Raw genomic sequence first — 111,273 nt, 5'->3', positions numbered from 1 at the left:
CATCGAGGCGTTCCACCCGAGCGGCCTCCCCTCCCCCGGCGCGGCCATGCTGGTCGGTCAGACCGTCGGGCTCACCGCCCTCGACGCCGCCGAGGCGATCACCGCGATCTGTCGTACGCACGGCGCCGTCGAGACCGAGGTCTCGGACTCCGACAGCCTGCTCGAGGCCCGGCGCCTCGCCAACCCGGCGCTCACCGCGCAGGGGCTGCGGGTGTCGTGCGACGTCGGCGTGCCGGTCTCGCAGCTGGCGACGGTGTTCCGCGGCATCGGCGAGCTGGCGCAGCGCCACGGCCGGCGCATCGCGATCGTCGCGCACGCGGGCGACGGCAACCTGCACCCGACCGTCGAGGCGGGCGACAGCCCCGCCGAGTACGCCGCCGCGGAGCTGGTGATCGACGACATCACGCACCTGGCGCTCTCGCTCGGCGGCACCATCTCGGGCGAGCACGGCATCGGCTCGGTCAAGCGTCACGAGCTCCCCTGGCAGCAGGATGCCGTGGCCCTCGACGTGCAGCGCGCGATCAAGGCCGCGCTGGATCCCCGCGGCATCCTGACACCGGAGCGGGCGATCTAGGGACCGGACGCCGCAAGGAGCCGACCGCCCGTGGCGGACCGGCCCGCCGGCGTCGCGGGCCGCCGGTACGGTGGTGACGCATGGGGACCAGAACGCGCCTGATCGCCTCGGGTACCGCAATCGCGATGATCAGCGGCGCCGTGGTGGTGCTGTACTTCTTCCAGCCGTGGCGGAGCTGCGAGTACGAAGACACCTCCGCGGGCTGCTCGATGCTCCCGAACGACGCCGCCGCGATGGGTGTGGCAGCGTTGATCTTCGTCGTGGGGGTCGTCGTTCTCGCGGCGGGCCTGCTGATGCGCCGGGTACCCACGTGATCGAACCGCGCACCCTCGCGACGAGGGGAAAGTTGCCTCGCGTCTGGTGGATCACGGTGGTGTGCGGTGTCCTGATCATGGGCCCCGTCGTCTTGGCCGGCTCATACCTCTGGGCTCGGCACCAGTACGAGAACGGCCCCGACGTGGACGGCGTCCTCTGGCGCCAGGTGGCATCGGTCGAGGACCCCTTCGACAGGGCGCTGTACTCACCGACGGCCGGCTCAGTCACGGCCCTTCTCGACGCGCTCGACGGCGACCGATGGGATGGCAGCCCGGAGGGGGCGGACGCCCTGGACTTCTCCCGACCCACTCTGGTCATCCACGACATCGAGGAGCACACGAACGCGGTCGCCTTCCGGGTCTTCCTCTCGTCGGGAGAGCGCCCCGGTCCCCCCGGCCAGCGAGCCCGGCTGCCGTGGGAGTCCTCGGCGTACTTCACCTGTTACGGAGTGACCGTGACGTTCACGGGTTCCTCCCCACCCTCCGTCGCCGGAGCCGACGAGCGCGCGTGTCCGAGCCTCCTGGTCTCACGGATGCCATCCGACTCGGTGTACATGGTTCCCTCGACCTTTTCCGGGTGAGGCAGATGTCCTCTCGACGCGTCGGCGGTCGCTGACGTCACGGTCCCCGGCCAGAAGCAGAGCTATTCCGCAGGAGCCGTGCCGCCGCGCACGGACGTCGCGACCCCTCGCCCACCCGTGCACGCGAATGTGCTGTGCGCGCACGATCGATCCTCATCCCTGTCGCCGGGGCGCCCCTCTTCCTACGCTCGCGTCATGCGCAGAATCCGACGACATGGGACCCCGGTTCTGCCGTCGGGCGCGCGGGTCGAGGGCGCGCGGGTCGAGGGCGCGCGATGACGATGGAGGTCCTGACGCACGGCGCCGCCCTCTTCTGCTCGGGGATCGCTGCGTGCTGCGCGAGATCGGGTCCCCCGGCGGAGCGTCGAGAGCGGGTCGCCACGTCGGCGCTCATGACCGCCGCGATGATCGATTCCGCCGTCCTGCACGCGGCCCCTCCCATCGTCTGGGCGGCCGTCCTCCTCGGGGTCGCGCTCGTCGTGAGCGCGGGGCGCCGGCTGCGCTCGGGGCGCGGCGGTCACGGCATCCACACCCCTGTAGGGCTCGTCGTCATGGCCGCCCTGATCGCGTCGACCACGCACGGCGACCCGGGCGCCGCCCCCGCCGCCGCCCACGCCCACGGCGGGATGACTGTCGGCTCCGCGACCCTGGTGTGGCTCTGCGTGGCCCTCGCCGTCGCGCACGTCGTCGCTTCAGCGCACCGGGCGCTGAGCGGATCACGCGCGGATCGCGCGCACCATGCCGCGATGGGTGGATCGACCGCGCTGATGGCCCTGGCGGCGCTGCTGTGAGCCGCACCCTGCGCGATCCGGCGACCGCTCCCTCGCACCCGCACGACGAACGGCCCCGCCGCGGCTGTGCGCGACGAGGCCGTTCTCTCACCGGGTCAGACGCGCGAGAGCCCGCGGATCGGGCTGACCTCCTGCTCGGCCTCGTGGTCGGGGCCGAGGGGGATGCCGCTGCGGTCGCGCAGCAGCAGCGTCGCGACGAGGCCCAGCACCGCCATGATCGCCAGGTACACCGTCACCGACACGGTCGTTCCGGTCTGCTCCACGAGTGCCGTCGCGATGGTCGGGGCGAACGCTCCGCCGAGGATGGCGCCGAGAGCGTAGGCGATCGAGACGCCCGAGAAGCGGATGGATGCCGGGAACAGCTCGGCGTACAGCGCGGCCTGGGGGCCGTAGGTCAGGCCGAGGCCGACCGTGAGCAGCATGAGGCCGACCGTCAGCAGCACGATGCTGCCGGAGTTGACGAGCGGGAACAGCGCCACGATCGCCACGAGCATCGAGATCCATCCGATGATGTACGTCTTGCGGCGGCCGATCTTGTCGCCCAGCCACCCGCCGAGCCACGTGAAGATGAGCCAGGTCACCGCCGACAGGGTCACGGCGCCGAGCACGTCGGCGGTCGCGAGACCGAGGGGACCGTCGGGGTTGGTCGCGTAGCGCTGGATGTACCCACCGGTGGTCATGTAGCCCACGGCGTTGTTGCCGGCGAAGACGAACGCGGCGATGAGCACGAGCAGCGAGTGCTTGCGGAACAGCTGCACGATCGGCATGCGGGTCTGCTCCTTGCGCTCGGCGAGTTCGACGAACACCGGGCTCTCCTCGACCTTCCGGCGCACGTAGTAGCCGACGAGGATCAGCACGAACGACAGCAGGAACGGCACGCGCCATCCCCACGCGAAGAACGCGTCGCCGGGGGCGATCAGGGCCATCAGCCCGAGCATGCCGCTCGCGAGCAGCAGGCCGAGGGGCACGCCGAGCTGCGGCGAGGCGCCGAACAGGCTGCGCTTGGTCTTGGGGGCGTGCTCGACGGCCATGAGCACCGCGCCACCCCACTCGCCACCGGCCGAGATGCCCTGCAGTACGCGCAGCAGGATCAGCAGCACGGGGGCGGCGACGCCGATCACCTCGTAGGTGGGCAGCACGCCGATGAGCGTGGTCGAGGCGCCCATCATGATCAGGGTCAGCATGAGCACGACGCGGCGACCGTACTTGTCGCCGAGGTGGCCGGCGAGGAAGGCGCCGAGGGGCCGGAACAGGAAGCTCAGACCCACGGTGAGGAACGCCAGGATCTGCGCGATGCCGGGGCCGGCGGGCGCGAAGAACAGCTGGCCGAAGACCAGGCCCGCGGCCGAGGCGTAGAGGAAGAAGTCGTACCACTCGACGGTGGTGCCGACAACGGTGGCGAAGACCACGCGGCGGCGGTCATTCGTGGTGGAGATCGTGCCGGTGGGCGTGAAGCCCGGCGGCTGAGAGCGGGACATGGGGACTCCTTCGAGACGTCATCGTCGGGCCCCGGGACGTCGTCGTCGGTGACGAGGCGTGGTGTTGCTGGGGCGTTCGTCATCGTATACGATTTCGGATACGACGCAAGGGAGCTCCATGAACGACACCGCTGACCCCCGGTTCACCGCCCTCGGCGGCCGCCCGGGAAAGATCGTGGCCGTCCACCTCTCTTACACGTCCCGCGCTGACCAGCGCGGCCGCCGCCCGGCCGCCCCGTCGTACTTCTTCAAGCCGTCGAGCTCGCTCGCCGCCTCCGGATCCGAGATCGTGCGCCCCGCCGGCACCGAACTCCTCGCCTTCGAGGGCGAGATCGCGCTCGTGATCGGCAAGCCCGCCCGATGGGTGACTCCGGATGCCGCCTGGGCGCACGTGGCATCCGTCACCGCCGCGAACGACTTCGGTCTGTACGACCTGCGCGCGAACGACAAGGGGTCGAACGTCCGCTCCAAGGGCGGCGACGGCTACACCCCCCTCGGTCCCGCGCTGATCGACGCCCGCGACGTCGATCCCGCCGCCCTGCGCCTGCGCACCTGGGTCGACGGCGAGCTCGTGCAAGACGACTCGACCGCGGGGGTGCTCTTCCCCCTCACCCAGATCGTCGCCGACCTGTCTCAGCACTTCACCCTCGAAACGGGCGACGTCATCCTCACCGGCACCCCCGCGGGCTCGTCGGTGGTCACGCCGGGCCAGGTCGTCGAGGTGCAGGTGGATGCCGGCCCCCTCTCGACCGGCCGGCTCCGCACCGCGGTGGTCCAGGGCGACCGCGCCTTCGACGCCGCCCTCGGCTCCCTGCCCGCGGTGGACGACACCCAGCGCACCGAGGCGTGGGGGTCGGCCGAGGCCGCCGGGCTCGTCCCCGCCGCCCCCGTCCTCACCGCCGCCCTCCGCGACAAGCTCTCGCGCGTTCCCGTCGCGGCCCTCAGTGGACAGCTGCGCAAGCGCGGCCTCAACGACGTCACGATCGACGGCGTCCACGCGCTGACCCCGGGCAGCCGGTTCGTGGGCACGGCCCGCACCCTGCGCTTCGTCCCCCACCGCGAAGACCTCTTCGCCTCGCACGGCGGCGGCCAGAACGCCCAGAAGCGCGCGTTCGACGCGGTGGAAGAGGGCGAGGTCATCGTCATCGAGGCGCGCGGAGAGACCGGATCCGGCACCCTCGGCGACATCCTCGCGATCCGCGCGCACGCCCGCAAGGCCGCCGCGATCGTCACCGACGGCGGCGTCCGCGATGCCGAGGCCGTGGCCGCGGTCGGCATCCCCGTGTTCACCGCCGGCCCCCACCCCGCGGTCCTCGGCCGCCGGCACGTGCCGTGGGAGACCGACGTGGCCGTCGGCTGCGGCGGCACCACCGTCGAGCCCGGCGACATCCTCGTCGGCGACGGCGACGGCGTCATCGTCGTTCCTCCCGCCCTCGCCGAAGAGGTGGTCGACGCCGCCCTCGCGCAAGAGGCCGAAGACGCGTGGGTCGCCCAGCAGGTGGCATCCGGTCACCCCGTGAACGGGCTCTTCCCGATGAACGCCGAATGGCGCGCGCGCTACGAGAGCGAGGGGCGCTCATGAGAGACGTCACGACCCCGGCGACGAAGAGCAAGTCGCAGCAGGCCTACCAGTGGATCAAGCAGCGCATCGCGTCGCAGGAGTTCACCCCCGGCTACCGCCTGGTCCTCGGCTCGATCGCCGGCGAGCTCGACATGAGCGTCGTGCCGGTGCGCGAGGCGATCCGTCAGCTCGAGGCCGAGGGACTCGTGATGTTCGAGCGCAACGTCGGCGCCCGCGTCTCGATGGTCGACGACACCGCGTACCGCTTCAGCATGCAGGCGCTGAGCCTGCTCGAGGGGGCGGCGACCGCCCTGTCGGCCCGGGCGCTCGCCACCGACGACGTGCGTCGCGCGCGGCAGGTGAACGAGCTCATGGTCGAGACGCTCGAGCACTTCGATCCCCGCGCCTTCACCGCGTTGAACCAGGAGTTCCACGCCATCCTGTTCGAGAAGTGCGCCAACCCGCGCATGCTCGAGCTGGTGCAGGCCGAGTGGGCACGGCTCGGGCACCTGCGCGACTCGACGTTCAGCTTCGTGCCCGGACGCGCCGCCGAATCGGTGCGCGAGCACGAGAACATCCTCGTTCTCATCGAGACCGGCGCCCCGCTCGCCGAGATCGAGAAGGCGTCGCGGCGCCATCGCTCGGCCACCCTCGACGCGTACATGATCCACGAGCACCCCGACCAGGTGCTCGGCCTTCCCGCTTTCTGATTCCGGATGCCACCGGCATCCGCCCCTCCAACGAAGGAGCATCCATGACCCGCCGCATCCCGGCCGACCTGCCCGAGCGCATCCAGCACTACATCGGGGGCGCCTTCGTCGACTCGGTCGACGGCGACACCTTCGACGTGCTCGACCCGGTGACGAACCAGACCTACGTCTCGGCCGCCGCCGGCAAGAAGGCCGACATCGACCTCGCCGTCGCCGCCGCGCGCACGGCCTTCACCGAGGGCCCGTGGCCGCGCATGCTGCCGCGCGAACGTTCGCGCGTGCTGCACCGCATCGCCGACCTCGTCGAGTCGCGCGACGAGCGCCTCGCCGAACTCGAGAGCTTCGACTCTGGCCTGCCCATCACCCAGGCCCTCGGCCAGGCGCGGCGGGCGGCCGAGAACTTCCGCTTCTTCGCCGACCTGATCGTGGCGCAGACCGACGACGCGTTCAAGGTCCCCGGTCGCCAGCTCAACTACGTCAACCGCAAGCCGATCGGCGTCGCGGGGCTCATCACCCCATGGAACACCCCGTTCATGCTCGAGTCGTGGAAGCTGGGCCCCGCTCTTGCGACCGGCAACACCGTGGTGCTCAAGCCCGCGGAGTTCACGCCCCTGTCGGCGTCGCTGTGGGCCGGGATCTTCGAGGAGGCCGGCCTTCCCGAGGGCGTGTTCAACCTCGTCAACGGGCTCGGCGAAGACGCCGGCGACGCGCTCGTGAAGCACCCCGACGTGCCGCTCATCTCGTTCACCGGCGAGAGCAGCACCGGGCAGCTGATCTTCGCCAACGCCGCCCCCTTCCTCAAGGGCCTGTCGATGGAGCTCGGCGGCAAGAGCCCCGCGATCGTGTTCGCCGACGCCGACCTCGACGCCGCGATCGACGCCACGATCTTCGGCGTCTTCTCGCTCAACGGCGAGCGCTGCACCGCGGGCAGCCGCATCCTCGTCGAGCGCTCCGTGTACGACGAGTTCGTCGAGCGCTACGCCGCGCAGGCCGACCGGGTGAGCGTCGGCTACCCCGACGATCCCGCGACCGAGGTCGGGGCGCTGGTGCACCCCGAGCACTACGCCAAGGTCATGTCGTACGTCGAGCTCGGCAAGACCGAGGGGCGCCTGGTCGCCGGCGGCGGCCGCCCCGAGGGGTTCGACGAGGGAAACTTCGTGCGACCCACGGTGTTCGCCGACGTCGCCCCCGATGCGCGGATCTTCCAGGAGGAGATCTTCGGCCCGGTCGTGGCGATCACGCCCTTCGACACCGATGCCGAGGCTCTCGCGCTCGCGAACGACACCCGCTACGGGCTGGCCGCCTACGTGTGGACGAACGACCTGAAGCGCGCGCACCTGTTCGCGCAGAACGTCGAGGCGGGCATGGTGTGGCTCAACAGCAACAACGTGCGCGACCTCCGCACCCCCTTCGGCGGGGTGAAGGCCTCGGGCCTCGGACACGAGGGCGGCTACCGCTCGATCGACTTCTACACCGACCAGCAGGCCGTGCACATCACGCTCGGCGGTGCCCACAACCCCACCTTCGGCAAGGCGCACTGACCCCGCCCCCGCCCCATCCCCCACTCGTCATACGCAAGGACGCGCACCATGGCAAAGCACACCGAAGAACAGAAGACCTCCTCGGGGTTCTGGGTGACCCAGGAAGCCCCCATCGTCTCCGAGAACCCCATCCCCACGCCCTCCTCCCCCGCGCCCGACATCCTGCGCTGCGCCTACATGGAACTCGTGGTGACCGACCTCGCGGCATCCCGGGTCTTCTACGTCGACGTGCTGGGCCTGCACGTCACCGAAGAAGACGACGAGGCGATCTACCTGCGCTCGACCGAGGAGTTCATCCACCACAACCTGGTGCTGCGTCGGGGCGAGGTCGCCGCGGTCGCCGCGTTCTCGTACCGCGTGCGCTCGGCCGACGACCTCGACGCGGCGGTCGCCTTCTACGAGGAGCTCGGCTGCGACGTACGCCGGGAGCCCGGCGGCTTCACGAAGGGCATCGGCGACTCGGTGCGGGTCGTCGACCCGCTCGGCTTCCCCTACGAGTTCTTCTTCGACACCGAGCACCAGGAACGCCTCTCGTGGCGCTACGACCTGCACTCCCCCGGCGAGCTCGTGCGCCTCGACCACTTCAACCAGATCACCCCCGACGTGCCCCGCGCGGTGAACTTCATGCAGTCGCTCGGCTTCCGCGTGACAGAGGACATCCAAGACGAAGAGGGTGTCGTCTACGCCGCCTGGATGCGCCGCAAGCCCACCGTGCACGACACCGCCCTGACCGGCGGCGACGGCCCTCGTATGCACCACGTGTGCTTCGCGACCCACGAGAAGCACAACATCCTCGCCATCTGCGACAAGCTCGGGGCCCTCCGCCGATCGGATGCCATCGAGCGCGGCCCCGGCCGCCACGGCGTCTCGAACGCGTTCTACCTGTACCTGCGCGACCCCGACGGCCACCGCGTCGAGATCTACACGCAGGACTACTACACCGGCGACCCCGACAACCCCGTCATCACGTGGGACGTGCACGACAACCAGCGCCGCGACTGGTGGGGGAACCCCGTCGTGCCGTCGTGGTACACCGAGGGCTCGCTCGTGCTCGACCTCGACGGCCGCCCGCAGCCGGTCCGCGCCCGCGAGGACTCGTCCGAGATGGCCGTGACGATCGGCGCCGACGGCTTCAGCTACACCCGCGCGCCCGAGGACACGGCATCCGCCACTCCCTCCGCCGAGTTCAAGCTCGGCAACCAGCTTTAGCAGGCGCCCCGCGAACCGCGTCCCACTTATGGCTGGCTGAGGCCTCTCCAAGCAACCAAAAGTGGGACACGCCCCGCACAAAGTGGGACACGACCCGCCCCACCGAACCTCGTCCCACTTATGGCTGGCTGAGGCCTCTCCAAGCAACCAAAAGTGGGACCCACGCCGCAAAAACAGGGACGCGCTCTGACCACAATCGGGACGACGTCCGCACGACGCAAGAAGGACAGCATGCTCACCGACGCACAGATCGACGCCATCGCGGCCGAGCTCGCCGAGGCCGACCGCGCCCACGCGGTCATCCCGCGCATCACGGCGAGGTACCCGGATGCCACGGTCGACGACTCGTATCGGATCCAGGGCCGCTGGCGCGATACGCAGATCGCCGCGGGTCGCACGCTCGTGGGGCGCAAGATCGGCCTGACGTCCAAAGCGATGCAGCAGGCGACGGGCATCACCGAGCCCGACTACGGCGTGATGTTCGACGACACCGTCCACCACTCCGGGGCGGCGATCCCCGTCGACCACTTCTCGAACGTGCGCATCGAGGTCGAGCTCGCCTTCGTGCTGAAGGCGCCGCTCGAAGGCCCCGACTGCACGCTCGACGACGCCCTCGCCGCGATCGACTACGCCGTGCCCGCGCTCGAGGTGCTGAACTCGCACATCGAGCTTGAGGGCCGCACGATCGTCGACACGATCAGCGACAACGCCGCGTACGGCGCGATGGTGCTCGGCGACGTGCACAGACGCCCCGACGAGATCGACCTGCGCTGGGTCCCCGGCGTGCTGAGCCGCAACGGCGAGATCGAGGAGACGGGGGTCGCCGCCGGCGTCCTCGGTCACCCGGCGACCGGCGTCGCGTGGCTCGCCAACAAGTTCCACCAGCACGGCGCGCGCCTGGAGGCGGGCGAGATCATCCTGGCAGGATCGTTCACACGCCCGATGTGGGTGTCGCGCGGCGACGACGTGCTGTGCGATTACGGACCGATGGGAACGATCTCGTGCCGCTTCGTCTGACCCCCACCTTCCGGGCCGCGTTGGCGGCATCCGATCGTCCGCTCGCCGGCATGTGGCTCTGCACGGGCAATCCCGTCGTCGCCGAGGTGGCCGCCGGTTCCGGCCTCGACTGGCTGCTCATCGACATGGAGCACTCGGCGACCTCGATCGAGCAGGTGCTCGTGCAGCTGCAGGTCGTCGCGGCCTACCCGATCACCCCCGTGGTGCGCGTGCCCGCGAACGACGTCGTCACCATCAAACGCGTCCTCGACGTGGGCGCGCAGAGCCTCATCGTGCCCATGGTCTCGTCCGCCGACGAGGCCCGGGCCGCCGTCGCGGCGACCCGGTATCCGCCGCAGGGCGTGCGCGGCGTGGGCAGTGCCCTGGCCCGCAGCGCCCGCTGGAACCGCATCGACGGCTACCTCGCCGAGGCCGCCGAGCACGTGTCGCTGACGGTGCAGATCGAGACCACCGCGGGTGTCGCCGCCGCGGCCGAGATCGCCGCCGTCGAGGGGGTGGATGCCGTCTTCGTCGGCCCCTCCGACCTGTCGGCGTCCATGGGGCTCCTGGGGCAGCAGTCGCACCCCGAGGTCGTGGCGGCGGTGCACGCGGTGTTCGCCGCGGCGCGGGATGCCGGTACCCCGGTCGGCGTGAACGCCTTCGACCCGGCGGTGGCCGAGGCCTATCTCGACGCGGGCGCCGACTTCGTCGCGGTGGGGGCCGACGTGGCGCTGCTGGCGCGGGCGTCGGAAGCCCTGGCCGCGCGCTTCATCAGCCCGCGCGGGGGTCTGCGCGAGAGCTACTGAGCGCGCGCCGTCCCCAGCGCCGCCAGCTCCGCACGCGTGGAGACGCCGGCCTTCCGCAGCAGGTTCGACACGTGGAACTTCGCCGTGTTCTCGCTGATCCCCAGACGTTCGGCGATCGCGCGGTTGCGCGAACCCGCGACGACCAGGCTGAGCACCTCGCTCTCGCGGGGGCTGAGGTCGACCGCCTCGTCGAGGAAGTCGGGCCGCGGCGGCGGATCGAGCGGCAGAACGACCGACAGCTCGGAGCCCCACCCGGGCGTCGACGCGACGTCGAACGCCCCGTTGAGGGCGCTCACCCGCTCGACGATCGGTCCGAGCGAATCGTCGTGGGCGGTGAGCGTGCCCGCCCCGTCGTCACGGATGCCGATCAGCAGGTTGAGTCCGTCGCAATCCCACTGGATGCGCACGCGGTGGGGCGTCCCCCGGTCGAGCAGGGCCAGCACGGCGCTGCGCACGATGGCCCGCGCCTCGTGGGCGACCTCGCCGGGCAGGGCGCGTCCGGTCGCGGGCGGCTCGACGAACTGCACGTCGAGGTCGCCGTGTCGCACGAGCGGGCGCAGGTCGGTGCGCAGCCGCGCGAACGCGCCGGTCACGGGTTCGAGCAGGGCGCTGCGCTGCTGGTCGGTCGAGGTGCGCAGAACGACGAGGGCGGCGGCCGCGGTCTCGACGGCCAGGGCACGGGCGGCGCGATCGTCGAGTCGCGCCGACCGCAGGATCGCCAGGATCGACTCGAGGGTCACCGCGTGACGGTCGGCCTGTTCGGCGACGATGCGTTCGTGTTCGATGACGAGCGCGCGCGACGCGGTCGACGACAGTTCGGGTGACTCACTCACGCGCCTAACCTAGCCCACCGGCAGGCACCTACCCGTTCGGGTAGGTAGACCCGTGCCATCGACCGGCGACGGTCACGCCCGGCGAGGCGGAGCATGGAGGCATGACCTCATCCGACGCCCGCATCGCGGACTCCCTCGCCCGGATCTCCGGCGAGCTGACCGCGGTCGTCGACCGTCTCGTCACTGAGCCCGCCGGTCTCGACGGCGTCCTCGACGTGCTGACCGACGCCGACCGCGTCTTCGTCTTCGGCGCCGGTCGCTCGGGCCTGGCGCTGCGCATGACCGCGATGCGCCTCATGCACCTCGGCCTCGACGTGCACGTCGTCGGCGAGACCACCACCCCGGCCATCGGCCCCGGCGACGCGCTCCTGACCGCGAGCGGCTCGGGCACGACGGCGGGGATCGTCCGCGCGGCCGACACCGCGACCGAGGTCGGCGCGCGCATCGTCGCGATCACCACGGCCGCCGATTCGCCGCTCGGCCGCGCCGCCGACGCGCTCGTCGTGGTTCCCGCCGCGGACAAGCTCGACCGCTCGGGAGCCGCCTCGACGCAGTACGCGGGCGGTCTCTTCGAGCAGGCCGTCGTGCTCGTCGGCGATGCGATCTTCGACGCGCTGTGGCAGCGCTCGGGACTCTCGGCCGACGACCTCTGGCCGCGCCACGCGAACCTCGAATGATTCCTCCCTCCCCACCGCAGAAAGTAAGGACACCCGCATGAAGCTGCAGTTCGCCATGGACACCCTCACGACCGAGGCCGCCCTCGACCTCGCCGCCGCCGCGGCGCCCCACGTCGACATCCTCGAGCTGGGCACGCCGCTCATCAAGAGCGAAGGCCTGTCGGCCATCACCGCGATCAAGAAGGCGCACCCCGACAAGATCGTCTTCGCCGACCTGAAGACGATGGATGCCGGTGAGCTCGAAGCCGACATCGCCTTCGGCGCCGGTGCCGACCTCGTCACCGTGCTCGGCTCGGCCGGCGACAGCACGATCGTCGGCGCGGTCACCGCGGCCAAGAAGCACGGCAAGGGCGTCGTCGTCGACCTGATCGGGGTGGCCGACAAGCCCGCCCGCGCGCGGGAGGTCATCGCCCTCGGCGCCGAGTTCGTCGAGATGCACGCCGGCCTCGACGAGCAGGCCGAAGAGGGCTTCACCTTCGGCACGCTGCTGCGCGACGGCGAAGCGGCCGGGGTGCCGTTCTCGGTCGCGGGCGGCGTCACCGTCGCGAGCATCGCCGACGTGCAGAAGTCGGGCGCGCAGGTCGCCGTCGCCGGCAGCGCGATCTACAGCGCTCCCGACGTGGGCGCCGCCGCGGCCGCGCTCCGCGCCGCGATCGTCTGACCGCAGCCCGAGCAGAACGACAAGAGGGACCGAGCCGCGCGGCTCGGTCCCTCTTGTCGTCTCGAGGATCAGCCCTCGGTGGTCTCTTCGTCGTCTTCTTCGTCGTCGCCGATGATCTCGATGTCTTCGACCTCGAGCTCGGGGGTCAGCTGCACGTGCACGAGCGCGTCGGGGAACGACGTCTGGCCGGCGAACACGACGATGATGGCGTCGGCGAACACGCCCACCCCGATCGCTTCGAGGTCGGTGCGCAGGTCGATGTCGGCGCTGAGCTCGTCATCGTCGAGGGCGTCCTCGATGTCGCTCGCGACCTCTTCGACGATCGCGCGCCAGCGGTCCTCGCTCACCGACAACACGTCCTTGAGCGCGACCATGATCGCGTCGAGGTCGGAGTCGCTCTCGTCGTCGAGCTCGGGGTCGAGGTCGACCTCCACCTCGACGCCGGCGGCATCCAGGTGCCCCACGCCGATGACGCTGTCTTCGTCGATCTGGGCGTCGTCGAGCAGACCGCTCTCGGTGACGCGGCGGAGGAGGTCGTTCAGCACTGACTCAGTCATGTCTCTACGATCCCACGTCGCCGGGCTTCGCGCCCGCCTCTTGCGTACGCCGCGCCGTGTGTTCAACCGGCGGCACCGAGCGGTTCACCGTCAGAGGGCGGTGGCACGCTCCGCGGCCTCGACGACGTTCGTCATGAGCAGCGCCACGGTCATCGGACCGACGCCTCCGGGGTTCGGCGAGACGAACCCGGCGACCTCGGCCACGTCGGGGTGCACGTCACCGAAGACGCGCGACTTGCCCGTCTCGGGGTCGGTCTCGCGGGTGACGCCCACGTCGAGCACCGCGGCGCCCGGCTTGACGTCTTCGGCGCGCACGATGTGCTTCACGCCGGCGGCGGCGACGATCACGTCGGCCTGACGCAGGTGCTTCGCCAGGTCGACTGTTCCCGTGTGGGTGAGGGTGACGGTCGCGTTGATCTCGCGGCGGGTCAGCAGCAGCCCGATCGAGCGGCCGATGGTGACGCCGCGGCCGACGACGACGACCTCTTTGCCCTTCAGGTCGTAGCCGCCTCGCAGCAGCAGCTCGATGACCCCGCGCGGCGTGCACGGCAGCGGAGTGGTGATCGGCGCGTTGACGTTCAGCACCAGGCGACCGAGGTTGGTGGGGTGCAGGCCGTCGGCATCCTTGGCCGGGTCGATGCGCTCGAGGATCGCGTCGGTGTCGATGTGCTTCGGCAGGGGCAGCTGCACGATGTACCCGTGGCAGGCGGGGTCGGCGTTGAGCTGGTCGATGACGGCCTCGACCTCGGCCTGCGTGGCCTCGGCGGGCAGCTCCACCTGGATCGAGTTCATGCCGATCGCCTCGGACTGCCGGTGCTTCATCCCCACGTACAGCTGCGAGGCCGGGTCGGCGCCGACGAGCACCGTCGCGATGCCCGGCACGACCCCGCGCTCACGCAGGGCCGCCACCCGCTCGGCGAGCTCGTCCTTGATCGCCGCCGAAGCGGCCTTGCCGTCGAGAATCGTCGCCGTCATGGCATCCCTCTTCCTGGTGTCGGTCATCGTCGTGCGGGGGTGTTCGAGGACGCATAAACGCTCTTGCTGCGCAGAAACACTCTCTCTGCGCGTTTATGCGCATGGACGGCGTTTATGCGTGGGGGTCGGTGGTCGAGGCATCGGGATGCCGGACCCGCGACGTCGCGACACACCCGGCGCAGGAACGCGGCAGCGGATGCCGCGACCCCGCCGCCGTGCGTCGCGGGGCGGGTGCCGGGACGAACCGCCGCGCGACGCGGCGGCCGTCCCGGCCGCGGCTCACTGCTTCAGGTCGGGGTACAGCGGGAAGGCGTCGGCCAGCACGGCCACACGCGCGCGCAGGGCCTCGAGCTCGGCGCCGGGCTGCAGGGCCAGGGCGATGATGTCGGCCACCTCGGTGAACTCGGCGTCGCCGAAGCCGCGGGTCGCGAGCGCGGGGGTGCCGATGCGCAGGCCCGAGGTCACCATCGGCGGACGCGGGTCGTTCGGAACCGCGTTGCGGTTGACAGTGATGTGGATCTCGTGCAGCAGGTCTTCGGCCTGCTTGCCGTCGATCTCGGCGTCGCGCAGGTCGACGAGCACGAGGTGCACGTCGGTGCCGCCCGAGCGCACGGCGATGCCGGCATTCATGACGTCGTCTTGCGTGAGGCGGTCGGCGATGATCGACGCGCCGCGCAGGGTGCGCTCTTGGCGCTCCTTGAACTCGGGCGTCATGGCGAGCTTGAACGCGGTCGCCTTGGCGGCGATCACGTGCATGAGCGGACCACCCTGCTGGCCGGGGAAGACCGCGGTGTTGATCTTCTTGGCGAGATCGGCGTCGTTGGTGAGGATGAGGCCCGAGCGGGGGCCGCCGATCGTCTTGTGCACCGTGGTCGACACGACGTGCGCGTGCGGCACGGGGTTCGGGTGCACGCCCGCGGCGACGAGACCGGCGAAGTGCGCCATGTCGACCCACAGGTACGCGCCCACCTCGTCGGCGATCGCGCGGAACGCCTCGAAGTCGAGCTGACGGGGGTAGGCCGACCAGCCGGCGATGATGACCTTGGGCTTGTGCTCGACGGCGAGGCGGCGTACCTCGTCCATGTCGATGAGCGAGGTCTCGGGGTCGACGCCGTAGGCGACGATGTCGTACAGACGGCCCGAGAAGTTGATCTTCATGCCGTGGGTCAGGTGGCCGCCCTGGTCGAGCGAGAGGCCGAGCAGCGTGTCGCCGGGGCGGGCGATCGCGTGCAGCACGGCGGCGTTCGCGGTGGCGCCGGAGTGGGGCTGCACGTTGGCGAACTCGGAGCCGAAGAGGGCCTTGGCGCGCTCGATGGCGAGCGACTCGGCGACGTCGACCTCTTCGCAGCCGCCGTAGTACCGGCGACCCGGGTAGCCCTCGGCGTACTTGTTCGTGAGCACCGAGCCCTGCGACTGCAGCACCGACACGGGCACGAAGTTCTCGGAGGCGATCATCTCGAGGAAGCTGCGCTGGCGGTCGAGCTCGCGCTCGAGCACCTGGGCGATCTCGGGGTCGACCTCGGAGAGAGGGGCGTTGAAGTACTGATCGGTCATGCGATCTCCTTGACGATGGCTTCCGGATGCCGCGGGCTCGGTCGAGTCCGCGTGAATACCGCATCGACCCAGGCGTACGGTCGAATACCGCCAAGCGGTCGCTCCCCGGTGGTGGCCCACCTCAACGCCAGTCGCGACGGTGCCACTTTAGCGGGTAAAGCGTCCCCTCCCCCGCGTGTCCCGGCATCCACCGGTCCTCCACAGGGTCGTTCTCCGCTCGATGCCGAGAGACCCCGGATGCCGCGTCCCGGCGCCCACGTAAAATGAGGGGGTGACCGACTCATCGAACGTCCGCGCCCAGGCGCCTCTCGCTCCCGGCATGCGTCCGCGGCCGTCGGCGCTCGAGATCGTCGGAGTGCTGTGCGGGCTGTTCGCCTTCGTGACCTTGGCCGTCTGGGGTTTCCTCGCGTGGCCGTTCCCGTGGAACATCGTCGTCGGCATCGGCGCACCCGCCCTCGCCGTGCTCGTGTGGGCCCTCTTCGTCTCGCCGCGCGCCGTGCTCGCCGTGCACCCGTTCATCCGCGCGCTGGTCGAGCTGTTCGTCTACGCCGCGGCGACCGTGGCGTGGTGGAGCATGGGCCAGGCCGCGATCGGCCTCGTCTTCGCCATCGTCGCCGTCGTGGTGGGCGCGCTGAACGGTCGCCGGCGCCTGGCATGACCGCCGACGTCGTCGCGCAGCTCCGTGCCGAGCTCGGCGCGCGCGTCGACACCTCGCCCGCCGCCCTCGAGGCCGCCCGGGCCGACAAGTCCGGCCACGCGGCCGAGGGCGTCCCCCTCGCCGTCGTGCGGGCGACCTCCGTCGCCGACGTGCAAGCCGTGCTGCGCATCGCCTCGGCCACCGGCACCCCGGTCGTCCCGCGGGGCGCCGGCACGGGTCTCGCCGGCGGCGCCAACACCGGGGGCGGCGAGATCTCGCTGTCGCTGCGCGCCATGGACCGACTGGTCGAGGTGCGCCCCGACGACCTTCTCGCCGTCGTCGAACCCGGCATCCTCAACGCCGAGCTCAACGCGCTGCTCGAACCGCACGGCGTGTGGTGGGCGCCCGACCCGGCCAGCCGGGCCATCTCGACCGTCGGGGGCAACATCGCCACGGGCGCGGGCGGTCTGCTGTGCGCCAAGTACGGCGTCGTGCGCGACGCCGTCTTGGGGGTCGACCTCGTGCTCGCCGACGGCCGTCTGCTGCACCTGGGGCACCGCAGCGTGAAGGGCGTCACCGGGCTCGACCTCACCTCGCTCGTGATCGGGTCCGAGGGCACCCTCGGCGTCGTGGTGGGCGCCACGCTCAAGCTCCGCCGCCTCATCGCGGGCGAGCGCGTCACCCTCACCGCCCTCTTCGACGGCGTGCGCGCCGCCGCCGTCGCCTCGGCCGCGGTCACGGCATCCGCGCTCCAGCCCGCGATCATGGAGCTGATGGATGCCACGAGCCTCACCGCCGTGCACCGCCTGCTGTCGCTGCCGGCCCCGCCGGCGGGCGCGGCACAGCTGACGATCCAGACCGACGGACCGGTCGCGGCCGACGAGGCCCGCGCGATCGCCGACGTGCTGACGGCCGCGGGTGGGCGCGTGTCCGTCGCCGCCGACGACGCGGAGGGCGAGGAGCTGCTGGCCGTCCGGCGCGCGATGCACCCCGCGATGGAGACCCTCGGCACCGCCCTCATCGAAGACGTCTCGGTGCCGCGCAGCGCCCTGCCCGACATGTTCGACGAGATCGCCCGGATCGAGCGCCGGTTCGACCTGGTCATCCCGACCGTCGCGCACGCGGGCGACGGCAACCTGCACCCCAACTTCGTCTTCGAGGGGCCCGAGGTGCCGCCCGTGGTGTGGCAGGCCGCCGAAGAGCTGTTCCACGCGGCCCTGCGCCTGGGCGGAACGCTCACCGGCGAGCACGGCATCGGCGTACTCAAGCGCCGCTGGCTGGCCGACGAGCTCGGCGACGACCAGTGGCGGCTGCAGCGCGACATCGCCCGGGTGTTCGACCCGCTCGGCATCCTGAACCCGGGCAAGGTCTTCGCGCCGTGATCGCCCCCTGCATTTCTGCGGCGTGACCAGACCGTGATAATGCTCCCGGCGATTGCGCAGCAGACCCACTTACCATGGGAAGACTGACTACTGGGGGGTTTGACACATGACCGACGGCGCAAACGGCACCGACGGCGCGACCTACGCCTGGGCTCCGCCCGAGCCCACGAAGCGCAAGAACCGCTCCGGCCTGTGGATCGGCATTCCCGCCGGCGCGACGGCCGTGGCCCTCATCGCGGCCTCGCTCGTGCTCATCGCTCCCGGGGCCTCGGTCGCCGGCGTGCAGATCGGCGGTCTGACCGCCGGCGCCGCCGCGCAGGCCATCTCGACGCGACTGGCGCAGACGGCCATCACGGTCGAGAGCCCCGCCGGAGAAGTCACCGTCACCGGCGCCGATCTGGGTGCCTCGGTCGACGCGGCCGCCCTGGCCGACAAGGCGTTCTCCGAGAACCCGATGTGGAAGCCCTCGTCGTGGTTCCCGCAGGGCACCGGAGTCACCGTCGCCGTCGACCCGTCGGCCGCCGCCGTGGCCCTGCGCGACCGTGCCCCCGGCACCTACCGCGCGCCCGTCGACGCCACCGTCGCCTATGACGCCGGCTCGCAGACGTACGTCACCTCCCCCGCCGAGGCGGGCGAGGGCATCGACGTCGCCGCCGTCACCGCCGCCCTGCAGTCGGCCTTCGACTCCGGCACCCCCGCGACCACGGTCGACGCGGCGCTCGTGCCGGTCGAAGCCCCCGTCAGCACCGAAGAGGCCGACGCGGCCGTCGCCACGCTCAACGGCGTGCTCGACACCGCCGGCTTCTACGTCGGCGACGAGCGCACCGTCACCGTCGATCGCGCCACCGCCGCCTCGTGGCTCACCGTCACCCCCGACGGCAAGGGCGACTTCGCCATCTCGGCCGACACCTCCGCCATCGAGCAGGCCGTCGCCGGTCTTCCCGGCGCCGTCGACCGCGGAGCCGTGAACGCCGACGTGATCGTCGACAGCGGTGGAGAGGTCATCAAGACGCTCACCGAGGGTCAGACCGGTCGTGCCCTGGGCGACACCGCCGGCGTGGCCGCCGCTTTCGCCGCTCAGCTCGCCGACGGCAACGCCAAGTACTCCCTCGCCGTCTCCGAGACGCCGTTCGAGACCGCGAAGACCGAGCGTCGCATCGACGTGAACCTCAGCGCGCAGACGGTCACCCTGTACGAGAACGGTCAGGTCTACCGCAACTGGTCGATGTCGTCGGGCAAGAGCGGGTGGGAGACCCACACGGGCACCTACCGCATCGGCTGGAAGACCTCCATGCAGGACATGGGCTGCGCTCCCGGCTACGACTGGTGCACGAAGGACGTCCCCTGGGTCGCGTACTTCAACGGCGACGAGGCCTTCCACGGCACGTACTGGCACAACAACTTCGGCACCCCCATGAGCCACGGCTGCGTCAACCTCACGGTGAACAACGCCAAGGAGCTCTACGACTGGGCGTACAAGGGCACCGAGGTCTCGGTCCACTACTGAGCCCGCAACGACGAAGGGGCGGATGCCGATGGCATCCGCCCCTTCGTCGTTCCCAGGCCCGCGTCACCGCCGCGGCGCGAGTGCACGTGTCCGCGCACGACTCCTGCAGAACAGCGCCGAACCGCGACACAGCCCGCGGGTTACACCGGTGTGTCGGGGTCGTGCACGAGGCACACGCGACGCAGCCGGTCAGACCTCGGCCCCGCGCCGGGAAACGGAAGAGGGGCGGATGCCCGCGGCATCCACCCCTCTCGCTTCAGCGTGTCAGCGAAGACCGTCGACCACCGCGTTCAGCGTGGCCGATGGACGCATGATCTTCTCGACGAGGGCGGTGTCGGGGCGGTAGTAGCCGCCGATCTCGGCCGTGTGGCCCTGCACCGCGTTGAGCTCCGCGACGATGGTCTCTTCCTCGGCGGCCAGCTTCTCGGCCACCGGGGCGAAGACCCCGGCCAGTTCGGCGTCGGTCGACTGCTGGGCCAGCTCCTGCGCCCAGTACAGGGCGAGGTAGAAGTGGCTGCCGCGGTTGTCGATGGTGCCGAGCGCGCGGCCGGGCGACTTGTCGTTCTCGAGGAACGTGCCGGTCGCGGCGTCGAGCGTCTGCGCGAGCACGCGGGCCTTCTCGTTGCCCGTCGTGTCGGCGAGGTGCTCCAGCGAGGCGGCCAGCGCGAAGAACTCGCCCAGCGAGTCCCAGCGCAGGTAGTCCTCTTCGAGCAGCTGCTGCACGTGCTTCGGGGCCGAACCGCCGGCGCCCGTCTCGAACAGTTCGCCGCCGGCGAGCAGCGGCACGATCGAGAGCATCTTGGCGCTGGTTCCGACCTCGAGGATCGGGAACAGGTCGGTGAGGTAGTCGCGCAGCACGTTGCCGGTCACCGAGATGGTGTCCTCGCCGCGGCGGATGCGCTCGAGCGAGTAGCGCGTGGCCTCGGCCGGCTCGAGGATCTCGATGGTGAGGCCCTCGGTGTCGTGGTCGGCGAGATACTCGTGCACCTTGGCGATGAGGTTCTTGTCGTGCGCGCGGCTCTCGTCGAGCCAGAACACGGCCGGAACACCCGCGGCGCGGGCACGGGTGACGGCGAGCTTCACCCAGTCGCGCACGGCGACGTCTTTGGTCTGGGTAGCGCGCCAGATGTCGCCCGTCTCGACCTCGTGCTCGAGCAGCACGTCGCCGTTCGAGGCGACGACCTGCACGCGGCCGGGGGCCGCGATCTCGAACGTCTTGTCGTGGCTGCCGTATTCTTCGGCGGCCTGGGCCATGAGACCCACGTTGGGCACCGAGCCGATGGTGGCGGGATCCAGCGGGCCGTTCGCGATGACGTCCTCGATGGTCGCCTGGTACACACCGGCGTAGGACGAGTCGGGGATGACGGCGAGGGTGTCGTCTTCTCCCCCGTCGACGCCCCACAGCTTGCCGCCGTTGCGCACGAGCGCCGGCATCGAGGCATCCACGATGACGTCGGAGGGCACGTGCAGGTTGGTGGTGCCCTTGTCGCTGTTGACGTACGACAGCCGCGGGCCGTTCGCGAGCGCGTCGCGGATCTCGGCCGCGATCGCGTCGCCGCCGTCGACGTTCGACAGACCGGCGAGGATCGAGCCCAGGCCGTCGTTCGGCGTGAGACCGGCGGCCGCGAGGGCGTCGCCGTGGCGGTCGAACACGTCGGCGAAGAAGGCTTTCACGACGTGACCGAAGATGATCGGGTCGCTGACCTTCATCATCGTGGCCTTGAGGTGCACCGAGTAGAGCACGTCGTCGGCCTTCGCCTCGGCCAACGTGTCGGCGAGGAACGCGTCGAGCGCCGCGGCCGAGAGGAACGTGGAATCCACGATCTCGCCCTGGAGGACCTTGAGGCCCTCCTTGAGCGTCGTGGTGGTGCCGTCGGCCGCCACGTGCTGGATCGTCAGCACGTCGTCGTCGGCCAGCACGACCGACTTCTCGTTCGAGCGGAAGTCGTCGTGCCCGAGGGTGGCGACGCGCGTCTTCGAGCCCGCGCTGAACGCCTTGTTGCGGTGCGGGTGCTTCTTGGCGTAGTTCTTCACGGCGAGCGGGGCACGGCGGTCGCTGTTGCCTTCGCGCAGCACGGGGTTCACGGCGGAACCCTTGATGCGGTCGTAGCGGGCGCGCACGTCTTTGTCTTCGACGCTCGACGCCTCGTCGGGGTAGTCGGGGATGTCGTATCCCTGCGCCTGCAGCTCGGCGATGGCCGCCTTCAACTGCGGGATGGATGCCGAGATGTTCGGCAGCTTGATGATGTTCGCCTCGGGCAGCGTGGCGAGTCCGCCGAGCTCGGCGAGGGCGTCGCCCACCTGCTGCTCGGGGGTCAGGCGCTGCGGGAAGGCGGCGAGGATGCGGCCGGCGAGCGAGATGTCGCGGGTCTCGACGTCGACGCCCGCCTGCTTCGTGACGGCCTGCACGATGGGCAGGAACGACGCCGTGGCAAGAGCCGGCGCCTCGTCGGTGTACGTGTAAATGATGGTGGAATCGGGCACGTCAGATCTCTCCGTAGAGGCGGCCAGGGTTGTGTTTCAGCCTATCGCACCGCGGCAAAGTCTCTTGATGTCGAGATAGTTCCCGGCATCCGCGCCCTGCCCCGACCCGCGCTGCGCCGGTCAGCGGCGCAGGCCGTGCTCGCGAGCGGTCTTGGGATTGCCCAGGCTCTCGGCGGGCAGATCCACCGCCCTGCCCCAGCCGGCGCCGCCGACGGCGACGCCGCGGGCGACCAGGCCGTCGATGACCGCGTCGACGGCCACGGCCACGGTCGGAGCCAACTCGTCGCCGAGGACCATCGACACCACGATCTCGGTGAGATCGTCGCGCGGCGTCGCCTCGACGACGACCACGGCTTCCAGCGACAGCGGGCCCAGACGGGAGGTGAGGAGCGACAGTCCCGTGCCGTTGAGGATCGTGTCGCCCACGGCGCTCCCGCGGCGGAGGACGATGACGCCGTCGGGCGCGTCGGCGCGGGTGAAACCCGCCCGGCCGAGAAGCTCGCCCACCGCGACGATGCCGGCCGTCGCCTCGGAGGGCGGGACCGTGAAACGGCACGCGGCGCGGATCTTGTGGCCCCCGACGAGCGACTCGCGCCAGAGCGGGACCGCGCGCGCGGCGGCGCTCATCCGGGCCACCCGGTGGCCAGGTCGGCCTCGAGCTGCTCCACCTCGCCCACCCGGGGCGCCCGTCGCACCCCGAGGCGCAGGGCATTCCTCCGCGCCGTTCCGGCGGCGCGAGACGCCTCGCCCGGGTTGATACTTCCCCGCACTATGCCGTCGTCCCATGCATCCGATAAGGCTATTCCCGGGGGTACCCGCAACCCCTCTGTTTCGTCGCAGGTTCCCATGCGGCGGCATGCGATCTTGGGACTGGGGCGCGGTGCCGCTAGCCTGGGCGCATGGCTGACCTGCGTCTCGTCGAACTGTCCGCCGCCACGATCGTGGCCGTGAACACCCTGTCGCTCAAGCCCGGGCAGGAGCAGTTCCTCGCTCCCGTCAGCTACGGCATCGCCGCGACGGTGAGCGATCCCCAGACGTCGTGGCAGCGCGTGGTGCTCGACGGCGACGAGGTCGTCGGCTTCGTCAGCGCCAACTTCGACCCCGAGGCCCACGAGGAGCACTTCCGCTCCGTGCTGTGGCGCATCAACGTCGACGCCGACGAGCAGGGCCGCGGCGTCGGCAGCTACGCCATCTCGGCCGTCCTCGAAGAGGCGCGCGGGCGTGGGATGGATCACGTCGACGTCATCTACGAACCCGGCGTCGGCGGCCCCGAGGCCTTCTTCCAGCGCGTGGGATTCGAGCCCGTCGGCGAGACCGAGTACGGCGAGGTCATCGCGCGCGCCAGCGTCTGAACGGACAGGCGAAGCGATCAGGCCAGATCGCGGCGCAAGAACGACACGATCCCGGCCCCCAGCGTAGCGCTCGTCCACGTCGCCGTAATCGCAGTGGAGACCGCTGGTTCTAATATGTGACCGGATGCCGCGGGAACGATCCCGAGCGAGGCGAGGTCGAAACCGACAGCGCGGAGCATAGCCGGCAGCGGCATCCATCCCGCTGGCTCCGGCCACATGGCGCCGACGAAGAGGGCCACGCTGAGACTAAGCGGAGCGACGAACAGGGCGAAAAGGTGAGCCCTCACCAGCAGCCCCACGCCGAGTCCCCACAGCGCCGCGACGGCGCCGACGACAAGCGTCCCCGCCACAACGCCCGGTCCGAGGCCCGTCGTGCCGAGGACAGGCGCCAGAGCGACACGACCGCCGGCTAGGGCGAGTCCAGCGACGACCGCGCCCCCGAGCGCAGTGAACGGCACTCGCGCGGCGATGGCGGCCCCGCGCGGCTGAAGCGTGGCGCGCTGGGCGACGACGCCCACACGCAGGTCGATTGTGTAGCGGAACGACCCGTAGATCGTGGCCATCACGGCCGCGTACACAGCCACGACAGCCGACAGGGGAACGACGGCAAGCTCTTTCTCGGCCGCCGAAGCGGTACCGAGGTCGGACGGAACCCCGGCCGCGAGCGACAGCGACAGCAGCAGGGCCGAGACGGTGACACCGAGCAACGTCATGTCGGCGACCGCGCCGCGAGCCTGGGCAGCGATCGCTTGAGCGAACACCGGCACCGATGATCGACGGGCTGCGGCCGCCCTCGCCCACTGACTCGTCCCGCCGCCGCGTCCGTCCCCCGCCGGCACCCCGTGCTCGACGCTCTTGCCCTGACGGTTGATTCCCTTCGCGCGTGGGTCGCGCGAGCGATCGTCGGTCACGTCAGCCTCCGTCGTCCGACAATCCAGGCCAGCGCCGAGAGAAGTACCGTCCAGGCCGTGGCCACGAGAACGGCCGCCACAGCCGGCAAAAGATTGAGATGGTTCTGCGGGTCGGCGAGCGCGGCTAGCGACAGCCCGGGAAGAAAGCGCGCCATATCGGGCGCCGTGCCCAACAACGCCAGCTCGAGGGCCGTTGGACCGGCCAGCACAACGGCGGCCGCTGCATAGTAATTGCCCGCGATCCACCCCACCGCGGTGCCGAGAAGGGCGCGGGCCACGGCGCCTAGCAGCGCCCCGACGAGCGTACGGATGACCCCGCTCGAGAAGACGGGAGTCAGGCCGTTCACCCCGAGCACGGCGACGACGACACCGGCCCAGACCATAGCGAGACCCGCCGTGAGCACGAGCCCGGTCACCATGGCGGCGAGGGCTTTGCCCGCGAACAAGCGGGCGAACCCGACCTGCGTCGCCGATCGACTCATCGAGCCGTAGTAGTACTCGCGGGTGACCGAGAACGACCCGGCGAATGCGGCGGCGACGAACGACCACGCGAGCGGAGCGACCACGAGCAGCGTCGCACGGCGCGCATCGAGGACGTTCATCTTGCCGAGCGTGTCGTCGCTCGTGAGCACGATCACCGGGATGAATAGGGCCAACACGACCACCGCCATCGTGCTGAACCCGCTATGCGCCCGGAGCATCTCGGCGCGAACCGCGGCCCTCATGCCCGTTCTCCTTCGACGAGGTCGAAGTAGCGGTCTTCGAGGGAATCGCCGTCGCCGCGCACGAGCTCGCCCAGCGGCCCGTCGTACAGGACGGTGCGCTTGAGCACAACGACCTCGTCGGCGATGTGTTCGAGCTCGGCGAGTTGATGACTCGAGATCAATACGCTGCCTCCGGCATCGGCGAAGCCGCGCAGGAAACGCCGCAGCCACCGGATACCGTCGGGGTCGAGGCCGTTCGCGGGCTCGTCAAGCACCAGGGTGCGGGGGTCTCCGATCAGCGCGGCCGCGAGCCCGAGGCGCTGGACCATGCCGGTCGAAAAGGTCTTGACGCGGCGCCGCGCATCGGCGGCGAGCCCGACCTCGTCCAGGACCTCTTCGACGCGACCGCGGGGAGCGCCCACCGTGATCCGAGCGATGTCGAGGTGCCGGTACGCCGTGATCCCCGCTTCGAAGCCGAAGCCGTCCATGTGCACGCCGAGGTGCGCGGACGGCCGCGCGAGACGGGAGAACGGCACCCCGTCGACGAGCGCCTCGCCGCTGGTCGGCGAAAGTAGCCCGACGAGCGTTTTCAAAATCGTCGACTTGCCCGCCCCGTTCGGACCGAGCAGCCCGACGATTGCCCCGCGTCGCACCGAGAAGGACACATCCTCCACCGCGATGCGGGACCCGTACTTCTTCGTGAGGCGGTGTACCTCGACGGCGTGATCGGTCATCGTCATCCCTCTTTCGGATCGGAGTGGGGCAGGGGGCCGTCCGGGGACGGGAAGAGCGCGGATGCCGGTGCCCACACGTTCGTGAACCACATGGCCTCCCAGATGCTTCGGGAGCCGAGGTCGATGCGTGCAATGCCCGCGTCGGGCAACGATGCCCCGGGATCGACGCGCACAGTGCCAAGGACGAAGACCGGGATTCTGGCACCCGGAACCACGATCGGGGCGACAGCGTCCGTGGGTGCGTCGATCACGCGCGGAATTACGGGCTGCGCCACACCCGCGCCGAGAGCGGCGTCTGCCACGATGCCCCGGGTTCGGAACGACACGGCGGCGTGGTCGGGCAGAGCGGGTGCCGAGCCGTTCGACACGGGCTCAACCAGCAGCACCTCGCCATCTACGCGGACGAACCCGACTGCGCGTGTCACCGGGACCGAGACCACCGCGCCGAGCACCGTCGTCGCGGTGATCGCTGCGACGACTACCGCGACAAGGCGCAGGCGCGTGACCCCGGAGCGCAGAGCCGAGCCGAGCCACGAGAGCACCACTGCGCCGAGGGCCGCGACGACCAGAAGTTGCACGCTGAGCACGGCGAGTGCGCCGATGACTCCGCCTCCGGACAGGGCGGCGGCGAGTCGAGCGACGGCGTACAGCACAAGCCCGGCGGGAACGACGATGCTCGCCAGACCGAAGGGGACGGTCCACCGCCTCGCAAGCAGCCGCGGCTCGGCTGGCCCGCCGAACAGACCGAGACGCAAGGCGGCGGTGGCGTCGCGGATCGCGCGCGAGCGGAGGTCGGGTTCGTCGAGCGCGCTCATGAGCGCGATGTACCCGTCGAAACGTACGAAGGGGATCAGGTTCACCGCGACCACCCCGGCACAGGCGCAGGCCAGCACGAGCATCGTCTGGCGCGTTGCGGGGTCGCTCACGACAGCTGCGATCAGCGCGCACACCGCGGCGACGACGACATGCACCGCGGGCCCGGCGAGGGCCACGGCGACGCGGCCCCGCCGGTGCGGCAGCCGCCACGCGTCGGTCACATCCACGAAGAAAGCGGGGGTGAGGTAGAGCAACATGACGCCCGCTCGACGCGGGCGCGCACCCAGCCGCGTCAGTGCCAGCCCATGCGCGAGCTCATGCACGAGCGTCGAGGAGACCAGAACGACCGCCACGACCAGCACGTCGGCCAGCGGCAGCGGCGACGTCAGCGCCCTCGCTGCGACGTCGGCCTGCAGCGCGAGCGCGATCAGCCCCGACAGCGCCAGCACCCCGACCGGCCACAGCAGTCCCCGTCGCAACAGAGGTCGCAGCAGCACCTCGAGACGCGCGAACGCCCCAGGTGCGCGAAGGGTCGCGAGCTGCACGGTGAGCGGCGGGCGATAGGTGAGGCGCCCCGCCGGTCGCCGCTCCGCCCCGCGGAGGAGTCCGGCCGCGCGGAACCGGCGCACGAGCAGGGCGAAAGCTTCGGACGAGTGCCCCGGCGCGAACCGAACGCGGAGCTCGGCTTCGCTCACGCGGCCGTCCATCGAGCGCAGAAGGTCGACCGTCGACGACGACGCGCGCGACACCGGCACGCCGTCAACGCTGATGACGATCGCCCCGTCGACGCCCGTCGGCTCGAACCGCACGGATGCCGCGAGCTCCGGCGGTTCGCCGGGGCTCGTCGCGACCACCGATCGCCGCCGTTCACCCTGCACGGCCGGCCCACCCCGGATCGCACGTCTCGAGAAGCACCATGCCTTCTCCGGGAGCAAGTCCCCCGCCGCGTACGGGAAGGACCGTCGGTGCCGAGAAGCCGGCCTCGACGAGCTCAGCCGACACCGTCGCGACATCGAGCAGGTGCAGCCGTGTCGTCAACACGGGCACCTCCTCGTCGGGGGCGACCTCGGCGAGCGGAACCCAGTTGACCAGGCGCGCACGGCCCCCGGCGTCCACCTCCTGCGACTGGAGGAATACCTCGATCACTCCCTCTCGGTCGATGTCGATCACACGGTCAACCGTCACATCGAGAGCCTCCACCGTGACGGAGCCGGCGACCGAGAGCAGAAACGACCCCCGTTCACCCAGATGGCGTCGAACGGCCGCGAACAGGCGTGCGCGTCCCGGCGCGTCGAGAAGAGTGATCGACGTCGCTGCGAGCACCACCAGGTCGAAACGGCGGTCGAGATCGAAATCGCGCATGTCGGCGGCGACGAGGTCGCACCGCGCACCGTAGGGCAGGGCCACCCGAAGGCGGTCAAGCATGTCGGTCGAAAGATCGAGCGCCGTGACGTGCTTGCCCGCGCGTAGCAGAGGAAGCGTCACACGTCCCGTGCCGGCCGCGAGATCGAGCACCGCGGGACCGCCGCGGCGCGCCACGGTCAGCACCTCGTGGATCTCGGAGCGATCCGGTCCGACCAGGTCGTCGTAGAAGCGCGCGCCGACGCCCGCGTACACGTCATGGGGTGCCGCGCGGCGACCCGCGTCGGCGAGCCGCTGACGAACGGAGGCAGTGAGCAAATCTGTCATGGAGTCCTCTCTGGGCAGCTAGAAAGAGAGAGTGGGAGGAATGCCGTGGGGGCGACTTCCTCCCACCCGCTCAGGTGGCGATGCCGACAACGCCCGCGGCGATCGCAATGATGTAGCCCGCGTGCTCCCACCACGCCAACGGCGTGTCGAGGTCATCGAGCTCTTCGAATTGGAGAGCAAGGTCTTTCTGCATGTGTCACCTCCTTCCGCAAGGACGAACCGGGACACCGCCGGAGCGCACGGTATCCGCACGAGGTTCAGGTGGCCGAGAGGGCGATGAGTCCGAGAGCTACGCCATAGCTGAAGCCGCGGAACCAGTCGAATCCGTCGCCGGGGGCGTCCATCGAGTCGAGCTCGACGAAATCGAGCGTCGATGTCATGTGCAAGTCACCTCCTTCCCAGGGCTTGTGATGTCGCCGTCGAGGAACAGGCGGCGTGGCTCAGGTCGCGATGGCGACTCCGATGCCGACCACGGTCAGTCCGGCCAGGACTCCCTGGTAGAAGCTCTCCCAGCTCGGGGCCTCCAGAGCGTCGAGCTCCTCGAACTGCAGCTGTGGTGTGATCGTGAGCGATGTCATTCCTCTTCACCTCCTCTCGTCCGTGCGAAGCGGACAGCGACTCGACCCGGCCACCGATGGCGGGCTTCGCCCACCGGCCGTTGTCGAGCACGCGTCGGTGATCGCCGGAGCCCAGCTCTCCCAGCGCAGGCACGGGAGCGCCCCATGTGCGCCGGGTAGCCTCGGCCGCCGCCGCGAGCACCTCGTCGGTCGGGCGCTCGGCACGAGGAACGCGCCACCGATCGAGGAGTTCGTCGATCCCCCGCGCCGGCTCGGTCGGAAGCCCGGCGTCACACGCCGCGTCGGCCCAGAACGTTTGCAGCGCGCCGGCATCGCCCCAGCGGGAGTCCCCCGCATCGATGCGACGCCAGACGCTCCCGATCACCGCGGCGGTGGCCTGCATCTTCGATAGCCCGGAAACGAAGGCGGTCTCGTTCGCCAGGTACCAATGCCGCGAGGCGAAGGGATCTCGGCCGCAGAGCACGCCCGCGCGTTGCGTCGCCGCACTCAACCGCGCGATGCGCAGGGCATCCGGCTCGGTCGCCGAACCGGCGGCGAGAAGAGCGCGCACCACGCCGACGGCGCGAGAGGACGCCCGGCCGTCGGCCCGCGCGGAGGTGCGAGCGCCGGTGACGCGCAGCAACGCTTCGAGCGCCCCCTCTCGGACGGTGTCGCTGGGCAGAGAGGCATAGTTCGCGGCATCCAGAACCGCGTGGTCCGGCCGCAAACGGTCGCCGAGGAGCAACCGGAAGCCCCGCTCGGTCCGCAGCACCGCGACGGCGTTGGACTCGGCCGAGGTCCCTACCGTGGTCGGCACGGCGATGAAAGCGATGCCGGAGGGCTCGCGCGGCGGCAGCTCGACGACCGGTCCCCGCCCCGCACGGGCGAGCGCGTACGCGAAGACGCTCGGGGAGGAGACGGCGAGGGCTGCGACCGCGGCCGCGTCGATGACGGTGCCGCCGCCAACGGCGACGACCACCTCGGCACGACCGTCGATGAGATCGCCAGCGAGGCGCTCGACGACCCCGTCATCGACAGAGCGCGCATCGATCAGCATGACCCGCACGACCGCTGCCCGCATGCCGACCTCGTCTGCGAGCGGTCGCGCGATCCGTCCGAGAGACGCATCGGCGACGATGGCGACCCGTCGCGAGCCGCAGAGTGACGCGCACGTCGCGTCGGTGATGCCCGTACCCGTGTGAAGCCTCGGACGCAGACGGTCCCGGCGCGTCACGACTCGCCCTCGCGCCACCGCGTAAGACCCGTCCGGATCGCGACACCCAGTTCGGACAGTTCCGACCCGGCATAGTCGTAGGCGGGGACGAGCTGGATGCCGTCCGTGCCCGGGTGCACGATTGCACCGGCCTCGGCGATGGCCGCGACCATCGCCGAAACTTCGCCGGTCGCAGGGACCGGGCTCGTTCGTCCGGGCACCGTCACGGCAAGGAAGCAGCCTCGCCCGCGGACGCCGCTCGCCACGCCGTCGCGCACCAGATCGCCCGCCATCCGGCGCAGATTCTCACCGAGCCGCCGCACCGTGGCCTCGGCCCCGATCCGTGCCAGCTCGTCGACGACCGCGAGGATCGCCGCCGCGCACGCGGGGGTGCCAGCCTGGGTCTCGCCGTGCACGAAGGTCCAGCCGCCCGTGGCGAAGGCGTCACTGACACGCGGGCCCACAAGAACCGCCGCGGCACCCATAGCTGCGTTGGTCAGAGCCTTCGAGAGCACCAGCAGATCGGGGCGTTCGGGCCACGTCCCCGACGCGAACATCGGCCCCGTGCGGGCGAAGCCGGTCGCGACCTCATCGGCGACCAGCAAAAAGCCGTACCGCTCACGGAGTTCGACGAGGACGCGGACGGTGGCCTCGGGCAACGGGTGCGCGCCGCTGCCGAGCACGGGCTCAACCACGACCGCGGCCACACGATCGCCCTCACGCCGCAGCAGAGTGGTGAGCTCGTCCAGGTCGTCGAGCGAAACGTGACGGATCGCCCGGCGATCCAGAGCATACAACGGCTGCAAGAGGGTGTCTCCGCTGAGGGAGTGGCTTCCATACATGGTGCCGTGGTAGCTGCCGAGCAGACCCACGACGAGCGTGCGCTCCGGCCGTCCACGCTGCGCCCAGTACTGGCGGGCGAGCTTCATGACCGCGTCGTTCGCGGCGCCGCCCGACGTCGAGAAGATGACACGCCGGTAGTCGGCCTGGCCCGCCAGCCCGATCAGCGCCTCCGCCGCACGTTCGGCGGGACGATGGACCGACCGGAAGAGGGTGAGGTACGACGCGTCGTGCAGCGCTCGGGCGACGGCATCAGCCACTGTCGCATTTCCATACCCGAGGGGAACGTTCCAGAGCCCGCTCGTCGCGCACAGCGCCGACGAGCCGTCTTCATAGGCGAGGCGGTGTCCGCGCGCGCCCACCGCGATGCGCTTCGCGGAATGGCGAGCGTCGGCCGGCATCATGGCGGGCCACACGACCGTCACGAGGGCGCTCCCGCCGTCGTGGCCGAGACTCCGACGTGCACGCCAAGCCGTGCGCCCGCCTCCGCGCACAGCGCTCGGGCGTTCGCCGTGGTGATTCCAAGAGCCGCCCTGCAGCGCTCAATCGCGAACTCGAGGGTCGACGACGTCTGCATGGCGGCGACGACCGTCGCCGCCTCCGTCGAGAGGAGCTGCCGGCGTCGCGTGCGCGGATCGGCGAGCAGGATGCCGTCGTCGGTCTCGACCAGAAAGGGATCATCGGATGCCGGATTCGCATCAGCCCGTTCGTCCACGATCGATGACTGCCCGAAGCCGTCGATGCGACGCCGACCTCCCCGCGCGCCGAGCAGTCCTGCGAGTTCGGCGGCACGGAGATAACGCCCCAACCAAGGACGTCGAGCGACGTCGGCGTGGAGAGCGGCGAGCGGCGAGAGCCCCGCGAAGGCGATCAACCGCGGCACCGGGGTGTCGAGGATGCGGGCCAGATCGTCGACTTCGCCGAGGACACCGCCCTGAGGACCGGCGGTCACCTGTCCATCGCCATGTACGTGCAGGATGCCCGGCCGCTGCGTCGCAAACGGGGCGTGAAGCACTGCGCCGTCCCCCAGACGCAGTCGGGGGTCCACGACAGCGGACGAGAACACGCCGGTGCGTCGGGCCAGATCGGCGTCATCGAGAAAGGCCGACCACCCGTCGGCGTCGAGGAAGCGGACGACGGTGGGCACGATCAGTTCGACATACGCCGCCGCGAGGTAGTGCTGCAGTTCGACCGACCGGCCACCCACGTGAAGGGTGTCGCCTACCTCGTCGAGCGCCCCCGAGTACGGGACGACGAGCGCGCGCGTCTCGACGCGACCGGCGCTCTCGGGCATGAGGACGACGGCGGTGTCGTCGAGCAACGCGGCGGCGGTGTGGGCGACGCGTGGATCCGCGCAGAAGACCGCATGTGCGACGGGACCGCGGCTGCCGGTGATCCAATCGATGACGATACGCGCAACGCGGTCGTCGTCCACTCTCGTGGTCACTGTGCCTCCCTGGCGTCCTTGCGCCGTGGCGCCATCCGATCTCACGAGGTGCAGATTTTGACGTCAATGCCCTCACGGGAGAATGTATACATGCCTTCGGGCCGACGTCTACTTCAGGGCCGGGAATCACCCCCACCCCCGATTCGCCTCACCCACGCCGGGAACGACGGATGCCACGCTCCCCGCAGCGCGGGAGGCGTGGCATCCGTGTATCGACGTCAGACGAGCGACTGGCGCCAGGCGGCGTGCAGCTGGGCGAACTTGCCCGTGCCCGCGATGAGGGCCGCGGGGGCGTCGTCTTCGATGATGCGGCCGTGCTCCATGACCAGCACGCGATCTGCGATCGCGACCGTCGAGAGGCGGTGGGCGATGATGATCGCGGTGCGGTCGGCGAGGAGCGTCTGCAGGGCGTCCTGGATCTGGCGTTCGCTCGGAATGTCCAGCGACGCCGTCGCCTCGTCGAGGATCAGCACCGCGGGATCGGCGAGGAACGCGCGCGCGAACGAGATCAGCTGACGCTGACCCGCCGAGACACGCCCACCGCGCTTGTTCACGTCGGTCTCGTAGCCGTCGGGCAGCTTCTCGATGAAGCCGTCGGCGCCCACGGCGCGCGCCGCCGCGCGGATCTCGTCCATCGTGGCGTCGGGCTTGCCCAGTGCGATGTTGTCGGCCACGGTCCCGCTGAACAGATAGGCCTCTTGCGTGACCATGACGATCGCGCGGCGGAGGTCCTTCGGGTGCAACCGACGCAGGTCGACGTCGTCGAGAGTGACCGCCCCCTGCGAGGGGTCGTAGAAACGCGAGATGAGCTTCGCGAGCGTCGTCTTGCCGGCGCCCGTGGTGCCGACCAGGGCGATCGTCTGCCCCGCGGGGATGTCGAGCGAGAAGTTCGGCAGGATGACGCGACCTTCGGCGTAGCCGAAGGTGACCTCGTCGAAGCGCACGTGCCCCCGGGCGTTCCACAGGTCGACCGGGTCGCTGGGGTCGGGAACCGTCGGCTCCTCCTCGAGCACGCCCGACACCTTCTCGAGGGCGGCCGTGGCCGACTGGTAGGAGTTCAAGAAGAACGCGACCTCTTGCAGCGGCGAGAAGAAGTTGCGCACGTACAGCACCGCCGCCGTCAGCGCGCCGATCTCGAGCGGACCCGCGATGACACGGCCGCCGCCCCAGAGCAGCACCAGGGCGACCGACACCGCGGCCACGGCCATGATGCCGGGCTCGAAGGTGCCGAAGAGGCGGATCGAGCGCATGTTGACGTCGCGGTACGCGCCGGACAGGGCGCCGAAGTCCTCGTCGTTGCGGGGTTCCTTCCGGAAGGCCTTCACGGCGCGGATGCCGGTCATGGTCTCGACGAACTTCACGATGACCTGGGCGCTGATGACGCGCGACTCGCGGTAGATCACCTGCGACCGCCGGTAGAACCACCGCATGAGCAGGTACATCGGAATGCCCATGACGGTCAGGATCAAGCCCGACTGCCAATCGATGAGGAAGAGCGCCGCGAGCGTGAACAACCCGTACAGCACCCCCGACACCAGCTCGTTCAGACCGCCGTCGAGCAGCTCGCGAATCGTGTCGAGATCGCTCGTCTGACGCGAGATGATGCGGCCCGACGTGTACGACTCGTGGAACTCGAGGCTCAGCTTCTGCGTGTGCAAGAAGATGCGTTTGCGCAGATCCAGCATCACCGCCTGGGTGAGGCGTGCGGCGACGACGACGTACCACCCGATCAGCACGGCCCCGCCGATACCGGCGAGCAGGTACACCCCGACGACGCCGATGGTCGGCATCCAATCGCTCTGCTCGATGACGGCGGGCAGGGCGTTGTCGATGCCGTAGGCGATGAGCGCGGGGCCGGCGACGCGCAGCGCCGTCGACACGACGAGCACCGCCGCGGCGAGGATCAGCTGCCCGCGCAGGGGCGACACGAGAGAGCCCAGCAGGCGGAGCGAGCGCTGCCGGATCGAGCGGCTCTCGGCGCTCGTGTAGTCGGAGCGGTCTTCGCCGCTGGTGCCGGAGACGGTCGCGGTGCTCATCGGGTCGCCTCCTTCTCGGTGAGGGCGTCGTCGTCGGAGGTGGCGATGACGGGAATGGCGCCGGTGCGGGCTTCGCGTTCGGCCTCTTCGAGGCTCGAGATGACGTACCGGTAGTGGTCGCTCTCGCGCAGCAGATCGGAGTGCACTCCGACGGCGGTGACGCGGCCGTCTTCGAGCAATGCCACGCGATCGGCGAGCGTCACGGTCGACGGGCGGTGAGCCACCACCAGGGCGGTCGTGGAGCTGAGCACCTCGCGGAGCGCGTCTTCGACGAGCGCCTCGGTGTCGACGTCGAGCGCCGACAGCGGGTCGTCGAGCACGAGCACGGCGGGCCGCGCCGCGACCGCGCGGGCGAGGGCCAGACGCTGGCGCTGGCCGCCCGACAGGCTGAGGCCCTCTTCGCCGATCACGGTGTCGAGGCCGTCGGGCAGCTCGTAGACGAAGTGCGCCTGGGCGACCTGCAGAGCTTCGCGCAGGACCTCCTCGGCCTCGTCGGACCCCGGGGTGAGGTCTTCTCGGCCGAGCAGGATGTTGTCGCGCACGGTCTGCGAGAACAGCGTCGCGTCTTCGAAGGCCATGCCCACGTGACGGCGCAGCTCGGCGAGCGTCAGGTCGCGCACGTCGACGCCGTCGATCAGCACGCGGCCGCCGGTGACGTCGTACAGGCGCCCCGGCAGGGTGGTCAGCGTGGTCTTGCCCGAACCGGTGAGTCCGACCAGGGCCATGGTCTCGCCGGGCCGCAGCACCAGGTCGATGCCGTCGAGAAGGTCGGGCTCGGTGGCCGCCGCATCCTGGTAACGGAAGTGCACGTCCTCGAACGTGAGCTCTCCGCGGGGTGCGGTCAGGGTGCGCGGGTTCTCGGGATCGACGATGGTGTTCTGCTCGTCGAACACCTCGAAGATGCGGTCGGTCGCCGTGCGGGCGTCGAGCAGGAACGAGAAGAGGAAGCCGATGGACTCCATGGGCCACCGCAGCACGGTCGCCATCGCGAAGAAGGCGACGAGCTCGGCGACCTGCAACTGTCCCAGCTGCGTCAGCACGATACCGGCGCCCAGGCACACGGCGAACGCGATGTCGGGCAGCAGCACCAGGAAGAACCAGATCCAGCCGACGGCGCGTGCCTTGTCGATCTCGGTCTCACGCAGCGACTCGGCCTGGCGGGTGAACTTCTGCAGGGCGTGCCGGCCCCGGCCGAAGGCCTTGAGGACCCGGATCCCGTGGACGCTCTCTTCCACGGCGGTGGCGAGGTCGCCGGCCTGATCCTGGCTCTGACGGGTCAGCGCGCCGTACCGCTTCTCGAATCGGAACCCGACGTAGATGACGGGCGCGGAGGTGACGAGGAACAGCGCGCCGAGCAGCCAGTGCCACCGGAACAGCAGGACGGCGCCGATGACGATGGTCAGCATGTTGACCACGAGCAGGATGACGCCGAAGGCGAGCCAGCGGCGCAGCATGCTGATGTCCTGCATCATGCGCGAGAGCAGCTGACCCGACTGCCACCGGTCGTGGAACGCCACCGGAAGACGCTGCAGCCGCGAGTAGAACGATTGGCGCAGGTCGTACTCGACCTTGGTGGCCGGCCCGAGCACGAACCAGCGACGCAGCCACACCATCGCGGCTTCGGCGAGTCCGAGGCCGAGCACGGCCAGCGATCCCCACACGAGCGCGGTCGGGTCGAGCGAGGCGATGGGACCGGCGACGATCTGTTCGAGAACGAGGGGGATCGCCAGGGCCAGCAGGCTCGCGACGAGCGCGGTGCCGGCACCGGCGATGAGGCGTGGCAGCACCGGGCGAGCGATGGGGAGGAGGCGCGCGAGGGCGCGCGGCGTGGAGAGGTGCGGGCGGGGCGTGGAGGTGGTCATGATCCTCGAGGAGTCGAAGCGGGCGCCGGGATCGGGCGCGGAGGGGGAAGCCGTGAAGCGGCGCGACGAAGATCGTCGGGCAGGGCGGAACGGACGCGCCGAAGCGCGGAACGCGGGGCCCTAGGCGGATCGGCCGGGGCGCGCGACGACGAAGGGCGCGGCAACCGGGGCGACGGGGGCGTCGATTCGGTACATGGCATCCTCCTTGGTCGGCGTGAGCCACCGCGGGGGGACGGCAGCCCTCCAGAGTATCCCCGAGCGAAGCTCGGGGGCAAGAGTGTCTTCCGGGCCTCGATCGTCAGGCCGCCGACTCGCGCGCCAGCAGGCTCTCTTTCACCGGCGTGCCCCACGCGAAGCCGCCCATCGTCCCGTCTCCGCGGAGCACCCGGTGACAGGGCACGAAGAGCGCGACGGCGTTGCGCGCGCAGATGGACGCCGCGGCGCGCACCGCCGACGGCGCCCCCAGGGCGGCGGCGAAGCCGGTGTAGGTGAGCGGGGTCCCGGCCGGAATGCGCCGAAGGGCCTCCCACCCGGTCCGCTGCAGCGGGGTGCCCCACTGGGCGACGGCGACGGAGTCGATGGCGGCGATGTCACCGTCGTAGTAGGCGCGCACCGCCTCGGCCGCCGAGGTCTCGCCGGCCACGATGTCGACCGGACGACGTTCGGGGCGGAGCCGCGCGAGCACGGCGTCGGTCTCGGCGGTCCAGCCCGAGACGATCACCCGATCGGCGTCGTCGGCGAGGATCGCGAACGACCCGTCGGGGGTGTCCAGGAACTGGAGGGTGGCGGTGCTCATTCGGATCGCTCGCTCTCAGGCGCGGGAGGGGAAGAAGGGAGGACCACATCGACAACCCCGACGTCGGCGCGGGTGCTCGTCGTCCGCCGGCGCGGGCGCGTCACGGCGGCCGCCGCGGCCGTCTCGGCCGGGGAGCGCCATGCCTGGGTCACCGGGGCGGCGTACCAGTAATGCGCCATCGCGTAGCTGCGCCAGGGCGCCAGGCGCTCCGACCACGCGGTGAAGCCCGCGGGGTCGGACGGCAGCCCCAGCGCCGCCGCGCCGGCCCGGGCGGCCACGTCGCCGGGGAGCAGCACGTCGGGGTCGCCGAGCACGCGCATGCGCACGTAGTCGGCGGTCCACGGCCCGATCCCGCGCCGGGCGAGGAGCCTGGCGCGCTGCTCCGTGGCGTCATCGCCGGCACCGAGTTCGAGGGTGCCGTCGCTGAGTGCCGCGGCAGCCTCGACGATGGCGCGCATGCGGGCAGCGGGTCCGCGCAGCACCTCGAGACCCCGTTCCGCGATCGCCGCCGGCGTCGGGAAGAGTGTCATCGCCTCGGGGCCGACGGCGACCCGCTCGCCGAGTTCGGCTGACAGACGGCCCTGCATCGTGCGGGCGGCGGCGACGCTGATCTGCTGCCCGATCATGGCGCGCAGCAGCATCTCGTCGGCGTCGACGGCCCCGGGCACCCGGACACCGGGGATGGCGGCCACGGCGGGGGCGAGCTCGGGATGCCGGGCCAGGGCCTCATCGATCGCGAGCGGATCGGCGTCGAGGTCGAACAATCGCCGAATGCGCGAGATGAGGGTGCCGAGGTCGGCCAGGGCCGACAGCCGCGCGCGCAGACGCAGCCGCCCGTCTTCGGCGAGGCGCACCTCGAACCACGCCGGGCCGCCGGGCAGCCGCACGACCCGCGCGAACGAACGGTCGTCGCCCTGCTCGACGCCGGGGATGGCGTGCGCCCTCATCCACCCGAAGAGACCGGTCGTGTCGATCGGTCCTCGCACGGGCAAGGCGAGGTCGATCTCGCCCGCCGACGCCTCGATGCCGGACGCGTGCGAGCGTCGAGCGCGCAGGTCGCGCGGAGGCATGCCGAACACCTCGCCGATCGTCTCGGTGAACTGCCGGATGCTCGTGAACCCCGCCGAGAACGCGACATCGGCCGACGACAGGTCGGTGCCCACGAGCAGAGTGCGAGCCGTATGTGCGCGGTGCGCGCGGGCGAGGGCCAGGGGCCCGGCGCCGAGCTCCGCGGCGAGCAGACGCGTGAGATGGCGCGACGAATAGCCGAGGCGCCGGGCCAGACCGGGGACACCCTCGCGATCGACGACGCCGTCGGCGATGAGACGCATCGCGCGCGCCACGACGTCTCCGCGCACGTCCCACTGGGGCGAGCCGGGAGCGGCCTCGGGCAGACATCTCTTGCACGCGCGGTAGCCCGCCTCGTGGGCTGCGGCCGACGTGGCGTAGAAGGTGACGTTCTCTTCGTTCGGCGTGCGTGCGGGGCAGCTCGGGCGGCAGTAGATGCGGGTGGACCGCACGGCCGTGACGAACTGCCCGTCGAAGCGTCGGTCGCGCGACTGGATGACGCGATAGCGCTCGGCGAAGCCCGGAGCGTCGGCCACGGTGGGGGTCATGGCATCCACCCTGCCACCGACCTCCGACATCGGCTGGCGGAAATCGGACACGGCCGTGAGGCGCGCCCGCCGCCCCCACGCGCCCCCGTCGCGAGACGCCGTCTCGCGCAGGACGACCGCCCCGGCCCCGCACCCGCACGAGCACGAACGCCCGAGCTGGCGAGGCGCTGCGCGCGGCCTGTCGACGTTAAGCGGAGGCCTGCCGCTCCGCGCAACCCCTGCGCGATGTCGGTGGCCGTCGATAGCGTGAGGATCATGAGCGAACGCGAATACGACCTCATCGTCATCGGTGCCGGCCCCGTCGGCGAGAACGTGGCCGACCGTGCCGTGCAGGCCGGTCTCACCGCCGCGATCGTCGAGTCCGAACTCGTCGGCGGCGAGTGCTCGTACTGGGCGTGCATGCCCTCGAAGGCCCTGCTGCGCAGCGCCGCTGCCCTGCGCGCGGCACGCGACGTCGACGGAGCCCGGCAGGCCGTCACCGGCGACCTCGACGTCGCCGCCGTGCTGCGCCGCCGCGACACCATGACCAGCGGATACGACGACTCCGGTCAGGTCGAATGGTTGCAGGGCGCGGGGATCGACCTCGTGCGCGGACACGGCCGCCTCTCCGGCGAGAAAACCGTTCGCGTGACCGCCGAGGACGGCTCCACGACCGATCTCGTCGCGCGTCACGCCGTCGCCGTCTGCACCGGTACCGCCGCACTCCTGCCCGACATCCCGGGCCTCGCCGACATCTCGCCCTGGACCAGCCGCGAAGCCACCGCCGTGCAGCAGGTGCCCGGCTCGCTTGCGATCATCGGCGGGGGCGTGGTCGGCGCCGAGATGGCGACCGCGTTCCAGAGCCTCGGCACCGACGTCACGATCATCGCCCGCTCCGGCCTGCTCGGCGGCAACGAGCCGTTCGCCGGCGAGCTGGTCGCATCGTCGCTCCGCGACCGCGGCGTGACCGTCAAGAACGGAGCGGACGCCACGGCAGCCCGCCGCGACGGCGACGGACGCGCGGTCCTCGAACTCTCCGACGGCACCACCGTCACGGCCGACGAGGTCCTCGTCGCGGTCGGTCGCACTCCGCGCACCGGCGACCTCGGATTGGATGCCGTGGGCCTCGAGGCCGACACCTGGCTCGACGTCGACGACACCCTGCTCGTGCGCGGGTTCGATTGGCTCTACGCCGTGGGCGATGTCAACCACCGCGCTCTCCTCACCCACCAGGGCAAGTACCAGGCGCGGGCGGCGGGCGACGTGATCGCGGCGCGGGCGCAGGGCGGCGAGGTCGACGACGCGCCGTGGGGTGCCCACGTCGCCACGGCCGATCACGACGCCGTCCCCCAGGTGACCTTCACCGACCCCGAGGTCGCCTCGGTCGGTCTGACCGCCAAGAAGGCCGAGCAGAAGGGCCTGAACGTGAAGGTGCTCGACTACGACCTCGCGAGCATCGCCGGGTCGAGCGAGCAGTCCGACTCCTACGTGGGCCAGGCCCGCGCGATCGTCGATCTCGACCGGGGCGTGCTCGTGGGCGCCACGTTCGTCGGACCCGACATCGCCGAGCTGCTGCACTCCGCCACGATCGCAATCGTCGGCGAGGTGCCGGTGAAGCGCCTCTGGCACGCGGTGCCGTCGTACCCGACGGTCAGCGAGGTCTGGCTGCGGCTGCTCGAGACGCTCGGGCGCGACTCGGCCTGACGCCGACCCGCGCGGGTGGGGCTTCGCGTGCACTGGGCCTCGCGTGCGCCGGGCTTCGCGTGCACCGGGCTCCACGCGCACTGATGAGCTCACGCGCGTCGCGCTAGGGTCGCTGCATGTCCCGCAGCGTCGCCCTCATCCGCGGTGTCGGCGGTCCCACGGCGCTGAAGATGGCCGCGCTGCGCGAGGTGTTGGCATCCGCGGGTCTCGGTGGGGTCGAGACGCTGCAGGTCGCGGGGAACGTCGTGGTCGACGACGCCGGACGCTCCCCCGGCGACATCGCCTCGGTGGTGCGTGAGGCGGTGCGCGGGGCGTTCGGATTCGATCTGCCGGTCATCGTGCGCACGCACGCCGAGCTGGCCGCCAGCCGCGCCCGCAACCCCTACGCCCATGCCCCGGAGGGCCGCTGGGTGCAGACGGTGTTCCTCGACGCGAGACCCGCCGCCCGGCTCGAGCTGCCAGACGGCGTGCCCGAGGAGGCGGTGCTCGACGGCCGCGAGGTCTTCGTGCGCTACCCCGAGGGCATCGGCGGGTCGAAGCTGCAAGCGGGCTGGTTCGAGAAGCGCCTCGGCGTCACCGGCACCGCACGCAACGCCAACACCGTCGCGAAGCTCATCGCGATGAGCGCCTGACGCGCGCCCGCCGCCCGCATCTGCCGCGCGCATCTGCGTCAGCCCGGCCGCGCGCATAAACGCTCTTCCTCCGCATAAACGCCGCCACAGCGCGTTTATGCGCAGAATCAGCGTTTATGCCTCAGCCCGCGCTCACCCCGCGGCCCGAGCGCGCGACCGCGCCGCGCCCGGCACGCATCCCGCACCACACCGGCCCCGCGCATAAACGCTGTTCCCGCGGATAAACGCGGCGACAACGCGCTTATGCGCACGAATAGCGTTTATGCGTCGGGGGCGCCTACCCGCCGCTCCACACCCACGCCGCGCCCACGCCGCGCCGCCCGCGCCGCGCCGCCGTGTCGGCGCCCGCACCCCGCCCGCGCCGCCGCCCCACCGCCCACACACACCACAACGCCGCCGCAACCGAAGCTGCGACGGCGTCGACCGTGAGGCGAGGGCTCAGTGGAAGAAGTGACGCTCCCCCGTGAAGAACATCGTCACGCCGGCCGCGCGGGCGGCGTCGACGACCTCGGCATCGCGCACCGAGCCACCGGGCTGGATGATCGCCGAGATGCCGGCGTCGATCAGCACCTGCGGGCCGTCGGCGAAGGGGAAGAAGGCGTCGGATGCCGCGATGGAGCCGGCTGCCCGGTCACCGGCGCGCTCGACGGCGAGGCGGCACGAGTCGACGCGGTTGACCTGGCCCATGCCGATCCCGACGGTGGCCGAACCCTGGGCGAGCACGATCGCGTTCGACTTGACGGCGCGGCAGGACTTCCACGCGAAGATCAGGCTCTCCATGTCGGCCTCGGCGGGACGCTCGCCCGAGACGAGCTCCCAGTTCTTCGCGACCGATTCGATGTCGTCGGGGAAGCGGTCGGCATCCTGCAGCAGCAGGCCGCCCGACACGAGCCGCACGTCCATGCGCTCCTGCTGCCAGTCGGCGGGCAGGCTCAGCACGCGCAGGTTCTTCTTGAGCTTGAACACCTCGAGCGCTTCGGGTTCGAAGTCGGGGGCGATGATGACCTCGGTGAAGATGTCGCGCAGGTTCTCGGCCATCTTCAGCGTGACCGTGCGGTTCGCGGCGATGACGCCGCCGAAGGCCGAGACCGGGTCGCACTCGTGGGCGCGCAGGTGTGCCGAGGCGATGGGGTCGAGGGCGTTGGGCGCGGCGACGGCGATCCCGCACGGGTTGGCGTGCTTGATGATCGCGACGGCCGGCTTCACCATGTCGAAGGCGGCGCGCAGGGCCGCATCGGCGTCGACGTAGTTGTTGTACGACATCTCTTTGCCCTGCAGCTGCGTGGCCTGGGCGATGCCGTGGCCACCGACGCGCGAGTAGATCGCGGCGCGCTGGTGCGAGTTCTCGCCGTACCGCAGCGTCGACAGGCGCTCGGCCTGGATGGTCAGGTGCGCGGGCAGGTCGATGTCGTCGGCGAGGGTGCCCTCGGCGAACCAGGTCGACACGGCGGTGTCGTATGCGGCGGTGTGCGAGAACGCGCGGGCGGCGAGCTCGCGGCGCTGCACGAGGTTGGTGCCGCCCTGGGACTGCAGGGCGTCGATGATCGCGGGGTACGACTCGGGCGAGACGACGATGGCGACGTTGGCGTGGTTCTTGGCCGCGGCGCGCACCATGGCGGGACCGCCGATGTCGATCTGCTCCACGACGTCGTCGCCCTCGGCACCGGATGCCACGGTCTCGACGAACGGGTACAGGTTGACCACGACCAGCTCGAACGGGCGGATGTCGAGCTCCTCCAACTGCGCCTCGTGCGAGGCCAGACGCAGATCGGCGAGCAGTCCGGCGTGCACCTTGGGGTGCAGCGTCTTCACGCGACCGTCGAGCGACTCGGGGAAGCCGGTGACGGCGGCGACGTCGACGACGTCGTAGCCGGCGTCGCGGATGGTCGAGGCGGTCGACCCGGTCGAGACGATCTCGACGCCGGCGGCGGCGAGGGCTTCGGCCAGCACCAGCAGGTGGGTCTTGTCGCTCACCGAGACCAGCGCCCGGCGGATGGGGACGACGTCGCGGGGGCGGTAGTCGGCGGGGTCGTGGCGGGGTCCGGCCATGGCTTTCGGCTCCTGTGTCTCGAGTCGGATTCGGGTGCACGACGGGCCGGGGCCCGGCGGGCGGGTCAGGCGGTTCGGGATGCCGGGGCGGCGAGGTCGAGGTCGCCCTCGGCGATGCGACGGACGACGTCGATGAGCAGACGTCGTTCGACGGGCTTGATGCGTTCGTGCAGGGCGTCTTCGTCGTCGCCGGCCAGCACGGGGATGCGCTCCTGGGCGAGGATCGGCCCGGTGTCGACGCCGGAGTCGACGACGATGACGCTGGCTCCGGTCTGCGTCACGCCCGCGGCCAGCGCGTCGCGCACACCGTGCGCGCCGGGGAACTCGGGCAGGTACGCGGGGTGCGTGTTGATGATGCGGGGTTCCCACTCGGCGACGAGGTCGGCCGGCAGGAGCCGCATCATGCCGCTCAGCACGACGAGGTCGGGCTGCCAGACGGCGAGCTGTGCGCCGAGTTCGGCGCCCCACTGCTCGCGGGAGGCGAAGGCGCTGTAGGGGACCAGGAAGGTGGGGATGCCGAAGTGCTCGGCGTGCGCGAAGCCGTCGGCCTCGCGATCAGCGCCGACCGCGACCACGCGCGCCGGGAAGTCGGGGGCGGCAGCCGCCTCGAGCAGGGCGCGGAGGTTGGAGCCGGTGCCGGAGATGAGGACGGCGACCGTGAGCACGCGCTCAGTCTACGCAGGTGCGTCGGAGCCCGTGGAGCCGCGGGGCGGGCGACGCGGGGCGACCGGCATCGGACGCTCCCGTCAGCGTCGACCCGCGGGACCCTTGTCGCCGTCGTCGGGATTCGCCCAGGCGGCGCGGATGCGCGCGCGTACCTCGTCGTCGTCGAGCGCGGTCGACGGTGCGTGATCGGCGTCTTCGGGGCCGCGGTACGCGCTGGGCCAGACGTCGGAGGCGATGCCGGTTCCGGGCGCCGACACGAGGGGCGCGGGGCCGGTCGCGTGCTCGTCACGGTCGAAGGGAACGTGGGCGCGGGGCGAGAACGACGATTCCGGAGTCTCGTCGCGCTCGTCTCGGACGCGCGGGGGAAGGTCGTCGGCGGCGGCACCGAAGCGGGGGCTCAGCAGCAGGATGGCGAGCCCCAGCAGCACCTCGAGACCGAGGGCGAGGGCGAGGGGTCCGGGCTGCGGGCCCGTGTCGGCGAGGCGACCGGGTCCGAGCGAACCGGCCGAGACGATCGCGGCGAGCGCGCCCGCACCACCCGTGAGCGCGGCGACGACGACCGTGAGCGTCAGCCGGGGGCCGATCGGTTCGGGGTCGGTGGTCACCGGCATCCGGGAGCGCAGGATCCAGCCGGTGAGGGCTCCGACGCCGATCGGCAGTAGCACGAGCAGCAGCAGCCACGACGAGGTCGAGTCCGGCACCGCGCCGAGCACGGGGATGCCGGGGAGCGCACCGACCTGCGTGGCGGCCGGGGTGATGGCGGTGTCGGTGCCCAGCGCGAACCCGGGGCCGGCGACGAACGACACCGCCCACAGCACCAGGGTCGGCAGGTACATGAGCTGGCCGAGGGCGATGACGGTGGCGCCGATGGCATCCGCGTTGCTGGCCTGGTAGATGCCGATCACCTGCGTCGAGCGGGCGATGAGCCCCACCACCACGACGATCCCGCCGACTCCCACGAGGCCCAGCGTCGTGAGTGCGAGACCGCGCAGCGCCAGCGCGGGCACCGTCGCCCAGGCGCCGGGCAAGCGCTCGACCCGTTCCCGCAGGGCGTCGATGGGTCCGTCGTCGCCGACCCGCCACGCTCCGACGATCGCGCCGACGAACGACGGCACCAGGAACAGCAGCGACGGCAGCAGGATGGCCAGCCAGGTCTCGGATGCCACGAGCGCGGCGTTTCCGGTCAGGGCGACGAGGGTCGCGATTCCGGCGAAGACGACGGAGCCCGAGAGCCAACCGGTGAGCGCGGCGCCGGCCTCTCCCGCGCGGGCGCCCGAGCGGGCGGCGAACAGGGCCGTGAACGCGGCGAACGCCAGGGGCGCGAGCGACAGGGTGAAGCTCGCGAACGAGGGATCGATGCCGGTGGCGGCGAGGTAGGTGTCGGGCAGCGTCACCGTGATCGGCACGAGATGGCCGAGGTGCCAGACCGCGGCGGTCGTGGGCCACAGGGCTCCCCAGTCGGGGCTTCCCACGCCGACCACCCACAGCAGCGCGAGGGGGGCGAGGACCACGGCGATACCGCCCGCGGCGGCCAGGATGGCGTCGAGAGCGGCCAGGAGGGCGACGAGAAGGCGATGCATGGGCGATTGTGAGCGTACCCGCGTCGGCTCGGCGCACCTTTCAGGCGCGGCGGCGAGGGCGCACTCCGCGCGGCGTCGTTGCGCGTCGACGCCTCCGCGGGCGACCGTCCGCACGCAGTCCGGAACCGCGGCGCGGCGGCGTCCCGTACACGCTCACCGACGGCACGACCGGCGTGCCTCCCGCGCCGTCACCCGTGGGCGAGCGTCTCCCCCGCGCGCGCCGCACGCGCCGACGCCCACCGCTCCCACACGACCCGCGCCAGCCGCGGATCCGCTCCGATGGGTGCGCTCGTCAGGTCGGCGCCGGCCTTCTCGATCACGCGCGAGAAGTGTCCCGGCGCGAGCACGTAGCTCGCCGCCACCGTCGGCCGTCCGGCGGCGCGCGCCGTGTGCACGGCATCCGGGATGCGGGGTTCGGATGCCGCGGCGTACGCGGTCACGACGGGCCCGGCGATACCGGCCTCCGTCAACAGCTCGGCCATGCGCTCCACGTCGACGACCGCCCCGGGGCGCGTGGAGCCGGCCGCGGCCAGCACGACGGTGTCGTCGACGCCCGCTCCGGTGGCGCGCACGCGGTCGACGAGGATCTCGGCCAGCACCGGGTGCGGACCGAGCGCGGGGGCGATGGGCAGGCCGTCGGCGGCGTCGACGAGGTCGACCTCGGTGTGGTACCCGGTCGACAGCAGCAGCGGCACGATGACGATGTCGGAGGTGCGCTCGCGCGCGGCGGCGACGACGTCGGTGACGTAGGGCGCGTGCACGTCGACGTAGGCCTCGTGCACCTCGACGCCCTCGGGGGCGGTCTCGCGCAGCACGTCGAGCAGGGCGCGCACGACGACGCGGCCCTCGTCGAAGCGGGTGCCGTGGGCGCAGGCGATGAGAACGGCGGTCATCGATCCTCCTCGTCGATCACGTCGATGCGGTAGCCGCGCTTGTAGACGGTGCGGATCAGGTCGAGGTCGCCGAGCGCGTCGCGCGTGCGAGCGACGGCGACTTCGACCGCGTGCCCGCTGGATTCGGCGCTCGAGAGCGCGGCGACGAGGTCGGCCCGCGACACCACGGCGCCCGGCACGCGGGCCAGGGCCCGGAAGATCTCGACGCCGGTGCGCGGAAGCGGGGTCAGGACCCCGTCGACCACGATCCCCGACGAGCGGATGCCGAGCTGCCCCGACGTCGTGGGGATGACCCGCGCGTCGACGCCGCCGTAGTGCGTGACGACGGCGCGCACGAGGGCGCCCAGACGTCCGCGGTCGGGCACGAGGGGGTCGATCCCCGCCTCGATCAGCGGGGCGGCGGTGATGGGTCCGACGGCCGCCACCAGCACGTGGCCGTTGCGGGCCCGGGATGCCACTCCCTCGAGCGCCTCGGCACGCTCGGCGGCGAGCAGCCACTCGCGTGCCGCGGGAGCCGAGGTGAAGAGCACGGCGTCGATCTCGCCGCGCGCGACCTGGCGGGTCGATGCCGCGACGACCTCGGGGTCGGGGGGTGGGCCCCAGCGGTAGATGGTGAGGCTCATGACGCGGGCACCGGCCGCCTCGAACGCTTCGTCGAGGCCGTCGGCGCCGGAGCCGTGGTGCTGCACGGCGATGTGCAGCCCGTCGAGGCCTTCGGCGACGAGGAAGTCGCGCAGTTCGGCCGCCGTCTCGCTCTCGGCGACCCAGTCGGCCTCGAATCCGGCCTGCTGGATGGCGCCGCGGGCCTTGGGTCCGCGCGCCACGATGCGGGCGCGGTGCAGCACCGTGGCCAGCTCGTCGTGCACGCCCGCCTCGTCGGCGGTCTCCATCCAGGCGCGGAAGCCCACGCCCGTGGTGGCGACGACCACGTCGGGCGGGTCGGCGACCAGCTGTCGCGTCTGGGCGATGAGCTCGTCGTCGTCGACGTGCGGCACGATCGTGAGCGCCGGGGCCACGCGCACGCGTGCCCCGTGCCGTTCGAGCGCGGCCGACAGCTCCCCCGACCGACGGTCGACGGGAAGCAGCACCGTGCACCCCTGGAGCACCGTGCTGATCGTCCGCGCGGGTGTCGTCACCCGATGCCCTCGCCGTGCGCCGCGGCGACGGGCACCGCCGCCGCCGGCAGCAGCAGGTCGGCGCGGGCGACCTCGCCGAACACGAGCACCGCGGGGTTGGCGAGGCGGTGGGTCTCGGCATCCTGGATCGCGGTGCCGAGGGTCGTGCGGATGGTGCGCTGCTGGGGCGTGTGGCCGTTCTCGACGAAGGCGACGGGGCGGGTCTCGGGAGCACCGGCGGCGCGGGCCGCCGACACGAAGCGCGCCAGCGCGCTCACACCCATGAGGGCGACGACCGTCGCGGTGTCGTCACGGAGCGCGGCGAGGGTGGCCTCGCTCGGGGCATCCTGACCGTTCACGACGTGAAGCGTACCGGCCACACCGCGATGCGTCACGGGGACCCCCGCCGCCGCGGGAACAGCGACGGCACTGGAGATGCCCGGAACGACCTCGACCGGAATGCCGGCGGCCCGGCACGCGATGACCTCTTCGCCGCCGCGACCGTAGACGAACGGGTCGCCGCCCTTGAGCCGCACGACCCGCAGGCCCTTCGCCGCGCGGTCGACGATGATCGCGTTGATCTCGTCCTGCGGCACGGGGTGATGCTGCGGGCGCTTGCCCACGTCGACCAGCTCGACGTCGTCGCCGAGCTCGGCGAGCACGCCGGTGGGCCCGAGCCGGTCGTGCACGACGACGTCGGCTTCGGCCAGCAGCGCACGGGCGCGCACCGTCATCAGGTCGATGGGGCCGGGGCCGCCGCCGACGAGCGCCACGCTCCCCACGAGCGGGCGACGTCGACGGCGGAGCGGAAGGGCGCCCTCGGCGAGGCGCTGGGCGATCGCGTCGCGGACGGCGACGGTGCGACGCGGGTCGGCGCCGGCGGTCGAGACCACGCCGACCATCACGTCGCCGCTGGTGGTCTCGGCCGCCAGGCGCGCGGTGCCCCGGCCCCCGTGCCCGGCGTTGACGCACCACACGCGTCGCTCTTCGGCGGCGTCGACGACGACGGCGTCGATGGCCGCGTCGCCGGTGGCGGTGTGGCAGAACCAGGCGTCGTCGAGGTCGGAGGCCGCGAAGGGGCGCGCGTGCCACTCGATCGCACCCGACGCCGCGAGGGCGCTCAACCGCTCGGTGGCGACCGGGGCGACGAGCCGCACCCGCGCTCCGGCGGCGCGGAGCCGGGCGATGCGCCGTTCCGCGACGCTCCCCGCCCCCACGCACACCACGAGACGGTCGGTGAGGTCGAGTCCTGCGAGAGCGATCATCGGGGATCTCCTTCTGCGGCGGGGACGGCGGGGACGATTCTGACGAGCACGTCGCCGTCGCTGACGGCGACGGGGTGCACGCGCACGGTCAGCGGGGCTTTGCCCTGCGTGTCGAGGCAGGCGCCGGTGCGCAGGTCGAACACCTGCTTGTACATCGGCGAGGCCACGGTGGGAACCCCCGCGCGGTCGCCGACGATGCCGCGCGCCAACACGGCCGCACCGCTGAACGGATCGATCTGGTCGGTGGCGTAGATGCGGCCGTCGAAGGTGCGGAACAGCGCGATCTGGTGGCCGTCGACGAGGGCGGCGACACCGCGCTCGACGAGCAGATCGTCGACGCGGCAGATGCGCGTCCAGCCGGGCGCGGGCGCCGGAGTGGTGGACAGCGCAGTGGTGGGCGGCGCAGCGGCGGGGGTCTCGGCATCCGGGGTCATGGCATCCGTTTCCGCGGTCTCGACGATCGTCATGCGCGCACCGCCAGCGTCGTCCCGCCGATGAAGACCGCCCCCGACGAGCGCTCCTCGTCGGTGGCGGGGCGGGGCTGTCCGCGCTCCGCGACGTACGCGAGCGAGGGGTCGGCGACCTCGGGGGCGTTGACGAAGCTCTGGAACCGCTTGAGCCTCTCGGGGTCGGCGAGGGTCGCCGCCCACTCGTCCTCGTAGTTGTCGATGTGCGCGGCCATGGCGCGGTCGAGGTCTTCACCGATGCCGAGCGTGTCGTCGAACACGACGCCCTTCAGCGCGTCGAGGCCCCCCTCGTAGTCCTCCATCCACGGCGCGGTGCGCTGCAGCCGGTCGGCCGTGCGGATGTAGAACATGAGGAACCGGTCGATGGCCTGCAGTAGAGCGTCGTCGTCGAGTCCCTCGGCGAACAGCACCGCGTGCCGCGGGGTGAAGCCTCCGTTGCCGCCGACGTACATGTTCCAGCCGGCCTCGGTGGCGATGATCCCGACGTCCTTGCCGCGGGCCTCGGCGCACTCGCGCGCGCAGCCCGAGACGCCGAACTTGATCTTGTGCGGCGAGCGCAGGCCGCGGTAGCGCAACTCGAGCTGCACGGCCATGCCCACCGAGTCCTGCACGCCGTAGCGGCACCACGTCTGTCCGACGCACGACTTCACCGTGCGCAGCGACTTGCCGTAGGCCTGCCCCGACTCGAAGCCCGCGTCGACCAGGCGGCGCCAGATGTCGGGCAGCTGATCGAGGCGGGCGCCGAACATGTCGATGCGCTGGCCACCGGTGATCTTCGTGTACAGCCCGAAGTCGCGGGCGACCTCGCCGATCACCACGAGTCCCTCTGGAGTGATCTCGCCGCCCGCGATGCGCGGGACGACGCTGTAGCTGCCGTCGCGCTGGATGTTCGCCATCACGTGGTCGTTGGTGTCCTGCATGGTCGCGAGCTCGCCGTCGAGCACGTGACCGGAGTACAGACTCGCCAGGATGCTCGCCAGCGCCGGCTTGCAGATGTCGCAGCCGCGGCCGGTGCCGAAGCGCTCGACGATCGAGGTGAAGGTGCGCAGCTCCGACACCCGCACGGCGTCGAAGAGCTGCGCGCGGGTGAACGAGAAGTGCTCGCACAGGCCGTTCGACACTTCCTTTCCGGATGCCGCCAGCTCGGTCGCCACGAGCTTCTTCACGAGCGTGAAGCACGAGCCGCACGCCGCCCCCGCCCTCGTGCAGGCCTTGACCTCGGCGGCATCCGCGCAGTCGTGCTCGGTGACGGCGTCGCGCACGGTGCCGGCGGTGACGCCGTTGCACGAGCAGACGATGGCGTCGACGGGCAGGTCGCCCTGCGGGGCGGGCGCGAGATCCGACGGCATGAGGTACGCGGCCGGATCGCCGCCCAGAGCGCGACCGACCAGCGGACGCAGCGACGTGTACGCCGAGGCGTCGCCGACCAGGATGCCGCCGAGCAGCGTCTGCGCGTCGTCGCTCAGCACGAGCTTCTTGTACACGCCCGACACCGGGTCGGCGTAGGTGACGTCGAGGGCGTTCGGCGTCTCGGCGAACGCGTCGCCGAAGCTGGCGACCTCGACACCCGAGAGCTTGAGCTTGGCCGAGGTGTCGAAGCCGTCGAACTGGGCCTCGCCGCCGAGCAGGCGGGTCGCGGCGACCTCGGCCATGGCGTAACCCGGGGCGACGAGGCCGATGCACTGGCCGTCGAAGCTGGCGACCTCGCCGATCGCCAGGATCGAGGGGTCGGAGGTGTCGCAGCCCGCATCGATCACGACGCCGCCCCGGGCATCGACCCGCAGTTCCGCGACGCGGGCGAGTTCGTCACGCGGGCGCACGCCGACCGTGAACACGACGATGTCGACGGCCTCCCACGTGCCGTCGCGCAGCTCCACGCCGCACACGGCGCCGGAGGCATCGGCATCCACCCGGGTCGTCACCGAGCTCGTGCGCACCTCGATGCCGCGGGATTCGATGAGTCGCTGCAACGCCTTCGCGCCGCCCAGGTCGAGCTGGGCCGACATGAGGCGCTCGTTCGACTGCAGCACGAACGGCGCGACGCCCTCGGCCTGCAGGGCACCGGCGGCCTCGAGGCCGAGAAGGCCGCCGCCGACGACGGCGCCGCGCAGGGGACGGCCGAGCTGCGCCGAACGCCGCGCGACCCAGTCGCGCATCGCGACGACGTCGTCGAGCGTGCGGTAGACGAAGCAGCCACGGTGGTCGAAGCCGTCGAGCGCGAGGCGGGCGGCGTACGAGCCGGTGGCGAGCACGAGACGGTCGTAGTCGTAGGTCGACCCGCCCGCGGTGGTGACGGTGCGCTTCGCACGGTCGATGGCGGTGACACGGGCGTCGGTGTGGACCCGCACCCGCTCGTGCTCGAGCACCGCGGGGTCGAGCGAGAGCTGCTCGGGGCTCTTGCCGGTGAAGTACCCGGTCAACCCCACGCGATCGTAGGGCCCGCGGGCCTCGTCGCCGAGGACGGTGACCGACCAGCGTCCGTCGGTGTCGCGCCGGGTGAGACTCTCGACGAAGCGGTGCGCCACCATGCCGGCCCCCACGACGACGACCGAACCGGATGTCGCGGGGTGGAGCATGTCGTCACCGTACGCGGCGGACTTTGCGCGGCGGTCAGCGGCGTGTTTCGCGCCGGTTGCGGTGTGTGAGCGGGCCATGCCCCGACGCTAAGCAGCGGACGTTTCCCCCGCCGTCGCGCGGGCGTTACCCCCGGCGAACGTTTCTCTCACGCGGCGGCGGTGTTCATGTGAGGTTTGGCTCCCCGGCATCCGTCGCCCCTCCCCCTCTCCTCCCCCCGTTGAGTGTCCAAGACACGCCGCATCCCCTCGGGGCGCAGCGGCGTGTCTTGGACACTCAACACTCTGGGGCGGCGGCGCGAGGCCGGGCAGCCGCGCACGCGCGAGCCCTCTCGAGCGGCGACGCAGGGCGCGACCGCCCCTCGGCGTCCGAGGCGGCCGCGAGCATCCCTCGAGTGTCCAGAACACGCCGCATCCACCGCGAAGGCAGCGGCGTGTTCTGGACACTCAACGCCCCCGGGGCAGCCGCGCAGGCGCGACCGCGGCGGGGGCCACCCGAGCGGGCGTCAGTCGACCGGCGTGAGCACGAACAGCTCGATGCGCCGCTCAGTCTTCTTCTGGTACTCGTCGTAGTCGGGCCAGACCTCGGTCGCGTAGCCCCACCACTCGTCGCGCTCGGCCCCCTCGGCCTGGTGCGCGTCGTACTCCTTCTTCACGCCGCCGTCCTGCAGGGCGACGCGGGGGTTCTTCACGAGGTTGTAGAACCACGCGGGGTGTTCCGGGGCCCCACCCTTGGATGCCACGACCGCGTACTTGCCGTCGTGCTCGACGCGCATGAGGGCGGTCTTGCGCAGACCCCCGGTTTTGGCGCCGACGGTGGTGAGGACGATGATGGGTACGCCCCGCATGTCGGCGGACTCCTGGCCTCCCGAGGCCTCGAACGTCTCGGCCTGCTGGCGGGCCCATTCGCTGGTGCTGGGTAGATACTCTCCTGAGAGTGACATAGCTCACACGATACGTCGGCGTCTTCCCCTCCGGTCCAGTCCCTCCCCCTTTTTTCTGGAGCCTTCATGAGCGATTCCGCTCCCGAGACCACTGCTGCCACCGCACCGAAGAACCGCCTCGACCGGTTCTTCGAGATCACCGCCCGCGGCTCGACCGTCGGCACCGAGATCCGCGGAGGCGTGGTCACCTTCGTCACGATGGCGTACATCGTCATCCTGAACCCGATCATCCTGTCGGGAACCCCCGACGTCGCCGGCAACGCCCTGGGCTTCCCGCAGGTCGCCGCGGTCACCGCCCTCACAGCCGGTGTCATGACGATGCTGTTCGGCCTCGTCACGCGCCTGCCGTTCGCGTTCGCGGCGGGTCTGGGCATCAACTCGTTCCTGGCCGTCGGCATCGTCGGTCAGGTCACCTGGCCCGAGGCCATGGGCCTCGTCGTCATCAACGGCCTGATCATCGTGCTGCTGGCCGTCACCGGACTCCGCCGCATGATCTTCGAGGCGGTTCCCCTCGCGCTCAAGACCGCGATCACCGTCGGCATCGGCCTGTTCATCGCGTTCATCGGCTTCGTCGACAGCGGCCTGGTCACCTCGACCGGCCTGAGCTCGCCCCCGGTGGGCCTCGGTGTCGGCGGCTCGATCACCACGGTCCCCACCGCCCTGTTCGTGCTGACCCTCGTCATCACCGCCGTGCTGCTCGTGCGCAAGGTCAAAGCCGCGCTGCTGATCGGTCTGCTCTCGGGCACGGTCATCGCCGTGATCGTCGAGGCCGTCTTCGGTCTCGGCGCGCGCGCCGACGGCAACCCCGGCGGCTGGGGTCTGAGCGTTCCGACGCTCCCCGCGCAGTGGGTGAGCCTTCCCGACCTCGCGCTCGTCGGTCAGGTCGACCTCGTCGGATCCTTCGGCCGCATCGGCGTGCTCGCCGCCCTCATGCTGGTCTTCACCCTCGTGTTCACGAACTTCTTCGACGCCATGGGCACGATGACCGGCCTGTCGCGCGAGGCGGGTCTCGCGGCCCCCGACGGCACGTTCCCGCGCCTGCGTTCGGCGCTGGTCATCGAGGGCATCGGTGCCGTCGCCGGCGGCGCCACCTCGTCGTCGTCGAACACCGTCTTCATCGAGTCGGGATCGGGCATCGGCGAGGGCGCGCGCACGGGCCTGGCCAACGTCGTCACCGGCGGACTGTTCCTGCTCGCGATGTTCTTCACGCCGCTGACGAGCATCGTGCCCACCGAAATCGCGGCCGCGGCCCTGGTCATCGTCGGCGCACTCATGATGGGGCAGATCCGCCACGTCGACCTCAGCGACATGTCGGTGCTCATCCCGGTCTTCCTCACCGTGACCGTCATGCCCCTGACGTACTCGATCGCGAACGGCATCGGCGCGGGCTTCGTCAGCTGGGTGCTCATCCAGGCCCTGTCGGGCCGCGCCCGCCGGGTGAGCCCGCTGCTGTGGATCGTCGCCGCCGGCTTCGTCGTCTTCTTCGCCCGCGGCCCGGTCGAGGCGCTTCTGGGCTGAGCCCCGCGCTCGTGAGGGGCCCGGATGCCACGGCATCCGGGCCCCTTTTTCGTCGCCGCTGCGCCGTCGGACGTATCCGCGGCATCGAAACCGCACGCGTTTGCCGAGGACGCACCCGTTCGGCGCCAATCCGATGCGGTCTCGGCAATCTCGTGCGGTCTCGCGGGGTGCATACTCCGACGCCTCGCCGCGCCCCGCCCCACGCCAGCCGCCGGACACGCGAAAGGGCCCGGATGCCATGGCATCCGGGCCCTCGAGAGAGTGCTGCTTACAGGCTCTCGATGATCTCGCGCATCAGCGAAGCGGTCTCGGACGGCGTCTTGCCGACCTTGACGCCGGCGGCCTCGAGGGCCTCCTTCTTCGCCTGTGCCGTGCCGGCCGAGCCCGAGACGATGGCGCCGGCGTGGCCCATGGTCTTGCCCTCGGGAGCGGTGAAGCCGGCGACGTAACCGACGACGGGCTTGGTGACGTGCTCGGCGATGTAGGCGGCGGCGCGCTCTTCGGCGTCTCCGCCGATCTCACCGATCATGACGATGGCCTTGGTCTCGGGGTCGGCCTCGAACGCCGCGAGGGCGTCGATGTGCGTGGTGCCGATGACCGGGTCGCCACCGATGCCGATGGCGGTCGAGAAGCCGAGGTCGCGCAGCTCGAACATCATCTGGTACGTCAGGGTGCCCGACTTCGACACGAGGCCGATGGGTCCCTTGCCGGTGATGTTCGCGGGGGTGATGCCCACGAGCGCCTCGCCGGGCGTGATGATGCCGGGGCAGTTCGGCCCGATGATGCGGGTCTTCTCGCCCTTGCTCTTCGCGTAGGCCCACGCCTCGGCGGTGTCGCCGACGGGCACGCCCTCGGTGATCACGACGAGCAGCGGGATCTCGGCGTCGATGGCCTCGACCATCGCGTCCTTCGTGAAGGCCGGGGGCACGAACGCGATCGACACGTCGGCGCCGGTCTCGCGGATGGCCTCTTCGACCGAGGCGAAGACGGGCAGCTCGACGTCGTTGCCTGCGGCGTCCTTGTGCGAGACGGTGGTTCCGGCCTTGCGGGCGTTCACTCCGCCGACGACCTGGGTGCCGGCCTTGAGCATGAGGGCGGTGTGCTTGGTGCCCTCGCCGCCGGTGATGCCCTGGACGATGACCTTGGAGTCTTTGTTGAGGTAGATCGACATGTCTGGTGTTTCCCTATCCCTTACGCGTTGGCCAGTTCGGCGGCCTTGTCGGCGCCCTCGTCCATACCGGCGGCGAGGGTGACGAGCGGGTGGTTGGCGGCGGCGAGGATCTCGCGGCCTTCCTCGACCTGGTTGCCGTCGAGGCGCACGACGAGCGGCTTGGTCGCGGTGTCGCCCAGGATCTCGAGGGCCTTGACGATGCCCTCGGCCACGGCGACGCACGACGTGATGCCGCCGAAGACGTTGACGAACACGCTCTTGACCTGCTCGTCGCCGAGGATGACGTCGAGGCCGGCGGCCATGACGGTCGCCGAGGCGCCGCCACCGATGTCGAGGAAGTTGGCGGGCTTGACGCCGCCGTGGTTCTCGCCGGCGTAGGCGACGACGTCGAGGGTCGACATGACCAGGCCCGCGCCGTTGCCGATGATGCCGACCTGACCGTCGAGCTTGACGTAGTTGAGGTCGTGCTGCTTGGCCTTGGCCTCGAGCGGATCGGCCGCGTCCTTGTCTTCCAGCGCCTCGTGGTCGGGGTGGCGGAAGCCGGCGTTCTCGTCGAGCGAGACCTTGCCGTCGAGGGCGATGATGTCGCCGTCTTCGCTCTGGATGAGGGGGTTCACCTCGACGAGCGTGGCGTCCTCGCCCTTGTAGACGTTGAAGAGCTTGACGAACACGTCGGCCACCTTGGGGGCCAGCTCGTCGTCGAACTTCGCAGCCTTCGCGATCTCGAGCGCCTTCTCGGGCGTGATGCCCTCGATCGGGTCGACCTCGATGCGCGCGAGCGCCTCGGGACGCTCGACGGCGAGCTCTTCGATCTCCATTCCACCCTCGACGCTCGAGAGCGACAGGTAGGAGCGGTTGGAGCGGTCGAGCAGCACCGAGAAGTAGAACTCCTTGGCGATGCGGGCGCCCGCTGCGACCATGACGCGCTTGACGACGTGGCCCTTGATGTCGAGGCCGAGGATGGCCTGGGCCGCCTCGAATGCCTCTTCGGGGTTCTTGGCGACCTTCACGCCGCCGGCCTTGCCGCGGCCTCCGGTCTTGACCTGAGCCTTGACGACGACCACACCGCCGAGCTTCTCGGCAGCCGCCTTCGCCTCCTCAGGGGTGTCGGCGATGATGCCGGCGAGTACCGGCACCTCGTACTTTTCGAACAGGTCACGTGCCTGGTACTCGTAGAGATCCACGGACAATCCTTCGCTGGGCGATCGGTGGTGGGAGAAGACGAAGTCTCTCGATATCAAGAGATCTCGCCAGTCGACAACCCTACTAGACGGGGGTGAAGGGGCCCGACCCTTGCACCTCCGAAGGGAGGGGGCAGAGGTGACTCGACCGCTCCCCGCCTCACTTTCGCGGACGCACCACGAGCCACGCGATCACGGCCCCGACGATTCCGACGACGAGGCCGAACGAGATCCCGAACCCGACCCCCACCGAGGGCACGAGCAGGCCGACGATCGGTCCCGCGATCATGCCGACGACGACTCCGATGATGACGTAGCGGGCCAGACCCGCGTCTCGCGATGCGCGCTCACTCATGCGCCGAAGCTACCGACGGTCATCGCCGCGCGGCAGCGCTTGACGCGCCGCGCCGTCCTGTGGGTGGGCGTCCTCTCGCCGGTCGTCGTCTAGATCCAGCCCCGCTCGCGCGCGTGGATCGTCGCCTGCTGCCGGCTGGCCAGCCCGAGCTTGCCCAGTACCGACGAGACGTGGTTGCGCACCGTCCCCGCCGACAGGTGCAGGGATGCCGCGATCTCGGCGATCGTCTCACCGCGGGCGCCCGCCCGCAGCACGTCGAGCTCGCGGTCGGTGAGGGGGCTGCGTTCGTCGCTCAGGGCGTCGGCGGCGATCTCGGGGTCGACGTAGCGTCGCCCCGCCGCGACCTCGCGGATCACCGCGGCCACGTCATCCGCGGGACGGGACTTGGGCAGGAACCCGTCGACGCCCGCGCCGAGCGCCCGCCGCAGCACGCCGGGTCGGGCGTGCCGCGTGACGATCACGCAGCGCGAGGGCACGCGCCGCAGAATGCGCGCGGCCGTGTCGACGCCGTCGAGTCCCGGCATCTCGAGGTCGAGAAGGCACACATCGGGCCGCAGTCGGTCGGCTTCGGCGATCGCGCTCTCGCCGTCGCGGCACTCGGCGACCACGTCGAGGTCGGGCTCGAGGCGCAAGAGGGCGGCGAGCGCCGTGCGGATCATGTCCTCGTCGTCGGCGATGAGCACGCGGATCACGCCATCACCCCCTCGGGCACCCGGACGGTGACCCTGAATCGATCGCCGGAGTGCCCGGCATCCACTGTTCCTCGCACGCGGCCGACGCGGTCGGCGATACCGTCCAGACCGCTGCCGTCCGTGCCACGTACCTCGCGCACGTCGTTGTCGATGGTGAACACCCAGCCGCCGTCGCGGTGCATCAGAGCGAGGGATGCCGAGACCCCACCGCCGTGCTTCAGCACGTTCGTCGTGCACTCGCGGATCACCGGGCCGAGCACGTCGGCCGGGGCGTCGGCGGCATCGGGGGCGACCGACAACTCGACGCGCAGCCCCGCGGCGCGCAGCAGGTCGGCGGCGTTGGCGAGTTCGTCGGGCAGCGGCACACCCCGGAAGCGCGTGGCGAGCTCACGGGTGCCGCGGCGGGCTTCGTCGACGCTGGTGCGCGCGAGGCGCACCTGTTCGACGGCGGCCGCGGGGTCGCGGGCGAGCATCTTCTCGGCGAGTTCGAGCTGCAGCGCGATCACCTGCAGGTGGTGGCCCTGAAGATCGTGCAGGTCGCTGGCGAGACGCAGGCGCTCCTGGGCGGCGGCGAGACGCCCCTCGGCGCGACGAGCGCGGTCGAGTTCGCGCACGATGTCCCACCACCACAGCGACGTCGCCGTGAGCGGCGGCAGCATCGCGAGGAACAGGCCCACGCCGAAGGCGTCGGCGACGTATCCGGCGGGGTTGAGGCGGGTGACCTCGATCACCCACGCCGCGACGATGACGACGATCAGCAGCACCACGAGACGCATCCGGATGCCGGCACGCCAGCGCACCAGACACAGTGCCTGCGCTCCGAGGACGACGGCGAGCAGCAGCGACCCGGCCGCCGCCCCCGTGACACCGCCGAACACGATGCCGGCGATGACCAGCGGCCAGACGGGCCGGTGGCCCGAGACGTCGCCGATGTCGAGCGGTTCGCGGCGGTAGCGCGCCATCAGCAGCAGCGAGACGGCGACCGACCCGAGGCCGCCGACGACGAAGAGAACGATGGCGGGCATCGACGCTCTCAGCACCATGAGCAGGGTCCAGATGAACAGACCGAACACCTGGAACCCAGCGATGGACGCGGCGGTGTACCACCACGTGACCCGCACGTCGCGGGCGAACGTCGACGCGGGCGGGGGCGCGGGGAGGGGGCTCGTCACACCGGCCACAGTACGTCCATGACATTCGTCACGGGTGGGCCGCCCGGCGCCCCACCCGCCGTTCGATCAGCCTTTCGGTGTCCGACGGCTGCTGTGGCGGTTGATCGCGTAGAAGATCGGTGTGAGGACGACGAGGATGCCGAGAGCCCCGGCCAGGATGTAGGTCGTGTCGTGCTGGAAGATCAGTTCGACGATCACGTATCCGAGCGCCGCGGCGAGCGCGCTGTAGAAAGCCTTGAGCCACTGACGCGGTGCGGACGGGGCGGCGGTGTTGTCGGTCATGGTGCACTCTCCTTGGGGTTTGTCCGAACGTATCGAGAATTCCGCCCGCGCCCCAACGCCCGCGCTCCCGCCGCGCCGCCGGGCGCATGACATTCGTCATGGGTCGATCGGCGCATCCTCCCGCCCGGCCATGACACCGCGACACTGCCGCGGAGACGCCGCTCCCGATGGGATGGGATCACCGCGGAACACGCCGCGGACTCATCCCCCAGGAGTCCTCATGTCGAACCCCGTCTCGGATCTCATCCTCGGCTTCCAGGGCCTCGTCGCCGACGTTCCCGACCTCGTGCAGCCGCTCATCGTCGCCCTCGCCGGCGCCGTGCCGTTCATCGAAGGAGAGGGTGCCGCCGCGATCGGCATCGTCGGTGGCATCCACCCGGCCGTCGCGGCCATCGCCGGCGCGATCGGCAACCTGATCTGCGTCGCCGTCGTCGTGTTCGCGACCTCGCGCGTGCGTACGGCCGTCACCACCCGTCGCGGAGCCGTCGAGAAGCCCCTGACCGCGCGCCGCCAGAAGTTCGAGAAGGCCTACCACCGCTACGGAACCCCCGGAGTGAGCCTGCTCGGCCCCCTGCTGCTGCCCACGCAGTTCACCGCTGCCGCCCTCACCTCGACCGGTGTCTCGCCCCTGCGCGTGCTCGCCTGGCAGGCCGCGGCGATCGTGCTGTGGACCACGGTCATCACGCTGATCCTCACGGGCGTTCTGCGGGCGGTCGCCTGACGAAGGCTCCGGATGCCACTCCCCCGGCGCCCTCGACACGGCAGGGCGGCCGCGGGCCGCAGCTCGAGTGCACATGCACACGTCCACATAGCGTTTCCATAGCTCTTCTTGGCTCCGCGTAGGGCTGGCTTAGGGCGCGAGAAGGGCGCGGCACCTTTCCTGGTGCCATGGACCCCGCAGCCCCCACCCCCGACACCGCCCCCGACGGTGCACCGGCCTCGGCCTCTCGCCGCGGCCGGGCGACGCCGTCCGACGGACCCCGCCGCCCGAAGCGGCCCGTCGCCCGTCGCGCCTTCCTCGCCGGCGGTCTGGCCGTCGCGCTCACCGTCGGCGGCTCCGCAGCGTGGGCCGCGAATCGCTTCCTCATCCCCCACGTCGAGATCACCGACGTCGCCGCGTACGAAGCCGCGCACGCCACGGCATCCGCCACGGCATCTGCCACCGCCGAGCCCACGGCCACCGCAGCGACCGAGACGAGCCTGACCGACACCAGCTTCAGCGACGGCTCCACCTCGGTCACCGTCTCGACGGTGACCACCGAAACGCTCACCTATTACGTCGCCGACGTCGTGCTCGGAGACGCCACCGACCTGCGTTCCGCCTTCGCGAACAACCAGTTCGGCGAGAACATCACGCAGACCACCAGCGAGATCGCCGCCGCCAACGACGCGGTCTTCGCCATCAACGGCGACTACTACGGCTTCCGCTCCACGGGCATCGAGATCCGCAACGGTGTCGTCTACCGCGACGAGGGCGCTCGGCAGGGACTCGCCTTCTACACCGACGGCCACGTCGAGGTGTACGACGAGACGCAGACCACGGCCGCCGAGCTGCTGGCATCCGGGGTCTGGAACACGCTCAGCTTCGGTCCCGCGATCGTCGAGAACGGCGAGGTCGTCGACGGCATCGACAGCGTCGAGGTCGACACGAACGTCGGCAATCACTCGATCCAGGGCGACCAGCCGCGCACCGCCGTCGGCGTGATCGACGACAACCACCTCGTCTTCGTCGTGGTCGACGGCCGTCAAGAGGGCTACAGCGAGGGCGTGACGTTGCCCGGACTCGCCGACATCCTGCTCTCGCTCGGCGCGACGACCGCCTACAACCTCGACGGCGGCGGCTCGTCGACGATGTACTTCAACGGACAGGTGATCAACTCGCCCTCGAACGGCGGCGAGCGCGGCACCAGCGACATCCTCTACGTGGCGGGCTGAGCGGTGTTCGTGCTCATCCCCGCCTTCGAGCCCGGTCCGCGGATGCCGGCCCTCGTCGCCGCGCTGCTGCGCAACGACCCCGACCTCGACGTGCTCGTCGTCGACGACGGCAGCGGTCCCGCGTTCGCGTCGGTGTTCGACGCCGCCCGCGAGGCCGGCGCCCACGTCCTCAGGCACGCGGCCAACCGCGGCAAGGGCGCGGCGCTGAAGACGGGCTTCGCCCACATCGCCGCCCACGATCCGGATGCCGACGTGGTCACCGCCGACGCCGACGGGCAGCACACACCGGCCGACGTCTGCCGCGTGGCCGACGCTCTGCGCACTGACGCGGCCGAGGGCCGCAGCGCCCTCGTGCTGGGGGTCCGCGGCTTCGACGGCGCCGTGCCGCTGCGCAGCCGCCTGGGCAACGCGGCCTCGCGCGGGCTGTTCCGCCTCGCCACCGGGCGGCGGGTGACCGACACGCAGACCGGGCTCCGCGGCATCGCCGCCGATCGCCTGGGCTGGGCCCTCGGCATCCCGGGCGACGGGTTCGAGTACGAACAGCGGATGCTGTTGCGCCTCGGCCCCGACCAGGTCTCCGCGCACGAGGTGCCCATCGACACCGTGTACCTCGACCGCAACTCGTCGAGTCACTTCCGCCCGGTGCGCGACTCGCTGCGCGTGCTGCTGCCGGTGCTGCTGTTCGCGTCGTCGTCTCTCGCCGCGTTCGTCGTCGACACCGTCGCGTTGCTCCTGCTGCAGGCGCTGACCGGATGGCTCGTGCCCTCGATCATCGCGGCGCGGGTGCTGTCGGCCACCGCGAACTTCGTCGTCAACCGCCGCGTGGTCTTCCGCGCGCGGGGCGGATCGATGCTTCCGCAGGCCCTCCGCTACGGCGTGCTCGCCCTCGCGCTGCTCGCCTCGAACATCGCCTGGATGTCGTTCCTCACCGACAACGGCCTGGCCCTGCTGCCCGCGAAGGTCGTGACCGAGGGCGTGCTGTTCGTCCTCAGCTACGGCGTGCAGCGCTCGCTCGTCTTCCCCCGAACGGATGCCGAGACCCCGGCGCGCGTGCCCATCGCCCGCCCGGGGCCGCCCGGCGCGACAGCCCGCGGGCCCGACGCCCGCGACACGGCATCGGGATCCCCCGACACCTCTCCCCTCATCCCCGCAAGGAGCACCTCATGACCACCACCGCCCTGATCCTGGCCGCGACCGACCTCGTCGCCGCCGTCCTACTGAGCGCCATCTACTTCCAGCGCCACCGCCGACGAGACCTCGTCGTCGCCTTCCTCGGCGTCAACGTGGGCGTGCTCGCCGTCGCGACCGTCCTCGGCACTGCCGAAGTCGCTCTGGGCCTCGGGCTCGGACTTTTCGGGGTGCTGTCGATCATCCGGCTGCGCTCGAGCGAGATCACTCAGCGCGAGGTGGCGTACTACTTCGCGGCTCTGGCGATCGGTCTGATCTGCGGCCTGCCGCCCGTCGACCTCTCCATTCCCCTTCTGCTGGTCGGGCTCATCGTGGCCGTGCTCGCCGTCGCCGATCACCCGCGGGTGCTGTCGCGGGCCCGCCACCAGACCGTGCACCTCGATCGCGCGATCGCCGACGAGACCGAACTGCGGGCCGAGCTCGGACGCCTGCTCGGCGGCGAGGTGACCGGCGTCACCGTGCAGCAGCTCGACCTGGTCGACGACACCACGCTGGTCGATGTGCGGTACCGGGTCCTGGCCACGCCCGCTGCACGCGATGTCGCTCGCGAAGCCCTTGACACCACCCCCGGCCAACGCCGAACCGCCGACGCGAGCTTCGCCGACCTGATCGGCGGCACCCGGTGACCGCCCGCGACCGCGCGGCCACCGCCATCGCAGCCCTCCCCGCGATCGGGCTCGACGCTCTCACCACCGAGGCCGCCCTGCTCACCCGCGTCGACCGCAAGTACGTCGTGCCGATGGATGCCGCGGCATCCCTGCTCGCAACCCTGCAGCGCTCCGACGAGGCTCCGGCCGCCCTCGAGATCGCCGGCGAGCGCGAGCTGGCCTACCGCTCGGTGTACTTCGACACCCCCGATCTGCTCAGCTACCGCCTCGCCGCGCACGGGCGCCGCCGCCGGTTCAAGCTGCGTACCCGCACCTACGTCGACACCGGGGCCGCCTACCTCGAGTTGAAGACCCGCGGAGCGCGCGGTCTCACCCGCAAAGACAGGGATGCCTACGACCTCGATGCGGCCGACCGGCTCACCGCCGAAGCGCGCGACGACGTCGCCGAGGCCCTCGGCGCGATCGGCGTCGAGCCGGGCCGCGCCGACGACCTCGACGCGAGACTGCAGACGCTGTATCGGCGCACGACGCTGCTGCTCGCGGGCGACGTGCCCTCCCGCGCCACGATCGACCTCGACCTGCGGTGGATCGACGCCGACGGCTCGGGCTTCACCCTCCCCCGCTACGCGATCGTCGAGACCAAGTCTCCGGGTCAGGCGGGCGCTTTCGACCGCGCGCTCTGGCGAGCCGGGCACCGCCCGCAGCGCATCAGCAAGTACGCCACCGGCATGGCGGCCTTGCGCTCCGATCTCCCCCGCAACCGCTGGACCCGCGTGCTCGCGGGCCCCTTCGCCTCATCCCAGAACACCCGAAAGGACGCATCATGCGCCGCCTGATCCCCCTCGCCCTCCCCCTCGCCCTCGCGGGCCTCGTGCTCGCCGGGTGCGCCGTCACCGCTCAGCCCGCCTCGACGCCGGCGCCGGCCACCACGGCATCCAGCGTCGAGTCGAGCGTGCAGACCACCTCCGACATCGACTCCACCATCCCCACGGCCGCCGCCGAACTGCTCGCGGCCAACGCCGACGGCACCGTCGTGAAAGACGACGAGTGGAGCCTCGCGGATGCCGAGACCATCACGCTCGAAGGGTCCACCGCCTCGAGCGACTCGGCGGGAGTCCGCATCGACGGCTCGACCGTCACGATCACCGCCGCCGGTGTGTACACGCTGACCGGCACGCTCGACGGAAATGTGGTCGTCGTCGCCCCCGACGACGCGCAGGTGGTCCTCGTGCTCGACGACGCGACCATCGAGAGCACCTCGGGCTCGGCCATCCAGGTCGTGACCGCCGACGATGTGGCGATCAACCTCGCGGCGGGCTCCACCAACACGGTCACCGCCGCGAGCTCGGCCGACGCCGACGCGAGCGCCGCCCTCTACGCCGACAGCGACCTCACCGTCTCGGGCTCGGGCGCGCTCACCGTCACCGACACGGGCAATGACGGCATCTCGTCCACCGACGACCTCGCGATCATCGGCGGCACGATCACGGTGACCGCCGCCGACGATGCCCTGCGCGGAAAGGACTCGCTCGTCGTGAAAGACGGCACGCTCACCCTCGCCGCCGGGGGCGACGCCCTCAAGAGCGACCAGACGGATGACGCCACCCAGGGCTACGTCTGGATCGCCGGAGGCACGATCGACGCCACCTCGACCGACGACGGCATCGACGCGTGGACCGACGCGCTGATCACCGGCGGCACCGTGTCGATCGCGGCCGAGGGTGATGGCATCCATTCCGAAATCGCCCTGGCGATCGCGGGCGGAGACGTCACCATCAGCCAGTCGTACGAGGGCATCGAGTCGGGCAACATCCGCATCGCCGGCGGAATCACCTCGGTCATCTCATCGGATGACGGGGTGAACGCCTCGGGCGGTACTACGACGAGCTCGGGCGGCGGAATGGGCGGCGGCATGCAGGACACCGGCGAGACCCTCACCATCTCGGGCGGCACCCTGGTGGTCGACGCTCAAGGCGATGGCCTCGACTCCAACGGCAGCATCACCATGACCGGCGGAGACGTCACCGTCCACGGTCCCACCCAGCAGGGCAACGGCGCGCTCGACTCGAACGGCGGCATCGACGTCTCGGGCGGCACGCTCGCCGCTCTCGGCAGCACCGGAATGGCCGAATCGCCCGACGAGTCGTCGGCGCAGGGATGGCTCGCCGCGACAGTCTCGGGTTCCGCGGGTTCGACGGTGCAGATCACGGATGCCAGTGGCACGGTCATCGCGCAGTACACCGCCGAGAAGACCTTCGGATCGGTCGTGTTCACGTCGTCGGCGATCACCGACGGGCAGTCGTACACGGTGACCGTCGACGGGGTCGCGACCTCGGTCACAGCCGGCGTCGCGGCGGCCGGCGGAATGGGAGGTGGGGGCATGGGTGGCGGGCGCCCCTGAGCGTCGAGAGTGCGGGGGCCGCGGGCCGGGGTTGCTCCCCTCGGGTCGCGGCTTTCGCGCGAGCGGCAGGGCTTCTGCGGATGCCGATCCATCCGGCACGAGAGAGGGCTGATGGGGCGCGGGCCCACGGCATCCGCGCCCCACGCCCGTCGTCAGAGCGTGCCCTGCAGCTGCTCCATCTGCGCGATCTCGGCCATCTGCGCCTCGACGATGGTCTTCGCGAGCGCGATGGCGGCGGCGTTCGAGCCGTTGTCGATCTCGCTCTGGGCCATGTCCACGGCGCCGCGGTGATGCTGAATCATCTGCGAGAGGAACAGCTGCTCAGCCTCGGCGCCCGAGGCGTTCGCGAGCATCTGCATATCGTCTTCGCTCATCATGCCGTCGCCGTGCTGCATGGCATCCCCATCCGAGGAATCGGCTCCCCAGTCCTCGAGCCACTGCTGCATCCTGTCGATCTCGGGTTGCTGAGCGGCCTTGATCCCCTGGGCCAGCTCGGTGACGCGCTCGTCGATATCGCCCTTCGCCAGCAGAACGTCGGACATCTCGATCGCCTGCGCGTGGTGGGGAATCATCATGCTCGCGAACATCACATCGGCGTCGGTGGCGGTGGTCGTCGCCGGCGGGGCGGAGCTGCCGCTGCCGTGATCCATGCCGGGCATGGTCTCTTGGGCGCCGCCGGTGCAACCGGTCAGGAGCAGCAGGACGGCGAGGGTGAATGCGGCGGTCGCCGCGGATCGGTTCTTCATGGTGGAGTTCTCCAGGGTCGTCGATGACGCCCGACGGTCGTCGAGCTGGGTGCGTTGCCCGCGGGAAGCGGGCCGACGCGTCATCACGTGCGACGTATGCAGAGAACGGTGAGAGAGGGCGGCGGCAACGCGTGCGCGACCACCGACCACCGAGCGAGTACCGCGGAGAGCAGCCGCGCCCGTGCGCCCGGGAGGCGGAGCCCGACCCCGGCGACGAAGACGATGACGGCGCCGAGAAGGGCCAGCACGCATGCCATCCAGGCCATCGAGTGGTCGACGGACGAGGCTGCCCCGTCGGTCACGGACGCGGTCATCGCGTCGTGGGGGCGCTCGTCTTCGGACGGCGATGCCATGACCGCAGTGCTGTGCCCGGTCGCCGCGCCGTGGCCGGCCGGGGTCGAGGTGGCGTGGAACGCGTGCATCGCGAGAAGTCCGGCGACGATGGCGACCGTCAGAAGGATGACGTGGGCGAGCGCGCGAGGACCGCGGGCGTACTCAGCGACTCCGACGAGCGACATGCTCACCCCCTTCGAGAACAGCAGACTACCGAGGGCGTGCGACACGCGACTCTCAGACCGGCGGTGAGGGCGCGCCTTCTTGCTGAGCGAGGCACCCCACCCACGCATGCCATGGAGCACGCGTGCGGACCTACCTAGACTCTCGTCGTGTTGACCATCACGGATGGCGGGCGCAGCGTCACTCTCGGGTGTCGACGAGGGAGGCGCTCGCGCCCACTGCCGAGTCGCTCCACGCACGACTCCCGCTGCCCGTCCGCAGCTGACGAGAAAGAGGGAAAGTCCGAGTGACTATCGAACCCGGCATCTACGAACACTTCAAAGGCCAGCGGTACGAGGTGTTCGGAACGGCGAGGCATTCCGAGACCGAGGAGGTCTTCGTCTCGTACCGCAAGCTCTACGACGACTACTCGTTCTGGGTCCGCCCGGTGGAGATGTTCACCGAGACCGTCGACCGCGACGGCTACTCGGGACCCCGGTTCCGCCGCGTCGCCTAGGGCTCGGTCGCTCCGCTGGCCCGGTAGGGCGGGCAAGTGCGGTCGCCGATGCGCCGCGATTGCTCATCCGAACGCCGCGTCGTACACGGCAGTCAGTCCCGCGTCGGCGACGCCGCTCACACCGCACGTGATGATGACGCCATCGGTGCTCGCGCTGATCAGATAGGTCTCACCCTCGACGAAGACGATCGGTTCGCCGTCGATACCGGCGCCGACGCCCTGGGTGACGGTCACCGTGTCACCGACTTCGCCATCGAACCGCTCGGTGACGGAGAGCGTGACGGTTCCGTCCGCGATGCTGCGGACGTCGGCGCGAAACGACGTACCTGCGGCCGCGACCGCCTCGGGGGTCACCTGGGCGCACATCGCCGCCGGCCCACCCGCACCCGGCTGCGTCAAAGCGGTCGCAGCGACCGAGGTGCCGACGATCGCAGGGACGGCGAGTACCACGGCCGCGATCGCCGCCGCACCCGCGCCGATGGCGCCGAGAAGAAGTCCTGGCCGATTGACACGGCTCCGGGGCGAGGTGTTCTGGGGGTTCATGGTGTCCTCCGCGAGTCGAATGATCTGGTCGCTCCGCAAAGGCGGTAGCGACGAAGCAGGGTCGCCCGCTCGGAGCAGTCGGCGCAGTGCGTCGTGGTGTGCGTCGTTCACGGTTCGTCCCCTTCTCTTGTCTCGATATGTCCGGAGCCTGGGTGGGTCTTACGCCATTCGCCCTCGAAGCGCCGCCGCGCGCGGTGCAGCCTCACCGTCGCGGCATTGACCGTGGTGCCGAGGACGATCGCGATCTCCCGCGGAGCGAGCTCGTCCCACGCCCACAGCCGCAGCACCTCTGCATCCGCTGTCCGCAGGCCCGCGAGGGTGACGCGCACCTCTTCGTCGACGGGTCCGCTGTGCTCGGCGACGAACGCGGCGGGCGGGTCGAGGACGGTGATCTTGGCGACCAATCTGTCGCGACGCCGCTGGGCGCGGTTCGCGTTCGCGAGTTGCAGCCGAGCCACACCGATCGCCCAGGCGACGGCCTCGGCATCGGCGGGCATGCGCTCATGACGTCGCCACAGCACGATGAGGGTCTCTGCGAGCACATCCTCCGCGGTGGCGGGGTCAGCGCGTCGCCACAGGTAGCGGCGTACGGGGTCGGCCACGAGCCGCACCGTCTCCTCGAAACGCGCGCGGGCGGATGGGGATGACACATCTTCCACGCTTACCCATGTTCGCCATCGACGCGACTCTTACACGCGGTGCGAGATGAGTGGCTTGCCCCGCAGGGACGCTTTCCGCGCTTCGCGTCGACAGACGTGCTCGATACACGCGGGACAGCGACGACGTGAAACTGTCTTCGGACTTCGTCGCGCAACACGCGCGCCGGATGACGCCCGACACCGTCGCCCTCGCGCTCATCGCGGTGAGCATTGCGACGGGCACCGTCGTCTTCACCATGAACTGATCAACCTCCTCCGAGCCCTGTCGAAGATCGCGGCCCCCGGCGTAGCATCGCCGGTACGTCGGAGTCCCTCCGCGGCCTCCGGTCCCTCCGAACCGACGAGAACACGGGAGATCCAGATGGACACGATGGCAATGATGAAGTCGATGGACATGGGCGAGATGACCATGAACATGGATGCCATGCAGGAGTGCATGCAGTCGCTGAACGCGTGCGCGATGGCCGCGGCGATGTGCGCCGGCAGCGACATGATGCACGGCCCCGAGATGGCCACGTGCTGCGCGATGTGCTCGAACATGGTCGAGATGGCGCAGGCGACGATGCACATGATGATGCGCCCGGCGGGGATGAACATGGACGTGATGAGCGCCATGATGACCGCCTGCATGACCATGGGCAAGGCCTGCGCCGCAGAGTGCCGCGCGCACGCCGATATGGACGAGATGTGCCGCTACTGCGCGATGGCCTGCGACGACATGGTGATGAAGTGCGAAGCGATGATGGCCTCGATGTCTGTCTGATCCACTTCGGGATCGAAGAACGTCGCCAGGAGCCCGGACGTCAACAGGAAGAAGACCGCAAGAACGGCGAGGACGAGAACGGCGACCAGGACAACGGGAGAACCCTCTCGCTCGCCCTGAGTCATGCGTCTGCTTCCCCTGCGGGGCTAAGCCAAGCGCGCGGTCGTGAGGATCGCCGACGCGCTGAGCAGTTCCGCGACCGGATGGTAGGCCACCGGCTCCCCCACCTCGATGGCGACGGCCGGGCCAACGGCCCGCAGCTCTACCGTCGCGCCGTTGAGCAACGCCACGGTCATCCTCGTGCCATCGGCGTCGATCACGAAGCCGTCCCACCACGCAGACGGATTCGAGGCTGCCATGCAGCGCTGGATTGGGTGGACTGTCGACGAGACCGTGCGGGACATGGCTTCACCTGCCTTCGAGGGGGTTGGTGAGATGAAGCTACGGGATGCCGCAGGGGTGGACGATCCGGTGCGTATTGGGGCGTAACAACGGCGAGACGAAAGTGGATGCCCCCCCCGCTCCGGGACGTCTACTGCGACTGCGACCGGCCCGCACGCGCATTCTTGTCGCCTCGACGCACCAAACCGACCTGATGGCGGTGTGGCACGTCTCCGACCGCCGTTTGGTGGGCACCACGCGGCGAGCGCGCTCCCCGGCACCACCGTGCTCAGGCGCCGCCAGCATGTCGAGATCGGGGCGGCTGTTGCGCGTCGGCGAGGCCAGAGCGCGCCATTCTGAGGACTAATCACGCTAAATCGACGCCGTCCCAGACCCACGAGCGCTAACTTCCTCGCATCACGCGAAGACGCGGCGAGAACGGGGATCAAGATGCCGACCTATATTGTCAACCAGAACCCTCAGAGCAACGGCGACTACGAAGTCCATGACCAGGCCTCGGCCTACGGTTGCCTGCCCAACTCGTCGAACCAGGTATGGCTGGGTTCCTTCTCCTCCTGCAAGGGGGCAGTGGACGAGGCCAACTCGCGCGGGTATAGCCCGGCAAACGGGTGCTTCTACTGCGCCAACGGCTGCCACACCGGCTGACGCCCTAAAACGCCTGGTCTCCGGGCGCAGGCGCAATTGTCAACGCCGCTTCAACGCCTGCCCCCAAAGGGAATGTCACACCCTCCCCCGTCGCGTCGAAGCAGGAGACGGGACCACCAGGCTCATAGAACGTGTCGCCCGCGGGGAGGATCGACTCGTCATGGACAAGATCCAAACTCTCACCAGTAGTTCCGACCGCTTAGACGGCACGAGTTACTGCAGGCCACACTCAGCGCTTCTTATCCGTCCAGCGACGCGCGAGGCGCATCCACTCGACCCGAGCCGTTCGCCATTGCTTTTCCGGTACTTGAATGCCACTCTCGCGGATTACGCCGAGCGCGCGTACTGACAACCCAACCGGCGGCCACCGTAGGGCGCGAGTCGAGGAGTCACCCGAGATATGGGTGTGACGATGCCGGTTGCCATGGAGACGGCGCCGCTGATCGACGTCTGATTGGACCAGGCCGCTATCACCGTTCCCGAGACAACGGGTCTGACCGCTAAGGAAGCGGCCGCACTGATCGAGAACGCGGGACTTCAAGCGGAATTCTCCGCCGACAAGGGGTTCGTCATCGATCGCGACAACTGGACCGTCCTGAGCACCACTCCCGCCTCCGGGGCAGCCGCCAAGACCGGCGACACCGTCGTGATCAACGTCGAGAAGACGGCTGCCGCTGCTCCCTCGACCGCTCCTGAGGCCGCCGCACCGTCGGCCCCACCCGCGGCCGCTGAGCCCGAGAAGCCCGCATTGACCACGGCGCAGTCCAGCGCGGTCCGCTCAGCGAAGTCCTACCTGTCCTTCAAGGGCTTCTCACGTGCCGGACTCAGCGAGCAGCTGACGAGCGAGTACGGAGAGGGGTTCGCCCCCGAGGACGCCGAGTTCGCCATCGCCCATTTGGAGGCCACCGGCGCCGTCGACTGGAACCAGGAGGCCGCAGAGGCAGCCAAGTCGTACTTGGACTTCCAAGGGTTCTCTCGCGATGGTCTGTACGACCAGTTGACCAGCGAATACGGAGAGGGATTCACCCCCGAGCAGGCGAACTTCGGCCTCGCCGCCGTCGGCCTGTAAGTCGTGCATGGGGCGGGCATCACGACGCCCACCCCATGCACCGCGTTCGCCGCACACGTGCGGCTTGGGGGCCGCCTCTCCGTGATCAACCCGACCGCGCCAATAGCTGCCTGGACTGCCGCTCATGTGAGAATCTCGAGGGCTTCCCGCACGAGCTTCGCGCTTCGTAGAAGCGTCTGTGCGATCTTCAACACCCTCGCGGGCATTCCGCCGCGACGCGGCCACTCTCTCAGCGCGTCGATATCGACGGCCGGGCCGACCATCTATGACCCGCCTACAGTGGCGAGTCGGGTTTGCGTCGTGCCGCAGCCGAGGCCTCCATTACGCCGCATAGCAAGCCGAGCGCGCCTCCGATCATCGTTGCAGCGGCAACGACGGGGCGCGCACTCGCTAAGCTCGCGTATCCCGCCGCAGCACCAATCGCGGCGGGCACCATGGCAACCGCCACACGCGCCACGGGATGCTGAACAAACGACAGGGTCATAAGAGAGCGGGTTGTCCCCCATGCGGTCAGGCCAATCGCGGCCCCGATGAAAAACCCGACGGGACCTCCCCACAGCATCAGCCCCCAAGGAGCTGTCGAGGCCGACGCTTCAGGACCCACAACCGCTAACGCTGCTAACGCCACTCCCCCTGCGCCCGCGACAAAACAAGCCAGAAGAGCTCGAGCGCTCGGGCGTAGGGACGCGTGTCGCATGGCCTGACGCTACAGCGTGCGCTGGCGGATCAGGTTGGCCAGGAAATTAGCCCACGTCTGGCTCGCGATGCGGCGATTCGTTTCGTTCGCGAGCGCACCTCGGTCCTTCCAGATGAGCGCAACGACCGAGATGTGCAGCCACCCGGAACGGTCGTTGTAGAAGCGGAAGGAGACCGTAGAGTCAACTCCGTCGAAGTGACCGGGCAACGCGATGAAGTTGAATCCGTCTTTCACGACCGCTGAGACTCGCACCGGTGCCGCGACGTTGATCATGGTGAACGGGCTTGCGTTGAGATTGATGGTCTGACCGACTGATGGGAAGGCTCGCGGCGCGTTCGCAACCGGGAAACTGCAGTTGAAGCACCGTCTCAACTCAGCCATGACCCGCGACGGCGTGGCCTTCTCCTTGCCGGTGATCAGGTTGAAGGATGCGTGATCTACCGCATAGGTCCAAGCCGGATCCGCCACCACGGGAAAAACTGCGCCGGTGAAATCAACGTCCTGCCGCAGTTCGTTTCCCGTCAGTGTGTAGCGGGTGGGGAGGTATCGCCCCGAGGCATCGATGGCCCAGGGCGCGGCAAGATCCACGATGTATCGATCATTTGAGTCGAGCACCTTGAACGCGTCGCCAACTTGCACGAGGTAGGGATCAAGGACGCCACCCATCTCGTACCTCAGATCAACGACATCTTCCGCGGTGGGGAACGTCGAGATGATACGTATGCCGTCCCCCGTCGCGTCCGTATAGAAGACCGGTGCGGCGGACGACTCGTCACCTTCGACCTCAGCTGAGTGCGTCGACGGCAGGACGACATCCACGGCCTGACCAGAGAGCCCCTCCGGACTCAGCTCAACTTCAGACGCGGCCCCGGCCTGGACCGGATCAGCCTGCTCTCCGTAATGCGCCTCGAGAGCCTCCGCTGTGACCGCGGTGAGAGTGTCGCCTTCGGAAGGTTCGGGCGCCGTATCGGACGCGTAAACGGGCATCGCGACCGATATCGCGAGCGCGCAGGTAATCCCTGCGGTGATGACGACGTTCAACCGACGGCGCATTGGTCCTCCTCGTTGAGGAACACGGCGAGGCCCTTCCTCCCGTGTCGGTGCTCAACACCGAAGCAGGAGACAGCCGATCACTGAGGAGATTTCACCGCAGGGGAGCCCGTATTTCATCCGAGCGGCGCGGATCCTCTCGATCAGGGCGCGCCTCGCGGCCCCGAGATAGCGACGTGCTGCGCGATGTGCTGAAACCGGCCGGGATGAGTTGGGACGTTCTGAGCGTCATAGTGACCGCCTGCATGACCATGGGCAAGGCGAGCGCCGCCGAGTAACGCGCGCACGCCGACATGGACGAGATGTGCCGTTACTGCGCGATGGCCTGCGACGATATGGTCCTGAAGTGCGAGGCGAGGATGGCCTCGATGTCTGTCTGATCCACTTCGGGATCGAGGAATGTCGCCAGGAGCCCGGACGTCAACAGGAAGACGACCGCGAGAACGGCGAGGACGAGAACGGCGACCAATATGACGGGAGAACCTCACGCTCGTCCTGAGTCATTCGTCTGCGTGCCCTGCGGGGTTAGGCCAAACGCGCGGTCGTGAGGACCGCCGACGCGCTGAGCAGTTCCGCAACCGGGTGGTAGGCCACCGCCTCCCCCACCGCGATGTCGACGGCCGGACCGATGACCCGCAGTTCTACCGTCGTGCCGTTGAGCAGCGCGACGGTCCCCGTCGTGCCATCGGCGTCGATCACGAGGCCGTCCCACCACGCCGACGGGTTCGAGGCTGCCATGCAGCGCTGGATCGGGTGGACTGTCGACGAGACCGTGCGGGACATGGCTTCACCTGCCTTCGGAGGGGTTGGTGAGATGAAGCTAAGAGATGCCGCAGGGGCGGGAAATCCGGTGCGTAGTGAGGCATAACAACGCGGACTTGCCTGCTTCCGAGGTGCCCGTAGCTCACAACCTTCGGCCGCCGCGACGGCACAGAAGGAAACAAGCCACATGGACCGATAGACGGTACGTCAGTAAAGGTATGCGCGGACCCACTCCGTCAAAGTCTTCGCAGCGGAGCAACGCAGTCAAGCGCCCCACACTCGGAATCAGAGCGTCCTCGGCGGCGTCGGCGATGTCGGAGGTTGCCGTCATACTCTCCGCATGACCGACGAGCCCACTGAACCGCTGCTCCGCATGGCCGCTGGAGGCGACGATCTCCTGCTTGCCCAGGTCCGCGAAGCCTTCGGACGCGTCGTCTATAGCCAAAAGGTTCATGAGAAGCAGGCGGACCAGTACTTCACGTTGCACCGATGGCAGCAAGGAGCCCTCATTGCGCTCACGGCGCTGAGCACGACCACTTTCCTTGCGTCCCTGGCGGGGTTCGTGTTTAGCCCGCAGGTGACCAGCGTGATCGTCTCCTTCGTCGCGCTGCTGGTGACTGGGCTGAGCCTGGCAACGAAGACGTTCACCTTTGCAGAAGATGCGGGCTCTCATCGCGATGTCGCCGCCCAGCTGTGGGACGTGCGCGAGTCGTACCTGTCCCTGATCACGGATCTGATGGATGGTCAACTCTCCTCGGACGAGGCGAGGGAACGACGTGACCACCTCCAGGAGACCACCCGCGCGACATACGCCGGCGCACCCCGCACCGGCGGCAAGGCGTTCACCAAAGCGCAGGCCGGATTGAAGGAAAACGAAGAAATGACCTTCACCGTGGACGAGATTGATCTCTTCCTCCCCGCACAGCTGCGACTGCGAACGAAAGGACAGCCCGCATGAAAACCTCTGAGCTTTTCGATGAACTGCTGCAGAACTTGAAGGTAGGCGGAAAGAACACCATCGTCGCGACTCGTCGCGACGAGATCGCGAAGGCCCTCAATAGAGAGTTCCGCGGGAAAGACAGTGTGACCGACAACCAGCTGATGGTGGGCTCGTACGGACGGCACACCGCTATACACGCGGTGTCCGACCTCGACATGATCTTCATCTTGCCTGGCTCCTTGCGAGAGGCCTACGCGGACGAGAACGGTCCCCGACGGATTTTGAATCGGGTGCGCGACGCCCTGAGCGCCCGCTATCCCACGACTGAGGTGCGCGTCGACCAGTGCGTGGTGAGGGTCCAGTTCATTAGCAACGCTTTCAAGTTCGAGGTGCAGCCCGCCTTCGAAAACGACGACTCCACCTTCGATTACCCAGACACCGTCGCGAAGGCGTGGAAGTGCACCAAGCCTCGAGAAGAGATTGCCGCGGTCAAGAACTGCAATGACCGAACCAACAGGAACATGCGCCACCTCGCGCGGATGATCCGGGCCTGGAAGAACCACAACGGCGCCCCGATGGGCGGACTGCTGATCGACACGTTGGTTCACCGGTTTTTCTCGACCACCACCGACTACGACGCGACTACCACAGACACATTCGACGAGATGACTCGGGACTTCTTCGAATTTCTGAAAGATGAACCGGAGAAGGACTTCTACCTCGCGCTGGGCAGTCAGCAGCGCGTCAAGGTGAAAGGAAAGTTTCAGTCGAAGGCACATAAGGCGTACAACCGCTGCGTCGAGGCCATCGGCGCGGGCGAGACCGCCGCCGCAGCGAAAAAGTGGCGCGAGGTGTTCGGCAAGGCGGCGCCGCTGACACTGACCAAGTCTCTCGCCGCATCCGACTCCTTCACCCTTACCTCCAGCACCGAGGAATTCATTGAGGACGTCTACCCCGTCGACATCTCCGCCAGCGTTTCCATCGACTGCGAGGTGACGCAGGACGGATGGCGGACGACGCGACTGCTCGCTTTGCTCACGTCTCGTCAGCCGCTTCTGGCCAGCAAGGACCTCCGGTTCTTCGTGACGTCGTGCGACGTGCCGAAACCGTACGAGTTGAAGTGGAAGGTTCTCAACAGGGGCCCCGAAGCAGTTAGTCGCCACTGCATCCGCGGGCAAATCATTGATTCATCCCGGCCGGGTGAACGAAGGGAGCACACGGTCTTCCGTGGGGATCACGTCGTCGAGTGTTTTGTACTCGAAGGCGGAATCGTCGTGGCGCGTGACCGTATCGACGTTCCCATCGCGACGACACAGCCGGACAGCTGATTACGCGCGCGTTCAGCGCCGGGTCCGTCGCATGGATGTTTCCCGGGGCTCTCTGCTGCGGAGCCGGAAACGCCGACCGCGAGAGATGTGTCGTCGGGTCACCAGTATGTAGATTTCATGATCGTGACTCCTTCGATCGGCCCGATGCAGCTCGAAACCGGTCGGCGCACCTGAGGAGCTTCGTCGCCCACGTATATCGAGACACGTGCAAAAAGCGCCGCCGCGACGAGCCGCACGGATCGTGACTCCCGAACGGTGTCCTCTTGTCGCGTTTGCAGCCAGCGCGATGACGCGCGCCAGGTTTGACCGCTCACCAAGCATGCTGGGCTGTAAGACTGGCCATTGGATACGACGCCAGCCAAAAGCTTTGTCAGTCTTGAGACTCGTCTAGCAGCTGGTTGAGGTCGTGAATCTCGTGGTCGAGCTGACGCAGGCGCGATAGGTACTGATCGTCAAACCGGCTCCCGTCTTGGCGCCCTCTCTCGATCTGTTCTGTGATTTCACTGCGCCTCTGCTCAAGGAACTCAGCGCGTCTGTCTAGGACTGCGGCAATCTCGAGCTGATTGCCAAAGCGGGCGATGTAGTCGTCTGACGAGGGGCTGTCGTCGGTCTTTCGGAGCAACCGCGCCGCGGCTTCTATCCTGGCCTTCGCGAGTTCCCGCTGCGAGGCTAGATCGTTCACCTCCCGGTCTACCCCATCCAATTCACGGGTGAGCGCCTGCTGCCGGCTTCGGGTCGTCCCACCTCCCCGACGCAACTCAAGCTGTCTCAGCAGAGCCTGTCGCTCGTTGTAAAGACGATGCCGTTCCTCGAGGAGGAATTGGAACGCTCGCTCATTGGAGGCGGAAACCTCCTCCACCTCCTCGAGTGAACCATCGCTGACGTTGACACGCGTCCGTTCTTTGGCGAAGCGAAGGAACTGCAGAGGCTCGTAAAAGTGGATGCGCTGCCCAGCGGCCGCCCAGTACTCGTCGATGAGTTCCGGCCTCGGCCCCTGAGTTTTGCCCCGCTCGATCCTCCACCAGTCGTCCTTCCCGTCGTCGGTGACGAAAATCAGCGGCTTTTTCGAAGTCGCTCCCAGCTCAAGAATCTCCTTCCAAATAATGAGATCGCCGTACTGGTTCCCATTCGTCTTTCCAGCATCACGGTAGCCTGGCGGTGTCTTCGCCGCATACCTCGCTTGACCGTCCTTCTCAATCTCTGCCCGCGTATCCGAGGAAAATCCGCTCCCCACCTTGCCCGACAGAAGGTCGCTAAGGCGCTCAAATGTTTGCTCGGGATTGCCCTCGCCTGCCACCCATGTTTCGTGGCCTTCCTCTTGCCGGTCAATGACCTCAGTCAGTCTAGCCACCAGCGATTCAAGCTCCCCGTTTAACTCGGTGCGATCAAGCGATGGATGATGCTTGAACTCATTCAGCGTCTTGATTACCCCGTTCTTCCCACTGATCAACGCATCTTTGACCCTCTTGAACACCTCAGCGGTGCCGCTGATAACATCTAGGCGTCGCTCCTGAAATTCAAAACCAACCTGATGCGGGACCCAGAGCGAATCATTGAGACTTTCCAAGACACGGAGGAAATCGTCGCGCGTACTCGGTGTGTACCGAAAGAAATTCAATAACGTATTTGTGTCGAATACGATCACGCCGTCATTCCATATAGCGTCAAGCTCGGCGCCGGTAGGCGCGTAGTACGCCCTGAAAACATCCCGCATGACTCCCCCAACCGGTTCGCTGCAAACACTACACAACATGCGAACCGCTTAGCGGGGTGCTGCGCCCGGGATTTCAATGCATACCCCGCGAGCTGATAATCGGTCATATGACAGGCGTCGCAGCCAAGGCGCGATCGGAAATCAACCGCCCTGACCCCCACCCATGTAACGCCCAAGTAAACTCCCCCTCTCGCACCCCCCTCCGCCCGGGTGAGACAACCGTTACCTCCCCGCCCCCGGGCACGCCCTCCCGGGAAACCCCTCCTCCCTACGCTGACGGCACGCCCCACCCATGCGGGGCGCTGCACCTCCCCGCATCGTCCACCGGAGGACCCCGTGACCGTCACCGACCCGCGCCCCGAAGCGGCCGCCGCGCCGCCCGCAACGCCCGAGGCAGCAGCACAAGAACTCACACACCGCCCCGGCCGCTGGATCGACAACTGGAACCCCGAGAACCCCGAGCAGTGGAACAGCGTCGGCAAGGCCATCGCCTCCCGCAACCTGCGGTGGTCGATCTTCGCCGAGTTCCTGGGCTTCGTGGTCTGGCAGCTGTGGTCGGTCGTGGTCGTGTCGCTCCCGGCGGCGGGCTTCCAGCTGTCGACGGGTGAGATCTTCTGGCTCATCTCGATGCCGAGCCTGGTGGGCGCGACGCTGCGCATCCCCTACACGTTCATGGTTCCGCGCTTCGGCGGTCGCAATTGGACGATCGTCTCGGCCGCCCTGCTGCTCATCCCCAGCATCGGCCTGGCCATCGCGGTGTCGAACCCCGCAACTCCGTTCGGCGTGCTCCTGCTCATCGCCGCCCTTGCCGGCTTCGGCGGCGGCAACTTCGCCAGCTCGATGTCGAACATCACGTTCTTCTACCCCGCGGCCCAGAAGGGCTACGCGCTCGGACTCAACGCCGCCGGCGGCAACCTCGGTGCCTCGGTCGCCCAGTTCGTCGTCCCGATCGTCATCACCGTCGGTGCCGCCGCGACCCTCAACCTGCCGCTCGCGGGCCTCATCTGGGTGCCGCTCATCATCGTGGCGATGGTCGGCGCGTACTTCCGTATGGACAATCTCTCGAGCGCCAAGGCCGACATCACGGCATCCCTCGCCGCTCTGAAAGAGCCGCACCTGTGGGTCATGGCCGTCCTCTACATCGGCACCTTCGGTTCGTTCATCGGTTTCGCGGGCGTCTTCCCGAAGCTGCTCGCCGACACGTTCCCCGACTTCAAGGGCATTGCGATCGGCACCGCCACCGTCACCCTCGCCTTCCTGGGCGCGCTCGTCGGCTCGCTCGCCCGCCCCTACGGCGGAAAGCTCGCCGACCGCTTCGGCGGCACCGTCATCACGATGGGCGCGTTCACGGTGATGGGTCTCGGCATCCTGGGTGTGATCCTCACCCTGCCGATGCAGAACTTCGCCGTCTTCCTGCTCTGCTTCCTGGTGTTGTTCGCCGCCGCGGGCATGGGCAACGGCGCGACGTACCGCATGATCCCGACGATCTTCGCGCTCCGCTCGAACAACGGCATCGGGGCGCAGCGCAAGGCTGCGGCGGCCCTCGGCCTCATCTCGGCGATCGGCGCGTACGGCGGCTTCTTCATCCCGCAGCTGCTCGGCTTCTCGAAGACCACCTTCGGCTCGTACACCCCGGCCCTCGGCTGGTTCGTCGGTGCCTACGTCGTCTTCCTCGCCCTCACCGCCGGCGTGTACCTGCGCATGTCGAAGCGCTCCGGCGTGCGGATCTGACCGCCCATGAGCTCCGCCGACACCCACTGCCCCTACTGCGCGCTGCAATGCGCGATGACCGTGCGCCACGACGGCACCACCACGGTCACCGGCCGCGACTTCCCCACCAACCGGGGAGGGCTCTGCGCCAAGGGCTGGACGTCGGCGGAGCTCCTGGCATCCCCGCACAGACTCCGGATGCCACTGACCCGACGCTCCGACGGCACCCTCGCCGAGACCACCTGGGACGAGGCTCTGGATGCCGTCGCGGCGGCGTTCCGCGAGACAAGAGCGAACCACGGCGCCGACGCCAACGCCATCTTCGGCGGCGGCGGACTCACCAACGAGAAGGCCTACCAGCTGGGCAAGTTCGCCCGCGTCGCACTCGGCACCTCGCGCATCGACTACAACGGCCGCTTCTGCATGTCATCGGCGGCCGCCGCGACCAATCGGGCGTTCGGCATGGACCGCGGCCTTCCCTTCCCGGTGACCGACCTCGACGACGCCGAGACGATCCTGCTGCTCGGCTCCAACGTCGCCGCGACCATGCCGCCGTTCCTCGCGCACCTCGCCGGTGCCCGCGCCGCGGGCGGCCTGATCGTCGTCGACCCGCGCCGCTCGGCGACCGCGCGCCTCACCGAAGAGGGCGCCGGCACCCACCTGCAGGCAGCGCCCGGCACCGACCTGCCCCTCCTCCTCGGTCTCACGCACATCGCCCTCGCCGAAGGCCTCGCCGACCGGGCATACATAGAGGAGCGCACGTCGGGGTTCGACACGGTCCGACGCAGCGTCGCGCAGTGGTGGCCGGAGCGGACTTCTGCGACGACCGGCGTCCCGGTTGCCGACCTGAGAGCGACCGCCCGACGCCTCGCCGCGGGACGCGCGTACATCCTCACCGGACGCGGCGTCGAACAGCACGTCGACGGCACCGCCACCGCGACCGCCGCGATCAACCTCGCCCTCGTGCTCGGTCTCGTCGGCCGTGAGGGCTCGGGCTACGGCACCCTCACCGGCCAGGGCAACGGCCAGGGCGGCCGCGAGCACGGCCAGAAGGCCGACCAACTGCCCGGCTACCGCTCCATCCGCGACCCCGAAGCCCGCCGGCACGTCGCCGGGGTCTGGGGCGTCGATCCCGACACGCTTCCGGATGCCGGAATCCCTGCCACCGCGCTGCTCGCAGAGCTCGGCGGTCCGGTGAAGACGCTGCTGGTCGCGGGCTCCAACGTCGTCGTCTCCGCGCCCGACGTCGAGGCCGTGCGCGCGAACCTCACCGCCCTCGACACCCTCATCGTGTGCGACTTCTTCCTCTCCGAGACCGCGGAGCTCGCCGACATCGTGCTGCCCGTGCTGCAGTGGGCCGAAGAGGAGGGCACGATGACCTCTCTCGAGGGCCGGGTCATCCGCCGCCGCCAGGCGCTGCCCGGGCCCGACGGCGCCCGCAGCGAGCTGTGGATCATGTCCGAGATCGCGCGGCGCCTGGGCGCGGCATCCACCTGGTCGACCGATCCGGCCGAGGTGTTCGACGAACTCGCCCGCGCCTCGGAGGGCGGCGTCGCCGACTACTCGGGCCTGTCGCACGCGCTGCTCGACACCGGCGTCGAGGCGTACTGGCCGTACCGCTCCGAGAGCACCCCGCGACCCTTCACCGAACGCTTCGCCCACGCCGACGGCCGCGCGCGCCTCGTGCCGGTGTCCGCTACTCCCCCGGCGCCCACCGACCGCGGCGGCGACCTCACCCTCGTCACCGGCCGCTACCTGCAGCAGTACCAGTCGGGAACGCAGACCCGACGCGTCGCCGAGCTGAACGGCGCCCGCCCCGAGGCGCGGCTCGAGATCCATCCGGCGACGGCTTCCCGCCTCGGCATCCGCGAGAATGCGCTCGTCGCCGTATCGAACGAGCGCGGCACCGTGCGGGCGCGGGCGACGGTCACCACCGACATCCGCCACGACACGGTCTTCCTACCGTTCCACTACGCCGGCGACGAGTGCGCCAACCGCCTCACCGAGGCCATCGTCGACCCGACCTCGGCCATGCCCGAGTTCAAACGCACGCGGGTGCGGGTGGCTCCGGATGCCGCCACCCCAGGCGCCCCCACCACGACCGGTGCCGTGACGACCGACGCCCGGGCCGTTTTACCCCACGTCGTGGAACGCCCCGGCGTTCTGGTGGCGGACCGCGCGGATCAGCGCCCCCAGGAGGAGATGCATGTCTGAGCGCGTGGTGCTGGTGGGCTACGGTCCCGTCGGGGCGCGACTGATCGACGGGCTGCTCCCCGCCGTGCGCGCGGGGCGGATCGACCTCACCGTCGTCGGGGCCGAGACCCACGACGTGTACAACCGCGTGCTGCTCGCCGAGTACGCCGTGGGCCGCGCCGACCGCGCGGGCCTCGACATGGATGACCGCCGCGTCGCCGAAGACGCGGGCGTGCGCTTCGTGCTCGGCGCGACGGTGGTCGGCATTGACCGAGATCGGCAGGTGGTGCGCCTGCACGATGGCATCCGGATCGACTACGACCGACTCGTGCTCGCCACCGGCGCCCGCGCCAACGTCCCGACGCTGGCCGGCCTGGAGCGGGCTCGGCGCGACCGGTCGGCCCGACCCGGGGCGCCCGACGACCTCGACCGGGGCGGGGCGCCGCTCCCCCGCGGCGTCGTCGCGCTGCGCGATCTCGCCGACGCCGAACTCGTGCGCGCGGCCGTCTCGGCCGGGCAGCGGATCGTCGTGCTGGGCGCCGGCGTGCTGGGGATGGAACTCGCCCTGGCCGCCGCCGAAGCGGGCGCCGAGGTCATCGTCGCGTACCACTCGGCCGCCCCCATGAACCGCACGCTCGACGAGAACGGCGGGCGCGTGCTGGCCGCCGCCGCGCACGCGGCGGGTGTCGAGATGGTGCACCACGCCCGTGCCGAGAGCATCGTGCAGCGCTACGACGACCACGGCCACGCCTGGTTCGACGGCCTGGCCTGCGCCGACGGCAAGGTGCTCGCCGGCGATCTGCTCGTGCTGTCGTGCGGGGTTGGTGCGCGGACCGAGTTGGCATCGCTCTGCGGCCTCGCCACCTCGGCGGGCGTGCTCGTCGACGGCTCGTCGCGCTCGTGGACCGACCCGGCCGTGTACGCGATCGGCGACTGCGCGCACGTCGCCGATCCCGCCGACGCCGACACCGACGGCCGGGTGCCGGGCGGGCCGACCGGACTCATCGGACCGGGCTGGCGCCAGGCCGACCGCCTCGCGGCGCTGCTGTCATCGGGCGTCTCGTCGCCCGCGGTCGCCGAGCGTCCGGGGGTCGTCATGCTCAAGGCCGAGGGGATCGACGTCGTCGCCGGCGGCGAGGTCGACGCCGACCCCTTCGCGCCCGTGCATGCGTCCGGATGCCATGGCCCCCAGGTCACCCTCTGGGCCGACCCCGCGCGCGGGACCTACGTGAAGCTCGTCACCGTCGAGGGCGTGCTCACCGGGTTCGTCGCGGTCGGGATGCCGCGCACCGGCGCCGAGCTCACGTTGCTGTTCGAGCGTGGCTCGGAGCTGCCCGCCGACCGCTCCTCCCTGCTGCGGCTCGATGCGCCCGACGTCGGCATGGCCGTCGTCGCCGACCCCTTCGCGGCCGACGCGACCGTCTGCTGGTGCAACGGAGTGAGCGCGGGAGCCATCCGCGACGCCGTTTCGGCCGGGGAGCCGACGGTGGCGTGCGTGAAGGCCTCGACCCGCGCCGGCACCGGCTGCGGCGGCTGCGTCGGTCGGATCACCGAGCTGATCGCACGCGAGACGGTGCCGGCGTAGTGCGCCCGCCGCCCCGGCATCCCGCCACTCCCCTCCCTCCCGCGCACGAAGAAATCGCCCGGGGCGCCCGTGACGTCTGCGCGTAACGCGGCCGCACTACCCTTCACTCATGCCTCCGCTCGAGAACCTCGTGGCCTTCGTCGCCGCGTCGGTCGTGATCATCGTCATCCCCGGTCCGAGCGTGCTGTTCGTCATCGGCCGCTCGATCGCCCTGGGTCGTCGGGCGGGCGTGCTGAGCGTCGTCGGCAACGCCCTCGGCACGGTGCCCGCGGTGCTCGCGGTGTCGTTCGGGGTCGGGGCGATCGTGGCGTCGTCGGTGGTCGCCTTCACCGTGCTCAAGGTCGTCGGGGCGATCTATCTCGTGTGGCTCGGCATCCAGGCCATCCGTCACCGCCGCGACCACGTCGCCGGTGCGTCCCGCGCCCCCGCTTCGTCGTGGATGCTGCTGCGCCAGGGCTTCGTCGTGGGGATCACGAACCCCAAGACCATCGCCTTCTTCGTCGCCGTGCTGCCGCAGTTCGTCGCCCCGCAGGCCGGCGCCGTGTGGCTGCAGCTGCTGCTGCTCGGCCTGGTCTTCCAGGTGCTCGCTCTCACGTGCGACAGCGCCTGGGCCCTGGCCGCCGGCACCGCACGCGCATGGTTCGCCCGCTCGCCGCAGCGCATCTCGACGCTCTCGGCGACGGGTGGCGTCATGATGATCGGCCTGGGCGGTGCTCTCGCCTTCACCGGCGCGAAGAGCTGAGGCGCCGCACAGCTCTCGCGTGAGCGCCGGCGAGGCCGCGGCGTCTCGCGCGCAGCGCCGAGTGTGCGCGGCGCCCGCGACCTCAGCCCACCGCACCCCGCACGTCGAGATCCGCCGAGGCCGCGCCCTCGAGCCGCGTTCCGTCGGGCGCGAAGCGCGAACCGTCGACGGGGCTGTCCCACGACCGCTCCGCGTCGTTCCAGGTGAGCGGAACCGGGGCGACGACCGCGCGGGTACACCCCTCGACGGTCGACACCGCCGCCGTGCGAAGGCCCCGGCGCGCCACGACGCCGGCCCCTTCGGCGGGGCGCTTCGCCGGGGCGGGGACGGCCGAGGTCAGCGCCCCCGCCACCACGCCGACCCGCCGGCTCGCCTCGCCGATCCCCCGACCGAGGTCGGCGGGCACCGTCATGCGCGTGCCGATCGTGCGCATCCAGTGCGGCCGATCGCCGCGTGAGACTCCGCGGATCTCGTCGCTCAACCGCATCGCCGCGGCGGGGGCGTTCGTGAGGCCCCACCCCGCGTATCCGGTGGCGAAACGCAGGCGGCCGAGGCCGCGCGGCATCCCCCCGACGAACGGTACGAGGTTGTGCGACTGGTAGTCCTGACCCGACCAGCGGGCGATCTCGGCCCCCACCGGCAGGGTGCGCCGAGCCCAGGCGGCCAGTTCTTCGGCGAGCGCGACCTCCGACCGCGCTGAGCCGACCGGATGCCGTGCCCCGGTGACGATGAGCGCGGAACGCCCGAGCGACGACGGTGCCGCCACGACGCTGCGCCCGTCGACGCCGGCCTCGCTCCACATGCCGCCGGGGGCCGCGGCATCCCCCTCCAGCTCGAAGGCGATCGCCCACGAGCGCAGCGCCCGCGTCTTGAGGTCGTACAACCCGCGGCGGGTGATGGGCGTGCCCGTGGCGAGCACGACGGTGTCGCCGAGGAGCGGACCGTGAACGGTGTCGACGCGTCCGGTGGGGAGCGCGTGCACGTCGGTGACGCGCGCCCCGGTGTGCAGAGTCGCCCCGGCGTCGACGGCCGCGCGGGCCAATGAATCGACCAGCTGCACGGGGTCGAGGGCGAGCTGGTCGTCGAGGGCGAGGGCGCGCACGGGAGTGCGCCCGCCGAGCTCGTCGGGGGCGTCCTCGCGCACGTCGAGGCCCGCCTCGCGCGCGGCGTCGCGGACGGCGTCGAGCGCGGTGTCGGTGGCGAGACCGCGGCCGAAGGTGAACGCCGTCCGCCGGTCGGCTGCGGCACCCGCCCGCTCGGCGAGCCACTCCTGGCCCGCGCGGTTGGACTCGACGTAGGCGCGCACGAGACTCGCGGGGTGGTGCTGACGCAGGGTCGCGAGCGTCGTGCCCTGCAGCAGCGACGCCATGCCGACCGACGCCCCGGTCGCGCCCCCGCCCACGTCGCCGGAGTCCACCACGGCGACGTCGACGCCGGCTTCCGCGAGCAGCACGGCGGTGGAGAGGCCCGTGATCCCGGCACCGACGACGATCACGTCGTGGTGCGTCCCGGGCTCGATCGAGGTCGTGTCGGCGGGCGTGCGGTCTCGGATCCACAGCGGGGAGGTCATGGTCCCATCGAACTCTCGGTGACGGCCTCCGCGCAGCGGGTTGCCGACGCCGGTCCCGTCGTCTACGTGCGGAGTCCACGAAAGCTGTGAGTGCGCTGAGCGTGGCCCCTAGGATGAAGCTCGTCGGCTCCCTGAGCCACCGCCGAGCTGACCAGTCGACGGCGTCACCGACCCTGGGAGTCGTTCGCGTGCGGACCTCAGTGGGCTTCGCCCTCGCTTTCATCCTCGTCACCGCCGGTATCGCCCCCGCCGCGTGGGCGGTCCCCACCGACGCGGCGGAATCCTGCCGGTCGATCCCGGTCGACGCCGACGCGCCGCTCAAGGCCGACCTCGCGCGGGAGCGCTTCGGCGTCGACGGCACCGGCGTCACGGTCGGCGTGCTCTCGGACTCGTTCGGCCTGACCTCCGCCGCGGGCGCCACCGTGGCCGACGACATCGCCCACGGTCTGCTGCCGGGCCCCGGCAACCCCTGTGGGCGCACCACCCCCGTCGATGTCGTCCACGAGACGACCGGGGGCAAGGACGAGGGACGCGCGATGCTGCAGCTCGTGCACGGCATCGCCCCGGGCGCGACGCTGATGTTCGCGGGAGTGGATGCCGATCGCGCGGCCTCGTTGCGCGAATCCATCGACCTGTTGGTCGCCGCGGGCGCGGACGTCATCGTCGACGACATCGGCATGGAAGACGACTCGATCTTCCAGCGCTCCCTCTCGGGCGAGGCGATCGTGCGCGCAACCGCGGCCGGCGTTGCCTACTTCACGGCCGCGGGCAACGGCAACAAGATCGCCGTCGCCCCACGGCCGGGTCAGTCGAAGGCGCCGGTCAACGGCTGGGAGACGACCGCGTACCGGCCGACCGCCTGCCCCGACGGGGTGACCGCGGCGGTTCTCGCGCAGGGACGCACCGCTCCCCTCGACTGCCTCGACGTCGACCCCGCAGAGGGCTCCGACACGACCCTGAACTACGTGATCGGCGTGCAGAACGAGGGCGAGGTGATCTTCCAATGGGGTGAGCCGGCCGACCGCGTGAGCGGCCTGTTCGTCCCCGTCGTCATGATCGACGGAGAGCCCCTGTCGACCGCCCCCACACCGCTGCAGGACGCCACCCCCGGCTTCACCGTCGCCCTGCCCGCCCGCGACAAGCCGTTCGAGATCGACATCACCGTCGCGCGCCTCGCGATCCCGGATGCCGCGACCTCGCTGCCCCTGCCGCCGGTCTTCGTCTCGTTCGACCAGGGCGTGCAGGTCGGATCCGCCGAGTACTGGCGCTCGAGCGGCGACGACACCGTGGGCCGCACGATCATGGGCCACAACGGCGACCCGGCTGCCATCTCGGTCGCCGCCGCTCCCGCCGCCACCCCGCTGCAGGTCGAGGACTTCAGCAGCATCGGACCGGTCACCTGGGCGTTCGGCTCGCGCTTCGCGGCCGATCCGTCGGCGGTGCTCGACCCTCGTCCGGTGGTGTCGAAGCCCGATCTGCTCTCGGTCGACGGGGTCCGCACCTCGGTGCTCGGCGCCGACACCGACGAACCCGGCGTCAAGATCTTCTCGGGCACGTCGGCGGCCGCCCCCAACGCCGCCGCCGTCGCCGCGCTGATCCGCTCCCTGGCCCCCGACACCGACCAGGAGCAGATCCGCGCCCTGCTCACCTCGACGGCGACCCGCGCTCCCTCGCCCTGGGGTTCGGTCCCCGCCGAGAACATCGTGGGCGCCGGCCTGATCGACGCCGAAGCGGCCTTGGCCGCCCTGCCTCCGCGCCCCGGCCCCACCCCCGAACCGACACCGACGCCGGACCCGACGCCGACGCCGGAACCCACGCCGACGCCTTCGCCGACGGCGACAGCGGGCCCGATCGCCTCGCCCAGCGCGTCTCCGGCCCCGGCCGCCGCTCCCGACGGGGGTCGCCTCGCATCGACCGGAATGGATGCCACCGCCCTCGTACCCCTGGCGATCGCCGCGGGGGTGGTGGTGATCGGCGGCGTGATCCTGCTGGTGGCGCGTTCGCGCGCGCGGCGGCGGTGAGCGGCGCCCCGGTTAGGCTTCCCGTGTGAGCGACACCCCTGCCCCCTCGAGCCGCACGGCGGTCGTGGCGGCCGCGATCGACCTGTTCGCCGCGCACGGGTACGACCAGACGTCGGTGGAGCAGATCGCCCAGGCCGCCGGGGTCTCGCGCTCGACGTTCTTCCGCCAGTTCGGCGGCAAAGAAGACGTCGTCTTCGCCGACCACGAGGTGCTCATCGGCGAGACCCGCGCGTACCTCGCGCAGCCGCACGCCGACCCGTGGGCGGCCGTGTGCGACGCCTCGATGCGCGTGTTCCGCCACTTCGCCGCCGACCCCGAGCTGGCCCGCCGTCGCTACGCGATCGTGCGCGAGATCCCGGGGCTGCGCGACCGCGAGATCGTCACCGTCTTCCGGTACGAGCGCCTCTTCGACGAGTACCTGCGCGACGCCCTCCCGGGCCTCGATCCGCTGGATGCCGTCGGCTTCGCCGCCCTCGTCACCGCCGTGCACAACCACGTGCTGCGTCGACTCATGCGCGGCGCCCGGGTTCCGGCATCCACTCTGCGCCGCGCGCTCGACGACGTGCTGCGTCGGTACGGTGTGCATCCCGACGGGGAGGACCCGGCCGGCGACGACGTGATCGTCGCCGCGTTCCCCCGGCGCATGCCCACCGCCGAGATGTCGCGCCGCCTGCGCGCGTCGCTCGAGGACTGAGCGCGGACGACGCACCCGCCTCATCGAGTGTCCCGAACACGCCGCTCCCGCACGGGGAGTGCGGCGTGTCTGGGACACTCAACGCTCTGCCCGCACACCATGACACCCAGTCCCAAGATGGGCGATACTGGGAACCATGACCATCGACGCCGATGCCGAGACTCCCACGCTCCCCGGTGAGCGGATCGCCCGCTACGACCTGCTCGGGCGCCGCGACACCGATTACTACGCCGTCTTCGCCGACATCCCCGAGGCCGACCGCGCCGCGTGGGAGCGCGCGAAGCAGTTCGCCGACGAGGTCGGCACGCGCATGCAGGGCGAATGGGATGCCGCGACCTACCCCATCGAGCTCGTCCGCCGCATGGGCGAACTCGAACTCTTCACCGACGGCATCGAGCACCCCGACCTCCCCGCGACCTCTCCCCTGGCCGCGGGCCTGGTCAACATGGAGATCTCGCGGCACGACGGGTCGCTGGCCACCGCCCTCGCCGTGCAGGGCGGACTCGCGCTGCGCACCCTGGCGCTCTTCGGCTCCCCCGCACAGCAGCAGCGCTGGCTGCAGCCCCTCGCCGACGGGTCGGTGCTGGGCGCCTTCGCGCTGACCGAGCCCGACCACGGGTCCGACTCCGTCTCGCTCGAGACCACCGCCACCCGCACGGCCGAGGGGTGGTCACTCCGCGGCACGAAGAAGTGGATCGGCAACGGCGCATCGGGCGGCATCACGTTCGTGTGGGCGCGGGTCGAGAACGAGGGCGGCGACGACCACGGAGCGGTGCGCTGCTTCCTCGTCGAGCAGGACACCCCGGGGTACACCGGAACGGTCATCACCGGAAAGGTGTCGCTGCGCGGCATCCATCAGGCCCACATCGCGCTCGACGACGTCCACCTGCCCGAGGATGCCGTGCTCCCGGGCACACACACGTTCAAGGACGCATCGATCGCGCTCTTCGCGACCCGCTCGGGCGTCGCCTGGTCGGCGCTGGGTCACGCCACCGCCTGTTACGAGATCGCGCGGACGTATGCCACGGAACGCATGCAGTTCGGCAAGCCCCTCGCGAAGTTCCAGATGGTGCAGGAACGCCTGGCGCAGATGCTCGACGAGGTCACCGCCATGCAGCTCTACTGCCGCCGCCTGGCCGACCTCGAGACCACCGGCGGCCTGCGCCCCACGCAGGCGTCGCTGGCGAAGTACCACAACACCCGCGCCGCCCGTCGGGTGGCCTCGGTCGCCCGCGATCTGCTCGGCGGCAACGGCATCCTGCTCGAGAACGGCGTCATGCAGCACCTGGCCGACATCGAGGCGATCCACACGTACGAGGGCACCGAGAGCGTGCAGGCACTGCTCCTCGGCCGCGACATCACCGGCATGAGCGCGTTCGTCTGACCCCGGATGCCACGCCCCGGCGCCCTCCTCGGCGTCGGGGCCGCGGTCACCGGCCCTCGGCGACCGCCCGGGGGCCTGTGGAACGCCCCGGTTTCCGGCATCCCCAGGCCCTATCCGGCGCCACGACACCGCGCAACCCGCGCCTGCCATGTCGGACGCCCCCGCTACCTTGTGAGCATGGGCCTGTTCTCTCGTCATCCCGCGCCACGCGACGCGATCACCTCCGTCGCTCAGGAGGTGCAGACGCCTCCGAAAAGCCTCTGGGCCGACGGGTTCGGGCGCCTCGCCGTCCGTGCGCTGCAGATAATCGTCGTGGTCATCCTCGTCGCCGGTCTCATCTGGGGCATCCAGCAGGTGACGCTCGTCATCATCCCGCTGATCCTCGCTCTCATCTTCGCCTCGGCATTCGGCCCGGTGACGATGTGGATGAGGCGCAAGGGAGTGCCGGCGGTCCTGGCGACCCTTCTCACGCTGCTCGCCGTCGTCGTCGTGTTGGGCGCCCTCGGCTGGCTGGTCGTCAACGCCGTCGTCGACCAGTGGCCGAAGCTCAGTTCGCAAGCCGTGCAGGGCTTCCAGCAGGCACAGGACTGGTACCACACGCTGCCCTTCGCGATCTCGCAGGACCAGGTCAACGGCCTCATCCAGGGCGTTCAGGACTTCGTCACCAGCTCGCAGTTCGGCAGCGGCGCCCTGGCGGGAGTCAGCGCCGTGGCGTCGTTCGTCACCGGCTTCGTGCTCATGGTCGTCATCCTGTTCTTCTTCCTCAAAGACGGCCCGCGCATGTGGGAGTTCGTCCTGCGCCCGTTCCGCGGCGACCACTACGACCGCGCCCGCCGCATCGGCGACAAGACGGTGACGGTGCTCGGGTCGTACATGCGCGGCACCGCCTCGGTCGCCGCCGTCGACGCGATCGGCATCTACATCGGTCTGCTCATCCTGCAGGTGCCGCTCGCGCTGCCCCTCGCCGTGCTCGTCTTCCTTCTCGCGTTCATCCCCATCGTCGGCGCGGTCACCGCCGGCATCCTGGCGGCCCTCGTCGCCCTCGTCACGAACGGCCCCATCGTGGCGCTGATCGTCGTCGGCGTCGTCGTGCTCGTCAACCAGCTCGAGGGCAACTTCCTGCAGCCGGTGCTCATGGGCCGCACCATGAAGCTGCACTCCTTCGTCGTGCTGGTGGTGCTGGCCGGCGGCACCGCGATCGGCGGCATCCTCGGCACCCTGCTGGCCGTGCCTCTCACCGCCGTGGTCTGGGGCATCGTCAGCGTCTGGAACGGCACCGACCGGCCCGCCGAGTGGGCGCGTCGCAAGAATCGCAAGAACCCCGTCCCGCTCGCCGGGGGCGAGAGCAAAGGCTGAGCCATGGCCTACGACATCCCGGCACCGATGCTGGCGAAGTCCGTTCCCGCGGTGCCCGAGCACGCCAAGGTCGAGGGAGGGTTCAGCTACGAACCCAAGTGGGACGGCTTTCGCGCACTCGTGTCGTGGGACGGCACCGATGTCGAGATCGGCAGCCGCGGAGCGAAGCCCCTCACCCGCTACTTCCCCGAGCTGGTCGCCGCGTTCGCCGAGATTCTGCCCGAGCCGTGCTTGATCGACGGTGAGGTCGTGGTGGCCCGCGGGCAGCGCGGTGACCAGCGACTCGACTGGGAGGCCCTGTCGCAGCGCATCCACCCCGCTGCGTCGCGCGTGACGATGCTGTCGCACGAGACGCCGGCGATGTTCATCGCGTTCGACCTGCTCGCGCGCGGCGACCGCGACCTGCAAGCCGAGCCCTTCTCGGAACGCCGCGCCCAGCTCGAGAACCTGCTCGGCGCCGTGCCGCATCCCGTTCACGTCACCCGCACCACCGACGACCCCGACCTCGCGCGCCGGTGGCTCGCCGAGTTCGAGGGCGCCGGCCTCGACGGCGTGATCGCCAAACCCCTCGCCCAGCCCTATGCGCCGAACAAGCGCACGATGTTCAAGATCAAGCACGCCCGCACCGCCGACGTCGTGGCGCTCGGGTACCGCATCCACAAGTCGGGCCAGGGCGTCGGGTCACTGCTCGTCGGTCTCTACGACGACGAGGGCATCCTGCACGGCGTCGGCGGGGTATCGGCGTGGACCGACGCCCGCCGCCGCGAACTCATCGACGAGCTCGCGCCGCTCGTCGAGCGCGACGCCGAGGGCGAAGCGGTCGTCGGAGAGACCGACCGTTCGCGCTTCTCGGCATCCAAAGACGTGTCGTTCGTGCGCCTGCGCCCCGAGCGCGTGCTCGAGGTGCGCTATGACCAGCTCGAGGGCATGCGCTTTCGCCACACCGTGCAGTTCGACCGGTGGCGCCCCGACCGCGACGCCCGCTCGTGCACCTTCGCGCAGCTAGAGACGGTGACGTCGTACGACCTGGGCGACGTGCTGGACTGAGGGGTTGGTCTTCCTGCCCTCGATGTCGAGCACGACGGAGCGTCGCCCCCGGGCTGCCCACCTCGGTCGTCCACTCGTTCCGCCCGCGCGAGGAGAGACCGACCGGTCGGGGCCGCAGCTATGCGAGTTCTCGTACGAAATCCTGAGTAAGCGTCGCCAGGAACGCATGGTGGTCGAGGCCGGGTGTCGGTGACACGTTCGGAGGCAGCGAACTGAGGAAATCGAGATGGCCGACACCGGGGTAGGTTCGCACGCTGATGGTGGCGGGGGCAGCGCGCAGGACATCCACGGTTGACGGAGGCGTCACCCTGTCTGCCGCTCCCGTCATGACGACGACCGGAACATGGAGTCGATCGAGCGCACCCGGCGCGCGAAACCAGCCGAGCGTGGGGGCTAACGCGATCACCTTCGAGACGCGAGCTTCGACGGCGATGATCACGACAGGAGCGTAGCTTCTGGCCGCGAAATCGGGGGCTGCTATTGTGAGCGCGGCTCTGCTCGGGGCCGCTGGCTCTTGGGGGATAAGCGTGCACCGTCTGGGCAGAATGACCGTTGTCGGCGCCGTGATCACTGGCTCGCTGGTCACCACCCTTCTCGCAGGTACCGCGGCATCGGCGGCACCGGGACCGGACGACGATGGGTCCGACACGCTCTCGGGACGCCTGCTGCAGGTCACTCAGCTCGACCTGTCGGACGACCCCGCAGAAGCATCGCGGCAGATCGACGAGCAGTCGGTGACCCTCGGCACCGTCGACGGCGGGCCGGCGAGTCTGCAGGTCTCCCCCGGCGGTATCGCCGTGACGATCTACTACACGACACCGCCCACCGACGGCGATCTCGCTGCCATCCGCGAGCTCGGCACCGTCGACGACGTGGCGGCGAAGTACCTCGTCGTCGACGCGACGATCCCGGCCGCAGCGCTGGCGACGGTCGCCGCCCTTCCGAACATCGCCTATGTCCTCGAGAACATCGCCCCGACGACATCGGGGGTGAGCCGCGACATCGTGGGCGCCCGAGCAGAAACGACCTCGGCCGCACGTCCGACCGACTCCTGCCGCACCATCGAAGCCAACCTGGCCGAGCCCCTGAACGTTCCCTTCGCGCGCGAGCTTTACGGCGTCGACGGCACGGGGGTGAAGATCGGGATCATCTCGGACTCCTACGCGACACGGACAGACCCCCTGAGCACGCCGGAACAGGACATCGCCGCCGGGCTCCTTCCCGGTGACAGCAACCCGTGCGGTTACGCACAGCCGGTGCAGGTCGTCAAAGAGAGCCGTCAGGCCGGATCCGACGAGGGGCGTGCCATGGCCCAGCTCGTGCACAGCATCGCGCCGGGGTCGACCCTTCTGTTCGCCAGCGGATCCGGTGGGCAGGCGGGGTTCGTCGACGCCGTGGACGCATTGACACACGCAGGCGCCGACGTCATCGTCGATGACCTCGGGTACTCGGGCGAACTGATGTTCCAAGACGGCCCGGCCTCGAACGCCCTCTCAGACGCCGTTGCCGACGGCATCCCCTTCTTCACCGCCGCCGGCAATGACACGTCGTTCGCCAGTGTGGGACCGAGTACCGGTCACGTCATCTCGTCGTGGGAGACACCTGAGTACCGTCCCACAGACTGCCCCCCGTCCGTGGCGGCCTACCTTCGCGACAATGAGATGACCGGGGACTGCCTCGACTTCAGCCCCTCCGAACAGGCAGACCCGACCGACACCCTGACGTACCCGAACCTGCATAACCAGGCGAACCCGTCGGCGACCATCATGCTGCAGTGGGCGCAGGCCATCAGGGCGTCCGACACCCAGTTGATGGCAGCCGTGCTCGATTCCGACGGGAAGATCCTTCGCATCACTCCGTCGCAGCCTCTCGGACTGCCCCTGCAGACGCTGGCTTTCGAACCCGATCAGGGCGACCTCCGCACCGGGGGCGAATACGACTTCGTCGTCGTTCGCAACACCACCGACGGCATCCCTGCATCTCTTCCGCGTGTGAAGGCCATCTTCACCGGAAGCTACCTTCGCGGCGCCGAGTACTTCGAGAACACGGGGGGAGACATCGTCGGCCCCTCCATCTACGGGCACGCGGGCACGCCGTCGGGCGTCAGCGTGGTCGCGGCCAACGCCGCCGACCCCTCCGTCATCGAGCCTTTCAGCGGCACCGGGCCGCTGACCCTGTACTTCGAGCCCTTCCCCAGCACGAAGGCCCTGCCGCAGCCGATCGCCGGGGCGCCCACCCTGACGGGCCTCGATGGTGTCTGGACCAACTTCTTCGGCACTCCGGTGCCGGACGAGCCGGGAACCTACTCCTTCACCGGTACCTCAGCGGCGGCTCCGTCCGCCGCGGCAGTCGCGGCCCTGGGGCTGCAGAAGAACCCCGACCTCACCCCCGCTCAGGTGACCGCGGCCCTCACCTCGACCTCTCGAGAAGTTCCGTTCATCTTTCCGGGTGTCGAGCGCAAAGACGTGACGGGATCCGGTCTCGTGGATGCCGCGGGGTTCCTTTCCGTGCTCCCCGCGCCGACTCCCACTCCCACCCCGGTTCCCCCGACGCCCGTCCCCCCGACACCGGTACCGACACCTGTACCGACACCCACCGACACGCCCCTCCCCCAGCCCACGTCGACGGCCGTTCCCGTGCCGAACGACGCCGGGGGAACACGCGAACTCGGACGCACCGGCACGTCGGCAGACGGCGCCCTCACCGGCGGCGTTCTCGGCGCGCTGCTCGTCGTCGGCGGGCTCGGGGTGGTTCTCCTGCGTCGCGGCCGCACGGGCCGTCCCCGTCTGTGACGCCCCTCGCGTCGGTCGGGTCGCTCAGCCGTCCGACGCGGGGTTCTTCGCACGAGACGGCTGCACGCGCGGCGGCTCCCCCGGCATCTTGGGGAACTCCGGAGGGAAGGGCAGTTCGCCGAGGCCGTTGTCGAGGTCGCGCTGCCACCACTCCAGCAGCGTGTCGATGCGCCCGGGCTTCTCGGCGAACCCGGCCCACGGATCGCCGACGGATGCCAACCGCTCGGGGATGCTGCGCACGGTGAACGCGAGCGGGTCGAGGCCGTCGAGCTCGTCCCACTCGACAGGCGTGGACACGGTGGCCGTCGGCAAAGCGCGGGGCGAGTAGGCGCCGGCCATCGTGCGATCGCGGTTCGCCTGGTTGAAGTCGACGAAGATGCGCTGGCCGCGCTCCTCTTTCCACCAGCTCGTGGTCACGGCATCCGGCATCCGTCGCTCGAGTTCCCTGGCCGCGGCGATGACCGCGTGTCGCACGTCGAGGAACTCGTGGGTGGGCTCGATCGGGCAGAACACGTGCAGACCACGGTTGCCGCTCGTCTTGATCCACGCCTCGAGCCCCGCCTCGCGCAGCACCGTGCGCAGCTCGTGCGCGGCGACGACCGCTTCGGCGATCCCCGTGCCCGGCTGCGGGTCGAGGTCGATGCGCAGTTCGACGGGATGGTCGGCGTCGCTCGCGAGCGAGGCCCACGGGTGGAACACGATCGTGTTCATCTGCGCCGCCCACACGGCCGAGCCGATCTCACCGAGGAAGAGCTGCGGATGCCGCCGCCCGCTGTTGTAGGTCACCGTCACGGCCTCGACGAACGCCGGCGCCCCCTTGGGCGGGTTCTTCGAGAAGAACGCCTCGCCCCCGACGCCCTCGGGAAAGCGTTCGAGCGAAATCGGCCGATGCCCGTTCGCCGCGATGAAGGGGTCGGCGACGGCGATGAGGTACTCGGCGAGTTCCCGCTTGGTGATGCCCACCTCGGGCCAGAGCACGCGATCGGGGTTCGAGATGCCGATCTCGCGGTCGCCCTCGGGACCCGGCACGGTCAGCGTGATGCGGGGGGATGCCATGCCCCGACGTTAGTGCGCCGGAGCCGTCGGCGTCTGCCCCGTTGCGCTCCGCGTGAGGTGCCCGTGTCCAGCCCGGGGTCCCGGCATCCGGCCTGCGTTTACGCTCGGACCATGACTTCCGCCGCCGCCCGTAAGGCCCTCGACATCGCCGACTGGCGCCGCCGCGTGTTCGCTCTGTACGACGCCGTGCGGCAAGCCGAAGATCCCGAAGAGGCGCACGAGCTCTGGCGCATCGAGCGTGACGCGCTGTTGGCCGATCACCCCGCCACTCCCCTGCTGCCGGAGCAGCGCGAGGGCTTCGTCGGCCTGCCGATCGCCCCGTACGACGCCGCCTGGCGGTTCGAGGTTCCGCTGCTCGACGCCGATGAGGCGTCGTTCGTCGCCACGACCGGCACCGACGGCGAGGTCGAGTTCGAGCGCATCGGCCGCGTCGAGCTGCCCGACACCGGCTCTCTCGACGTGTGGCGGCTGACCTCGTACGCCGGAGGGCTGTTCATCCCCGTCCGCGACGGCTCCGCCGGGCGCCCGGGCGGCACATACGGCGGCGGTCGCTACCTGCTCGACACCGTCAAGGGCGCCGACCTCGGCCAGGGCTCCGCGCCCGACAGCCTGGTCATCGACTTCAACTTCGCGTACAACCCCTCATGCGCCTACGACCCGATGTGGGCTTGCCCCCTGGCCCCGGCAGGCAACGTGCTCCCGGTCGCCGTGCCGGTGGGCGAGCTGTACGGGGTCTGAGCCACGCAGGCGCGTTGCCCGGTGGCCGTGCACGGTCGCTCGGCCATCGCAGGGAGATGGATGCCAGAGCCCGGCGCCACTGAAGCGATGGGCCCAGGGAACCCCAATAGCAACGACAACGGGCCGCCCTCCGAGAAGGAAGCGGCCCGCCGTGGTCGAGAGGTCAGGAGGTCGGCGCGGTGTCTTCCGCCGCCAGGGCGATCACGGGAGCGAGCTCGTCGCGCGTGAGGCGGATCCAGGGGCCGGCCGGGTCGATCAGCACGCCGGTGAGCTCCGCGTCGCCGGCGAGGGCCTTCGCCAACTGCAGCGGCTTGACCGGCAGGGGCTGGTCGCCGCGGCCGAGCGCGAGCAGCTCGAGCGGGTGCGTGAACACCTCGAGATAGCGCTCGCCACCGGCTGAACGCGACTCGGCGACACCGACGGGTCCGCCCTCTTCGGTCTGGGCGACGGCGATCCACATCGGCGCCTCGGCCACCATGGCGTCGACGATCGTGGATGCCGTGGTCTCATCGCGCGTCTCGCACAGGGCCGTCTTGATCCGCAGTTCAGGGTCGACCTCGGCGACCATGCGCTCGAGCAGCGCCTTGGGCAGCACGGCGCGGTTGTCGCCCGAGGCCGGGTCGAGCACGATGCCGGCGTACGAGCCGCCGAGCACGTGCTGCAGCAGCGCCATCACGGGCTGACCCATCGCCGAGGTGTCGTGGTCGCCGTCGGCCTCGACGCTCGCGCGCAGGGCCATACCACCGCTGTAGGCGAGCACGAGCTGCTCGTCGCCGCGATTGGCGACGGCCAACGGAAGGTCTTTGCCCTCGGCGAGCAGGGCGCGCGCGTCACCCTTCACGCGCAGGAAGACGTGCCCCTGCAGCAGCTGACGGGCGACGTTGAGCAGCTGCGCGGGCTCGGGCTGGTCCTTGATCTCGGCGAGGGCGATCCCCAGCAGAGCGTTGTCGCGCAGACCCTGCACCGTCTCGGGAGCCTCGGGGGCTTCCATCGGTCCGGGCTGGCGGGCCGACGGCCGCGCCGAGAGAGGAGGCGCCGAAGGGTTTTCGGGACCGGCACCCACACCACGGAACGACGACATCGAAATGCCGACCGCGGGGGCGGCGGGGGCCTGCTCGGCGGCGGGGGTGGCGTCGCTCGGACCGGCGGGATCGACGGGCTGCTCGCCCGGTTCGATGGTGCTGTCGGGCCGGTCGGCCGATGCGTCGTCGGAATCGGACTTGTTGCGGCGCGAGAAGAGGGCCATTGTTCCAGCCTATCCGGGCGGTCCCTGTCGCGGGCCCGGCCGGCCCGACCGCGACCTCGCCCCGTCGTGGTCTGAGAGGGCGCGGCGTGGTCCGACGCCGCGCCGGTTCACACCTTCGCGATCGGCGCGATCTTCACCAGCAGCTTCTTCGGCCCCACCGTGTCGAAGCGCACGTGCGCCACGCGCTTCGCACCCTCGCCGGTGACGGCGTCGACACGCCCCTCGCCGAAGTCGTCGTGACGGATGCGATCTCCCGCGGCCAGCACCAGGTCGCCGTTGTCGCGCACCTTCGCCGGAATGCGGTTGGGGAACTTGCTCGGGTCGGCCGGCGCACGCTTGGGCAGCGGTACGAGGTCGTCGCCGTAGCGGTTGCCCCCCGAGCCGCCCTGACCGGCCCATCGGCCGCCGCGCGCGTTCAGCGCGCGCGACTGGGAGCCGCCCCGACCGTTGACATCGCCCGGCGACTGACGCCAGTCGATGAGGTCGGCCGGGATCTCTTGCAGGAACCGGCTCGGCATGGCGACCGTGACCTCGCCGAACTGGGCGCGGGTCATCGCGAGCGACACGTGCAGGCGCTTGCGGGCGCGGGTGATGCCGACGTAGAAGAGGCGGCGTTCCTCTTGCGGACCGCCCGGCTCGTTGGCCGAGATTCGGTGCGGCAACAGGTCTTCTTCGACGCCGGTGAGGAACACCGCGTCGTACTCGAGGCCCTTCGCGGTGTGCAGGGTCATGAGCGAGACCGAGCCCGACGCGTCGTCGAGGTCATCGGCATCCGCCACCAGGGTGACCTCGGTGAGGAAGTCGATGATCGTGCCCTCGGGGTTGTTGCGGGCGAACTCGCGCGTCACCGCGACGAGCTCGTCGAGGTTCTCGAGGCGCGCTTCGTCTTGCGGGTCGCGGCTGGCGCGCAGGGCGTCGAAGTAGCCGCTCTTGTTGAGGAGCAGCGTGAGGCCCTCAGTGACCGACGTGGAGGGAGCGAGTTCTCCCGATGCCGGCAGCATGATCGCCGTGGCCTCGGTGAGCACCGCATCGAGTTGGTCGATGGCCTTCTGCAGCTTGGGTCCGACCCCGATCTGCGCCGAATTGGCCAGCGCATCGCGGAAGGTGATGCCGTGCTCGGCGGCGTAGCGGGCGATCGCGGTCTCGGTGACATCGCCGATGCCGCGGCGCGGACGGTTGAGGATGCGGCGCACGGCCATGCCGTCGGCGGGGTTGGCAACAGCGACGAGGTACGCGAGGGCGTCCTTGATCTCGGCGCGCTCGTAGAACTTGGTGCCGCCCATGATCTTGTACGGCACGGCCGAGCGGATGAAGATCTCTTCCAGCGCACGCGACTGCGAGTTGGTGCGGTAGAACACCGCGACACCGGAGTAGTCGACGCCCTTCTTGTGCAGGGATTCGATCTCGTCGGCGACGAACTGCGCCTCGTCGTGCTGCGAGTACCCGGTGAAGCCGATGATGGGGTCGCCCGCTCCGACGTCGGTCCAGAGTTTCTTCTCTTTGCGGTCGAAGTTGTTCGAGATGACCGCGTTGGCCGCCGACAGGATGTTCTGCGTCGAGCGGTAGTTCTGCTCGAGCAACACCACCTTGGCGCCCGGGTAGTCGCGCTCGAACTCGCTGATGTTGCGGATGTCGGCGCCGCGGAAGGCGTAGATCGACTGGTCGGAGTCACCGACGACGGTGAGGGACGCCGCATCTTCGCCGACGGGTTCGGCTTCGAAGATCATCATTCCGCCGCCGGCCGACATCGGCTCGGCGTCGGATCCCGGGGGGCGCGTCAGCTCGTGGATGAGGGCGTACTGCGCGTGGTTGGTGTCTTGGTACTCGTCGACCAGGATGTGCCGGAACCGCTTGCGGTACACGTCGGCGACCTGCGGGAAGGCGCGGAAGAGGTAGACCGTCTGCGCGATGAGGTCGTCGAAGTCGAAGGCGTTGGACCGCTGCAGTTCGCGCTGGTACGAGCCGAAGATCTCGACGAAGACGCGCTCGGCCGGGTCGCTCATGTTGGCCGAGCGGGCGTACGACTCGGCGTCGGCGAGCTCGTTCTTGAGCTTCGAGATACGGCTCTGCGTCCCGGCGGGAGTCAGGCCGAACGAGTCGCCCTCGTGCTCTTTGACCAGTCGCTTGATGAGAGCGCGCGAGTCGCCCGAGTCGTAGATGGTGAACGCCTTGGTGAAGCCGAACTGCTCGGCCTCGCGCCGGAGGATGCGCACGCACGCCGAGTGGAACGTCGAGATCCACATGCCGTCGGACTTCTGCCCGATGAGCTGGTGCACGCGCTCGCGCATCTCACCCGCGGCCTTGTTCGTGAACGTGATGGCGAGGATCTGGCTCGGATACGCCTCGCGCGTGCGCAGCAGGGAGGCGATGCGCCGGGTGAGCACGCTGGTCTTGCCCGATCCGGCACCGGCGACGATGAGCAGCGCCTGACCCCGGTAGGTGACGGCATCGCGCTGGGGACCGTTGAGTCCCTCGAGCAGGTCGGCGTCGGGGCGGGCGTCCGACGGCGCGGACCCGCCGACGATGAGGGGCGTGGTGGAGGCGTCGGTCATGGCGGGTCAAGTCTAGGCGGGGCCTCCGACATCGGCCCTCCGCGCTGGCCGCGGGGCTCCCGCGATGTCGCGAGCCCCCGCCCCGGCGAAACGTTACGCCCGCGCCTCGCCCGCCGCCCCCGACGACAGCAGCGACTGCGCGCGCGAGTAGTGCTCGGCATCCACCGTCACGTCCCACCGCTCGGCTTCGAGTCCCTGCACCGACGAGAAGTCGCGGCGGCCGCCGGTGAACGCGTGACCGGCGAAGCCGAACACCGCACCCCAGACGGCACCCAGGACGAGGCCCCAGACCAGCAGGCCGAGGAATCCTCCGGGGGTCAGCAGCCCCAGCAGCACGCCGATCATCAGACCGAACCAGGCACCGGAGGCCGCGCCGAGACCCGCCGCGCGTCCGCGGGTCAGGCGGCCGGTCACCTGCTCGACGATGCGCACGCCGTGCCCGACGATCGCGGTGTGCTCGACGGGGAAGCCGGCGTCGGAAAGGCGGTCGACGGCCGCCTGCGCTCCGGTGTAGTCGCTGAAGCTCGAGAGTGTGCGGCGCTCGGGGGTGGCGCGGGTGACGTCGGTCATGGGGGTTCCTCTCCCTCGGATGGGCCTCACGCTAGCCCTCCGCGTCTCGACAGGCGGGGCGCTTGCGCGTCGTCCTGCGCCTGGATAGGCCCGGGGCTGTCAAACCCCGGATGCCACACAGCCCGGCCGGTCATGATGGGGGGCATGCGCCTCATCCTCAACGTCCTCTGGCTCGTGCTCTCGGGCTTCTGGCTCTTCCTGGGCTACTTCGCCGCGGGGATCGTGCTGTGCATCTTCATCGTGACGATCCCGTGGGGCATCGCGGCGTTCCGGATCGGCCTGTACGCACTGTGGCCGTTCGGCCGCGAGATCGTGTCCAAGCCCACCGCCGGTGTGGGCTCGTTCCTGGGCAACGTCGTGTGGGTCATCCTCGCCGGGTGGTGGCTGGCGCTGCAGCACATCGTCACCGGCCTGCTGCTCTGCGTCACGATCATCGGCATCCCGCTCGGGATCGCGAACTTCAAGCTCGTGCCCGTCTCTCTCATGCCCCTCGGCAAAGAGGTGCGCGAGCTCCGTCGCGGGGGTCCGTTCGACCGGTGACCCGGTCCTCGGCCGGCGCGCACGGCAGCTCATCCCGGCGCGTCAGCGCGCGGTGCGCTCGTACACCCGTCGGGGAAGGGCGAGCAGGATGCCGACGAGCGTGACGACCGCCCCGATTACCGCGGTGGTGATGACGAGCTCGACCGGGAAGGCTCCGTCGCGCGCGCCGGCGAAGCGCGCGAGGTCCCAGGGAAGCACGCCCACCTGCTCGTTCCACGACCGCAGCGCAGCACCCGCTCCCATGAACGCCACCGTGACCGCGGGGACGGCGCACCCCACGCCCATGCCGGCCAGGGCGATACCGGTCGCGCGACGGCGTCCGAGTTGGGGGCGGAGCGACCACCCGGCGGCGACGAACACCCAGGCGAGCAGGGCGAACGCCCCCGTCAGGTAGAGCACCCGCACCGCGGGGATGGTCCACAACCCCGACCAGATGCCCTCGGAGCCCGACAGCGCCACCGCCGTCAGGGCGACGACGCAGCGCAGCACGAGCGCGCCGCCGACGGCCGCGATGATGGGCCACGGCGAGCGCTTGCCGAGCAGCAGCCGCACGACGATCGCGAAGACGAGCCAGCTGGCGATGGCCACGGCCGCGCCCCATAGGCCGTCGCGGGGCGTCTGCACGATGCGGGTCGCCACGAGCAGGCCGCCCGGAATGAGGATCATCAACCACCGGTCGAGCGGCAGCAGTCCGAGGCTGGACTCGCGGGCCCGCCAGGGTCGCGTCGACGCGATCCACGTCGCGCGCGCGGCGGCCGCGCCGGGGCGGCGCACCAGGCTGGTGCGGGCGGCGACCATGCCGATGACGACCCAGACGACCCCGAGCAGCAGCAGACCGCGGCCGAACCATTCGATCGTCGCGTCCACGACGACGGGAGCGCGGGTGAAGGGATCGACCACGAACGAGAGGATGAGGCCGAGCACGAGGAGTCCGCCGGCGGCGCTCAGCGCCAGAACGCCTCGCCCCGTCGTCGTCGCCATGCACCTACGTTAGCGGGCACTCCCGCGCGTTCCGACCGCGAAGGTCGGGCCATCCGGGCCGCCCATCGCGACCGCGGCGCGCGGGCGCGGCCGCGCGCACCGGCGGTCAGGCCCGGTCGTGCAGAGTGACGTGGTATCCGTCGGGATCGGCGAAAGCGAACGTGCGGCCGAAGGGTCCGTCGATGGGGTCCATGACGATGCGGTGGCCGTCGGCGACGAGTGCGTCGTGGATTCGCTGCACATCGGTGGCGTGCAGCCAGACGGCCGCGCCGATCCCGGGCTGCGCCACACCGCTCAGGTCTGTCCCCGGCGCGAGGTCGCGCAGGGCGAAAGCGATCGGCGTCGTGGTGAAGACCACGGCGTGCGGGGGGCCCGCGGGTGAGCGCTCGAGTCCGAGGTAGCGCGCGTAGAAGGCGTGCGAGGCGTCGAGATCGCGCACCTGCAGGGAAAGGAAGTCGGGGCCGGTGACGGGCATGGAATCTCCTCGTGTGTCAGTTATCTGACACTGACTGTATGTCAGAATACTGACATGACGCAAGAGCGCATCGACCTGGACACCTCGTTGGGGTACCTGCTCAAAGAAGCGGCGAGCGCGCTGCGCTCCGCGATGGAGGACGTCCTGCGCCCCCTCGGCATGACGATCACGCACTACTCCTGCCTCGAGCTCCTCGCTCAGCGTCCGGGGTTGTCGAACTCCGACCTCGCCCGCGGGGCATTCGTCACGCGGCAGTCGATGAACGTGCTGCTCCAGACACTGGAGCGCGACGGGATCGTCGAGCGCCCGAATGCCGCCCCCGTCGGCAAGGCACTGCCCACGCGTCTCACCGCGCGCGGCCTCCGTTCCCTCGAGGCGGCGAGCGCCGCCGTGCGCTCGGTCGAACGTCGCATGCTCAGCGGAATGTCCGACGCCGAGCAGGCCGCCGCCCTGCACGCGCTGCGTTCGATGGCGGCGTCACTGCGCGGTTGATCCCAGTCCGACTCGGGCGCCGCCTCGCACAACGGCGGGGCAGTTCGCCGACACGCCGACACGGTCCGTTCGGACTCGGCGCGTCCTCTTCGTCGTCCGCCGTTGTGCTCCGCGTCCGCCAGCACCCTGGATTGCAGATTGTGTAACAATCAATTCATGTTGCCCGCCCTCGCCGTTCTCGCGGCGGCCCTGTGTTTTTCGACCACGGGTACGGCACAGGCGCTGGCAGGCGTCGACGCCTCCCCCGTCGCGGTCGGTGCCGCGCGGATCGTCGTGGGCGGCGGCATCCTGGGTCTCGTCGCCCATCTGCGGCGCGCGCCGACTCCCCCGCTGCGGGTGATGCGCGGATCCGTCAGCGGACTCGTCGCACTCGGAGCGATCGGCGTGCTCGCCTACCAACCCCTCTTCTTCCTCGGCACGCGAGAGAACGGCGTGGCCATCGGCACGGTCGTCGCGCTGGGTTCCGCGCCGATCGCAACCGGAATCGTGGATGCCGTGCGCCTGCGTCGCGCCCCCTCGCCGCGCTGGATGCTCGCCACCGCCATCGCCCTCGCCGGTGTCGTGCTGGTGTCGGGAGTCACCGGCGGCTCGATCGCGCTCGCTCCGAGCGGTCTCCTCGCCTCGGCGGGCGCCGGAATGTCGTATGCCCTCTATACGGTGTGCGGAAAGGCGCTGATCGAGAGGGGGTGGGACTCCACCCGCGTTATGGGCACGGTCTTCGGTGTCGCCGCGGTGGCGAGCCTGCCGGTGCTGCTGGTAGCCGGGTCCTCTTGGCTGCTCACTCCCAACGGCCTCGCGCTCGCGCTCTGGCTCGGAGTGATCACGACGACGATCGCCTACCTGCTGTTCGGCTGGGGGCTCGCCCGGCTGACCGCCGTCACGGTCTCGACCCTCACGCTCGCCGAGCCCCTCGCGGCGACGCTGCTCGGGCTGTTCGTGCTGCACGAGCAGCTCACCCCGATGGGAGCCGTCGGCCTCGCGCTCATCGCCGTGGGCCTCGCCGTGGTGTCCGTTCCGTCACGTCGTCGCGAGGAGGTTCCGGATGCCACGGCCCGCGCGTGACGCCTCCGCCCGCGCCGCGGCTGGACACGGTGGTGCCGGGCGGGACACCCGCGCCTCGGCGGCACCCGGCCGCGCCACCGCGGATTCCCCCGGCCCCCGCGCCGCCGACCTCGTCGCCGACGCGGTGCGCTCCGGCATCCTGTCGGGAGATCTCGCCCCCGGAACCCCGCTGCGCGAAGAGGAGCTGAGCGCGACGCACGGCGTCTCGCGCCACACCGCTCGCACCGCACTCACCCGCGTGGCCGGCGAACGCCTCGTCACCGCCGAGCCCTATCGAGGCGTGCGGGTCTCGCTGCTCGACGACGACGCACTCATCGCGCTGCAGCAGCTGCGCTGCGCCCTCGAGACCGAGGCGCTGCGGATCGTGCGGGATCGCGGCATCCATCCGCCCGACGTCGACGCGGCGCTCGACGCCCTCGCCGACGCCGAGGCCTCTGGTAACTGGCCCGCCACCCTTGACGCGCACGCCCGCGTACACCTCGCCCTCGTCGATGCCGCGGGCAGCCCGCGGATCGCCGAGGAGTACCGGCGCCTCGACTCCGAGATGCACCTGCTGCTCACCCACGTGCGCCCGGCGTATGCACCGGGGACGCTGACGGCCGAGCATCGCGCCTACGTGCGAGCGGCACTGGACGATCCCGAGCGGGCCGTGCGCGCGCACCTCGCCCACTCGACGCGAGCGATCATCGACGGGCGGCGCGCGCGCTGACACGGGGTCGAGCGCCACACGGCGACATCTGTCGTCACTTCTCGCAACGCCCGCACCGTGCGTCCGCGGTCGGGGTTAGCGTGAGGGCACATCGCGGCGATCCGGGCGGTCCCGGGCCTCGGCTCATAACCGAAGGCGTGGCGGGTTCGACTCCCGCCGTCGCGTCGACGACGGAGGCCCCGCGATCCCTTGCGCTGTGAGGGATCGCGAGGCCTTTCTTCTCGACTGCGGTCGGCGCGTGGCCACTATTTGGCCACAACCACCCGTGATCGAGCCGCGTCGAGAGCGGCCGAGACAGTGTCGACGTCGTCGTCGAAGAGGTCTGCGTAGACGTCGAGGGTCATGGCAGCGGACGCGTGGCCGAGCATGCGCTGAACCGCCTTCACGTTCGCACCGGAGCTGATCGCAAGAGACGCCGCAGTGTGCCGCAGATCATGGACGGTCATTCGCTCGAGACCCGCGGCGTCGAGAGCGGTAACGAACCAGGACGGGGAGCCGCCGGAGGCGCGTGGGTACTGATGCGCCTTCTTGCCCTTGCGCGGCAGGTCGACCCCGCGCGCGGCCTTGTGCGGGATGCGTCGGTCAAGAGATCCTCCTACAGGGAAACGTGCGCATCCCCCTCGCAAGTGTTCCCACGTACACCGGCACCGGCCTTCCCGAGGGACACTACGGTTGTCCACCACGGGGCGCCTCGAACGCGCCGACGGGTCCTGAGGCCGCCCGCAGCGCCGCTGTGCTCTCTGCCATATGAGCGTGTCCAACGAAGAGCTCCTGGAGAGTCTCACCGCACTAGTCGAGCGGTACCAAGCTGATTCCGTCCTACTTCTCCGAGACGGCCCAGATCAGGTTGAACTCATGGAGTGGGTGAACCACGCGAAGGTGATGATCGAGATGCTGCTATCGCATTCTGCGATGCTGACTCGCGTCATCGTTGACGAACGTTCGTAGCCGTCCCGGCCAACCAGATAGGCCGCGGTCGGCCAGCGTATCGTTTCGATCCGTGGACACTTTCTGGTCAACCCTCGTGGCCTCCTCGGCGTCGCTCATCGGCGTGTGCATCGGCATAGTCTCAAGCCGCGGCGCAGCCCGATCGCAAGACAAGCGAGCGGCACTGGCTGCACGAGCTGAGGCAGCCGACGCGGTAGCCGAAGAGCTGGTTTCCGCGCTCAGACAGCTGCGCCGGCTACCTGCAATGCACTTCGAGTCTCTGGCGCAAGAGGTGTACCTGCCCGAGCACTGGTACGAGAACTACGAGCCCGCACTACTTCACCGTCTGGGCCGCCTCCAGGACGCGGACGCCCGCGCAGCGCTCCGCCTGATCGTCAACTCGCTCGGCGACCTGAAACTTCACGAGTTCTCCTCCACCTACCAGTCCATCGAGAGTCAACTGCTCCTGGCGCTCGAAATAGTCCAAAGCAGCCGCCGAGGCGAACCCGTCGACTCCACGAGCCGCGCCGAGCTCGCCGCTCTGCAAAAGAGGATTGACCACCGGCCCCCGTTCTGACCGAGAATTCATCTGCCCCTACCTTCGACGCGCGCCGCGTCTACTCAGGCGTCCGCGCGACCCGAGAGTACGAGATGGCGTTTGAAAACTTGCAACGCTGCGTGCCTCGTGGCACCGGAACCCCGCCGGCCACACTCGCACCGCCACACAAACCGTGACCTCCCGGCCCCATCTTCTTCCCAGTCCGCGTCTTTCAGCCCGTGCACGTCAACCCTCGTCGTGGTTCAGATCATCGCGGGAGATTCGCCTGAGGGGCACGTCCTCCGGCACCGCTCGGGAGATGAGCTGTACTTTGAACCGCTTAAGCCCCCGGGACAGAACGTCGAGCGCTCGCAGCTCGTGCACAAGAAAATCCGTCACGGGGATCTCTCCGTGACGGGTCGAGTACTCAGCGAGCGTCAGCCCGCCGAGCTGCTCCCGGTCAACGGCGAACAGGGTAAGCCCGTCACGGCCGCGCAGCTGTGAATGACCGAACTGCACGCCGACAAGCATGTAGCGATCGAGGTCTAAGCCAACCGCTTCTGCGAGCTCCGTCAAAGCCGGTCCGTGCCCGTCCGCGGCGGCGGTACCTCGGAAATCGTCATACTGCGTTCCCGCCGGCTCAACTACTTCGTCCCACTCTACGGCCATGGCTCCCCCATTCGACAAGCGTTGCTCGACCATACCCGCGCGCTTAGCCGCAACGTCACACGCCACAGAGCGGGGACGCACATGTACCGTGTGGCCATGGAAAAGCGCGAGCCTGGCCGGTACAACGGACCGTGGATGCACAGCCGCTGGGCCGCGCTCAACGGCGTCGACAACGTCCCCCACCCCGTCGACCTAGCCCACCCGATCATGGCGCTCGTCGACGCCCGCCGAACCAACCTCGCGAACTCCGCGAAGAACCTCGACCGCGCACCATTCGACAACAAATCGTTCTACCGCTCGCCCGGCAAGCAGCACGTCAGCGTCCTCATCACGGCCCCCTACCTCGGAGCAGCCCAGCGCACTTACGGCAGCGTCTCAGCACTCAACGACACGGCACACCGCATCGCGCGCGACTTCGGACTGTTCGTACGGGTGGGCCACCCTGCCGACACCATCCACCTGAGCCTGTGGTCAAACGAGCCTACGGTCCCCATCGTGTTCTGGAACCCCGAGCGCATCACGCTCCACCTGCCTGATCCCGCCGACCCATATCCCAGCGTTGCAGGCGGGGCCTGACGAGAAGAGCCACACCCCGACGCGCTCACGAGGAGCGGGGGGCCTCTTCGAGCCGATATCAACCGGTCCGCCTACAACAGCGGTCATCAAAGGTCACCAGCTAGTCGGTTGGTGCATCAAGCGCGCGAAGGATGTCGCGTTCCCACGTCTCTGCATATGAGATGTCGGGAAACTCCTCCCCTGAACGGTCCCGCATCGCCCAGAACGCGGCAAGCAAAGATTCGTGACGTTCCGGTTCCTGCCACCACGCTCGGAGCGCTTCGTTCAATTGGAACAGAGCCCGATGCATCACCGTCACGACGGGCTCACCATCCGACGCGGCTATTGATCTAGCTGAGTCGAGGATGGTGGTGCGAAGAGCGTGCATCAGCGACACCATCAGCGGATGCCCCTCCGCCTCGAGCTCACGCCCTAGTTGGTTGCCGCTTAACCTCGCCATTTCCTGGTCGCTGAAGGTGTTCGGATCTTCGTCGTGCCGGATCGCCGTCCAGTGGTTTACGACAGCTCGAAGGGAGTCTCTGTGCCAATCGGTGATGCGGTAACCAGCTCTGCGCCGAGCGTTCTCTACCTCACGAGCTTGAGCCTCCTGGTGGCGCGTCTGCTCGGCGTACAGCGCCTGGGCCGCGATCTTGTTGGACTCGCTTGCCACCCTCGTAGCGTGAACAGACGTGACAACCGCAACGACGACGGCGGCCAAGGTGGCCAGCGCAGCTATGGCAGTGACGGCGAGCGAGATCCAGTCGTAGACATCCCGCTCGCTCAAGGCTCTCACAACGTCCTCCAGCTGGCATGACACCGTTTCCGACTCGACGCATGCGCTGGCATCCATCAGCCCAAAGTAGCGGACGCCCTGTGGGGCTCTACACCGATTGAAAACACCCCACCGCCAGCTCCTCATCGCTCTGCGCGCGATGGCGCCCCAAGGGGGTGGGGGGTACCCCCGAGGAGCCGACCTCGATCGGACCGCCGGGGAGGTGGCTGTCCCTTCAACCGGGTTCAGACATTTTCCCAGGCGGACACATTCTGGCCACAACCTGCCGTCAACGTGGGCTGCAGACCAAAACCATAAACCGGCCTACATGCCCATAATCCCGCCAGTGCGAAGCGCCGGCTAGACAACACCGCGACAACGGATCGGGTTCGACTCCCGCCGTCGCGTCCACTTCCGCACCACGGGCACGAGAAGGTCGCCACGCGTAGGCTATATCACGGAGGTATACCGTGACAGTGACTTTCGACCACAGCCGAGCGTCGCAGCTGGTGCGAGCCGCTCGCCTCGACCGGGGGATGTCTCAGGCCGATCTGGCGCGAGCCGCGGGCATGAGTCAGCCCAATGTGGCAGCCGTGGAATCCGGGACGAGGAACCCCAGTGCAGACGCCTTCGAACGCCTCCTCCGCGCCGCCGACTACCGGCCGAGTCTGGCCGTGGAAGAACATGCCGGGGCGATCGTCGAGGCCGGGCTCCGTCACGGGCTCCGTGACATCCGTGTCTTCGGCTCGGTGGCCACGGGAGCGGATCACTTCTCATCGGACATCGACCTGCTCGCCCGCGTCGAGAGCGGGCGCGGCTATTTCGACATCGCCGCGTTCGTGAATGCCGTCGAAAAGCTCACCGGATTCTCCGTCGACGTGATCGTCGACGACGAGCGGCGCCCCGCATTCCTCGACTCGACGCCGATGGCCGCGCTGTGACGGGTTCCGAGCCCGTGCCGGCCAAGCCCTTCACTCGTGCACCCCGCACCGATCGTCCACGGAAAGACGTTTCGCAGGAGAACTTCCTGAACAGCGTCGACGCGATCGACGCGTTCCTCACCCACGCGACGAGCGGTGGAAGGGACGCATTCCAGCGCAACTCTCCCGCGTACGCGTCCGGCTCGATGGCGATCATCCGGGCGGCCGCGCTCTTCGAGACCGACGAGTTCGCCGACTTCCTGGCGACCACCCCGAACGAGGTGTTCACCGCCCTGAAGACGATGCGCAACATCGCCTCGCATTCCGGCTACCGCGCGATGAACGACGAGTTCTTCTGGGTCACTCTGACCACCGAGCTGCCTCCCCATGTGAACCGATGGAGGCTCGCAGCCCAGGCGTCGGCGTCAAGCTGAGCGCCGCCGCCTCGGAAGGCCCGGCGTTCAGAACCCGCGCCCACGCCGTGACCGGTGCCAGACTGGAGCGATGACCAGCCCCGCACCCCAGGACGTCCTCATCGGCAGCGAGAGCATTCGTCTGAGCGCGTTCCTCAAGTTCGCCGGCATCGTCGATTCCGGCGGAGACGCCAAAGAGGCGATCATCGACGGGTACGTCAAGGTGAACGGCGAGGTCGAACGCCAGCGCGGGCGGCAGCTGCAGGTCGGTGACGTCGTGACGTTCGAGGGGCAGTCGCTCCGCGTCCAGCCGTGACGTCACCACGCCCCCTCTGACACGAGGAAGGCCCGCTCCCCCCGAAGGAGAAGCGGGCCCGGCAGGCGAGATCCCGCGCTCGTGACACGGGATGCCGCTCGGCTCAGCGGCGGATCAGTGCTCGTCGTAGTGGTCGGTGTGCAGCGAGTGGCGGTGACCGTCGTGCACGTAGTCGGCGTGGCCGTCGTGCTCGATCTTCTCGTGGCCGCAGTCGTCGCCGTGACGGTGCTCGTCGACGGTGTGCTCGGCCTTCGACTCGTGCTCGTCGTAGTGGTCGCCGTGCAGGGCGTGGTGGTGCGTGCCGTGCACGTAGTCGATGTGGTCGCCGTGCTCGATCTTCTGGTGGCCGCAGTCGTCGCCGTGGGCGTGCTCGTCGACGGAGTGCTCGGCGTGGGTTTCGGTGGTGCTCATTGTTCGTTCCCCTGGTCGTTCGGTTCCTGGACGTGGGCGATCGCATCGAGCACGAAGTGCGCGACATGCTGGTCGGCGAGGGCGTATCGAATCTCTTTCCCCTCGCGCTCCGAACTCACCAAGCCCGCCTGGCGCAGTGTCCGCAGGTGTTGAGACACCAGCGGCTGCGACAGGCCCGCCTGCTCGGCGAGCACGCTGACCGTGAGCTGTTCGCGGCTCAGGAGCCACACGAGCGCGAGACGCGACTCGTTGCCCAGAACCTTGAACAGTTCCGCGGCTTCGTCGAGTCCCGCGATCTTGTCCACGGCATCCACTCGACCATACACATGCACGAATTGCAATGTTTTCAGGTTATTGGGAGCGATTCTCGTTCGCGTACCGACGGCGGTTCACGGCAGGTCGTCGCGGTCTCCGCTCGACCGCCCCTCGCCGAACGCGGCCCACATCCACGCCGTTTCGGCCGCCGCGCGAATGTCATCGTCGTCGCGTCGCCGTTGGGCGCGGCGCCCGATCCCGAGCCCCGCGCCGGCCACCGCGACACCGATCGCGATACCCACAGCGAGCGCCCCGAGTTCCATGGGGCGATTCTATGAAGGCGTCACCCCTGACGCCCCTTGAAGCGCGGGTTCTGCTTGTTGATCACGAACACCCGACCACGACGGCGAACGACCTGCGCACCGGGCTGCTTCTTGAGTGACGCGAGCGAAGCGCGAACTTTCATGGGGATCCTCCTTGTTGATAACCGTTCTCACCAACACGGTAGGGTGTCGGGAGCCCCCTGACAAACGAGAGGTGGATGCCATGCCCCGCACGATCGCCATCCTCGGCGTCTGCGCACCGGAACGCCGGGCCTACGCCGAACGCACCGCTGTCGCGCTCGATCGCCCGTTGCACCTGCTGCGTTTCGCCGACCTCCGGTCCTTCCACGCCCTTCCCCACCCGCGGTCACGCCCGAGCGCCGCGCACGCCGTCGTCGACCTGGGCACCGACGTCGACCTCATCCACGCGATCGCCTCGCGCGGCGGCGCCGAGGTCGAAGCGGTCTGCGTCGTCGACGCCCGGCACATGGTGGGCGACCTGCTCGACGAGGCGCCCCTCGTGGCATCCGCTCGTCCCGGCGACACCCGCGCCGACGT

The 111,273-nt window shown here is 70.1% G+C and carries 110 protein-coding genes, 1 tRNA gene and 1 riboswitch (2 of these 112 cut by a window edge); of the genes, 52 read left to right on the top strand and 59 right to left on the bottom strand.

Features of this window, described 5'->3' with window-relative positions; genetic code table 11:
- From IFR11_RS08620 to IFR11_RS08605, 4 genes are all read left to right on the top strand, one after another.
- Window positions 1–574, top strand: partial view of an FAD-binding oxidoreductase gene (locus tag IFR11_RS08620; protein ID WP_342030271.1) — the 3' end only. Its footprint begins 860 nt before the window's first position; the window shows 574 of its 1,434 coding nt (coding positions 861–1,434); its start codon lies beyond the left edge, outside the window; it ends in the stop codon at window positions 572–574.
- Between the two features lie 80 nt (window positions 575–654).
- The gene (locus tag IFR11_RS08615) at window positions 655–888 is read left to right on the top strand and encodes a hypothetical protein (protein ID WP_191915867.1); all 234 of its coding nucleotides are present in this window, start codon (window positions 655–657) and stop codon (window positions 886–888) included.
- Between the two features lie 77 nt (window positions 889–965).
- Entirely contained in the window at window positions 966–1,469 is a 504-nt protein-coding gene (locus IFR11_RS08610) for a hypothetical protein (protein WP_192040413.1), read from the top strand.
- A gap of 275 nt (window positions 1,470–1,744) precedes the next feature.
- Window positions 1,745–2,260, top strand: coding sequence for a hypothetical protein (locus IFR11_RS08605; RefSeq protein ID WP_191915865.1), 516 nt, complete (start codon window positions 1,745–1,747; stop codon window positions 2,258–2,260).
- Window positions 2,261–2,355: 95 nt separating this feature from the next.
- Here the strand turns inward: IFR11_RS08605 and IFR11_RS08600 are convergent, their stop codons facing one another.
- Window positions 2,356–3,738: an MFS transporter gene (locus tag IFR11_RS08600; protein ID WP_191915864.1), complete on the bottom strand. Its 1,383-nt coding sequence runs from the start codon at window positions 3,736–3,738 to the stop codon at window positions 2,356–2,358.
- 118 nt (window positions 3,739–3,856) lie between these two features.
- On the opposite strand from IFR11_RS08600, the gene IFR11_RS08595 reads away from it, so the two are divergent.
- From IFR11_RS08595 to IFR11_RS08570, 6 genes are all read left to right on the top strand, one after another.
- Window positions 3,857–5,320, top strand: a complete 1,464-nt coding sequence (locus IFR11_RS08595) for a fumarylacetoacetate hydrolase family protein (protein ID WP_191915863.1) — start codon at window positions 3,857–3,859, stop codon at window positions 5,318–5,320.
- The gene (locus IFR11_RS08590) at window positions 5,317–6,009 is read left to right on the top strand and encodes a GntR family transcriptional regulator (RefSeq protein WP_191915862.1); all 693 of its coding nucleotides are present in this window, start codon (window positions 5,317–5,319) and stop codon (window positions 6,007–6,009) included. Before IFR11_RS08595 ends, IFR11_RS08590 begins: the two co-directional genes overlap by 4 nt.
- 44 nt (window positions 6,010–6,053) lie before the next feature.
- A complete protein-coding gene (gene hpaE, locus IFR11_RS08585; protein WP_191915861.1) occupies window positions 6,054–7,550 on the top strand; it encodes a 5-carboxymethyl-2-hydroxymuconate semialdehyde dehydrogenase in 1,497 nt (498 codons plus the stop codon).
- A 48-nt stretch (window positions 7,551–7,598) separates the two neighbouring features.
- Window positions 7,599–8,759 (top strand): 3,4-dihydroxyphenylacetate 2,3-dioxygenase, encoded by a 1,161-nt coding sequence (gene hpaD, locus IFR11_RS08580; RefSeq protein WP_191915860.1) that lies wholly within the window; start codon window positions 7,599–7,601, stop codon window positions 8,757–8,759.
- A gap of 231 nt (window positions 8,760–8,990) precedes the next feature.
- A complete protein-coding gene (locus IFR11_RS08575; protein WP_191915859.1) occupies window positions 8,991–9,776 on the top strand; it encodes a fumarylacetoacetate hydrolase family protein in 786 nt (261 codons plus the stop codon).
- Entirely contained in the window at window positions 9,761–10,561 is an 801-nt protein-coding gene (locus IFR11_RS08570; protein WP_191915858.1) for an aldolase/citrate lyase family protein, read from the top strand. The genes IFR11_RS08575 and IFR11_RS08570 overlap by 16 nt, the downstream gene beginning before the upstream one ends.
- On the opposite strand, the gene IFR11_RS08565 is transcribed toward IFR11_RS08570, so the two are convergent.
- On the bottom strand, window positions 10,555–11,394 hold the full coding sequence (locus IFR11_RS08565) for a helix-turn-helix transcriptional regulator (protein ID WP_055936443.1): 840 nt from the start codon (window positions 11,392–11,394) through the stop codon (window positions 10,555–10,557). The genes IFR11_RS08570 and IFR11_RS08565 overlap by 7 nt on opposite strands.
- A 101-nt stretch (window positions 11,395–11,495) precedes the next feature.
- Here IFR11_RS08565 and hxlB point away from each other — a divergent pair, with 101 nt between their 5' ends.
- Complete coding sequence (gene hxlB, locus IFR11_RS08560) at window positions 11,496–12,071, top strand: 6-phospho-3-hexuloisomerase (RefSeq protein ID WP_191915857.1); 576 nt, start codon at window positions 11,496–11,498, stop codon at window positions 12,069–12,071.
- Window positions 12,072–12,108: 37 nt separating this feature from the next.
- Complete coding sequence (gene hxlA, locus IFR11_RS08555) at window positions 12,109–12,732, top strand: 3-hexulose-6-phosphate synthase (protein ID WP_055834260.1); 624 nt, start codon at window positions 12,109–12,111, stop codon at window positions 12,730–12,732.
- 68 nt (window positions 12,733–12,800) lie between these two features.
- Here hxlA and IFR11_RS08550 read toward each other — a convergent pair whose 3' ends face one another.
- The 3 genes from IFR11_RS08550 to glyA all read right to left on the bottom strand — a co-directional run bounded on the left by IFR11_RS08550 (window position 12,801) and on the right by glyA (window position 15,818).
- On the bottom strand, window positions 12,801–13,289 hold the full coding sequence (locus IFR11_RS08550) for a cytochrome C5 (protein WP_156458725.1): 489 nt from the start codon (window positions 13,287–13,289) through the stop codon (window positions 12,801–12,803).
- Between the two features lie 90 nt (window positions 13,290–13,379).
- Window positions 13,380–14,264, bottom strand: a complete 885-nt coding sequence (locus tag IFR11_RS08545) for a bifunctional methylenetetrahydrofolate dehydrogenase/methenyltetrahydrofolate cyclohydrolase (RefSeq protein ID WP_191915856.1) — start codon at window positions 14,262–14,264, stop codon at window positions 13,380–13,382.
- 279 nt (window positions 14,265–14,543) lie between these two features.
- Entirely contained in the window at window positions 14,544–15,818 is a 1,275-nt protein-coding gene (glyA, locus tag IFR11_RS08540; protein WP_191915855.1) for a serine hydroxymethyltransferase, read from the bottom strand.
- A gap of 59 nt (window positions 15,819–15,877) precedes the next feature.
- Window positions 15,878–15,963: riboswitch (ZMP/ZTP riboswitch) on the bottom strand.
- 126 nt (window positions 15,964–16,089) lie between these two features.
- On the opposite strand from glyA, the gene IFR11_RS08535 reads away from it, so the two are divergent.
- The 3 genes from IFR11_RS08535 to IFR11_RS16595 all read left to right on the top strand — a co-directional run bounded on the left by IFR11_RS08535 (window position 16,090) and on the right by IFR11_RS16595 (window position 19,344).
- Window positions 16,090–16,476 carry a YrdB family protein gene (locus IFR11_RS08535; protein WP_235560528.1) on the top strand — a complete coding sequence of 129 codons (387 nt, stop codon included), beginning with the start codon at window positions 16,090–16,092 and terminating at the stop codon, window positions 16,474–16,476.
- Window positions 16,473–17,837: an FAD-binding oxidoreductase gene (locus tag IFR11_RS08530; RefSeq protein WP_191915854.1), complete on the top strand. Its 1,365-nt coding sequence runs from the start codon at window positions 16,473–16,475 to the stop codon at window positions 17,835–17,837. The genes IFR11_RS08535 and IFR11_RS08530 overlap by 4 nt, the downstream gene beginning before the upstream one ends.
- 106 nt (window positions 17,838–17,943) lie before the next feature.
- Window positions 17,944–19,344 (top strand): L,D-transpeptidase family protein, encoded by a 1,401-nt coding sequence (locus tag IFR11_RS16595; RefSeq protein ID WP_055834244.1) that lies wholly within the window; start codon window positions 17,944–17,946, stop codon window positions 19,342–19,344.
- A gap of 264 nt (window positions 19,345–19,608) precedes the next feature.
- Here the strand turns inward: IFR11_RS16595 and IFR11_RS08520 are convergent, their stop codons facing one another.
- Window positions 19,609–21,828: an NADP-dependent isocitrate dehydrogenase gene (locus IFR11_RS08520; protein ID WP_191915853.1), complete on the bottom strand. Its 2,220-nt coding sequence runs from the start codon at window positions 21,826–21,828 to the stop codon at window positions 19,609–19,611.
- Between the two features lie 120 nt (window positions 21,829–21,948).
- A complete protein-coding gene (locus IFR11_RS08515) occupies window positions 21,949–22,455 on the bottom strand; it encodes a hypothetical protein (protein ID WP_191915852.1) in 507 nt (168 codons plus the stop codon).
- Between the two features lie 272 nt (window positions 22,456–22,727).
- Between IFR11_RS08515 and IFR11_RS08505 the strand changes: the two genes are divergently transcribed.
- Window positions 22,728–23,180: a GNAT family N-acetyltransferase gene (locus tag IFR11_RS08505; RefSeq protein ID WP_191915850.1), complete on the top strand. Its 453-nt coding sequence runs from the start codon at window positions 22,728–22,730 to the stop codon at window positions 23,178–23,180.
- A 17-nt stretch (window positions 23,181–23,197) separates the two neighbouring features.
- On the opposite strand, the gene IFR11_RS08500 is transcribed toward IFR11_RS08505, so the two are convergent.
- From IFR11_RS08500 to IFR11_RS08445, 14 genes are all read right to left on the bottom strand, one after another.
- Complete coding sequence (locus IFR11_RS08500) at window positions 23,198–24,091, bottom strand: hypothetical protein (protein ID WP_191915849.1); 894 nt, start codon at window positions 24,089–24,091, stop codon at window positions 23,198–23,200.
- Window positions 24,088–24,816: an ABC transporter permease gene (locus tag IFR11_RS08495; RefSeq protein WP_191915848.1), complete on the bottom strand. Its 729-nt coding sequence runs from the start codon at window positions 24,814–24,816 to the stop codon at window positions 24,088–24,090. Before IFR11_RS08495 ends, IFR11_RS08500 begins: the two co-directional genes overlap by 4 nt.
- The gene (locus IFR11_RS08490) at window positions 24,813–25,529 is read right to left on the bottom strand and encodes an ABC transporter ATP-binding protein (protein WP_191915847.1); all 717 of its coding nucleotides are present in this window, start codon (window positions 25,527–25,529) and stop codon (window positions 24,813–24,815) included. The genes IFR11_RS08495 and IFR11_RS08490 overlap by 4 nt, the downstream gene beginning before the upstream one ends.
- Window positions 25,530–25,531: 2 nt before the next feature.
- A complete protein-coding gene (mpaP, locus tag IFR11_RS08485) occupies window positions 25,532–27,199 on the bottom strand; it encodes a daptide biosynthesis intramembrane metalloprotease (RefSeq protein WP_191915846.1) in 1,668 nt (555 codons plus the stop codon).
- Window positions 27,200–27,212: 13 nt separating this feature from the next.
- A complete protein-coding gene (mpaM, locus tag IFR11_RS08480; RefSeq protein WP_191915845.1) occupies window positions 27,213–28,034 on the bottom strand; it encodes a daptide-type RiPP biosynthesis methyltransferase in 822 nt (273 codons plus the stop codon).
- A gap of 70 nt (window positions 28,035–28,104) precedes the next feature.
- Window positions 28,105–28,227: an MpaA3 family daptide-type RiPP gene (mpaA3, locus tag IFR11_RS16590; protein ID WP_274604443.1), complete on the bottom strand. Its 123-nt coding sequence runs from the start codon at window positions 28,225–28,227 to the stop codon at window positions 28,105–28,107.
- Window positions 28,228–28,291: 64 nt separating this feature from the next.
- Complete coding sequence (gene mpaA2 / locus IFR11_RS16585) at window positions 28,292–28,414, bottom strand: MpaA2 family daptide-type RiPP (RefSeq protein ID WP_274604442.1); 123 nt, start codon at window positions 28,412–28,414, stop codon at window positions 28,292–28,294.
- A 7-nt stretch (window positions 28,415–28,421) separates the two neighbouring features.
- Complete coding sequence (locus IFR11_RS08475) at window positions 28,422–29,825, bottom strand: iron-containing alcohol dehydrogenase (protein ID WP_191915844.1); 1,404 nt, start codon at window positions 29,823–29,825, stop codon at window positions 28,422–28,424.
- Window positions 29,822–31,069 carry a daptide-type RiPP biosynthesis aminotransferase gene (gene mpaD, locus IFR11_RS08470; RefSeq protein ID WP_342030270.1) on the bottom strand — a complete coding sequence of 416 codons (1,248 nt, stop codon included), beginning with the start codon at window positions 31,067–31,069 and terminating at the stop codon, window positions 29,822–29,824. Before mpaD ends, IFR11_RS08475 begins: the two co-directional genes overlap by 4 nt.
- Window positions 31,066–32,091 carry a daptide biosynthesis RiPP recognition protein gene (gene mpaB, locus IFR11_RS08465; protein WP_191915843.1) on the bottom strand — a complete coding sequence of 342 codons (1,026 nt, stop codon included), beginning with the start codon at window positions 32,089–32,091 and terminating at the stop codon, window positions 31,066–31,068. The genes mpaD and mpaB overlap by 4 nt, the downstream gene beginning before the upstream one ends.
- A gap of 218 nt (window positions 32,092–32,309) precedes the next feature.
- Entirely contained in the window at window positions 32,310–34,127 is a 1,818-nt protein-coding gene (locus IFR11_RS08460; RefSeq protein ID WP_055834224.1) for an ABC transporter ATP-binding protein, read from the bottom strand.
- Entirely contained in the window at window positions 34,124–35,989 is a 1,866-nt protein-coding gene (locus tag IFR11_RS08455; protein ID WP_191915842.1) for an ABC transporter ATP-binding protein, read from the bottom strand. Before IFR11_RS08455 ends, IFR11_RS08460 begins: the two co-directional genes overlap by 4 nt.
- A 298-nt stretch (window positions 35,990–36,287) precedes the next feature.
- Window positions 36,288–36,785 carry a methylated-DNA--[protein]-cysteine S-methyltransferase gene (locus IFR11_RS08450; protein WP_191915841.1) on the bottom strand — a complete coding sequence of 166 codons (498 nt, stop codon included), beginning with the start codon at window positions 36,783–36,785 and terminating at the stop codon, window positions 36,288–36,290.
- The gene (locus IFR11_RS08445; RefSeq protein ID WP_055834217.1) at window positions 36,782–38,401 is read right to left on the bottom strand and encodes an AlkA N-terminal domain-containing protein; all 1,620 of its coding nucleotides are present in this window, start codon (window positions 38,399–38,401) and stop codon (window positions 36,782–36,784) included. Before IFR11_RS08445 ends, IFR11_RS08450 begins: the two co-directional genes overlap by 4 nt.
- A 255-nt stretch (window positions 38,402–38,656) precedes the next feature.
- Here IFR11_RS08445 and IFR11_RS08440 point away from each other — a divergent pair, with 255 nt between their 5' ends.
- Both IFR11_RS08440 and IFR11_RS08435 read left to right on the top strand, forming a co-directional pair.
- A complete protein-coding gene (locus IFR11_RS08440; RefSeq protein WP_191915840.1) occupies window positions 38,657–40,084 on the top strand; it encodes a dihydrolipoyl dehydrogenase family protein in 1,428 nt (475 codons plus the stop codon).
- Window positions 40,085–40,200: 116 nt separating this feature from the next.
- On the top strand, window positions 40,201–40,716 hold the full coding sequence (locus IFR11_RS08435) for a DUF1697 domain-containing protein (RefSeq protein ID WP_055834210.1): 516 nt from the start codon (window positions 40,201–40,203) through the stop codon (window positions 40,714–40,716).
- A 438-nt stretch (window positions 40,717–41,154) separates the two neighbouring features.
- Here IFR11_RS08435 and purH read toward each other — a convergent pair whose 3' ends face one another.
- The 9 genes from purH to IFR11_RS08390 all read right to left on the bottom strand — a co-directional run bounded on the left by purH (window position 41,155) and on the right by IFR11_RS08390 (window position 52,268).
- Window positions 41,155–42,765, bottom strand: coding sequence for a bifunctional phosphoribosylaminoimidazolecarboxamide formyltransferase/IMP cyclohydrolase (gene purH / locus IFR11_RS08430; protein ID WP_055834207.1), 1,611 nt, complete (start codon window positions 42,763–42,765; stop codon window positions 41,155–41,157).
- 65 nt (window positions 42,766–42,830) lie between these two features.
- Window positions 42,831–43,430 (bottom strand): phosphoribosylglycinamide formyltransferase, encoded by a 600-nt coding sequence (gene purN / locus IFR11_RS08425; RefSeq protein ID WP_055834203.1) that lies wholly within the window; start codon window positions 43,428–43,430, stop codon window positions 42,831–42,833.
- Between the two features lie 81 nt (window positions 43,431–43,511).
- Window positions 43,512–45,011: a cell division protein PerM gene (locus IFR11_RS08420; RefSeq protein WP_191915839.1), complete on the bottom strand. Its 1,500-nt coding sequence runs from the start codon at window positions 45,009–45,011 to the stop codon at window positions 43,512–43,514.
- 188 nt (window positions 45,012–45,199) lie between these two features.
- Window positions 45,200–45,904 carry a sirohydrochlorin chelatase gene (locus IFR11_RS08415; RefSeq protein ID WP_055834197.1) on the bottom strand — a complete coding sequence of 235 codons (705 nt, stop codon included), beginning with the start codon at window positions 45,902–45,904 and terminating at the stop codon, window positions 45,200–45,202.
- On the bottom strand, window positions 45,901–47,040 hold the full coding sequence (locus IFR11_RS08410; protein WP_191915838.1) for a uroporphyrinogen-III synthase: 1,140 nt from the start codon (window positions 47,038–47,040) through the stop codon (window positions 45,901–45,903). The genes IFR11_RS08415 and IFR11_RS08410 overlap by 4 nt, the downstream gene beginning before the upstream one ends.
- The gene (cobA, locus tag IFR11_RS08405) at window positions 47,037–48,284 is read right to left on the bottom strand and encodes a uroporphyrinogen-III C-methyltransferase (protein WP_191915837.1); all 1,248 of its coding nucleotides are present in this window, start codon (window positions 48,282–48,284) and stop codon (window positions 47,037–47,039) included. Before cobA ends, IFR11_RS08410 begins: the two co-directional genes overlap by 4 nt.
- The gene (gene nirD, locus IFR11_RS08400; protein ID WP_191915836.1) at window positions 48,281–48,751 is read right to left on the bottom strand and encodes a nitrite reductase small subunit NirD; all 471 of its coding nucleotides are present in this window, start codon (window positions 48,749–48,751) and stop codon (window positions 48,281–48,283) included. The genes cobA and nirD overlap by 4 nt, the downstream gene beginning before the upstream one ends.
- Window positions 48,748–51,327 carry a nitrite reductase large subunit NirB gene (gene nirB, locus IFR11_RS08395; protein ID WP_191915835.1) on the bottom strand — a complete coding sequence of 860 codons (2,580 nt, stop codon included), beginning with the start codon at window positions 51,325–51,327 and terminating at the stop codon, window positions 48,748–48,750. The genes nirD and nirB overlap by 4 nt, the downstream gene beginning before the upstream one ends.
- A 503-nt stretch (window positions 51,328–51,830) precedes the next feature.
- A complete protein-coding gene (locus IFR11_RS08390) occupies window positions 51,831–52,268 on the bottom strand; it encodes a nitroreductase family deazaflavin-dependent oxidoreductase (protein ID WP_191915834.1) in 438 nt (145 codons plus the stop codon).
- A gap of 66 nt (window positions 52,269–52,334) precedes the next feature.
- Here IFR11_RS08390 and IFR11_RS08385 point away from each other — a divergent pair, with 66 nt between their 5' ends.
- Entirely contained in the window at window positions 52,335–53,786 is a 1,452-nt protein-coding gene (locus tag IFR11_RS08385; RefSeq protein WP_055834182.1) for an NCS2 family permease, read from the top strand.
- 268 nt (window positions 53,787–54,054) lie between these two features.
- Here the strand turns inward: IFR11_RS08385 and sucD are convergent, their stop codons facing one another.
- From sucD to IFR11_RS08355, 6 genes are all read right to left on the bottom strand, one after another.
- Window positions 54,055–54,957 (bottom strand): succinate--CoA ligase subunit alpha, encoded by a 903-nt coding sequence (gene sucD, locus IFR11_RS08380; protein ID WP_055834180.1) that lies wholly within the window; start codon window positions 54,955–54,957, stop codon window positions 54,055–54,057.
- Between the two features lie 20 nt (window positions 54,958–54,977).
- Window positions 54,978–56,141 carry an ADP-forming succinate--CoA ligase subunit beta gene (sucC, locus tag IFR11_RS08375; RefSeq protein ID WP_055834177.1) on the bottom strand — a complete coding sequence of 388 codons (1,164 nt, stop codon included), beginning with the start codon at window positions 56,139–56,141 and terminating at the stop codon, window positions 54,978–54,980.
- 157 nt (window positions 56,142–56,298) lie between these two features.
- Window positions 56,299–56,493 (bottom strand): hypothetical protein, encoded by a 195-nt coding sequence (locus IFR11_RS08370; RefSeq protein WP_055834174.1) that lies wholly within the window; start codon window positions 56,491–56,493, stop codon window positions 56,299–56,301.
- A gap of 89 nt (window positions 56,494–56,582) precedes the next feature.
- A complete protein-coding gene (locus IFR11_RS08365; protein ID WP_055936389.1) occupies window positions 56,583–57,185 on the bottom strand; it encodes a response regulator transcription factor in 603 nt (200 codons plus the stop codon).
- Window positions 57,182–58,357 (bottom strand): histidine kinase, encoded by a 1,176-nt coding sequence (locus IFR11_RS16765; protein ID WP_191915833.1) that lies wholly within the window; start codon window positions 58,355–58,357, stop codon window positions 57,182–57,184. Before IFR11_RS16765 ends, IFR11_RS08365 begins: the two co-directional genes overlap by 4 nt.
- A gap of 66 nt (window positions 58,358–58,423) precedes the next feature.
- Window positions 58,424–58,639 (bottom strand): hypothetical protein, encoded by a 216-nt coding sequence (locus tag IFR11_RS08355; RefSeq protein WP_055834168.1) that lies wholly within the window; start codon window positions 58,637–58,639, stop codon window positions 58,424–58,426.
- Between the two features lie 220 nt (window positions 58,640–58,859).
- On the opposite strand from IFR11_RS08355, the gene IFR11_RS08350 reads away from it, so the two are divergent.
- From IFR11_RS08350 to IFR11_RS08325, 6 genes are all read left to right on the top strand, one after another.
- Complete coding sequence (locus tag IFR11_RS08350; RefSeq protein WP_055834165.1) at window positions 58,860–59,360, top strand: hypothetical protein; 501 nt, start codon at window positions 58,860–58,862, stop codon at window positions 59,358–59,360.
- 167 nt (window positions 59,361–59,527) lie between these two features.
- Window positions 59,528–60,574: a phosphodiester glycosidase family protein gene (locus IFR11_RS08345; RefSeq protein ID WP_191915832.1), complete on the top strand. Its 1,047-nt coding sequence runs from the start codon at window positions 59,528–59,530 to the stop codon at window positions 60,572–60,574.
- A 9-nt stretch (window positions 60,575–60,583) separates the two neighbouring features.
- The gene (locus IFR11_RS08340) at window positions 60,584–61,741 is read left to right on the top strand and encodes a bifunctional glycosyltransferase family 2/GtrA family protein (protein WP_342030269.1); all 1,158 of its coding nucleotides are present in this window, start codon (window positions 60,584–60,586) and stop codon (window positions 61,739–61,741) included.
- The gene (locus tag IFR11_RS08335; RefSeq protein WP_191915831.1) at window positions 61,738–62,388 is read left to right on the top strand and encodes a DUF4956 domain-containing protein; all 651 of its coding nucleotides are present in this window, start codon (window positions 61,738–61,740) and stop codon (window positions 62,386–62,388) included. Before IFR11_RS08340 ends, IFR11_RS08335 begins: the two co-directional genes overlap by 4 nt.
- A complete protein-coding gene (locus IFR11_RS08330; protein ID WP_342030268.1) occupies window positions 62,385–63,206 on the top strand; it encodes a polyphosphate polymerase domain-containing protein in 822 nt (273 codons plus the stop codon). The genes IFR11_RS08335 and IFR11_RS08330 overlap by 4 nt, the downstream gene beginning before the upstream one ends.
- Complete coding sequence (locus tag IFR11_RS08325) at window positions 63,194–64,771, top strand: carbohydrate-binding domain-containing protein (protein ID WP_197978627.1); 1,578 nt, start codon at window positions 63,194–63,196, stop codon at window positions 64,769–64,771. The genes IFR11_RS08330 and IFR11_RS08325 overlap by 13 nt, the downstream gene beginning before the upstream one ends.
- 152 nt (window positions 64,772–64,923) lie before the next feature.
- Here the strand turns inward: IFR11_RS08325 and IFR11_RS08320 are convergent, their stop codons facing one another.
- The gene (locus tag IFR11_RS08320; RefSeq protein WP_191915830.1) at window positions 64,924–65,517 is read right to left on the bottom strand and encodes a DUF305 domain-containing protein; all 594 of its coding nucleotides are present in this window, start codon (window positions 65,515–65,517) and stop codon (window positions 64,924–64,926) included.
- 83 nt (window positions 65,518–65,600) lie between these two features.
- Window positions 65,601–66,035: a DUF6153 family protein gene (locus tag IFR11_RS08315; protein WP_191915829.1), complete on the bottom strand. Its 435-nt coding sequence runs from the start codon at window positions 66,033–66,035 to the stop codon at window positions 65,601–65,603.
- A 284-nt stretch (window positions 66,036–66,319) separates the two neighbouring features.
- Between IFR11_RS08315 and IFR11_RS16330 the strand changes: the two genes are divergently transcribed.
- Window positions 66,320–66,529 (top strand): DUF1653 domain-containing protein, encoded by a 210-nt coding sequence (locus IFR11_RS16330; RefSeq protein ID WP_191915828.1) that lies wholly within the window; start codon window positions 66,320–66,322, stop codon window positions 66,527–66,529.
- A gap of 63 nt (window positions 66,530–66,592) precedes the next feature.
- Here IFR11_RS16330 and IFR11_RS08305 read toward each other — a convergent pair whose 3' ends face one another.
- A complete protein-coding gene (locus IFR11_RS08305; protein ID WP_191915827.1) occupies window positions 66,593–67,072 on the bottom strand; it encodes a hypothetical protein in 480 nt (159 codons plus the stop codon).
- A 107-nt stretch (window positions 67,073–67,179) separates the two neighbouring features.
- Window positions 67,180–67,722: a sigma factor-like helix-turn-helix DNA-binding protein gene (locus tag IFR11_RS16760; RefSeq protein WP_191915826.1), complete on the bottom strand. Its 543-nt coding sequence runs from the start codon at window positions 67,720–67,722 to the stop codon at window positions 67,180–67,182.
- Between the two features lie 370 nt (window positions 67,723–68,092).
- On the opposite strand from IFR11_RS16760, the gene IFR11_RS08295 reads away from it, so the two are divergent.
- A complete protein-coding gene (locus IFR11_RS08295; protein WP_244630664.1) occupies window positions 68,093–68,494 on the top strand; it encodes an aldehyde dehydrogenase in 402 nt (133 codons plus the stop codon).
- A gap of 146 nt (window positions 68,495–68,640) precedes the next feature.
- Here IFR11_RS08295 and IFR11_RS08290 read toward each other — a convergent pair whose 3' ends face one another.
- A complete protein-coding gene (locus tag IFR11_RS08290; RefSeq protein WP_191915825.1) occupies window positions 68,641–68,898 on the bottom strand; it encodes a nuclease in 258 nt (85 codons plus the stop codon).
- Window positions 68,899–69,995: 1,097 nt separating this feature from the next.
- Here IFR11_RS08290 and IFR11_RS08285 point away from each other — a divergent pair.
- Complete coding sequence (locus IFR11_RS08285) at window positions 69,996–70,610, top strand: Ltp family lipoprotein (protein ID WP_197978628.1); 615 nt, start codon at window positions 69,996–69,998, stop codon at window positions 70,608–70,610.
- 706 nt (window positions 70,611–71,316) lie between these two features.
- On the opposite strand, the gene IFR11_RS08280 is transcribed toward IFR11_RS08285, so the two are convergent.
- The gene (locus tag IFR11_RS08280) at window positions 71,317–72,360 is read right to left on the bottom strand and encodes a hypothetical protein (protein WP_206755301.1); all 1,044 of its coding nucleotides are present in this window, start codon (window positions 72,358–72,360) and stop codon (window positions 71,317–71,319) included.
- 522 nt (window positions 72,361–72,882) lie between these two features.
- Window positions 72,883–73,140 carry a nuclease gene (locus tag IFR11_RS08275; protein ID WP_191915823.1) on the bottom strand — a complete coding sequence of 86 codons (258 nt, stop codon included), beginning with the start codon at window positions 73,138–73,140 and terminating at the stop codon, window positions 72,883–72,885.
- 319 nt (window positions 73,141–73,459) lie between these two features.
- Between IFR11_RS08275 and IFR11_RS08270 the strand changes: the two genes are divergently transcribed.
- Window positions 73,460–74,077, top strand: coding sequence for an SLATT domain-containing protein (locus IFR11_RS08270; protein WP_191915822.1), 618 nt, complete (start codon window positions 73,460–73,462; stop codon window positions 74,075–74,077).
- A complete protein-coding gene (locus IFR11_RS08265) occupies window positions 74,074–75,387 on the top strand; it encodes a nucleotide-binding domain-containing protein (RefSeq protein ID WP_191915821.1) in 1,314 nt (437 codons plus the stop codon). Before IFR11_RS08270 ends, IFR11_RS08265 begins: the two co-directional genes overlap by 4 nt.
- Before the next feature lie 370 nt (window positions 75,388–75,757).
- Here the strand turns inward: IFR11_RS08265 and IFR11_RS08260 are convergent, their stop codons facing one another.
- Window positions 75,758–77,032 (bottom strand): PIN-like domain-containing protein, encoded by a 1,275-nt coding sequence (locus IFR11_RS08260; protein WP_191915820.1) that lies wholly within the window; start codon window positions 77,030–77,032, stop codon window positions 75,758–75,760.
- A gap of 405 nt (window positions 77,033–77,437) precedes the next feature.
- On the opposite strand from IFR11_RS08260, the gene IFR11_RS08255 reads away from it, so the two are divergent.
- From IFR11_RS08255 to IFR11_RS08240, 4 genes are all read left to right on the top strand, one after another.
- Window positions 77,438–78,832: an MFS transporter gene (locus IFR11_RS08255; RefSeq protein WP_191915819.1), complete on the top strand. Its 1,395-nt coding sequence runs from the start codon at window positions 77,438–77,440 to the stop codon at window positions 78,830–78,832.
- 6 nt (window positions 78,833–78,838) lie between these two features.
- Window positions 78,839–81,025 carry a molybdopterin oxidoreductase family protein gene (locus tag IFR11_RS08250; RefSeq protein ID WP_244630662.1) on the top strand — a complete coding sequence of 729 codons (2,187 nt, stop codon included), beginning with the start codon at window positions 78,839–78,841 and terminating at the stop codon, window positions 81,023–81,025.
- Window positions 81,018–82,589: an FAD-dependent oxidoreductase gene (locus IFR11_RS08245; RefSeq protein ID WP_191915818.1), complete on the top strand. Its 1,572-nt coding sequence runs from the start codon at window positions 81,018–81,020 to the stop codon at window positions 82,587–82,589. The genes IFR11_RS08250 and IFR11_RS08245 overlap by 8 nt, the downstream gene beginning before the upstream one ends.
- A 109-nt stretch (window positions 82,590–82,698) precedes the next feature.
- The gene (locus IFR11_RS08240; RefSeq protein WP_055834121.1) at window positions 82,699–83,331 is read left to right on the top strand and encodes a LysE family translocator; all 633 of its coding nucleotides are present in this window, start codon (window positions 82,699–82,701) and stop codon (window positions 83,329–83,331) included.
- An 82-nt stretch (window positions 83,332–83,413) separates the two neighbouring features.
- Here the strand turns inward: IFR11_RS08240 and IFR11_RS08235 are convergent, their stop codons facing one another.
- Window positions 83,414–84,901 (bottom strand): FAD-dependent oxidoreductase, encoded by a 1,488-nt coding sequence (locus IFR11_RS08235; protein ID WP_191915817.1) that lies wholly within the window; start codon window positions 84,899–84,901, stop codon window positions 83,414–83,416.
- 188 nt (window positions 84,902–85,089) lie between these two features.
- On the opposite strand from IFR11_RS08235, the gene IFR11_RS08230 reads away from it, so the two are divergent.
- From IFR11_RS08230 to IFR11_RS08210, 5 genes are all read left to right on the top strand, one after another.
- Window positions 85,090–86,922: a S8 family serine peptidase gene (locus IFR11_RS08230; RefSeq protein ID WP_191915816.1), complete on the top strand. Its 1,833-nt coding sequence runs from the start codon at window positions 85,090–85,092 to the stop codon at window positions 86,920–86,922.
- A 25-nt stretch (window positions 86,923–86,947) separates the two neighbouring features.
- Complete coding sequence (locus IFR11_RS08225) at window positions 86,948–87,616, top strand: TetR/AcrR family transcriptional regulator (RefSeq protein ID WP_055936279.1); 669 nt, start codon at window positions 86,948–86,950, stop codon at window positions 87,614–87,616.
- A 136-nt stretch (window positions 87,617–87,752) separates the two neighbouring features.
- On the top strand, window positions 87,753–89,000 hold the full coding sequence (locus IFR11_RS08220) for an acyl-CoA dehydrogenase family protein (RefSeq protein WP_191915815.1): 1,248 nt from the start codon (window positions 87,753–87,755) through the stop codon (window positions 88,998–89,000).
- 177 nt (window positions 89,001–89,177) lie between these two features.
- A complete protein-coding gene (locus IFR11_RS08215; protein ID WP_191915814.1) occupies window positions 89,178–90,356 on the top strand; it encodes an AI-2E family transporter in 1,179 nt (392 codons plus the stop codon).
- 3 nt (window positions 90,357–90,359) lie between these two features.
- Entirely contained in the window at window positions 90,360–91,403 is a 1,044-nt protein-coding gene (locus tag IFR11_RS08210; protein ID WP_191915813.1) for an ATP-dependent DNA ligase, read from the top strand.
- Window positions 91,404–91,521: 118 nt separating this feature from the next.
- Here the strand turns inward: IFR11_RS08210 and IFR11_RS08205 are convergent, their stop codons facing one another.
- The gene (locus IFR11_RS08205; RefSeq protein ID WP_191915812.1) at window positions 91,522–91,842 is read right to left on the bottom strand and encodes a hypothetical protein; all 321 of its coding nucleotides are present in this window, start codon (window positions 91,840–91,842) and stop codon (window positions 91,522–91,524) included.
- Window positions 91,843–91,966: 124 nt separating this feature from the next.
- Between IFR11_RS08205 and IFR11_RS08200 the strand changes: the two genes are divergently transcribed.
- Window positions 91,967–94,195, top strand: coding sequence for a S8 family serine peptidase (locus IFR11_RS08200; protein WP_206755300.1), 2,229 nt, complete (start codon window positions 91,967–91,969; stop codon window positions 94,193–94,195).
- A gap of 24 nt (window positions 94,196–94,219) precedes the next feature.
- Here the strand turns inward: IFR11_RS08200 and ligD are convergent, their stop codons facing one another.
- Window positions 94,220–95,251 carry a non-homologous end-joining DNA ligase gene (ligD, locus tag IFR11_RS08195; RefSeq protein ID WP_191915810.1) on the bottom strand — a complete coding sequence of 344 codons (1,032 nt, stop codon included), beginning with the start codon at window positions 95,249–95,251 and terminating at the stop codon, window positions 94,220–94,222.
- A 111-nt stretch (window positions 95,252–95,362) separates the two neighbouring features.
- Between ligD and IFR11_RS08190 the strand changes: the two genes are divergently transcribed.
- A complete protein-coding gene (locus tag IFR11_RS08190; protein ID WP_070408495.1) occupies window positions 95,363–95,989 on the top strand; it encodes a DUF1684 domain-containing protein in 627 nt (208 codons plus the stop codon).
- Between the two features lie 163 nt (window positions 95,990–96,152).
- Here IFR11_RS08190 and IFR11_RS08185 read toward each other — a convergent pair whose 3' ends face one another.
- From IFR11_RS08185 to IFR11_RS08175, 3 genes are all read right to left on the bottom strand, one after another.
- Complete coding sequence (locus tag IFR11_RS08185) at window positions 96,153–97,235, bottom strand: SseB family protein (RefSeq protein ID WP_191915809.1); 1,083 nt, start codon at window positions 97,233–97,235, stop codon at window positions 96,153–96,155.
- Between the two features lie 107 nt (window positions 97,236–97,342).
- Entirely contained in the window at window positions 97,343–99,787 is a 2,445-nt protein-coding gene (locus tag IFR11_RS08180) for an ATP-dependent helicase (protein WP_055834088.1), read from the bottom strand.
- A gap of 93 nt (window positions 99,788–99,880) precedes the next feature.
- Entirely contained in the window at window positions 99,881–100,357 is a 477-nt protein-coding gene (locus IFR11_RS08175; RefSeq protein WP_070408497.1) for a general stress protein, read from the bottom strand.
- Between the two features lie 144 nt (window positions 100,358–100,501).
- Between IFR11_RS08175 and IFR11_RS08170 the strand changes: the two genes are divergently transcribed.
- Window positions 100,502–100,897 carry a YccF domain-containing protein gene (locus tag IFR11_RS08170; RefSeq protein WP_191915808.1) on the top strand — a complete coding sequence of 132 codons (396 nt, stop codon included), beginning with the start codon at window positions 100,502–100,504 and terminating at the stop codon, window positions 100,895–100,897.
- Window positions 100,898–100,939: 42 nt separating this feature from the next.
- On the opposite strand, the gene IFR11_RS08165 is transcribed toward IFR11_RS08170, so the two are convergent.
- Together IFR11_RS08165 and IFR11_RS08160 are read right to left on the bottom strand one after the other, a co-directional pair.
- On the bottom strand, window positions 100,940–101,878 hold the full coding sequence (locus IFR11_RS08165; RefSeq protein ID WP_191915807.1) for a hypothetical protein: 939 nt from the start codon (window positions 101,876–101,878) through the stop codon (window positions 100,940–100,942).
- Between the two features lie 106 nt (window positions 101,879–101,984).
- On the bottom strand, window positions 101,985–102,353 hold the full coding sequence (locus tag IFR11_RS08160; RefSeq protein ID WP_191915806.1) for a VOC family protein: 369 nt from the start codon (window positions 102,351–102,353) through the stop codon (window positions 101,985–101,987).
- Window positions 102,354–102,407: 54 nt separating this feature from the next.
- Here IFR11_RS08160 and IFR11_RS08155 point away from each other — a divergent pair, with 54 nt between their 5' ends.
- The 4 genes from IFR11_RS08155 (at window position 102,408) to IFR11_RS08140 (ending at window position 104,781) form a co-directional block, all read left to right on the top strand.
- Entirely contained in the window at window positions 102,408–102,845 is a 438-nt protein-coding gene (locus IFR11_RS08155; RefSeq protein ID WP_191915805.1) for a MarR family winged helix-turn-helix transcriptional regulator, read from the top strand.
- A 156-nt stretch (window positions 102,846–103,001) separates the two neighbouring features.
- The gene (locus IFR11_RS08150; RefSeq protein WP_191915804.1) at window positions 103,002–103,907 is read left to right on the top strand and encodes a DMT family transporter; all 906 of its coding nucleotides are present in this window, start codon (window positions 103,002–103,004) and stop codon (window positions 103,905–103,907) included.
- Entirely contained in the window at window positions 103,888–104,616 is a 729-nt protein-coding gene (locus IFR11_RS08145) for a GntR family transcriptional regulator (protein WP_244630661.1), read from the top strand. Before IFR11_RS08150 ends, IFR11_RS08145 begins: the two co-directional genes overlap by 20 nt.
- Window positions 104,617–104,708: 92 nt before the next feature.
- Window positions 104,709–104,781 (top strand) — tRNA-Met (locus IFR11_RS08140).
- An 80-nt stretch (window positions 104,782–104,861) separates the two neighbouring features.
- Here the strand turns inward: IFR11_RS08140 and IFR11_RS08135 are convergent.
- Entirely contained in the window at window positions 104,862–105,062 is a 201-nt protein-coding gene (locus tag IFR11_RS08135; protein WP_055834068.1) for a tyrosine-type recombinase/integrase, read from the bottom strand.
- A 554-nt stretch (window positions 105,063–105,616) separates the two neighbouring features.
- On the opposite strand from IFR11_RS08135, the gene IFR11_RS08130 reads away from it, so the two are divergent.
- The gene (locus IFR11_RS08130; RefSeq protein WP_191915803.1) at window positions 105,617–106,120 is read left to right on the top strand and encodes a hypothetical protein; all 504 of its coding nucleotides are present in this window, start codon (window positions 105,617–105,619) and stop codon (window positions 106,118–106,120) included.
- A gap of 207 nt (window positions 106,121–106,327) precedes the next feature.
- Here IFR11_RS08130 and IFR11_RS08125 read toward each other — a convergent pair whose 3' ends face one another.
- The gene (locus IFR11_RS08125; protein WP_055834059.1) at window positions 106,328–106,750 is read right to left on the bottom strand and encodes a hypothetical protein; all 423 of its coding nucleotides are present in this window, start codon (window positions 106,748–106,750) and stop codon (window positions 106,328–106,330) included.
- Between the two features lie 96 nt (window positions 106,751–106,846).
- Between IFR11_RS08125 and IFR11_RS08120 the strand changes: the two genes are divergently transcribed.
- Window positions 106,847–107,326: a hypothetical protein gene (locus IFR11_RS08120; RefSeq protein ID WP_191915802.1), complete on the top strand. Its 480-nt coding sequence runs from the start codon at window positions 106,847–106,849 to the stop codon at window positions 107,324–107,326.
- Window positions 107,327–107,426: 100 nt separating this feature from the next.
- Here the strand turns inward: IFR11_RS08120 and IFR11_RS08115 are convergent, their stop codons facing one another.
- On the bottom strand, window positions 107,427–108,155 hold the full coding sequence (locus IFR11_RS08115; protein ID WP_055834053.1) for a hypothetical protein: 729 nt from the start codon (window positions 108,153–108,155) through the stop codon (window positions 107,427–107,429).
- Between the two features lie 398 nt (window positions 108,156–108,553).
- Between IFR11_RS08115 and IFR11_RS08110 the strand changes: the two genes are divergently transcribed.
- The 3 genes from IFR11_RS08110 (at window position 108,554) to IFR11_RS08100 (ending at window position 109,726) form a co-directional block, all read left to right on the top strand.
- The gene (locus IFR11_RS08110; protein WP_197978629.1) at window positions 108,554–109,018 is read left to right on the top strand and encodes a helix-turn-helix domain-containing protein; all 465 of its coding nucleotides are present in this window, start codon (window positions 108,554–108,556) and stop codon (window positions 109,016–109,018) included.
- Window positions 109,015–109,431, top strand: coding sequence for a hypothetical protein (locus IFR11_RS08105; protein WP_191915801.1), 417 nt, complete (start codon window positions 109,015–109,017; stop codon window positions 109,429–109,431). Before IFR11_RS08110 ends, IFR11_RS08105 begins: the two co-directional genes overlap by 4 nt.
- A 70-nt stretch (window positions 109,432–109,501) precedes the next feature.
- Window positions 109,502–109,726: an RNA-binding S4 domain-containing protein gene (locus tag IFR11_RS08100; protein WP_055834045.1), complete on the top strand. Its 225-nt coding sequence runs from the start codon at window positions 109,502–109,504 to the stop codon at window positions 109,724–109,726.
- A 114-nt stretch (window positions 109,727–109,840) separates the two neighbouring features.
- Here the strand turns inward: IFR11_RS08100 and IFR11_RS08095 are convergent, their stop codons facing one another.
- The 4 genes from IFR11_RS08095 to ykgO form a co-directional block, all read right to left on the bottom strand.
- Window positions 109,841–110,137 (bottom strand): hypothetical protein, encoded by a 297-nt coding sequence (locus IFR11_RS08095; protein ID WP_055936231.1) that lies wholly within the window; start codon window positions 110,135–110,137, stop codon window positions 109,841–109,843.
- The gene (locus tag IFR11_RS08090) at window positions 110,134–110,442 is read right to left on the bottom strand and encodes a metalloregulator ArsR/SmtB family transcription factor (protein ID WP_191915800.1); all 309 of its coding nucleotides are present in this window, start codon (window positions 110,440–110,442) and stop codon (window positions 110,134–110,136) included. The genes IFR11_RS08095 and IFR11_RS08090 overlap by 4 nt, the downstream gene beginning before the upstream one ends.
- 84 nt (window positions 110,443–110,526) lie before the next feature.
- Entirely contained in the window at window positions 110,527–110,715 is a 189-nt protein-coding gene (locus IFR11_RS08085; RefSeq protein WP_191915799.1) for a hypothetical protein, read from the bottom strand.
- A gap of 20 nt (window positions 110,716–110,735) precedes the next feature.
- Complete coding sequence (gene ykgO / locus IFR11_RS08080; protein ID WP_055834032.1) at window positions 110,736–110,858, bottom strand: type B 50S ribosomal protein L36; 123 nt, start codon at window positions 110,856–110,858, stop codon at window positions 110,736–110,738.
- Window positions 110,859–110,938: 80 nt separating this feature from the next.
- Between ykgO and IFR11_RS08075 the strand changes: the two genes are divergently transcribed.
- A protein-coding gene (locus IFR11_RS08075; RefSeq protein ID WP_191915798.1) for a GTP-binding protein crosses the window boundary here: on the top strand, window positions 110,939–111,273 show its beginning. It continues 661 nt past the right edge of the window; only the first 335 of its 996 coding nucleotides appear in the window; it begins with the start codon at window positions 110,939–110,941; its stop codon lies beyond the right edge, outside the window.

It is taken from the genome of Microbacterium sp. CFBP 8801, from assembly GCF_014839455.1.
In the GTDB taxonomy this organism is placed as follows: domain Bacteria; phylum Actinomycetota; class Actinomycetes; order Actinomycetales; family Microbacteriaceae; genus Microbacterium.
This window is presented reverse-complemented; position numbering and strand designations above follow the sequence as displayed.

What these genes read in the sequence shown, in the direction of transcription:
- mpaM (WP_191915845.1), bottom strand. Translation starts at nt 28,034, where the DNA reads ATGACAGATTTGCTCACTGCCTCCGTTCGTCAGCGGCTCGCCGACGCG.
- mpaA3 (WP_274604443.1), bottom strand. Translation starts at nt 28,227, where the DNA reads ATGCAGAAAGACCTTGCTCTCCAATTCGAAGAGCTCGATGACCTCGAC.
- IFR11_RS08145 (WP_244630661.1), top strand. Translation starts at nt 103,888, where the DNA reads ATGCCACGGCCCGCGCGTGACGCCTCCGCCCGCGCCGCGGCTGGACAC.
- IFR11_RS08125 (WP_055834059.1), bottom strand. Translation starts at nt 106,750, where the DNA reads ATGGCCGTAGAGTGGGACGAAGTAGTTGAGCCGGCGGGAACGCAGTAT.
- mpaA2 (WP_274604442.1), bottom strand. Translation starts at nt 28,414, where the DNA reads ATGACATCGACGCTCGATTTCGTCGAGCTCGACTCGATGGACGCCCCC.
- IFR11_RS08170 (WP_191915808.1), top strand. Translation starts at nt 100,502, where the DNA reads ATGCGCCTCATCCTCAACGTCCTCTGGCTCGTGCTCTCGGGCTTCTGG.
- IFR11_RS08315 (WP_191915829.1), bottom strand. Translation starts at nt 66,035, where the DNA reads ATGTCGCTCGTCGGAGTCGCTGAGTACGCCCGCGGTCCTCGCGCGCTC.
- IFR11_RS08100 (WP_055834045.1), top strand. Translation starts at nt 109,502, where the DNA reads ATGACCAGCCCCGCACCCCAGGACGTCCTCATCGGCAGCGAGAGCATT.
- glyA (WP_191915855.1), bottom strand. Translation starts at nt 15,818, where the DNA reads ATGACCGATCAGTACTTCAACGCCCCTCTCTCCGAGGTCGACCCCGAG.
- IFR11_RS08150 (WP_191915804.1), top strand. Translation starts at nt 103,002, where the DNA reads ATGTTGCCCGCCCTCGCCGTTCTCGCGGCGGCCCTGTGTTTTTCGACC.
- hxlA (WP_055834260.1), top strand. Translation starts at nt 12,109, where the DNA reads ATGAAGCTGCAGTTCGCCATGGACACCCTCACGACCGAGGCCGCCCTC.
- IFR11_RS08490 (WP_191915847.1), bottom strand. Translation starts at nt 25,529, where the DNA reads ATGACCGATCACGCCGTCGAGGTACACCGCCTCACGAAGAAGTACGGG.
- IFR11_RS08505 (WP_191915850.1), top strand. Translation starts at nt 22,728, where the DNA reads ATGGCTGACCTGCGTCTCGTCGAACTGTCCGCCGCCACGATCGTGGCC.
- IFR11_RS08545 (WP_191915856.1), bottom strand. Translation starts at nt 14,264, where the DNA reads ATGACGGCGACGATTCTCGACGGCAAGGCCGCTTCGGCGGCGATCAAG.
- IFR11_RS08460 (WP_055834224.1), bottom strand. Translation starts at nt 34,127, where the DNA reads ATGAGCACCGCGACCGTCTCCGGCACCAGCGGCGAAGACCGCTCCGAC.
- ykgO (WP_055834032.1), bottom strand. Translation starts at nt 110,858, where the DNA reads ATGAAAGTTCGCGCTTCGCTCGCGTCACTCAAGAAGCAGCCCGGTGCG.
- IFR11_RS08605 (WP_191915865.1), top strand. Translation starts at nt 1,745, where the DNA reads ATGACGATGGAGGTCCTGACGCACGGCGCCGCCCTCTTCTGCTCGGGG.
- IFR11_RS08440 (WP_191915840.1), top strand. Translation starts at nt 38,657, where the DNA reads ATGAGCGAACGCGAATACGACCTCATCGTCATCGGTGCCGGCCCCGTC.
- IFR11_RS08160 (WP_191915806.1), bottom strand. Translation starts at nt 102,353, where the DNA reads ATGCCCGTCACCGGCCCCGACTTCCTTTCCCTGCAGGTGCGCGATCTC.
- IFR11_RS08280 (WP_206755301.1), bottom strand. Translation starts at nt 72,360, where the DNA reads ATGCGCCGTCGGTTGAACGTCGTCATCACCGCAGGGATTACCTGCGCG.
- nirD (WP_191915836.1), bottom strand. Translation starts at nt 48,751, where the DNA reads ATGACGATCGTCGAGACCGCGGAAACGGATGCCATGACCCCGGATGCC.
- IFR11_RS08345 (WP_191915832.1), top strand. Translation starts at nt 59,528, where the DNA reads ATGGACCCCGCAGCCCCCACCCCCGACACCGCCCCCGACGGTGCACCG.
- IFR11_RS08600 (WP_191915864.1), bottom strand. Translation starts at nt 3,738, where the DNA reads ATGTCCCGCTCTCAGCCGCCGGGCTTCACGCCCACCGGCACGATCTCC.
- IFR11_RS08305 (WP_191915827.1), bottom strand. Translation starts at nt 67,072, where the DNA reads ATGAACCCCCAGAACACCTCGCCCCGGAGCCGTGTCAATCGGCCAGGA.
- IFR11_RS08455 (WP_191915842.1), bottom strand. Translation starts at nt 35,989, where the DNA reads ATGACCACCTCCACGCCCCGCCCGCACCTCTCCACGCCGCGCGCCCTC.
- IFR11_RS08335 (WP_191915831.1), top strand. Translation starts at nt 61,738, where the DNA reads ATGACCACCACCGCCCTGATCCTGGCCGCGACCGACCTCGTCGCCGCC.
- IFR11_RS08590 (WP_191915862.1), top strand. Translation starts at nt 5,317, where the DNA reads ATGAGAGACGTCACGACCCCGGCGACGAAGAGCAAGTCGCAGCAGGCC.
- IFR11_RS08550 (WP_156458725.1), bottom strand. Translation starts at nt 13,289, where the DNA reads ATGACTGAGTCAGTGCTGAACGACCTCCTCCGCCGCGTCACCGAGAGC.
- IFR11_RS08530 (WP_191915854.1), top strand. Translation starts at nt 16,473, where the DNA reads ATGACCGCCGACGTCGTCGCGCAGCTCCGTGCCGAGCTCGGCGCGCGC.
- IFR11_RS08135 (WP_055834068.1), bottom strand. Translation starts at nt 105,062, where the DNA reads ATGACCGTCCATGATCTGCGGCACACTGCGGCGTCTCTTGCGATCAGC.
- ligD (WP_191915810.1), bottom strand. Translation starts at nt 95,251, where the DNA reads ATGGCATCCCCCCGCATCACGCTGACCGTGCCGGGTCCCGAGGGCGAC.
- IFR11_RS08180 (WP_055834088.1), bottom strand. Translation starts at nt 99,787, where the DNA reads ATGACCGACGCCTCCACCACGCCCCTCATCGTCGGCGGGTCCGCGCCG.
- IFR11_RS08415 (WP_055834197.1), bottom strand. Translation starts at nt 45,904, where the DNA reads ATGACCGCCGTTCTCATCGCCTGCGCCCACGGCACCCGCTTCGACGAG.
- purH (WP_055834207.1), bottom strand. Translation starts at nt 42,765, where the DNA reads ATGGCCGGACCCCGCCACGACCCCGCCGACTACCGCCCCCGCGACGTC.
- cobA (WP_191915837.1), bottom strand. Translation starts at nt 48,284, where the DNA reads ATGATCGCTCTCGCAGGACTCGACCTCACCGACCGTCTCGTGGTGTGC.
- IFR11_RS08270 (WP_191915822.1), top strand. Translation starts at nt 73,460, where the DNA reads ATGACCGACGAGCCCACTGAACCGCTGCTCCGCATGGCCGCTGGAGGC.
- IFR11_RS08435 (WP_055834210.1), top strand. Translation starts at nt 40,201, where the DNA reads ATGTCCCGCAGCGTCGCCCTCATCCGCGGTGTCGGCGGTCCCACGGCG.
- hpaD (WP_191915860.1), top strand. Translation starts at nt 7,599, where the DNA reads ATGGCAAAGCACACCGAAGAACAGAAGACCTCCTCGGGGTTCTGGGTG.
- IFR11_RS08350 (WP_055834165.1), top strand. Translation starts at nt 58,860, where the DNA reads ATGTCGAACCCCGTCTCGGATCTCATCCTCGGCTTCCAGGGCCTCGTC.
- IFR11_RS08320 (WP_191915830.1), bottom strand. Translation starts at nt 65,517, where the DNA reads ATGAAGAACCGATCCGCGGCGACCGCCGCATTCACCCTCGCCGTCCTG.
- hpaE (WP_191915861.1), top strand. Translation starts at nt 6,054, where the DNA reads ATGACCCGCCGCATCCCGGCCGACCTGCCCGAGCGCATCCAGCACTAC.
- IFR11_RS08235 (WP_191915817.1), bottom strand. Translation starts at nt 84,901, where the DNA reads ATGACCTCCCCGCTGTGGATCCGAGACCGCACGCCCGCCGACACGACC.
- IFR11_RS08190 (WP_070408495.1), top strand. Translation starts at nt 95,363, where the DNA reads ATGACTTCCGCCGCCGCCCGTAAGGCCCTCGACATCGCCGACTGGCGC.
- IFR11_RS08325 (WP_197978627.1), top strand. Translation starts at nt 63,194, where the DNA reads ATGCGCCGCCTGATCCCCCTCGCCCTCCCCCTCGCCCTCGCGGGCCTC.
- IFR11_RS08185 (WP_191915809.1), bottom strand. Translation starts at nt 97,235, where the DNA reads ATGGCCCTCTTCTCGCGCCGCAACAAGTCCGATTCCGACGACGCATCG.
- IFR11_RS08495 (WP_191915848.1), bottom strand. Translation starts at nt 24,816, where the DNA reads ATGAGGGCCGCGGTTCGCGCCGAGATGCTCCGGGCGCATAGCGGGTTC.
- IFR11_RS08370 (WP_055834174.1), bottom strand. Translation starts at nt 56,493, where the DNA reads ATGAGTGAGCGCGCATCGCGAGACGCGGGTCTGGCCCGCTACGTCATC.
- IFR11_RS08095 (WP_055936231.1), bottom strand. Translation starts at nt 110,137, where the DNA reads ATGAGCACCACCGAAACCCACGCCGAGCACTCCGTCGACGAGCACGCC.
- IFR11_RS08445 (WP_055834217.1), bottom strand. Translation starts at nt 38,401, where the DNA reads ATGACCCCCACCGTGGCCGACGCTCCGGGCTTCGCCGAGCGCTATCGC.
- IFR11_RS08165 (WP_191915807.1), bottom strand. Translation starts at nt 101,878, where the DNA reads ATGGCGACGACGACGGGGCGAGGCGTTCTGGCGCTGAGCGCCGCCGGC.
- IFR11_RS16595 (WP_055834244.1), top strand. Translation starts at nt 17,944, where the DNA reads ATGACCGACGGCGCAAACGGCACCGACGGCGCGACCTACGCCTGGGCT.
- IFR11_RS08575 (WP_191915859.1), top strand. Translation starts at nt 8,991, where the DNA reads ATGCTCACCGACGCACAGATCGACGCCATCGCGGCCGAGCTCGCCGAG.
- IFR11_RS08220 (WP_191915815.1), top strand. Translation starts at nt 87,753, where the DNA reads ATGACCATCGACGCCGATGCCGAGACTCCCACGCTCCCCGGTGAGCGG.
- IFR11_RS08210 (WP_191915813.1), top strand. Translation starts at nt 90,360, where the DNA reads ATGGCCTACGACATCCCGGCACCGATGCTGGCGAAGTCCGTTCCCGCG.
- hxlB (WP_191915857.1), top strand. Translation starts at nt 11,496, where the DNA reads ATGACCTCATCCGACGCCCGCATCGCGGACTCCCTCGCCCGGATCTCC.
- IFR11_RS08615 (WP_191915867.1), top strand. Translation starts at nt 655, where the DNA reads ATGGGGACCAGAACGCGCCTGATCGCCTCGGGTACCGCAATCGCGATG.
- IFR11_RS08450 (WP_191915841.1), bottom strand. Translation starts at nt 36,785, where the DNA reads ATGAGCACCGCCACCCTCCAGTTCCTGGACACCCCCGACGGGTCGTTC.
- IFR11_RS08240 (WP_055834121.1), top strand. Translation starts at nt 82,699, where the DNA reads ATGCCTCCGCTCGAGAACCTCGTGGCCTTCGTCGCCGCGTCGGTCGTG.
- IFR11_RS08290 (WP_191915825.1), bottom strand. Translation starts at nt 68,898, where the DNA reads ATGTCCCGCACGGTCTCGTCGACAGTCCACCCAATCCAGCGCTGCATG.
- IFR11_RS08295 (WP_244630664.1), top strand. Translation starts at nt 68,093, where the DNA reads ATGGACACGATGGCAATGATGAAGTCGATGGACATGGGCGAGATGACC.
- IFR11_RS08085 (WP_191915799.1), bottom strand. Translation starts at nt 110,715, where the DNA reads ATGGAACTCGGGGCGCTCGCTGTGGGTATCGCGATCGGTGTCGCGGTG.
- IFR11_RS08595 (WP_191915863.1), top strand. Translation starts at nt 3,857, where the DNA reads ATGAACGACACCGCTGACCCCCGGTTCACCGCCCTCGGCGGCCGCCCG.
- IFR11_RS08355 (WP_055834168.1), bottom strand. Translation starts at nt 58,639, where the DNA reads ATGACCGACAACACCGCCGCCCCGTCCGCACCGCGTCAGTGGCTCAAG.
- IFR11_RS08610 (WP_192040413.1), top strand. Translation starts at nt 966, where the DNA reads ATGGGCCCCGTCGTCTTGGCCGGCTCATACCTCTGGGCTCGGCACCAG.
- IFR11_RS08275 (WP_191915823.1), bottom strand. Translation starts at nt 73,140, where the DNA reads ATGTCCCGCACGGTCTCGTCGACAGTCCACCCGATCCAGCGCTGCATG.
- IFR11_RS08390 (WP_191915834.1), bottom strand. Translation starts at nt 52,268, where the DNA reads ATGTCACTCTCAGGAGAGTATCTACCCAGCACCAGCGAATGGGCCCGC.
- nirB (WP_191915835.1), bottom strand. Translation starts at nt 51,327, where the DNA reads ATGCTCCACCCCGCGACATCCGGTTCGGTCGTCGTCGTGGGGGCCGGC.
- IFR11_RS08420 (WP_191915839.1), bottom strand. Translation starts at nt 45,011, where the DNA reads ATGCATCGCCTTCTCGTCGCCCTCCTGGCCGCTCTCGACGCCATCCTG.
- IFR11_RS08265 (WP_191915821.1), top strand. Translation starts at nt 74,074, where the DNA reads ATGAAAACCTCTGAGCTTTTCGATGAACTGCTGCAGAACTTGAAGGTA.
- IFR11_RS08515 (WP_191915852.1), bottom strand. Translation starts at nt 22,455, where the DNA reads ATGAGCGCCGCCGCGCGCGCGGTCCCGCTCTGGCGCGAGTCGCTCGTC.
- IFR11_RS08215 (WP_191915814.1), top strand. Translation starts at nt 89,178, where the DNA reads ATGGGCCTGTTCTCTCGTCATCCCGCGCCACGCGACGCGATCACCTCC.
- IFR11_RS08120 (WP_191915802.1), top strand. Translation starts at nt 106,847, where the DNA reads ATGGAAAAGCGCGAGCCTGGCCGGTACAACGGACCGTGGATGCACAGC.
- IFR11_RS08115 (WP_055834053.1), bottom strand. Translation starts at nt 108,155, where the DNA reads ATGGATGCCAGCGCATGCGTCGAGTCGGAAACGGTGTCATGCCAGCTG.
- IFR11_RS08385 (WP_055834182.1), top strand. Translation starts at nt 52,335, where the DNA reads ATGAGCGATTCCGCTCCCGAGACCACTGCTGCCACCGCACCGAAGAAC.
- IFR11_RS08155 (WP_191915805.1), top strand. Translation starts at nt 102,408, where the DNA reads ATGACGCAAGAGCGCATCGACCTGGACACCTCGTTGGGGTACCTGCTC.
- IFR11_RS08250 (WP_244630662.1), top strand. Translation starts at nt 78,839, where the DNA reads ATGAGCTCCGCCGACACCCACTGCCCCTACTGCGCGCTGCAATGCGCG.
- IFR11_RS08175 (WP_070408497.1), bottom strand. Translation starts at nt 100,357, where the DNA reads ATGACCGACGTCACCCGCGCCACCCCCGAGCGCCGCACACTCTCGAGC.
- IFR11_RS08245 (WP_191915818.1), top strand. Translation starts at nt 81,018, where the DNA reads ATGTCTGAGCGCGTGGTGCTGGTGGGCTACGGTCCCGTCGGGGCGCGA.
- sucD (WP_055834180.1), bottom strand. Translation starts at nt 54,957, where the DNA reads ATGTCGATCTACCTCAACAAAGACTCCAAGGTCATCGTCCAGGGCATC.